Source organism: Siphonobacter sp. BAB-5385, from assembly GCF_002261125.1.
GTDB lineage: Bacteria > Bacteroidota > Bacteroidia > Cytophagales > Spirosomataceae > Siphonobacter.
This window is the reverse complement of the sequence record NZ_NMPS01000190.1, coordinates 1-86,614: the sequence shown is the minus strand read 5'-3', so window position 1 is coordinate 86,614 and position 86,614 is coordinate 1. Positions and strand designations below refer to the sequence as shown.

77 protein-coding genes and 2 pseudogenes are annotated in these 86,614 nt (G+C 48.7%); 48 read left to right on the top strand and 31 right to left on the bottom strand.

Annotated features, from left to right (window positions below):
• Positions 1–44 precede the first annotated feature (44 nt).
• From BWI93_RS18915 to rplS, 6 genes and pseudogenes are all read right to left on the bottom strand, one after another.
• Entirely contained in the window at positions 45–503 is a 459-nt protein-coding gene (locus BWI93_RS18915; protein ID WP_176454276.1) for a DUF6702 family protein, read from the bottom strand.
• 63 nt (positions 504–566) lie between these two features.
• The gene (rseP, locus tag BWI93_RS18910; protein WP_094814144.1) at positions 567–1,961 is read right to left on the bottom strand and encodes an RIP metalloprotease RseP; all 1,395 of its coding nucleotides are present in this window, start codon (positions 1,959–1,961) and stop codon (positions 567–569) included.
• 288 nt (positions 1,962–2,249) lie between these two features.
• A pseudogene (fucP, locus tag BWI93_RS18905) lies at positions 2,250–3,497 on the bottom strand (L-fucose:H+ symporter permease); the annotation flags it as partial.
• Positions 3,498–3,906: 409 nt separating this feature from the next.
• Complete coding sequence (locus BWI93_RS18900) at positions 3,907–4,695, bottom strand: SDR family oxidoreductase (RefSeq protein WP_094814140.1); 789 nt, start codon at positions 4,693–4,695, stop codon at positions 3,907–3,909.
• Positions 4,696–4,788: 93 nt separating this feature from the next.
• Complete coding sequence (locus BWI93_RS18895) at positions 4,789–5,616, bottom strand: amidohydrolase (RefSeq protein WP_094814137.1); 828 nt, start codon at positions 5,614–5,616, stop codon at positions 4,789–4,791.
• 137 nt (positions 5,617–5,753) lie between these two features.
• A complete protein-coding gene (gene rplS, locus BWI93_RS18890) occupies positions 5,754–6,110 on the bottom strand; it encodes a 50S ribosomal protein L19 (protein ID WP_094814135.1) in 357 nt (118 codons plus the stop codon).
• A gap of 213 nt (positions 6,111–6,323) precedes the next feature.
• Between rplS and BWI93_RS18885 the strand changes: the two genes are divergently transcribed.
• From BWI93_RS18885 to BWI93_RS18855, 7 genes are all read left to right on the top strand, one after another.
• A complete protein-coding gene (locus BWI93_RS18885; RefSeq protein WP_094814161.1) occupies positions 6,324–7,016 on the top strand; it encodes a head GIN domain-containing protein in 693 nt (230 codons plus the stop codon).
• A gap of 232 nt (positions 7,017–7,248) precedes the next feature.
• A complete protein-coding gene (locus tag BWI93_RS18880) occupies positions 7,249–7,485 on the top strand; it encodes an acyl carrier protein (RefSeq protein ID WP_094814133.1) in 237 nt (78 codons plus the stop codon).
• Between the two features lie 162 nt (positions 7,486–7,647).
• Positions 7,648–8,895 (top strand): beta-ketoacyl-ACP synthase II, encoded by a 1,248-nt coding sequence (gene fabF / locus BWI93_RS18875; RefSeq protein WP_094814131.1) that lies wholly within the window; start codon positions 7,648–7,650, stop codon positions 8,893–8,895.
• A 43-nt stretch (positions 8,896–8,938) separates the two neighbouring features.
• The gene (rnc, locus tag BWI93_RS18870) at positions 8,939–9,724 is read left to right on the top strand and encodes a ribonuclease III (RefSeq protein WP_094814129.1); all 786 of its coding nucleotides are present in this window, start codon (positions 8,939–8,941) and stop codon (positions 9,722–9,724) included.
• A gap of 80 nt (positions 9,725–9,804) precedes the next feature.
• Positions 9,805–10,281, top strand: coding sequence for a DUF456 domain-containing protein (locus BWI93_RS18865; RefSeq protein ID WP_094814127.1), 477 nt, complete (start codon positions 9,805–9,807; stop codon positions 10,279–10,281).
• Between the two features lie 85 nt (positions 10,282–10,366).
• The gene (hemB, locus tag BWI93_RS18860) at positions 10,367–11,347 is read left to right on the top strand and encodes a porphobilinogen synthase (RefSeq protein ID WP_094814159.1); all 981 of its coding nucleotides are present in this window, start codon (positions 10,367–10,369) and stop codon (positions 11,345–11,347) included.
• Between the two features lie 69 nt (positions 11,348–11,416).
• Positions 11,417–12,787 carry a dihydroorotase gene (locus tag BWI93_RS18855; protein ID WP_094814125.1) on the top strand — a complete coding sequence of 457 codons (1,371 nt, stop codon included), beginning with the start codon at positions 11,417–11,419 and terminating at the stop codon, positions 12,785–12,787.
• A 159-nt stretch (positions 12,788–12,946) separates the two neighbouring features.
• Here BWI93_RS18855 and BWI93_RS18850 read toward each other — a convergent pair whose 3' ends face one another.
• Positions 12,947–13,174 (bottom strand): hypothetical protein, encoded by a 228-nt coding sequence (locus BWI93_RS18850; RefSeq protein ID WP_094814123.1) that lies wholly within the window; start codon positions 13,172–13,174, stop codon positions 12,947–12,949.
• Positions 13,175–13,237: 63 nt separating this feature from the next.
• On the opposite strand from BWI93_RS18850, the gene BWI93_RS18845 reads away from it, so the two are divergent.
• From BWI93_RS18845 to BWI93_RS18835, 3 genes are all read left to right on the top strand, one after another.
• On the top strand, positions 13,238–14,647 hold the full coding sequence (locus BWI93_RS18845; RefSeq protein ID WP_094814121.1) for a BatD family protein: 1,410 nt from the start codon (positions 13,238–13,240) through the stop codon (positions 14,645–14,647).
• Between the two features lie 77 nt (positions 14,648–14,724).
• The gene (aroC, locus tag BWI93_RS18840) at positions 14,725–15,804 is read left to right on the top strand and encodes a chorismate synthase (RefSeq protein ID WP_094814157.1); all 1,080 of its coding nucleotides are present in this window, start codon (positions 14,725–14,727) and stop codon (positions 15,802–15,804) included.
• Positions 15,801–17,666, top strand: a complete 1,866-nt coding sequence (locus BWI93_RS18835; RefSeq protein ID WP_094814119.1) for an ABC-F family ATP-binding cassette domain-containing protein — start codon at positions 15,801–15,803, stop codon at positions 17,664–17,666. Before aroC ends, BWI93_RS18835 begins: the two co-directional genes overlap by 4 nt.
• Before the next feature lie 35 nt (positions 17,667–17,701).
• On the opposite strand, the gene BWI93_RS18830 is transcribed toward BWI93_RS18835, so the two are convergent.
• The 5 genes from BWI93_RS18830 to rsmH form a co-directional block, all read right to left on the bottom strand.
• Positions 17,702–19,216 (bottom strand): capsule assembly Wzi family protein, encoded by a 1,515-nt coding sequence (locus BWI93_RS18830; RefSeq protein ID WP_094814117.1) that lies wholly within the window; start codon positions 19,214–19,216, stop codon positions 17,702–17,704.
• A gap of 162 nt (positions 19,217–19,378) precedes the next feature.
• A complete protein-coding gene (locus BWI93_RS18825) occupies positions 19,379–20,587 on the bottom strand; it encodes a penicillin-binding transpeptidase domain-containing protein (RefSeq protein ID WP_094814115.1) in 1,209 nt (402 codons plus the stop codon).
• A gap of 14 nt (positions 20,588–20,601) precedes the next feature.
• Positions 20,602–21,645: a hypothetical protein gene (locus BWI93_RS18820; RefSeq protein ID WP_094814113.1), complete on the bottom strand. Its 1,044-nt coding sequence runs from the start codon at positions 21,643–21,645 to the stop codon at positions 20,602–20,604.
• Between the two features lie 55 nt (positions 21,646–21,700).
• Positions 21,701–22,072 carry an FtsL-like putative cell division protein gene (locus BWI93_RS18815; protein WP_094814111.1) on the bottom strand — a complete coding sequence of 124 codons (372 nt, stop codon included), beginning with the start codon at positions 22,070–22,072 and terminating at the stop codon, positions 21,701–21,703.
• Positions 22,073–22,123: 51 nt separating this feature from the next.
• Positions 22,124–23,056, bottom strand: a complete 933-nt coding sequence (gene rsmH / locus BWI93_RS18810) for a 16S rRNA (cytosine(1402)-N(4))-methyltransferase RsmH (protein ID WP_233207818.1) — start codon at positions 23,054–23,056, stop codon at positions 22,124–22,126.
• A gap of 283 nt (positions 23,057–23,339) precedes the next feature.
• Between rsmH and BWI93_RS18805 the strand changes: the two genes are divergently transcribed.
• Complete coding sequence (locus BWI93_RS18805; RefSeq protein WP_094814107.1) at positions 23,340–24,548, top strand: peroxiredoxin; 1,209 nt, start codon at positions 23,340–23,342, stop codon at positions 24,546–24,548.
• A 73-nt stretch (positions 24,549–24,621) separates the two neighbouring features.
• Here BWI93_RS18805 and BWI93_RS18800 read toward each other — a convergent pair whose 3' ends face one another.
• Both BWI93_RS18800 and BWI93_RS18795 read right to left on the bottom strand, forming a co-directional pair.
• Positions 24,622–25,278 carry an ATP-binding cassette domain-containing protein gene (locus tag BWI93_RS18800; RefSeq protein WP_094814105.1) on the bottom strand — a complete coding sequence of 219 codons (657 nt, stop codon included), beginning with the start codon at positions 25,276–25,278 and terminating at the stop codon, positions 24,622–24,624.
• Positions 25,275–25,577: a hypothetical protein gene (locus BWI93_RS18795; RefSeq protein WP_094814103.1), complete on the bottom strand. Its 303-nt coding sequence runs from the start codon at positions 25,575–25,577 to the stop codon at positions 25,275–25,277. Before BWI93_RS18795 ends, BWI93_RS18800 begins: the two co-directional genes overlap by 4 nt.
• Positions 25,578–25,967: 390 nt before the next feature.
• Here BWI93_RS18795 and BWI93_RS18790 point away from each other — a divergent pair, with 390 nt between their 5' ends.
• Positions 25,968–26,972, top strand: a complete 1,005-nt coding sequence (locus tag BWI93_RS18790; RefSeq protein ID WP_255157953.1) for a calcium:proton antiporter — start codon at positions 25,968–25,970, stop codon at positions 26,970–26,972.
• A 119-nt stretch (positions 26,973–27,091) separates the two neighbouring features.
• On the opposite strand, the gene BWI93_RS18785 is transcribed toward BWI93_RS18790, so the two are convergent.
• The 4 genes from BWI93_RS18785 to BWI93_RS18770 all read right to left on the bottom strand — a co-directional run bounded on the left by BWI93_RS18785 (position 27,092) and on the right by BWI93_RS18770 (position 34,000).
• Positions 27,092–28,336, bottom strand: a complete 1,245-nt coding sequence (locus BWI93_RS18785) for an efflux RND transporter periplasmic adaptor subunit (protein WP_094814099.1) — start codon at positions 28,334–28,336, stop codon at positions 27,092–27,094.
• A 44-nt stretch (positions 28,337–28,380) separates the two neighbouring features.
• Positions 28,381–32,718: a CusA/CzcA family heavy metal efflux RND transporter gene (locus tag BWI93_RS18780; protein WP_094814097.1), complete on the bottom strand. Its 4,338-nt coding sequence runs from the start codon at positions 32,716–32,718 to the stop codon at positions 28,381–28,383.
• Between the two features lie 158 nt (positions 32,719–32,876).
• A complete protein-coding gene (locus BWI93_RS18775; protein WP_094814095.1) occupies positions 32,877–33,206 on the bottom strand; it encodes a DUF6660 family protein in 330 nt (109 codons plus the stop codon).
• A gap of 182 nt (positions 33,207–33,388) precedes the next feature.
• Positions 33,389–34,000 (bottom strand): T9SS type A sorting domain-containing protein, encoded by a 612-nt coding sequence (locus BWI93_RS18770; RefSeq protein WP_255157952.1) that lies wholly within the window; start codon positions 33,998–34,000, stop codon positions 33,389–33,391.
• A 399-nt stretch (positions 34,001–34,399) separates the two neighbouring features.
• Here BWI93_RS18770 and BWI93_RS18765 point away from each other — a divergent pair, with 399 nt between their 5' ends.
• Together BWI93_RS18765 and BWI93_RS18760 are read left to right on the top strand one after the other, a co-directional pair.
• A complete protein-coding gene (locus BWI93_RS18765; protein ID WP_094814093.1) occupies positions 34,400–36,265 on the top strand; it encodes a sensor histidine kinase KdpD in 1,866 nt (621 codons plus the stop codon).
• Positions 36,266–36,308: 43 nt separating this feature from the next.
• Positions 36,309–36,995 (top strand): response regulator transcription factor, encoded by a 687-nt coding sequence (locus tag BWI93_RS18760; protein ID WP_094814091.1) that lies wholly within the window; start codon positions 36,309–36,311, stop codon positions 36,993–36,995.
• Between the two features lie 197 nt (positions 36,996–37,192).
• Here BWI93_RS18760 and BWI93_RS18755 read toward each other — a convergent pair whose 3' ends face one another.
• Complete coding sequence (locus BWI93_RS18755) at positions 37,193–38,590, bottom strand: sodium:solute symporter family protein (RefSeq protein WP_094814089.1); 1,398 nt, start codon at positions 38,588–38,590, stop codon at positions 37,193–37,195.
• Positions 38,591–38,717: 127 nt separating this feature from the next.
• Here BWI93_RS18755 and BWI93_RS18750 point away from each other — a divergent pair, with 127 nt between their 5' ends.
• From BWI93_RS18750 to BWI93_RS18715, 8 genes are all read left to right on the top strand, one after another.
• A complete protein-coding gene (locus BWI93_RS18750; protein WP_094814087.1) occupies positions 38,718–39,026 on the top strand; it encodes a helix-turn-helix transcriptional regulator in 309 nt (102 codons plus the stop codon).
• 1 nt (position 39,027) lies between these two features.
• Entirely contained in the window at positions 39,028–39,825 is a 798-nt protein-coding gene (locus BWI93_RS18745) for a sulfite exporter TauE/SafE family protein (RefSeq protein ID WP_094814085.1), read from the top strand.
• Between the two features lie 42 nt (positions 39,826–39,867).
• Positions 39,868–40,173, top strand: coding sequence for a co-chaperone YbbN (locus BWI93_RS18740; protein WP_094814083.1), 306 nt, complete (start codon positions 39,868–39,870; stop codon positions 40,171–40,173).
• Positions 40,174–40,375: 202 nt separating this feature from the next.
• Positions 40,376–40,681 carry a thioredoxin gene (gene trxA, locus BWI93_RS18735; RefSeq protein ID WP_094814081.1) on the top strand — a complete coding sequence of 102 codons (306 nt, stop codon included), beginning with the start codon at positions 40,376–40,378 and terminating at the stop codon, positions 40,679–40,681.
• 57 nt (positions 40,682–40,738) lie between these two features.
• The gene (locus BWI93_RS18730) at positions 40,739–42,136 is read left to right on the top strand and encodes a rhodanese-like domain-containing protein (RefSeq protein WP_094814079.1); all 1,398 of its coding nucleotides are present in this window, start codon (positions 40,739–40,741) and stop codon (positions 42,134–42,136) included.
• Between the two features lie 154 nt (positions 42,137–42,290).
• Entirely contained in the window at positions 42,291–42,851 is a 561-nt protein-coding gene (locus tag BWI93_RS18725) for a YeeE/YedE family protein (protein ID WP_094814153.1), read from the top strand.
• 22 nt (positions 42,852–42,873) lie between these two features.
• Positions 42,874–43,347 (top strand): DUF6691 family protein, encoded by a 474-nt coding sequence (locus BWI93_RS18720; protein WP_094814077.1) that lies wholly within the window; start codon positions 42,874–42,876, stop codon positions 43,345–43,347.
• A gap of 220 nt (positions 43,348–43,567) precedes the next feature.
• Positions 43,568–43,966 (top strand): DUF983 domain-containing protein, encoded by a 399-nt coding sequence (locus BWI93_RS18715; protein WP_094814075.1) that lies wholly within the window; start codon positions 43,568–43,570, stop codon positions 43,964–43,966.
• A 1-nt stretch (position 43,967) separates the two neighbouring features.
• Here the strand turns inward: BWI93_RS18715 and BWI93_RS18710 are convergent, their stop codons facing one another.
• Entirely contained in the window at positions 43,968–45,191 is a 1,224-nt protein-coding gene (locus tag BWI93_RS18710; protein WP_094814072.1) for an NAD(P)/FAD-dependent oxidoreductase, read from the bottom strand.
• Between the two features lie 170 nt (positions 45,192–45,361).
• On the opposite strand from BWI93_RS18710, the gene BWI93_RS18705 reads away from it, so the two are divergent.
• The 6 genes from BWI93_RS18705 to BWI93_RS18680 all read left to right on the top strand — a co-directional run bounded on the left by BWI93_RS18705 (position 45,362) and on the right by BWI93_RS18680 (position 52,487).
• Entirely contained in the window at positions 45,362–46,816 is a 1,455-nt protein-coding gene (locus tag BWI93_RS18705; protein ID WP_094814070.1) for a UDP-N-acetylmuramoyl-L-alanyl-D-glutamate--2,6-diaminopimelate ligase, read from the top strand.
• Positions 46,817–46,880: 64 nt separating this feature from the next.
• On the top strand, positions 46,881–47,879 hold the full coding sequence (locus tag BWI93_RS18700; RefSeq protein ID WP_094814068.1) for an FAD:protein FMN transferase: 999 nt from the start codon (positions 46,881–46,883) through the stop codon (positions 47,877–47,879).
• 66 nt (positions 47,880–47,945) lie between these two features.
• On the top strand, positions 47,946–48,923 hold the full coding sequence (locus BWI93_RS18695) for a formylglycine-generating enzyme family protein (protein WP_094814066.1): 978 nt from the start codon (positions 47,946–47,948) through the stop codon (positions 48,921–48,923).
• 221 nt (positions 48,924–49,144) lie between these two features.
• Positions 49,145–50,467 (top strand): Gfo/Idh/MocA family protein, encoded by a 1,323-nt coding sequence (locus BWI93_RS18690; protein ID WP_094814064.1) that lies wholly within the window; start codon positions 49,145–49,147, stop codon positions 50,465–50,467.
• A 71-nt stretch (positions 50,468–50,538) separates the two neighbouring features.
• The gene (locus BWI93_RS18685; protein WP_141217529.1) at positions 50,539–52,017 is read left to right on the top strand and encodes a hypothetical protein; all 1,479 of its coding nucleotides are present in this window, start codon (positions 50,539–50,541) and stop codon (positions 52,015–52,017) included.
• A complete protein-coding gene (locus BWI93_RS18680) occupies positions 51,996–52,487 on the top strand; it encodes a hypothetical protein (RefSeq protein WP_141217528.1) in 492 nt (163 codons plus the stop codon). The genes BWI93_RS18685 and BWI93_RS18680 overlap by 22 nt, the downstream gene beginning before the upstream one ends.
• Here BWI93_RS18680 and BWI93_RS18675 read toward each other — a convergent pair.
• Complete coding sequence (locus BWI93_RS18675) at positions 52,426–54,894, bottom strand: thiamine pyrophosphate-dependent enzyme (RefSeq protein WP_094814057.1); 2,469 nt, start codon at positions 54,892–54,894, stop codon at positions 52,426–52,428. The two genes, BWI93_RS18680 and BWI93_RS18675, sit on opposite strands and share 62 nt — an antisense overlap.
• A 301-nt stretch (positions 54,895–55,195) precedes the next feature.
• On the opposite strand from BWI93_RS18675, the gene BWI93_RS18670 reads away from it, so the two are divergent.
• The 3 genes from BWI93_RS18670 to BWI93_RS18660 all read left to right on the top strand — a co-directional run bounded on the left by BWI93_RS18670 (position 55,196) and on the right by BWI93_RS18660 (position 57,505).
• Positions 55,196–55,588 (top strand): DUF1573 domain-containing protein, encoded by a 393-nt coding sequence (locus BWI93_RS18670; protein ID WP_094814055.1) that lies wholly within the window; start codon positions 55,196–55,198, stop codon positions 55,586–55,588.
• 494 nt (positions 55,589–56,082) lie between these two features.
• Positions 56,083–56,673, top strand: coding sequence for an RNA polymerase sigma factor (locus BWI93_RS18665; protein WP_094814053.1), 591 nt, complete (start codon positions 56,083–56,085; stop codon positions 56,671–56,673).
• Between the two features lie 4 nt (positions 56,674–56,677).
• Positions 56,678–57,505: an anti-sigma factor gene (locus BWI93_RS18660; RefSeq protein WP_176454274.1), complete on the top strand. Its 828-nt coding sequence runs from the start codon at positions 56,678–56,680 to the stop codon at positions 57,503–57,505.
• 111 nt (positions 57,506–57,616) lie between these two features.
• Here the strand turns inward: BWI93_RS18660 and BWI93_RS18655 are convergent, their stop codons facing one another.
• Complete coding sequence (locus BWI93_RS18655) at positions 57,617–58,135, bottom strand: phosphoheptose isomerase (protein WP_094814049.1); 519 nt, start codon at positions 58,133–58,135, stop codon at positions 57,617–57,619.
• Between the two features lie 172 nt (positions 58,136–58,307).
• On the opposite strand from BWI93_RS18655, the gene dnaG reads away from it, so the two are divergent.
• The 5 genes from dnaG (at position 58,308) to nuoK (ending at position 63,566) form a co-directional block, all read left to right on the top strand.
• Positions 58,308–60,347, top strand: coding sequence for a DNA primase (gene dnaG, locus BWI93_RS18650; RefSeq protein ID WP_094814047.1), 2,040 nt, complete (start codon positions 58,308–58,310; stop codon positions 60,345–60,347).
• Between the two features lie 79 nt (positions 60,348–60,426).
• Positions 60,427–60,846, top strand: a complete 420-nt coding sequence (locus tag BWI93_RS18645; protein WP_141217527.1) for a hypothetical protein — start codon at positions 60,427–60,429, stop codon at positions 60,844–60,846.
• A 71-nt stretch (positions 60,847–60,917) separates the two neighbouring features.
• Positions 60,918–62,717 (top strand): 4Fe-4S dicluster domain-containing protein, encoded by a 1,800-nt coding sequence (locus BWI93_RS18640; protein ID WP_255157951.1) that lies wholly within the window; start codon positions 60,918–60,920, stop codon positions 62,715–62,717.
• The gene (locus BWI93_RS18635; protein WP_094814043.1) at positions 62,714–63,253 is read left to right on the top strand and encodes an NADH-quinone oxidoreductase subunit J; all 540 of its coding nucleotides are present in this window, start codon (positions 62,714–62,716) and stop codon (positions 63,251–63,253) included. Before BWI93_RS18640 ends, BWI93_RS18635 begins: the two co-directional genes overlap by 4 nt.
• Before the next feature lie 7 nt (positions 63,254–63,260).
• On the top strand, positions 63,261–63,566 hold the full coding sequence (gene nuoK / locus BWI93_RS18630; protein WP_094814041.1) for an NADH-quinone oxidoreductase subunit NuoK: 306 nt from the start codon (positions 63,261–63,263) through the stop codon (positions 63,564–63,566).
• Between the two features lie 89 nt (positions 63,567–63,655).
• Here the strand turns inward: nuoK and BWI93_RS18625 are convergent, their stop codons facing one another.
• Together BWI93_RS18625 and BWI93_RS18620 are read right to left on the bottom strand one after the other, a co-directional pair.
• Complete coding sequence (locus BWI93_RS18625; RefSeq protein WP_094814039.1) at positions 63,656–64,198, bottom strand: DUF2911 domain-containing protein; 543 nt, start codon at positions 64,196–64,198, stop codon at positions 63,656–63,658.
• Between the two features lie 179 nt (positions 64,199–64,377).
• Complete coding sequence (locus BWI93_RS18620) at positions 64,378–64,929, bottom strand: acyl-CoA thioesterase (RefSeq protein WP_255157950.1); 552 nt, start codon at positions 64,927–64,929, stop codon at positions 64,378–64,380.
• Between the two features lie 192 nt (positions 64,930–65,121).
• On the opposite strand from BWI93_RS18620, the gene nuoL reads away from it, so the two are divergent.
• The 5 genes from nuoL to BWI93_RS18595 all read left to right on the top strand — a co-directional run bounded on the left by nuoL (position 65,122) and on the right by BWI93_RS18595 (position 71,430).
• Positions 65,122–66,975, top strand: coding sequence for an NADH-quinone oxidoreductase subunit L (gene nuoL, locus BWI93_RS18615; protein WP_094814037.1), 1,854 nt, complete (start codon positions 65,122–65,124; stop codon positions 66,973–66,975).
• A gap of 58 nt (positions 66,976–67,033) precedes the next feature.
• The gene (locus BWI93_RS18610; protein ID WP_094814035.1) at positions 67,034–68,689 is read left to right on the top strand and encodes a NuoM family protein; all 1,656 of its coding nucleotides are present in this window, start codon (positions 67,034–67,036) and stop codon (positions 68,687–68,689) included.
• A gap of 70 nt (positions 68,690–68,759) precedes the next feature.
• A complete protein-coding gene (locus BWI93_RS18605; protein ID WP_094814033.1) occupies positions 68,760–70,226 on the top strand; it encodes an NADH-quinone oxidoreductase subunit N in 1,467 nt (488 codons plus the stop codon).
• 76 nt (positions 70,227–70,302) lie between these two features.
• A complete protein-coding gene (locus BWI93_RS29720; RefSeq protein ID WP_094814031.1) occupies positions 70,303–70,689 on the top strand; it encodes a biotin/lipoyl-binding protein in 387 nt (128 codons plus the stop codon).
• A gap of 216 nt (positions 70,690–70,905) precedes the next feature.
• The gene (locus BWI93_RS18595; RefSeq protein WP_094814029.1) at positions 70,906–71,430 is read left to right on the top strand and encodes an HlyD family efflux transporter periplasmic adaptor subunit; all 525 of its coding nucleotides are present in this window, start codon (positions 70,906–70,908) and stop codon (positions 71,428–71,430) included.
• A gap of 4 nt (positions 71,431–71,434) precedes the next feature.
• On the opposite strand, the gene BWI93_RS18590 is transcribed toward BWI93_RS18595, so the two are convergent.
• Entirely contained in the window at positions 71,435–71,740 is a 306-nt protein-coding gene (locus BWI93_RS18590) for a helix-turn-helix domain-containing protein (RefSeq protein ID WP_094814027.1), read from the bottom strand.
• 1,033 nt (positions 71,741–72,773) lie between these two features.
• Here BWI93_RS18590 and BWI93_RS29715 point away from each other — a divergent pair.
• A complete protein-coding gene (locus BWI93_RS29715; RefSeq protein ID WP_141217531.1) occupies positions 72,774–72,938 on the top strand; it encodes a CPBP family glutamic-type intramembrane protease in 165 nt (54 codons plus the stop codon).
• Between the two features lie 362 nt (positions 72,939–73,300).
• Here BWI93_RS29715 and BWI93_RS29710 read toward each other — a convergent pair.
• Positions 73,301–73,684 (bottom strand): annotated as a pseudogene (locus BWI93_RS29710) (IS1 family transposase).
• Positions 73,685–73,754: 70 nt separating this feature from the next.
• The gene (locus BWI93_RS29705; RefSeq protein ID WP_369679186.1) at positions 73,755–73,853 is read right to left on the bottom strand and encodes an IS1-like element transposase; all 99 of its coding nucleotides are present in this window, start codon (positions 73,851–73,853) and stop codon (positions 73,755–73,757) included.
• 815 nt (positions 73,854–74,668) lie between these two features.
• Between BWI93_RS29705 and BWI93_RS18565 the strand changes: the two genes are divergently transcribed.
• A complete protein-coding gene (locus BWI93_RS18565; RefSeq protein ID WP_094814016.1) occupies positions 74,669–76,825 on the top strand; it encodes a peptidase domain-containing ABC transporter in 2,157 nt (718 codons plus the stop codon).
• Positions 76,826–76,864: 39 nt separating this feature from the next.
• On the opposite strand, the gene BWI93_RS18560 is transcribed toward BWI93_RS18565, so the two are convergent.
• Genes BWI93_RS18560 through BWI93_RS18555 form a run of 3 tightly spaced genes read right to left on the bottom strand, consistent with a single transcriptional unit; the run spans position 76,865 to position 79,298 of the window.
• A complete protein-coding gene (locus BWI93_RS18560; protein ID WP_094814014.1) occupies positions 76,865–77,782 on the bottom strand; it encodes an AEC family transporter in 918 nt (305 codons plus the stop codon).
• Positions 77,782–77,946, bottom strand: a complete 165-nt coding sequence (locus tag BWI93_RS27910) for a hypothetical protein (RefSeq protein WP_176454272.1) — start codon at positions 77,944–77,946, stop codon at positions 77,782–77,784. Before BWI93_RS27910 ends, BWI93_RS18560 begins: the two co-directional genes overlap by 1 nt.
• A 26-nt stretch (positions 77,947–77,972) precedes the next feature.
• Entirely contained in the window at positions 77,973–79,298 is a 1,326-nt protein-coding gene (locus BWI93_RS18555; protein WP_094814012.1) for an FAD/NAD(P)-binding protein, read from the bottom strand.
• 590 nt (positions 79,299–79,888) lie between these two features.
• Here BWI93_RS18555 and BWI93_RS18550 point away from each other — a divergent pair.
• From BWI93_RS18550 to BWI93_RS18535, 4 genes are all read left to right on the top strand, one after another.
• Positions 79,889–81,799 (top strand): class II glutamine amidotransferase, encoded by a 1,911-nt coding sequence (locus BWI93_RS18550; protein WP_094814010.1) that lies wholly within the window; start codon positions 79,889–79,891, stop codon positions 81,797–81,799.
• Between the two features lie 285 nt (positions 81,800–82,084).
• Positions 82,085–82,882: an ABC transporter permease gene (locus BWI93_RS18545; RefSeq protein ID WP_094814008.1), complete on the top strand. Its 798-nt coding sequence runs from the start codon at positions 82,085–82,087 to the stop codon at positions 82,880–82,882.
• A gap of 4 nt (positions 82,883–82,886) precedes the next feature.
• Positions 82,887–83,657 carry an ABC transporter ATP-binding protein gene (locus BWI93_RS18540; protein WP_094814006.1) on the top strand — a complete coding sequence of 257 codons (771 nt, stop codon included), beginning with the start codon at positions 82,887–82,889 and terminating at the stop codon, positions 83,655–83,657.
• Complete coding sequence (locus BWI93_RS18535) at positions 83,657–84,682, top strand: MlaD family protein (protein WP_094814004.1); 1,026 nt, start codon at positions 83,657–83,659, stop codon at positions 84,680–84,682. Before BWI93_RS18540 ends, BWI93_RS18535 begins: the two co-directional genes overlap by 1 nt.
• A gap of 152 nt (positions 84,683–84,834) precedes the next feature.
• Here the strand turns inward: BWI93_RS18535 and BWI93_RS18530 are convergent, their stop codons facing one another.
• Complete coding sequence (locus tag BWI93_RS18530) at positions 84,835–85,761, bottom strand: DUF2911 domain-containing protein (protein WP_094814002.1); 927 nt, start codon at positions 85,759–85,761, stop codon at positions 84,835–84,837.
• Between the two features lie 80 nt (positions 85,762–85,841).
• On the opposite strand from BWI93_RS18530, the gene BWI93_RS18525 reads away from it, so the two are divergent.
• Positions 85,842–86,378, top strand: coding sequence for an NUDIX hydrolase (locus BWI93_RS18525; protein ID WP_094814000.1), 537 nt, complete (start codon positions 85,842–85,844; stop codon positions 86,376–86,378).
• The last annotated feature ends 236 nt before the right edge of the window (positions 86,379–86,614 follow it).

Genomic DNA, 86,614 nt, shown 5'->3' with positions numbered 1-86,614 from the left:
GTATACCCCTCTGCCGGCTTTGTTTGGTAGCTAAAAAATGTTCTTTATTCGATTACACGAGTCGGTATTTTCTCATTAAAAAGGAAATACTTTTTTTCGGAGCCAAAGGTCAGATTGACAATGTTTTGCTGATCATCAAAAATATCCGTTAGAGCCGATTGCTGAAGTTTGCAGCCTTTAATGTTCTCCGTAAAGGGCATTTCCACAAAAATCCAGGTGGCATCGACTTCATTCTGTTTTCCGACGTACTGATAAGCTTTCGCCTGACCCGCCGCGTTTAAAAACTTGTAGTGCTTACGGATGTACGCCTCAACCAGCCGATCGTTCTGATCTTTGTCCTGAATACGGATTTTAGCTCCCGACCGACCTTTATTCAAGGCCGTTTCCAGATCATCGGTAAACAGTTTGATTTCTACTTCAAACACCTTAGTCCGGGCATCATAACGCATTTCGGTCAGGCTGTTGTGAAAATCATGTTTATTCCGGTGAAAGGCGGAAAACAACGGTATACAAGCCAACATTAGTACTATACTCAGCCAGGGCCGCAGGTTGGGTCGCTTCATCATTTACTTAAACAGGTCATTACCAATCGCAAAGACCATCAGACCTAGCAATAAAATGGTACCAATTTGCTGAGCCCGTTCGAGGAATTTTTCCGAAGGAGCCCGGCGGAAAATCATTTCATAAAGCAGGAAAATAACGTGACCACCGTCGAGGGCCGGAATCGGCAGGGCATTCATGAAGGCCAAAGCCATCGAAAGCAGACCCGTTACCGTCCAGAAGTGGTTCCAGTCCCAGATATCACCGTATAATTTACTGATTCCTACGGGGCCGCTAATGGCATCGCTGGCGGCTACTTCACCTTTAAAAATCTTACCAAAACCTTTTACGTTTTTCGCCACTACGTCGAAGGCATCGTACGTACCCGCTGCTACAGCCTGACCGAAATTATAATCCACGTGAGCTGGCGTCTGTAAGGGCGTCCGGTTCAGGAAAACCATCAGTTTACCTTCGGGAGTTACGCGGGGTTTAAGCGTCAGCATCTTACCTTTCCGATCAACCACCACGTCGATAACTTTGCCTTTATTCGCCGCTACCGTTAGAGAAAATTCGTGGTAATATGTCAGGGGCTTACCATTAATACTAACCACTTTGTCGCCTTCCTTCATACCCGCTTCGTAGGCTGGTAGGTTCTGCTTTTTCTCGCCTAGAATCTTGGCAAACAAACCCGGTTTTTCCGGTTCGGCTACTTTTACCACTTCGCCCAGAGTGGCGAAGGTGCTGATGAAACGTTCGGGGTTATTATCCCGAGCCAGTAAGCCCGCCAAATCGTTCCGGATGGGAATGACCAGCTCTTTGCCATCCCGTTCGACGGTGTAATTGCTGTTGGATTCAAGCAGAACCTGACCTACTACATCCTGGCGGAAGTCTTCAATCGGCTGACCGTTTACCTTCACAATTTTATCCCCCGTACGTAGCCCAATTTCCTGAGCCAGTTCGCCCGCTACAATCCCGTTCTTGTTTACTTCGGAGACGGGAATGTAGTTGTACCCGTTCTGGTACGAGAGGGATGAGAAAATGATAATTCCCGTGATGACGTTGACAATGATTCCTCCCAACATGACCAAGAGACGTTGCCAGGCGGGTTTGGAGCGGAATTCCCAGGGCTGGGGTTCAGAAGCCAACTGATTGGCTTCCTGCGTTTCATCCACCATCCCGTCAATCTGAACGTAACCTCCTAAGGGGAACCAGCCAATACCATATTCGGTATCCCCAATTTTCTTCTTCCAAAGGGCGAAGTTGGCAACGTTAGGCAGGGGGAAAAGGAAATCAAAAAAGATATAAAACTTGTTGACGCGGATTTTGAAAAGTTTGGCAAAGAAGAAGTGACCAAACTCGTGTAAACCTACCAGTATCGAAAGGCCCAGCAATAACTGCCCGGCCATAATCCATCCACTCATTCGATTTAGTTTTCAGTTTTTAGTGTTCAGGTTTGCGGTTCTCTCATGGAACGATTCACAGCTCCATAATCGTCTATGCTTTCGGTCAGGATAGGAAGGGTAGGTAAAAAAAACTACTACTATCTTAAACAAATTGAAAACAGACCATTGCAAACTATCTATATAAACACAAAGATAGGGGGAAAGGATCGGCTTTAAGAAAAATTTAGATAGAAGGAAAGCTCTAAATGACCAGAAGCCGGTGGGGTTCCGGCTTCTGGCGATAAATTGGGAAATGAATCTCACCTACTAATCAGCTTTGTAGCCTTTAATGGCAAAAAACACGACATAAGCAAAGCAGACAAAGGGCACCAGCAAGGCCATAGCAGCTCCGGAAGGGAAAAGTAGACCCGCTACCAGGGGTAACACCGCTCCGCCTACGATACTCATGATGATTAAAGAGGAGGCCATCTTTGCTTCAACGCCCAGATTTTTGGTCGCTAAGGCGAAAATGGTGGGGAACATGATGGACTGGCAGAAGTACGTCATGCTCAGGCAAATCACGGCGACCAGACCACCCGCAAGGCCAGCAACGGCTACGAAAGCCACAGCGGCTACGGAGTAAATCGTAAGTACACGTTGGGCGGGCATTCGGGTCATGAGGGAAGTACCTACAAAGCGACCCAGCATAAACAGTACCAGTGCAAACGAAGCGTGGAATCCAGCGATCTGGGTATTAGAAAGCGAAGAGGCGTCCAGTCCACTGGCACTGCTGATGATTTTCATCCACCCTTCAGCCAGAACCCAGTGGGTTTCCCGGGAGAAATCCAGTTTGAAATCCACGAAATAGCCCCAGAGTACGGACTGAGCACCCACGTTGGCGAATTGAGCAATAATGCCGTATACCAGGTGTTTGTGGCGGAATAGGTGCGTAATGGAGATTTTTCCGGCTGATTTTTCTTCTTCTGCCCCCACTTCTGGCATTTTCACTACCGCAAAGATCAAGGCTACAAAAGCTACGATGGAGCCAATGGCCAGATAAGGTCCCTGCACCGAAAGAGCTTCCTGTACCCGTATGGCCTCTACCTCGGCCGCGGGCATGGCTGCCAGCATTTCAGGCGTGTACTCGGTTTGGGAGAAAATGAACAACGCTCCGATAATGGGACCTAAGATCAGACTGATCCCGTTGAAAGACTGGGAAAAATTCAATCGCCATTCTGACGTTTCCGGATCGCCCAATACCGTTACATACAGGTTCGCTGCCGTTTCCAGAAAGGCAATGCCACTGGCAATCATGAAGAGAGCAAAGAGGAAGAATCCGTACACGCGGGCACTGGCGGCGGGGTAAAACAGAAAGGCTCCGGCCGCGTACAGAATCAGGCCAAAGAGAATGCCTTTCTTGTAGCCGAACTTTCGCATGACGTATCCCGCCGGGAGAGCCATGAAGAAATAGCCCAGATAAAAAGCGAAATCAACAATACCAGCCTGAAAACGGCTTAAGTCCAGAGCAATCTGGAATTGTTTAATCAACGAGCCATTCAGCGAGTTGGCAAGTCCCCATAAAAAAACAGGCTCGTAACCAGAGCAAAGGGAATCAAATAACTGCCAGAAGCCGAGCCATCTTTAATTTTTACTTTTTCAGACGATGGTCCAAGTGCCATGAAAGGAAGGATTAGAGGGAGAATTAATTACTAAGGTGAGGAGGTGGTGACGTTTAGGATTACAGGAGGTGTAAAAGGGTTTGAAGTTGGAAACGTGTAAGGTTTGATAAGTGTGAAGGTTGAGGTTTGACGCGTGCCGCGACTATGGATTTACGGCAGGATACAGCCTCTAACCATTTGTCAGCAGGTATTACCCTGGAACATTACTAAAAACAGTCCCATCGTTTCAGACCGCGAGTCCTTTCAAACCTTATTTCAAACCATTCTTAAACGTTAAACCTCCTTAAACCTTTCAAACTCCCTAATTAAGCATTTGCCAGAGCCCGGTCCAGGTGTACATATCCACCATCCACGTGGATAAGCTGACCGGTGGTATGACTGGATTTGTCGGATAACAAAAAGGCGACCGTAGTACCAAGTTCTTCGGTGGTGGTCATGCGTTGCTGTAAGGGAATGTTGCGGGTAATTTCCTTGAGTTTTTCTTCCGGATTGGGTAAGCCATTGATCCAGCGTTCGTACAGGGGCGTCCAGCTTTCAGCTACAATCACTGCGTTGACCCGAACATTGTATTTGAGTAGCTCAACGGCCCATTCGCGGGTAAGGGCGTTACGGCCTCCGTTCGCGGCGGCATAAGCAGACGTACCTCCCTGACCCGTTTCAGCCGTTTTTGAGCCAATATTGACAATGGCTCCCTGCGATGCTTTCAGAGCAGGCAACGCATACTGAGCCATCAGGTAGTAATGAATCAGGTTTTTGTGCAGTGAAGCTACAAAGTCTTCATAGGTACCATTTTCCAGACCTACTCCATCGTTTACCCCGGCGTTATTGACCAGCCCATCGATGACACCAAATTTCTCCAGCGTCAATCGAACAGCCTTTTCACATTCGCTGGGCTGGGTCAATTCGGCAGGTACCTGAAAGGCCTGACCGCCCGCCGCTTCAATGGCTGCTACTGTTTTCAAATTATCGGACTCATTACGACCAATAATGACCGGAATCGCTCCTTCGGCAGCCAGCACTTGACTAATTCCTTCGCCAATGCCTTTGGCACCGCCCGTAACAATGATGACTTTATTGGATAGGTTTAGATTCATTACGAATGCATTAAATGTTCTTAAGGGATCTGTTGCTTAGTAACGATACCAAGCCTGACTATACCAAAAGAGCCTAATCGTAGTAAGATAACCTTATAAACTATAAAATTCAGTAGCCGTGATTCCCCAGAACTGAGCTTTTTCAGTTTCCGAAAACGGTTCCATGTATTCGTTTAGTATCTCTACCCAGCGTTCGTAAGCGGAAGCAACCAGACAAACGGGCCAATCGGAACCAAACATGGTACGGGAAGTACCAAAGGATTCGAAAATAACGTCCAGATAGGGGCGAAGCTGTTTAAGCGACCATTTTTCCCAGTCGGCTTCCGTCACCAGTCCGGATACTTTGCAGCAAACATTTTCGCGTTTACCCAGCGACTGAATATCGGCGGTCCATTTTTCCAGTTCGCCCTGTTTAATCAGGGGTTTCGCTCCGTGATCGACCACGAAGCGGTTATAGGGGAGACGCGTAGCGAGTTCGCGGGCGACGGGCAGGTGCTTTGGATAAATCAATACATCATAGGTATAGTCATACTCACCAAGGGTCCGTATGCCTTCCATAAACTCCGTCCGAAGCAGAAACAGATCATCCGGCTCTGCTTGTACGATATGACGAAAACCTTTGAGTTTAGGAAACGCCCGAAACATTTCAAGGCGTTCACTCAGAGTCTCTGACCGTAAATCCACCCAGCCTACCACGCCTTTGATAAAATCGTGTTGTTCCGCCAGGGAAAGCAGAAATTCCGTTTCAGCTTCGGATTGATCGGATTGGACGGCTATGGTGCCATCAATGCCCGTTTTCTGAAGGAGTGACTGGAGGTCTTCCGGAAAAAAATCCCGGCGGATGGCCTGCATGGCGGGAGTAATCCAGGCATCCCGAATAGGATCATACTGCCAGAAGTGCTGATGTGAGTCAATTTTCATGTGTCTAGAGAGGAATAGCTAAAATCAGTATAGGCAAGGATGGTAAAAATAAAGAAGGAAAGCGTAAAACCTTTGGATTGGGTACAAAAAAAGGTCGTTCTGTACAGGAACGACCTTTAAAAGGGAGTAGCTCAAGGCTATTTTTTCTTTTCTTTGATTTTGGCAGCCTTACCTTGTTTGCCACGCAGGTAGTACAGACGAGCACGACGTACCAGACCGCGACGTACCACTTCGATTTTGTCGATGTTGGGCGAAAGAAGGGGGAAGATACGCTCTACGCCAACGCCATTAGATACTTTACGTACCGTAAACGTTTCGCCATTCGTACCAGAATTTTTGCGTTGAATTACCGCACCAGTGAAAACCTGGATACGTTCTTTATTTCCTTCACGAATTTTTACGTGAACGTTAAGCGTATCGCCAGATTTGAAATCGGGGATGTCGGTCCGGCGAGCTGAATTATCAGCTTCTACCAGTTTGATCAGATCACTCATGATCTCTGAAAGAGTTTTGTTAAAATGGTCTAACTCATTGATAGATCGGCAACATCGAATCCCACAGGTCGAGCGGTTGCCGAAATGAGCCGCAAAGATACGGATTCTTTTGGCAGGTACAAAAGTCCGGTATTTTTTAATTCGCTATGCAACAAATCTTTAAGCGAAAACATCTTTCCGTCCTACACTCACCATGAAACCTTGTCAGCCGTGATGAATACCAAACACGTAACCTCCGTATTCTTTTTCCTGAGCCTGCTAGTGGCTACCTCAGTAGGAGCACAGACCAGAAAAACATTCAATCTCAGTAATTTTGACCGTCTGGATTTAGGATCAGCCTTTATCATTGACGTAAAGCCGGGTAGTTTCAACGTAGAAGTGGAAGGCGAACAGAAAGACCTCGACGAGCTGGAGGCCAACGTCAGCAGCGGTCAGCTTCGGATTCGGTACCGGGAAAGCAATCGGCGTTCGAATAATCGTCAGCGTGTACACGTCCACATCACCATGCCCGCCCTGACGGGCGTACGATTCAGTGGAGCTTCCCAGGCCAAAGTAGCAGGTTTCGGTAGCCAAAATCGGATGAACATTGATATTTCCGGAGCTTCTCAGGTCAGCATTGATACGCGGGCCAAACAGGTACAAATGGATTTGTCCGGTGCTTCTCAGGTTACTTTAAACGGAAATGCGGAAAGTCTTGACGGAAAAATTTCGGGAGCTACCATCTTTAAAGGCGAAGAATTTAAAGTTAGTCAGGCGAACGTAAATGTTTCCGGAGCCAGCTCGGCCCGCGTCTACGTAACCGAAAAATTAGTGGCCGATGCCAGTGGAGCCAGTCAGGTGCGATATCGGGGCCGTCCGTCCGTAACTGCCAATACCTCAGGAGCTAGCCAGGTTTCGAACGAATAAAAATTCCTTTCTGTATACGACTGAAAAGAGAAAAGTCAGACCGGCTTTCTCTTTTTTTATGCATTAGAATTTTATTAGAAAAGGGGAGGAAAAAGCCGATCAATGCCGATTGAATCGAATTTTAAAACCGAAAAAAAAATTTAATAAACGCTCGCTCTGAAAAATATGTTTGACAATCTGCATTCAAGTAATTTTCTTTGCGACGTTTTTTGAACCAAATCACTCAAACACAATGTCAGAAATCTCGGCTAAAGTCAAGCAGATTATCGTTGACAAATTGGGCGTGGAGGAGTCGGAAGTGACGCCGGAAGCTAGCTTTACGAATGACCTCGGGGCTGACTCGCTCGATACCGTGGAACTCATCATGGAATTTGAAAAAGAATTCAATGTGTCTATTCCCGACGATCAGGCTGAAACGATCACGACGGTCGGTCAGGCTGTTGCCTATCTGGAAGAACACGCCAAGTAAGTAACATCTATCAGCGGTGCTAATTTGGAAAAAGGCATTTCGGTGCCTCTTTTCGGATTAGCACATTTTTTTGATTCTGTTGGTTCGGATTTTTCTTGCTAAACAAACTCTCGATACAAGAGGCAAGTCAATCACTGAACCTGATTATAAAACTATTACGCTATGCAATTGAAGCGAGTTGTTGTCACTGGACTAGGAGCTCTTACCCCCATAGGAAATACGGTAGAGGAATACTGGGACGGACTGACCCGAGGCGTCAGCGGTGCCAATCTCATTACGCGGTTCGATGCCACCCGTTTCCGTACCAAATTTGCCTGTGAGGTAAAAAACTTTGACGTACAGGCGTACATTCCTCGCCAGGAGGCCCGCAAGATGGACTGGTTTACCCAGTACGCCGTCGTAACCGCCGATGAGGCGATTGCGGACGCGGGCATCGATAAAGAAAAAGTAGACCTTGATCGCGTAGGCGTAATCTGGGGTGCCGGTATCGGTGGACTCAAAACGTTTGAGGATGAAGTACTGAATTTTGGAGGTGGTGATGGAAACCCCCGGTTCAATCCCTTCTTTATTCCCAAAATGATTGCGGATAGTTCCGCTGGACTGATCTCCATCCGTCACGGATTTCGCGGACCTACCTACGTCACCGTATCGGCCTGTGCTTCTTCAGGAAATGCCCTAATCGACGCGTTTAACTACATCCGTTTGGGTAAGATGGATATTTGCGTATCCGGTGGATCAGAAGCGGCTGTTACGCAGGCGGGTGTGGGTGGTTTTAACGCCCTGAAAGCACTTTCAGAACGTAACGACGATTTTGCCACGGCTTCCCGTCCCTACGATAAAGACCGTGAAGGGTTTGTACTGGGTGAAGGTGGAGCGGCCCTGATTCTGGAAGAATACGAGCATGCCGTAGCCCGTGGAGCAAAAATCTACTGCGAAATCATGGGTGGCGGTATGTCGTCCGATGCGTATCACATTACAGCTCCCCATCCGGACGGACGTGGTGCCTATATGTGTATGAAGCTGGCTCTGGAAGACGCTGAATTGCCCCTGGAATCAGTCGATTACATTAATACCCACGGTACATCCACGCCCATTGGCGATCCGCAGGAACTAAAGGCCATTGAGCGTTTGTTCGGCGAACATGCTACCAAGCTGAATATCAGTTCCACGAAATCCATGACCGGTCACCTGTTAGGGGGAGCGGCTGCGATTGAAGCGGTAGCTGCAATTCTGGCGATTAAAAATCAGTTGATACCGCCTACGATCAACCATTTTACGGACGATCCTGATATTAATCCAAATTTAAACCTTACCTTCAATGAGCCCCAGGCCCGGAAGGTAGAAGTGGCGATTAGCAACACTTTTGGTTTTGGCGGACACAACACTTGCGTTGTTTTCAAGAAAGTATAGTCGGGTTGAGCCGTGGGTTGCTGACCTACGGCTCAGCCAATAAATGTTTTACACTGTGCTGCTACCGCTATTCGTTTCTACGGTCTTTGACCCTCTGACCCAGTTTTTCAGATCACCGTCCGACAAGGATAAAAAGCTGAAGAAAGCGGTAGCTACGCTTATCGGTACCCGTCCGTCCAATGTGGAACTATACCGGCTGGCGTTTATGCATACGTCGGTGAGTAAGCCCGTCAACGGCAAAGATCTCCGACTTTCCAACGAACGGCTCGAATACCTGGGCGATGCGGTGCTGGGTATGGTCGTGGCCGAGTATCTCTTCAAAAAGTATCCGTACAAAGACGAAGGTTTCCTGACCGAAATCCGCTCCCGGATTGTCAATCGGGAATCACTTAACCTGGTGGCCCGTAAACTGGGCCTGGATACGCTGGTGGAATACGACCCGAATCGCCGGACCGTACTGGCCCGTACGTCCATGTACGGCGATGCTCTGGAAGCATTCGTGGGAGCAATTTACCTGGATAAAGGATTTCAGTTTACCAAGAAATTTATTTTGAAACGACTGCTTTCCAGTTATTTCGATCTGGATAAAGTGGTAGAAACCAATATCAATTACAAGTCGCAGATCATCGAATGGGCTCAGCGGGAAGGTCGCGACCTTCGCTTTGAGGTAACGGAAAAAGGATCTGCCCGACATAAGGAATTCATTGCCGAACTCATGGTCGATAACGAAGTATTCGCCACGGGTACCGGGTTCAATAAAAAGAAAGCCGAGCAGTCGGCTTCCGAAAAAGCCATCGAGAAACTGAACCTGGTTAAGCCAGTCAGTTAAGTTGGTACTTCTTTTTTGTAAAAAAGCTATCCCGAACGGATGGCTTTTTTTATTTTCAGGCCAATAACCTCTAAAAACGTATGGAAATTTTATTAGTCATTCTGGGCGTACTGGCCCTGCTCGTTGGTTTGGCCGGAGCCGTGCTGCCTTTACCCGGTCCACCGCTGAGTTTTTTAGGCTTGCTACTATTGCACTGGTCAGGGCGGGCCACGTTTTCTTCCACCACCCTTATTGTTCTTGGGATCGTTACGTTTATCATTGCCATACTGGATTATCTGGTACCCATTTGGGGCGTACGAAAATTTGGCGGTACCACCTACGGCACGTACGGCACTACGATTGGACTTATCCTGGGTTTAATCCTGCCCATTCCCGGAGGGATGTTTGTGGGAGCCTTTGTCGGAGCGATGGGCGGAGAAATGTACGGCGGTATGGCTTCAGGCAAAGCCATGCGGGCTGCGTTTGGCTCCTTTCTGGGCTTCATGGCGGGTATGTTTATGAAGGTCGTTTTGTGTCTGGTTATGATTGGGTACGCCATCGCCGCTTTTATCAAGTAACCCCGAACGATTTCAACTTTTCTGTCCTTCTCAAACCGTAGGAGCCGTACCTTTGCGGCAGTTTTTCACGTATCCTGTAGTAGCTATGCATATATTACGTCGTCCCCGTCGGTTGCGTACAAGTGCCGCGGTGCGAGCGTTGGTTGAAGAAACGAGCGTTTCGGTAAATGATCTCATTCTGCCGGTTTTTGTGGTAGAAGGACAAAATGTAAAACGAGAAGTAGCTTCCATGCCGGGTGTGTATCGGCATTCGCTGGATAATTTGCTGGATGAAATTGGCCAGTGCCAGGATTTAGGCATCAAAGCCTTTGATTTATTTCCCGGTTTGGATGAATCCAAAAAAGATAAGTACGCCAGTGAAAGCTGGCGGGAAGGTAGCATGTATCTGGAGGCGATTCATGCCGTGAAGAGTAAGTATCCGGACGTAGTGGTCATGACGGATGTAGCCATGGATCCCTACAGCTCGGATGGGCACGATGGGTACGTAGAGAATGGTGAGATTCTGAACGACGAAACGCTGGAATACCTGGGTAAAATGGGCATTGCTCAGGCTCAGGCGGGTGCGGACATTCTCGGACCCTCGGATATGATGGACGGTCGGGTTGGATACCTGCGGGAGAAACTCGATGACGCCGGATTTTCGAAAGTAGCGATCATGTCGTACACAGCCAAGTACGCGTCGGCTCTGTACAGTCCTTTCCGGGATGCCCTGGAATCAGCCCCCAAGTTCGGCGACAAGAAAACGTATCAGATGAATCCGGCTAACATTAAAGAAGCTCTGATTGAAGCCGAACTGGATTACGCCGAAGGAGCCGATTATCTGATGGTGAAGCCCGCTATGCTGTATCTGGACATTATCAAGATGCTGAATGATAACTTCGCCCTGCCCATTGCCGCCTACAACATTTCGGGTGAATACTCCATGATCAAAGCTGCCGCCCAGAAAGGCTGGATTGACGGGGATCGGGTGATGCTCGAAACGCTGACGTCCATCAAACGGGCGGGAGCAAAGATTATTCTGACGTACTTCGCGAAGGAGTTTGCTCAAATCCAGCAACAACGATAAGTTCTTTTGAATACTTTCCGGATGCCCTGTCTGCTTGCATACAGGGCATCTTTTTAGCCAGACCTTCTTATGTCTTCACTTCTTATTCTTAATGCTCAGCTGGTCAACGAAGGACAGATTCGCCCGGCGGACGTATTCATCAAAAACGGGTTCATTGAAAAAATCGGTACGGGCCTTTCCGGACTGAACGCCGATCAGGTCATTGATGCCAAAGGTCAGTATCTGTTACCCGGCGTCATTGATGACCAGGTACACTTCCGGGAACCGGGCCTTACGCACAAGGCGACTATCCGATCGGAAGCCCGGGCGGCGGTTTCCGGTGGCGTGACGAGCTTCATGGAAATGCCTAATACCGTTCCGAACGCACTCACGCAGGAACTGCTAGCCGATAAGTACGCGATTGCCAGCCGTAGTTCACTGGCTAATTACTCGTTCTTCATGGGAGCCTCGAACGACAATTACGACGAGGTCATGCGGACGGACGCTACGCAGGTTTGCGGTGTAAAAATTTTCATGGGTTCATCGACGGGGAATATGCTGGTGGATAATCCAGTAGTGCTGGGCAAACTTTTTGCGAATGCTCCGTACCTAATTGCTACGCACTGTGAAGATGAAGCCACGATTCGGGCGAACGTAGCCGCGTATAAGGAACGGTACGGTGACGATGCCCCCGCCCGCGTACACCCCGAAATCCGGAATGAAGAGGCGTGTTACAAATCCAGCTCCATGGCGGTAGAACTAGCCAAACAGCACGGTACGCGTTTACACATTCTGCATATTACGACTGGTGAAGAAACGGCCTTGTTTGACAAAGGTTATTACGGCTATTCCGACGCCGAGAGTGTCAACCGCAAATATCAGAAACGCATCACGTCAGAAGTCTGTGTGCACCACCTCTGGTTTGATGCCCGCGATTACGAACGCCTGGGCAATCAGATCAAGTGTAATCCAGCGATTAAAGCCGATGGCCATAAGCAACAACTGTTACAGGCTCTGCTCGACGACCGGATTGATGTAATTGCCACCGACCACGCTCCGCACACCTGGGAAGAAAAGCAACAGTCGTACTGGCAGGCCCCCTCGGGTTTACCGCTGGTGCAACATCCCCTGCTACTGATGCTGGAGTTTTATCAGGACGGTAAAATCTCCCTCCAAACCATCGTTCGAAAAATGTCACACGCCGTAGCCGATTGTTTCCGGATGGAAAAACGGGGCTATATCCGTGAAGGCTACTGGGCCGATCTGGTGCTGGTGGATCTAAACCGTCCGAATGTGGTCACGAAAGAAAGCCTGCATTTTCAGTGTGGCTGGTCGCCGCTGGAAGGGTATAACTTTCGCTCCGCTGTTACGCATACCATCGTATCGGGTCACGTGGCGTACGCGAATGGAGCATTCAATGAAGAAAAAACGGGCGAACGCCTGACGTTCATCCCCGCGTAACGTATAGCGGGTAGAAGAACCTAGCGTATCATTGGCTAAGAATGCTTTCTTACGCAATAAGCATTCTTCAATATTCTGATTATAAATACGTTACCTAAGAAACAAAAATCCTCGTCGGAAACCCGACGAGGATTCTGATGTCCCTAAAATCATCACAAACTATTCTCTGGCAAATCGCAGGCGACGGAAACGGACCGTAGCAAAACAGCGACGCAAAATGCGGTAGTATATTTTACCAAACAGGGTATAGCACCATTGTTTGAGTTCTTTAACTTCAGCAGGAATCAATTGGCGTAAGGCTTTACGCAGTTCTTTTTCGAATAAATGAGCGTCAAAACTTACTTTCTGGAGAATGATCTTGACATATTCCAATACCGTGATGGACATGGCATAATTGGTTTAAGGTTTAACAAATGGCTGGGCCATTAGTTTCGGCCTATCTTTGTAACGATGAAGGCACGACAAATATATTTAATTATCCTACTTTTTTATTGTTCTTTTTCAAGAATTTTTGTTTTTGCCCAGCAAAACGCGATTCGCATTGAATTAGGGCCTTCTTCTATACCTGCCGGCAAGCCCTATACGATCACCGTAGTCATCACGGGGAGCGAACAACGCGAGTACGATCGCTTCCCGGATGTCATGGGAATGAGCCGCCGGGGCACCACCACTACTACTTCCAGTACCACCGTAGGCAATCGTACGGAAATAGTACAACGCATCACTCAAAATTATATTCCAAACCAACCGGGAAATTACGCTGTCACGCCATTTACCATGAATGTAAATGGGCAGACCGTTCAATCGATGGGTGGAATTGTCATTGTGACCGATGCCGTTGCCAAAGAGACAGTGTCAGAAGAAGAGGAGGAAGCCGTTGAACCCACGCCTGCGGATGCCAAAGCGTCCGCGTTTTTACTCCTCAGTTCCAACCGCAGTCAGGTCTACGCGGGCGAAGGCTTTAACCTGAGTTTGGGCTTTTTTGTTGCGGATGATAATCCCCTGGAAATGGGTTTCTATGCGTTAAACCTGCAATTAGGGGCTATTCTCAAGCAGATACGACCCGCAAACTGCTGGGAAGAAAATTTTGGTATACGCGGCGAACCCCAGGTGTTTGAAACCACGATTAATGGCCGAAGGTACACCGAGTACCGGCTCTTTCAGGCAGTATATTTTCCGTTGAATACGGAGCCGATCCAGTTTCCTGCCGTAAGTCTGAAAATGAGCGTGACTGATGAAAAGTCGAAAAAACAGTCTTTTCTGACGTTTCATAGTAAACCTCTCGTCATTCGTCCCGTCCCGCTGCCCCAGGATGCCCGCCGCAATCAGGCCGTTACTGGGGAATATTCGGTACGGGAACAACTTAGTACCCGGGTCGTACAAACGGGGAAAACGATTCAGTACAAAATCACGATAAACGGCATTGGTAACCTAACCCCGATTCTGATTCCAACGCCCGAAAATGATAACTTTTTTGATTTTTACCCACCCACCATCCAGCAATCCATTACGCGTCGACGGAGCCGGGTGAGTGGCGAAAAAACTTTTACTTTTCAGATCATTCCCAAACAGGCCGGAAACTTCCCGTTAAGCATGTATTTTCGCTGGATATTTTTCAATCCACGAACCGGCCGCTACGTCAACTGGCAGTCGAATATGGTTCTGAAAAGTCAGGGTGAAAAAATTACCAATACCGATTCGGATGCACTGGCGGGTTCGCTCTTCAGTAATCTTGAAAACCTGGACAGTACGAAACCCTTCGTGAATGTTCAGCATACCATTCTGAGTTTGGCGAATGGGCTACTGGCGATTATGGCTTTGGGAATGGTGTATATTTTCATACGAGGGAAACGCGGCTAGCCGACCCTCGTTTACGGTTTTGTCTTCTATTTCGGATGGCTGACTACGGTCAGCTGATCCTCAAACAGTACGAATTTATGTCCAGTACATACGGTACGTTATTTAAAATCAGCACGTTTGGTGAATCCCACGGAAAAGCGATCGGTGTCGTAATCGACGGTTGTCCGGCCGGAATCACCTTCGATGAAGCCTTTATTCAGCAGGACCTGGATCGGCGTAAACCCGGCCAGTCCCGCATTACTACGCAACGCAAAGAATCCGATACGTTTCAGGTCCTGTCGGGGGTATTCGAAGGCAAGACAACGGGTACACCCATCGGCCTGATGATTCCGAACGAAGATCAGCGGTCCAAAGATTACAGCCACATTTCCGAGCAGTTCCGGCCTTCGCACGCGGACTACACCTACACGGCCAAGTACGGCGTTCGCGATTACCGGGGTGGGGGACGTTCGTCCGCCCGCGAAACGGCGGCTCGGGTGGCAGCAGGAGCCCTGGCGAAACTGGTACTTCAGCAATTGGGTGTATCGATTCAGGCCTACGTATCGCAGGTGGGAAAGCTGAAAATGGAAATTCCCTATCAGCAGTTGAATCTGGCTCTGGCGGAGGAAAACGCCGTACGTTGCCCTGATCCCGAGGTAGCCGAGCAGATGTTCGCGTACATTGACGAAACCCGTAAAAAGGGCGATAGCATCGGTGGCGTAGTATCCTGCGTGTGTACGGGCGTTCCGGCGGGCTGGGGCGAACCCGTGTTTGACAAGTTGCACGCAGAATTAGGCAAAGCCATGCTTTCCATTAACGCCGTGAAAGGTTTTGAATACGGTTCTGGCTTTGCGGGTGTTGAACAATACGGCTCAGAACATAACGATGAGTACTACACCGACGAAACGGGCAAGGTACGCACGCGGACCAACCTTTCCGGCGGTATTCAGGGGGGTATTTCGAACGGGGAAGACATTTATTTCCGCGTAGCTTTCAAACCCGTAGCTACGATTATGCAGGATCAGGAATCGGTGGATGTCCACGGAAATCCGGCCGTCGTATCGGGCAAAGGGCGACACGACCCCTGCGTGGTACCCCGGGCTGTACCCATCGTAGAGGCGATGGCGGCCTTAGTATTAGTGGATTTTTATTTGTTGAATCAGGCGAGGAAGGCATGAATTATTTATCCGCCGAAGGGCTCTCGAAATCAACGGGAGAACGCTGGCTTTTCAGAAATATCACGTTTGGCTTAAGTAAGGGCGACAAAGTTGCCCTGGTGGGTCGAAACGGAACGGGTAAAACGTCTTTGATGGACGTACTGGCTGGTTTACAGACTGCCGAAGAAGGAACCGTCAGTATTCGTAAGGAAGTACGGGTTGGGTATCTCAATCAGCAACCGAATCTGGATGAAAACCAGACCGTACTGGATACGCTGTTCCTCGGCGACACCCCCCTGCTGCAGGCCATTCGGGCGTATGAACTGGCTCTGATCGATGGCACGGATCAGCAACTGGCCGACGCTGCCGAGCAAATGGAAGTACAGAAGGCCTGGGATTACGAATCGAAAGTAAAGCAGGTACTGGGCCGACTCGGCGTAGCTGAATCCAACTTTGACAAGCAGGTAGGACAGCTTTCGGGGGGCCAGCGGAAGCGGGTGGCTCTGGCTAAAGTACTGCTCGACGAGCCGGATTTACTTATTCTGGATGAGCCTACCAACCACCTGGATCTGGAAGCGATCGAGTGGCTGGAAAATTACCTGGGTACGGCGAATATGACGCTGTTACTCGTGACGCACGACCGCTATTTCCTGGATCGGGTATGTACGGAAATCCTGGAGCTGGACGAGGGAAATATTTACCGCTACAAAGGCAATTATTCCTATTTCCTGGAACGCCAGTCGGAACGCCATGCTTCGGAATCCGCGAGTGTGGATAAAGCCCAAAACCTGCTCCGTCGCGAACTGGAGTGGATGCGGCGGCAACCCAAGGCCCGGGGTACGAAAGCCCAGTACCGCATTGATGCCTTTTACGACTTACAGGATAAGGCAAATCAGGGGCGGAAGGAGTCGAACGTGGAGCTGAACATTGGCATGGCCCGGCTGGGTAGCAAGATTATCGAGCTGGAACATATCAAAAAGGCTTTTGGCGATCTGAAAATCGTCGAGGACTTTGAATACGTGTTTCGCCGTCGCGAGCGGGTAGGGATTGTGGGGAAGAATGGCGTGGGGAAATCTACGTTTCTGGATATTTTAACGGGAGAACAGCAAGCCGACTCGGGCGTGATCAGTGTCGGGGAAACGGTTCGGTTTGGTTATTATACACAGAGTGAACCAACGTTTAAGCCCGGACAGCGAGTCATCGACGTAGTAAAAGACATTGCGGAGGTCGTTACGCTAGGTTCTGGTGAGACGATTACGGCCAGTCAGTTTCTGCAACATTTTTTATTCGATCCGAAGAAGCAATACACCAATGTAGAAAAGCTTTCGGGTGGTGAAAAACGTCGCTTGCAACTGTTGCAGGTCCTGATTCAGAACCCGAACTTTCTGATTCTGGATGAGCCCACGAACGATCTGGACATCCAGACGCTGAATGTACTGGAAGATTATCTGCTCCAGTTTGCGGGCTGTCTGGTACTGGTTTCTCACGACCGCTATTTCATGGACCGTCTGGTAGAGCACTTGTTTGTTTTTGAAGGTGAAGGAAGAATCAGGGATTTCCCCGGCAACTATACCGATTATCGCGAAAACTTGAGTAGTGCACCCGTCGTTGAACCGACGAAACCCAAAGTCGAAGCTCCTAAACCAGCTTCTACGCCAGCTCCGGTTTCCACGAAACGAAAGCTGAGTTACAAGGAACAGCGGGAATTGGAAACGCTCGAAAAGGAAATTACCGAACTGGAGGGACAACGGGCAGCTATTACTGAACAAATGAACGCCGGCGAAGGCGATTACCAACAGATTACGCTGTGGTCCAAAGAGATTGAGGAAATCAACGTTCAGCTCGAAGAAAAAGAATTTCGCTGGATGGAATTATCGGAATAAACAAAACGGACGGGAAACCGTCCGTTTTTGTTTATTTACCAGCGACGGGATCGGTACTTCAGCCGATACCGGGCGATTTCCGGAATGTCTTCATCCGCAAATCCCCAGCTTTTCCGAATGCCCATGGAGAAGCCCCAGCTTTGCGGATAAACGTCACCGAAATCGGCAGCTCCACTAGCCAGTAGTTCAGAGCCTTTTAGAAACCATACTGGTTTGCGTAATTCCAGCAGTAGACTAACTTGTTGCTTTGCCCGTGTGTACGGGGATTCGGGCGTTCCGTCGGAGTGAAGGTAGGTAAATCGACCGTTGAAGGTATACCCTTGCCCCAGGGAACCATCCAGGCCCAAGTGTACCGCTGAGAGTAGATTGTCTTTGGTGAAAAGCCCTTCAGCCGCACGAGTTGGGGCCAGAAGTGGTGTACCTAGGGTTCGTTCACGATAGGACCAGCCCTGTTGGTACTGTCGGTGGTTAAAGTAGTTCTCTTCCCAGACGGGCCCTTGGCCAAAGGGCGAACCTTTTCGTCCCTGATTTTTGGTGTACAGAACCTCCACCACGAGCTTACGGATGACGGGAGTGTCGGTACCATCGGTAGTGATACTAACGCCAGTAAGTCCATCCCGCCAGTTGGCTAAATGCAGCAGCGACGGCATTTCGTAGGGCTGTTGGCGGTAAAAAAGGAAGCGATGCCCGTTCGTTTGAAGTTGAAGGGCGGCATCAACGGAGCCTACATGATTACCTACCCGTTCACGAAAATCATACGGATTATACGCGGCATTTTTCCCTCGCCCAGCCGTTACTACGCTCCAGAAAGCTGCTGCGTCTTTGGGAAGGGAGCCGTTGGGTTGAAAGTACTCCGTTTGCGTGGGTGAAGGACTCGTACGCAGGCTGGGAGCATAACCTCCCCACTGGACCTGATGGTTGATGCCCAAAAAGGTTTGCAAACGGGCGGTAGGCTTTCCCAAACGCAGATAAAACGTTTTCTGATGCAGGTACGACCGGCGTACAAAAGCAGTGCGGTCGTCAAGCCAGCCGTGTGCCCAGACGGCCTGAAAAGCCAGTCGATCATTTAGGAGAGACGTCCAGTTAGGAAAGCCGATCTGTATCTTGGGTACGGGCATCGCGTTACCCGACCAACTGTACGGACCCACGCCCAGCGTAGAATCGGCCAGTCCAAACGTTTCTTTCCGTTTTCCGATGTACACTTCCAGAGCACCCCAGCGGGATTTGAGGTACAATTCAGGCAAGAGAATCTGATTGGTGGCTCCGGCATTCGTGGTCACGTTGACACCGTATCCCCAGTCCCAGGACTTACGTCGCAGGTAAGGTCGGGTTTTACTGGGTCGCTGGTAATCCGCTGCGATCGAAAAGCTGGCTTGAGTTACCGGACCTTGTGCAGGAATGGTACCGTATTGACGAGCCTGCATCCAGAAAGGGAGGTTTCCCCCCGCCAGAAGTTGAAGCCTTGCTGTATAGGTTTCATTGTCTTTAAAAATACCCTGAGCGAAAAGACTGGTTGGAAGCAGAACAAGAAGGAGAGAAGTACGGAACATAGATCAAGTAGGTGGATAACTTGATCTAATGTATAAGTATATAGTACTGGTTTTTGATTATGGATAGCTGTACTTATTTATCGGCAGGCTGGATAAAAGAAGAAGGTCATGAACCCATCTGGTGAACGGGACCCATGACCTTCTTCAATACTGTTAAACGATTTAATGTAATTCGAGCGTAATGCTTTTTTCGGCGGGTTCCGTACCCGGTTCCAGCGACTGGGCCGTCACATGGCCGCGACCCGTGTACAGAACTTTGTACCCCCGATTCTCGAGCACATACAACGCATCCCGCAGGCTCATGCCTTTTAGGTTGGGTACCCGTTGCGTACTGCCCCGGGGCACTTCATCCCAGCCACTAGCCGAAGTTTTAACGTTGAAACTCCTGGCAATGGATTGCAGATCCTGGGGATGGGAACTGGCCAGTTCGTCCTGCCATTCGCTGCTGTGCTGAGCTTTGCCGCGTAAGGTGCGGTGCATATTCAAATCCAGAGCGTGTACCTTATCCGCAATTTCGCGGAATACTGGAGCTGCGGCCGTGCCGCCGTACGCCGATTGTCCCGTCAGCGGATTATGCGGTTCATCCAGTGATACCAGAATGGTGTACTGCGGTTTTTCTACTGGGAAATAGCCAATGAACGAGGAGTAGTAGTTATTCGTTTTCAGCTTCCCGTTGAATTTCTTGGACGTACCCGTTTTTCCCGCAATCCTATAGTTGGGATTACGAATGCTACGAGCCGTTCCGTGAGCGTCTTCGAGTACATCCGTGAGCATTTTCTGGACAATCTTGAGGGTCTTTTCCGAACAAATGGGCTTCGAATCCCGACGCTGGGTCTGCGTGAAATCTTTTTCGACCAGATCGCCGCGTTTCGCCGTTTTTACGATGATGGGCTGAATCCAGTATCCATTGTTGGCAACTGCATTGTAGAACGACAACATCTGCAAGGCTGAAAGTCGCATTTCCTCGCCAATAGACATGGTCGGCAGCGTTTTCTTGCTGTACAGGCGGTGCGTCGTCCGGTGGAACTCGGGTAGTTCATTACCACGGCTTACCTCTACCTGGAAGCCGAGTTTGTCGGCCAGGTGAAACTGTTCGAGGTAATCGATGAATTTATCGGGTTTACTGGCGAAATGCTGAACAAGTACTTTGGCCATCCCCACGTTCGAGGAACGAATAAACGCATCATGGATGGAAATGACGCCGTACCCTGAGTTGTTGGAATCGTGCAGGTGCAGGTAGCGACCGCCCGTCGTATTGACCAGATCATTGGGCGAAATGTTGGTTTCCTCAAATACGGCCATCATCGTAGCCAGCTTGAAGGTCGAACCCGGAGCAATCCGGAAGTTCACCGCAAAGTTCTGATCATCCACGTACGTACTATCCTTTACGTGGTGCAGGTTGGCAATAGCTTGATTTCACCCGTTCGGGTTTCCATGACAATCGCTACGCCGTACTTGGCTTTGTACTGCTTCACGGCTTTCAGTAAAGCGGCTTCCGTAACATCCTGCATGTTGATGTTCAGGGTGGTATGCAAATCCAGGCCGGGTACGGGATGGTGCTCTTCGGATTCGTTGAGGGGTCGCCAGCTGCCGCGAAGATTCTCGAACCAGCCGTGTCCTTCCTGACCCACCAGTAGTCGGTTAAAGCTCTTTTCGATGCCCGTTGATCCCCGCATGACGGCCACGGCTGAACCATTGGGGTCTTTTACCAGGGAGTCGTCGGTTTTTCCCAGAATACGCGAAGCCGTATTCCGGAAGGGTTTTTCACGATTGGGTACCAACTCAAAGTTCAAACCCGTAGCGAAAAGCTTGACGCGGTGCAGGGGCTGCCATTTAAAGCGGAATTTTCGCCGATTCAGGGCTTTATCTTCGGCCCGTTCTTCGGGCGTAGCCTTGCGAATACTCGCCCACTGCGTTTGCTCGAAAAACCATTTTTTCTTCTCGTATGCGATGGGCCGGGGACTGATCGAAAGGTACCGGGGTTCGATCTTCCACAGGGCCGTATCGGTCTGAGCCTGGTTATAGGCCATCACTTCGAGCAGTCGACTTCGAGCGGTGAGGATGCGTTTGCGAAGGGTGGAAGCCGGTTCACCGAGCATACTACTCAGGTGAATCGTAAGCGAATCCAGGTTTTTATAGAAGTGAGCCGAATCGGCGGAGTGCCGAACGGTCACACTCAAATCAATGCCCACCCGGTATTCGGGTACGGAGGTAACGAGTAAGCTTCCATCGTCCGAGAAAATGTTACCACGGGTGGCCGGAATGATGCGGTAACGCGTATTTTCTGCCCGGCTTTTCCATTCGGGGCCTTCTACCTGCTGCACGTAAACGATACGGGCCGCAATGGCAATACTAAACACCAATAGCCCCGCCGAGACGATCACACTGCGGAAAAAAATCCGGCGTTTTAAATTCAATGCTTCAGCCATGGAATGAAGGTTGCGTTAGATAGGTCCGATGATTGCGTACTGAAATCTGGAAAAATTATTCGGGTTGAACGGGCTTTTTCGTGGGTAAAACGACTTTGACGGGCGGTTGTTCATTGCGATAATCACGCAGGCCCATGGGTGTTACTTTCTGCACGATCCGCGACTGCCGCGATTCCTGCATCAGCTTGGATTTTTCAAATGCCAGTTCGGCGTTGAGTTCGCTGATTTCCCGACGCGTACGGTCTGTATCCCGAATGAGCGATTCGCCGTGCAGTACCCAGGCTACGTAACTAATCATCAATACCACGACCAGACCTGCGTTGAGCAGCTTCTGATTGGCATTGGCCGGGCCCGCCCACTGACTCACCCGGAGCAGTTTAAAAATGGGCTCTAAATAATGCGAGCGTTTACTTTTCTCCGAAGACATACCTCCAACAATCGGGGTTCAAAATCTGGTAAATAGCTTTTCTGACGGGATTTATTCCAGTTCATTCGGCTCGGCAATGCGTAATTTGGCACTGCGGGCCCGGGGGTTCAGAGCTAGTTCTTCCTCGCTGGCTTCAATGGGCTTGCGGGTGACGGAGCGGAGTGGCTTGAGTTCATTCCCGTAGAGGTCTTTCTCGGCTTCGCCCTGAAATTTACCCGCCCGAATGAAGTTTTTAACCAGCCGGTCTTCCAGGGAATGATAGCTCATCACGACCAGCCGTCCACCAGGAGCGAGCACTTCGGGTACCTGTTCGAGAAATTCTTCGAGTACCTTCATTTCTTCGTTCACTTCAATGCGGATGGCCTGGAAAACCTGGGCGAAATACTTAAACTCCTTCCCACGGGGGGCGTACTTCTGTAATACGGATTTTAAATCCTGTACGGTTTCAATGGTCTGATTCTGACGGGCCGCGAATACCGCGTTGGCCAGCGTACGGGCATTTTTGATTTCTCCGTATAAACCAAATAGTTTATGAAGCTGGGCTTCGTCGTATTCGTTGATGACCTCCTTGGCCGAAAACTCCGCCTGCGGATTCATTCGCATGTCCAGCGGACCGTCGAAGCGGGTTGAGAAGCCCCGTTCGGGTACGTCGATCTGGTGGGAGGAAATACCCAGATCGGCCAGAATGCCGTCCACCTGACGAACCCCGTGTACGCGGAGGAATTTTTTAAGGTAACGGAAATTGGCATCAATGAAGGTAAACCGCTTGTCGTCGATGTGACGGGCCTCGGCCTTGGCGTCGGGGTCCTGATCGAAACTATAGAGCCGTCCCGTAGGCCCCAGCTGCTGTAAAATGGCTCGCGAATGGCCTCCACCACCGAAGGTCACATCTACGTAAGTGCCTTCCGGCCGTAGGTGAAGCCCTTCAAGACACTGGCTGAGCATAACGGGCTGATGGTAGTCGGGCGTAGGTTGTGAAGGCATGTACTGACGAAATGCTGTAAACGAAATGAATGTAAAATACGTCTGATATAAACCCGGAGAAGAGCGAATCTTCCCTGAAAAAGTAAAAATTCTTTAAAAATAAGGCTTAGGTTCTTGTGATGGAACTTTCCTTCGTACTTTATGCCTTTTGCTAACGATTTTATGGGCGGAGTATTGAGTTACAAGATTAACAAAATTTACAATTGTAAATCAACGCTCTGATAAATCAATTTTTCGAAGACGTGTTAAAAGGGTTTAAATCGCTGATAATCAATCTTCCCTCATGAAAAAAATCTTCTTACTGGGCTTAGGACTTTGGGGCACGCTGAATGGCTTTGCTCAGACACCAGTAAAAAAAGGAATTTGGCGGGCTGAAATCTTTAACAAGGGTGGAGCCCTGCCGTTCGGTCTGCAAATCGAGCCTGCCGGAAAAGCGAATACGTATTCCGTGTGGGCCATCAACGGCAAAGAGCGACTGAAAATGGACCAGTCGACCTTGCAGGGCGATTCGCTGCATATTCCGATGGATTTGTTCGATGCCGAACTGGTTGGAAAAGTATCCGGAAATCAGTTGACGGGCGTTTACAAGAAAAAACGCGGTAAGCAAACCCTCACCATTCCGTTCCGGGCGGAGTACGGGAAAAGCTACCGCTTTGCGGCTCAGCCTCAGCCGACGCAGTGGAAAATTGCGGGCAAATACGCCACCACTTTTGGCGAGAGTTCAAAAGCCGTCGGTATCTTCGAGCAATCGGGTAGTCGGGTCGCCGCCACGTTCTTAACGCCTACCGGGGACTATCGGTACCTTGACGGCGATATTATCGGCGATAGTCTGTTTTTGTCGGCTTACGACGGTTCGCACCTGATGCTTTTCAAAGCCAAACTGGAAAAGGACAAAATTGCGGGTCAGTTGTTTAGCGGGATGAGTGGGCAAACGCTTTTTGTATCGGTGAAAGATGAAACGGCGTCTTTACCCGACGAAAAATCGCTGACCTTCCTGAAGCCGGGTTACGACAAAGTATCCTTTAGCTTCCCCGAGGCAAAAACGGGTAAACCGCTGACGCTCGACGATCCACGTTTCAAAGGCAAAGTGGTTATTCTACAGATCATGGGTTCGTGGTGCCCGAATTGCATGGATGAAACAAACTTCATGGTACCCTGGTACAACAAGAATAAAAAACGCGGGGTTGAGGTAATAGGCCTTTCCTACGAACGCAGCGGCGAGTATCAGGTGGCTAAGCCCAAGTTGATCCGTATGATTGACCGCTTTAAAATTCCTTATCCAGTGGTACTGGCTGGGGTAGCGGATCAGACGGCTTCCGCGAGCTTACCGATGCTGAATAAAATCATGGGTTACCCCACGACGATTTACATCGATAAAACGGGCAAAGTCCGTGAAATCCATACCGGTTTCTCGGGTCCGGGCACAGGTAAATATTACGATCAGTACGTCGAAGATTTTAACCGTTTGATGGATAAACTGCTGGCTGAATAGTCCGAACGATTCGATCTGAAAAGCGTCGCTGAACTACCTGAGTTCAGCGACGTTTTTTTATAATAGGAGAAATTTATTCGTGCAAATAACCCCAGCGGATCAATTCATCGGGGTGTTGAATCAGGTAGGTTCGCTGGTTGGCAAGCAGGTACAGCGAATCGCTGATGGAGGTGATCGAGCGGTATCGATGATCCGTCAGAATAATACCTTTTCGTGTTTTTTCCTGTTGAAGCAATTCATGGAGCCGTTCAACCGCTACGGGAGAGAGAAAGGAAAAGGGCTCATCCAGCAACACAAAAGAGACGGGGCGGAAGAGCACTAAAAGGGTTTCGATTAACCTTCGTTCGCCACCCGATACTTGGTCCATGCGTTGGGAAGACAAAGGCTTTAATTCAGGCATGAGATTCTGTAATACCTGAATATTAGTATCGTATAGATCAAATACGGTTTTTACCCGGAAGGCGTCCGGTACAAAGGCCTGTTGGGGTAAGTAAGCCGCCAGGCCTTTTACGGAAAGTAAATCAGGTACCCATTGGCCGTTCACCCGAACCGACTTGAATTCAGCGGGAATAGCTCCAAAAATGGCTTGTAGAAAGCTACTCTTTCCGTTGCCATTTCGACCTAGTAAACCGGTAATTTTTCCGGTCTCTGCGTGGATAAAGCCTCCACTGATGACTACTCGCTGCTGAAACTGAATACGTACACTGTCGGCCGCTACATGCTGAATCATAACCAGAAAGAAGTGAATTGAAGGAGCAGGAGAAAACCCGTAAAGTCAATCAATAGTAAGGCGAGCAAAATCTCCCATTCGTGCAGATTCAGATTGTAGAGAAAGAAGAAGCTGTGCCGATAGGTATAACGGTACAGGATCAAACTCAAACTCCCCAAAAGTAGTTTCAGGAAGCAAAGCACACCCCATTCATGTGTAGGGCTAAAAGCCATAAGACCGCACAAACCCAAAGAGATAGCGACCGGAAATCCCGCCAACTGCGTATAGAAAAGAAGGAGAGCGTGTAGTTTTCGTTGCATATGGAAAGCTACGGTCTTTTTCAAACGCTTGCTTACGTCTTAACAAACATTAGCACCAGCAGTACGCAATCGGGTAACTCCAGGAATGACGATAAAAGAGGCCGAAAGTAGAGTCATAGCCTATAGTGATAACCGTTAGAGGTACCCGTCTGTAAATTCTTTACAGGCAAGATCTTTTAGGGCTTTCTGGAGAAATTCCATCAGAAATTTACAACAGAGCAGCGGGGATGAAAGTTGTAAGTATAGATGGATTGTTAATACATGTATCCGTTTTAGTTAATTATTGACGACTTCTATAAACTTTTTTATAAGATGCTATCAAATTTAAGGCTTCCCTTATGGTCAATGCTTAGCCCGGTTGCTGCCTGGGCTCTTTATTTTGGTGAAACGTTGGGATTTGGATTATGGTATGATTTGCTACTGGCTGTGGCCTTAATTAGTACGGTTTTGGCGGCTGTTCAGCACGCCGAGGTCATTGCCCATCGCGTGGGCGAACCGGCGGGAACACTCGTGTTGGCTGTAGCGATCACCATTATTGAAGTGGGATTGATTGTTTCGCTTATGATTGCCGGCGGGTCCGACTCGGGGGCACTGGCGAGAGACACGGTTTTTGCCGCAATCATGATTATTCTAACCGGAATCGTTGGGTTATGTCTGTTGGTAGGCGGGGTTAAGTATCAGGAACAACAGTTTGGCCGCTATGGGGTTAGTACGGCACTCGTTACGCTATCGGCCATTTCGATCTTAACCCTGGTTTTACCCAATTTCACCATCAGTATTCCGGGCCCTTTTTATAATAATAGCCAGCTGATGTTCGTAGCGGTTATTTCGCTGGTGTTATACGGTACATTTGTGCTGGTGCAAACGGTGCGACATCGGGGGTATTTCCTACCGGAAGATATAGAACATATGGTAGAAGAACCCGTGGAAGAACCTTCAGGAGCTACGGCTCTGGCTAGTGTTATACTGCTATTGGCTTGTTTGGCTGCTGTGGTTTTCATTGCGAAATTACTGGCCCCTACCATTGAACAGGGCGTGGTTCATATGGGGGCTCCCGAATCAGTAGTTGGTGTTATTGTAGCCGCCATTATTTTGCTGCCGGAGGGATTATCAGCCTACCGGGCCGCCCGAAGAAACCAGTTGCAAACGAGCCTGAACCTGGCCCTGGGATCCGCATTAGCCAGTATCGGTCTGACGATTCCTGCCGTTGCCATCGTGGCCATGTGCACGGGTCTGACGATCACGCTGGGGATTGACATGAAATCAACCGTACTACTTATCCTGGCCCTTTTTACGGTCACCTTATCCTTCGGCACGGGACGTACGACCATCATGCAGGGGGTGGTTTTACTGGTTCTTTTCGCTGTCTATCTGTTTACGACGATTGTGCCCTGAGAAAGATTAAAGCAGTACTCCGTTTAGTAGTATGATTAAAAGCAAATAGGCCCGCGACGAGATCGCGGGCCTATTTGCTTGTCAGACTTCAACCATTCATGAATAGTAGCAACATTCAATTAATGCGAATGCCCATGCTCACTGTTATTCATCACCGAAAGCAAATCATACGCCCCTTTCACCACAATGGTATTCGGTTTGACGGCCTCCGGTAGTTTTACTTCCACGAAGCCATTTTGGGTCAGTCCGGTTTGAATTTCCAGGCGTTTAAAGGGGTAATGCGTACCGCCTTCTTCTTTATGGGCTCCTTCGGAAACGAAGATGTACTGCTTATCACCGGAACGAACGATTGCCGATTCGGGGAGGGTAGCCGCCTCCGTACTGCCGCCCGAAATCTGAGCCGTCAGGTACGTGCCGGGTACCAGGTCGCGGCTGGTCTGATCCAGTTTGCAAAGGACTTTCACGGCTCGCTCCGGCGTAATTTCCCGCCCAATCAGTAAGACCGTCGCCGTTCGCGGGGTGGTTTCATGGCCGAGCTGTAGCTGGACTTTTTGTCCTGTACGAAGTTTGGAAAGATCCTTTTCGAAAACCGTCAGTTCGGCCTGGACGAAACGCGTATCCGCTAGTTCGGCCAGCATTTCGTTGGCTTGTACAGCCTTGCCCGTATTCACGTTCACGTGGGTCACGTAACCGCTGGAGGAAGCCCGTACCGCAATGCGATTCTGAATGCCTTTGCTCACCGCTGCGGGCGTCAGTTGCAGCAAACTTAACTTCTGACGAAGTCCCTGCAAACGGGCCTGTAGACCCTGTAATTCAGCACTGCTTCGTTGAAATGTCTTTGCTGCCGAAACGTTTTCCCGGCTCAGTTCGGACTGCCGCTGGTTTTCTTTTTCAGTGTAAGCCAGCTGACTTTGAGCTTCTAGGTACTCCTGTTGCAGGGTGATAAATTCCGGATTTTCCAGCGTTAACAGCACTTCGCCTTTGTTGACCCATTTTCCGGGAAGCAGCGTCGTACTGCGAACAATGCCGCCGTAGGGAAACGAAATACTGATCTGCTGTTGCGGCGGCATGGACAGTACACCCGTCACCTGAATGGTACCGGCCATCGCTTTTTGTTGTACCGAACCCAGCGTAATCTGGGCGGCTTTGTACTGCGTTTCGGTCAGCTCGGCTTCTTCGGCTTCGTGACCTTCTTCTTCATCGTGGTGATGATCGTGATCACCGTGATTATGGCCCTCATGATCATGGCCGGCCTCGCCGTGTTCGTGGGCATGACCCGCGTGTTCCGTTTCGGAAGTTTTTTTCTGACAGCTACCGAGGTATAATCCCAGGGTCAGCAACAGGAGAAAACGATAGGATTTCATAAGTAGAATACGTTTGAAAAGCGGGCTACCAGAGAGCCGCTGTATTATTTAATGCCCAGGACGAGTTCGAGCCGAAGGACGTTTTGATTGTACTCCTGAATGGTCTGGATGTAGCCGATTCGCAGATCGTTTGCGGTACTGATGCCCTGCAAATACTCGACGTAACCCATTTCACCCGCCTGAAAGCCCCGGTTTACCTGTCGAATGATTTCCTCGGCCTGGGGTAAGGCAGCTTCGGTATAGTAATCCAGCGTTTGCTGGAGTTTCTGAATTTCCTGCACCAGGGACGCCAGTTCGCCCTGAATATTCTTCTGTTGCTGATCGAACTGCTGTTGCTGGGCCTGCGTACTGAGTTCAGCCGCGGCCACCCGCGAACGGTACGCCTTGCCAAACAGCGGAAAACTAATGCCCACCTGAGCGGCGTGAAACCGATTGGCACTTGAGGCCGCATCCGTGGTGGGTGCTCCCAGCTTTATGGCTCCAATCAGGCTTTGATTGGTATAGGCCAGCGAAAAATCAGGCAAACGATTGGCCCGTTGCAGCTTGCGTTCGGCTTCGGCCAGCCTGATTTGTTGCGTATACCAGGCCAGTACGGGGTTATTCGTGATCTGAGTGGTGTCGGGCAAGTTCTTGGGAGCAAACGTCGCTGCTTCAATCGTGACGGGCTGATCGGCAAAAAGCAGCGTCTGCAAGCGGCGACTGGCAATCCGGATGTCGGCTTCGTTCTGGGTTCGCTGGGTTTGTACCTGACGTAACCGCGTCTGGGCAATCGTCGATTCAAGCGAACCAGCTTCGCCCGTCCGTAAGCGGACCTGAGCCGCCCGCAGAAAATTGGCGTACAGCGAATCCTGCGTTTGCAAGTACTTCCGCAGTTCCAGCAGGTAGGACAACTCGTACCAGGAAGACTTGACTTGATATGCCAGTTCGTTTTCCGAAACCAGCGTCTGAGCTTCCGCCGTTCGGGTCTGATTTTCCAGCACCGAAGCACGAGCCCGGAATACCGCCGGGTTGGGTATGGTTTGACTGATGGAGACGTTCTGATCGAATTTGTAGCTGTTATACTGTCCGAGCAGGGCCGTAACCTCGGTTTTGGGCATTTCGCGGGCTGTTTGCTGGAGCGTTTGCCGGGCCTTCACTTCCAGTCGGGAGGCCGCCAGGGAGCGATTGTTTTGCAGGGCCGTTTGTACGGCCTGTTCGGGGCTCAATGGGGTCTGGGCCTGACTCAGCAGCGGCGTAGCAAAAAGGAGCAGGAGTACCGCTAGCCCCTTCGTTTTCGGTCGAAAACCTTTTTCCAGATACATATACAGAATGGGAATGACAAAAAGCGTAAGCAGCGTGGAAGTAATCAATCCCCCAATGACGACCGTAGCCAGCGGTTTCTGTACTTCGCCCCCCGCACCCGTCGAAAGGGCCATGGGGAGGAAGCCGAGCGAGGCAACCGTAGCCGTCATCAAAATGGGGCGTAGCCGGGTATTCGTACCCTGAAGAATCACCTCAGTCAGGTCTTCAATACCGGATTTTCGCAGGTAGTTAAACTCTCCAATCAGTACGATGCCATTCAGTACCGCCACGCCAAACAGAGCAATGAAACCCACACCCGCCGAAATACTGAAGGGCATATCCCGCAGGACCAGAGCGAAAATGCCTCCAATGGCCGCCATCGGAATGGCCGTGAAAATCAGTAAAGACTGGCGGATGGACTGAAACGTAAAGTACAGCAACGTGAGAATGAGACCCAGGGCAACGGGTACGGCGATGGACAAACGACCCGTGGCTTTTTGCAGGTTTTCGAACTGACCGCCGTAAGTGACGTAATAGCCCGTCGGGAATTTGACCTGCTGTTCGATTTTCGCCTGCAACTCTTCCACGACACTTCTGACGTCCCGACCCCGCACGTTGAAACCAATGGTAATCCGGCGTTTGGCGTCTTCCCGCTGAATCTGATTAGGTCCCAGTTGCAGGGAAACATCCGCCACCTGTTGCAGGGGAATGTGATTACCGTTGGCTGCCGTTACGAACAGATTCTGGACGTCTTCAATGCGTTGCCGGTTTTCGGGAGCGAAGCGTACGACCAGTTCAAAGCGTTTTTCGCCTTCGTACACCAGTCCGGCCGATTCGCCTGCGAAGGCCATACTCACCGCCTGATTGACGGTAGCAATGTCCAGACCAAACTTGGCGAGTTTATCCCGGTCGATACGGACGATGATCTGCGGTAAGCCGGAAATTTTTTCCTGATATACATCCTTTGCTCCATCGACGCTCCGGACCAGACCCACCACCTGCTGTTGCAGGCGGGCCAGTTCGTCCAGATTCTCACCAAAGATTTTGACGCCCACATCCTGCCGGACGCCGGAAATCAATTCGTTGGATCGGAACTGGATGGGCTGAGAGATGCCGAAGTTCACACCGGGAATGTCTTCCAGAGCTTCCGTCATCTGGTTGGCAAGGTCTTCACGGGTGCGGGCGGAGGTCCATTCTTCTTTGGGTTTAAGCTTAATTGTCAAATCACAGGCTTCCATCGGCATGGGATCGGTGGGGATTTCGGCCGCTCCAATTTTTCCAATGACCTGCGTGACTTCCGGAAAACGTTTCATCAATAAATCCGAGGCCTGCGTAACCTTATCGACGGTTTGAGTGATTGAACTGCCCGTGAGCAACATGGTTTCGGCCACGAAATCACCTTCTTCCAGGGTAGGAATGAATTCGCCACCCAGTCGCGTAAACGTCCAGATTGAGAGGGCAAATACGCTTAGCGATACGAGTAATACGGCAACCCGATGACGTAATGCTCCGCGAATCAGCGGGGTGTATTTTCGGTGGAAGAAGGCCATCAGTCGGTCGGAAAGCGAAGGTTTATGTGTAATGTTCTTACTGAGCAGCAAGGCCGTCATCATGGGCACGTAGGTCAGCGAAAGCAGAAAAGCACCCAGAATGGCAAAGCTTACGACCTGAGCCATGGGTTTGAACATCTTGCCTTCAATGCCCGAAAGCGTCCAGAGGGGCAGGTACACGATCAGAATGATGATTTCCCCAAAAGCCGCCGAACTCCGGATTTTACGAGCCGATTCGTACACTTCTTCATCCATTTCGGCCTGCGTGAGTCGACCTGGTTTTCGTAAGCCAAAGTGGTGCAACGTAGCTTCCACAATGATCACCGAGCCATCGACAATCAGTCCGAAGTCAATGGCTCCGAGGCTCATCAAATTGCCCGATACGCCCAGCCATTTCATCAGCGAAAAGGCAAAAAGCATGGACAGTGGAATCACCGAAGCCGTAATGAGGCCCGCCCGCCAGTTCCCCAGAAACAGAACCAGTACGAAAATGACGATGAGGGCTCCCTCGACCAGGTTTTGCGTAACGGTACCAATGGCTCGTTCAACGAGTTCACTGCGTACCAGAAAAGGATCAATGACGACGCCTTCGGGTAGGGTTTTCTGAATCTGCTCGACCCGTTTTTCGACTCGTTTCACGACCTCGTTCGAGTTTTCCCCTTTCAGCATCATTACCAAACCGCCCACGGCTTCTCCTTCACCATTCCGGGTCAGAGCCCCGTACCGATTGGCGTAACCGAAACGTACCTGAGCCACGTCACGAATGAGAATGGGCGTACCGGCAGTAGTATTCCTGACGACGATCTTTTCAATATCTTCCAGCGTACCTACCAAGCCTTCCGACCGGATGAAAAGAGCCGTAGGTTTTTTGTCGATATACGCCCCACCGGAGTTCTGGTTATTCCTTTCCAGAGCCGTGAAAATGTCGCTGATGCTGAGGTTGTAACTGCGAAGTTTTTCGGGCTGAACCGCCACTTCGTACTGTTTCAGAAATCCGCCCCAGCTGTTAACTTCCGCAACGCCGGGTGTACCCAGCAATTGTCGCCGTACATACCAGTCCTGAATACTCCGCAGACTCATGGCGTCGTACTGCTTTTCGTAGCCTTTTTTGGCGTGAAGGGTATACTGGTAAATTTCGCCGAGTCCGGTTGAGATGGGCGAAAGTTCCGGGTTGCCTACGTTTTCCGGAATCAGGTTCTTGGCCTCGGTAAGACGTTCGTTTACCTGCTGTCGGGCCCAGTACAGGTCCGTTTCTTCGTGAAAAACGACGGTAACCACAGACAAACCAAAGCGGGAAATGGAGCGTACTTCCTCAATTTCCGGAATACTGGCCATCGTTTGTTCAATAGGAAAGGTAATGAGCCGTTCGACTTCGGGAGCCGCCAGCGAAGGCGTCAGGGTAATGATCTGCACCTGATTATTGGTAATGTCGGGAACGGCATCGATGGGCAAGCGACTTAGGGAGTACGACCCCCAGCCAATCAGAGCCAGAATGACCACGCCCACAATGAGTTTATGGTCAATCGAAAACCGAATGATTTTATCCAGCATGGAAAGAAAATACGAAAGATGAACGGTAAAATGGGAGAAAAGAGGGAAGCAAGTACCGTACGCCTACCGAAGCATTCTTGATACCAAGCGACATATGCGTGCGGAAAAATCATCCATTTTCCAGAAAAAACGGATCGTATGGACACACTGCTCCCGGCTTAGGCCTGCAGGGGCGGTTGCCAGATCGAAAAAGCATAGCCTTGCGGCTGGGCGAGGATGTACCAGAACGAAGGTTTGTCTGGCGAAAGAGAAAGGGAGGTACTGGTAAACTCGGGTACGGTCAGGAGCGTAGCTACAAAGCCACCCGTACAATGGCAGACGCAAAAGGGCGAACACAGGGCGTGTTCGTGCGAATCTTCATCGTGATCCTGCGTCTGGATACTTACCTGTGTCGTTGTTGAGGCCGTACGTACGTGGTGATGCTCGGTACAGGGAGCTACCGAAAGAATCAACGTGTACAAAGCCAGAAACAACGCAAGGATTCGCATGCGGCAAAGATAAAGAATGGCTGAGGGAATATGTTCTTTGGGGGAGATGAATTTTGTGCGGGCAGACGGAGAGTTGATAGGTACTAGTGGTTGGTTGATAGTGAATGGAATCTCGGTTTTAAAATACAAAGAGCTGGTAACGCCATCGTTGCCAGCTCTTTGGTTTGCTTACGAAGCAATCCTTATTCAATCACCACGCGTTTCACGGTGCCGTCTTCGCCCTGCGTAACGGTCACGAAGAAGGTACCTTTTTCGGCTTTTTTCGTCAGCGTGATCTGACCTACGAAATCACCCTCAAAATCTTTTATTACTTCTTTGGCTACTTCACGTCCTTTTACATCCGTGACCAGAATCGTTACGTCACCCTTGACCGGAGACGTAAAACGTAAATTCAGGGTTTGATTAAAGGGCCGATTCGGGTATACGCTCAGGCTGCGTACGGTGCTGGACGAACTGCCCCCTTCCCAGGTCAGTACCTGCGGAGCCAGGTTCAGCTGTCGCTTCAATTGCGGAGCCCGGTACCGGAATTCGTTGCCGAACTTCTCCCCAAAATCTTTACCCCAGCGTTCCATGTCCCGGCCAAAGCGTTCCATTTCCTGATCGAACTTCTCCCATTCGCCCCGGGCGAGTGGCTCGTCGTTGCGGTAGGTGCGGGGAGCTTTGGGAGCCTTGGGTGGTTTGGGCGTACGGAAAGTCTGGACTTGATAGTCTCCGTTCTCCAATCGCTTCAATACGTCGGCTTCGTCACCAATAATGATTCGGGTACGGCCGCCCGGAGACTGGGTATTATTCAACGAATCAACGAATCGGTCCAGTTGTTCCTGGGTGTCGAACGTGCGGTCAATCTGATGACCGTAGTCCCATTCGACCGTTCGTAATGAAGCCGAAGCTTTTCTTTTTCTTTCTTGGAAGTACTTTTTTCCTGAGCGAAAGTCGTGCCCGCGGATACAAGGATCACTGCAACAAGTAAGGATGGCAAACGCATAAACGAGTTGGTTTGGTTTCGTGAATCAAGGACAGGCGAAGCAGAACCAATGTTGCACGATCGGGCATGATTTGTTGGGACAAATGAGCCGGAGACTTGTTAAAAATGCTTAAACTGATAACTTTGGCATCTTCCGGGGAAGAATCTGGGTCATACCTTCGTTAAACAGTCAGCATAAAACAGGTAGAGAGACCCGCGAAAAGTAAAAATGACGCAACAAAAAATCCGTTGGTTGGTGGCTTTGATGTCGCTGGCTCTTATTGGGCTGGTGGTATTTCAGGTATTTGGGATTCGGGAAACGCTGAATGCCAAGGCCGATCAGTTTGACGGGACCGTAACTGAGGCCATGGATGCCGTGGTGCATAAACTGGAAAAAGTGGAGGTAACGGTATTGACCAATCGGCAGTTGGCCGCCGAACGACGCAAGGAGCAGCTACAGCATCTGGCGATTCCGCAGAAAACCGTAAAAACGCCTCAAATTGTAAAGAGTAAAAAACAGCAATCGCCGACCAAACCCGTCACCACTGCGGATCCGGCAACCATTACCCGCAAGTATGCCTCCCAGACCCCCATTGTACAGCAATGGGAATTTTATGGCCGGGTAACGGCTCCTTCCGATGTACTGGGTCGCCCGAGTGGTCAACTGACGGAAGCGGAAATGCACTACATTGGTGAGTATTACCGCAATGATGGTCCAAACAATACGGCTGACCGTTCGCGGGAAGAATTGGAGAAACGGTACGATGAAACCATGTTTCGTAACCTGCGACGGGATGTAGAAACGGCCAAGCTTCGGAAAGACTCGGTCAGTCGTTTTCTGTCGAGTCGCGTAACGGGTTCAAAGAGCAAAAATACGGCGACGAAACCAGCGAAGACGAAACCTCGAACCGTGGTGGTCAAAGAACCCAAACGGTCCCTGCGGCGGGTAGATAGTAGTAAATCGCGTCCGCTGACGGAGTACGAGAAAGCCGAACAGAAATCGAGAGTGATGCGGGAGGTATTCCTGGATTTGCTCACGAATGATCGTCCGCTGACGCAACGGGTGGATATGACTATACTGGACTCGTTGCTGAAGTACGAATTTCAGCTACGCGGCATCGATCTGCCGTTTGAATATGGCTTGCGTTCGGATGACAACCCGCACGATTTTGTCTTCACCTCTTCGCCGGGGTACCGCGAAGATCGTCTGCTGGCGGGGTACAGTATGCAGCTTTTCCCTTCGGATTTGCTGGCGACGGACAATATGCTGTTTGTATACTTTCCGGAACGCCAAAGTTATCTGGCCGAGCAGGTCTGGACGACGCTGATTAGTTCCGTAATTCTGATTCTGGTGATGGGGGTGTGTTTCTATGTGGCCATGAGTACGATTGTTCGACAGAAAAAGCTTTCGGACATGAAAAATGACTTCATCAACAACATGACCCACGAGTTTAAAACACCCGTATCCACCATTTCGCTGGCCACCCAGATGCTGGAGGATGATGCCGTAGCTGCTTCGCCGACGATGCTCAAACGATATTTGGGCATTATCAGGGATGAAAACCAGCGGCTGGGCTCACAGGTAGAAAAAGTTTTGCAGGCCGCCCGTTTTGATCGGGGGGAAGTTCGCATGAACCGCGAACAGACGGATATGCACGAGTTGATCGAGACCGTTGTACACAGCTTAAGTCCGCAGGTAGAAGCTCGTAATGGTATTCTGGAGACGCATTTACAGGCCAATCCTTCGATCATTACGGGGGATGAAGTACATTTAACCAACCTGATTTTTAACTTGCTGGATAATGCCATCAAGTACTCAGGCGAAACCACGGATGTCAGCATTCGTACCGAAAACGCCACCGGTGCCTTGAAGATCACCGTCAGCGACAAAGGCATTGGTATGAATAAAGAGGCCCTACGGCATATTTTCGAGCAGTTTTACCGGGTTCCGACGGGAAACGTGCACGATGTGAAGGGCTTCGGATTGGGCCTGAGTTACGTAAAGAAAATTGTCGACGAACATAAAGGCAGCATCAAAGTAGACAGTACGCCGGGCAAGGGGAGTACCTTTGAAATAACCCTGCCGTACGTCTAACCGACGCTCCGATTTTTAGCATTGAACGTAAAGAGCAACAGAAATGAAAATCTTACTCGCCGAAGACGATCCGAATTTAGGAACGTTATTACAGGAATATTTAACCTTGAAAGGATACCCGGCCGACCTGGCCCGCGACGGCGATGAAGCCCTGAATCAGTTCGTGAAGCAGTCGTATGATCTGTGCATTTTTGATGTCATGATGCCTAAAAAAGACGGCTTTACGCTGGCGAAGGAAGTTCGTCAGGCCAATGCGGATATTCCCATTATTTTTCTGACGGCCAAAGCCATGAAGGAAGATACCCTGCAAGGTTTCCGACTCGGCGGAGATGATTATCTGACCAAGCCTTTCAACATGGAGGAACTGGTGGCCCGGATGGAGGCCATTCTGCGGCGGAGTCAGCGGAATGAACAAAAAGAACAGAAGTCAAACCGCCTTTTTCAAATCGGTACCCTCACGTTCGATGCCGAACGGCAAACGCTCACCCACGGCGACGACGTGCAGAAATTAACCAGTCGTGAAGCCGAGCTTCTGAAAATTTTCTGTCAGCACCTGGGCCAGCCGCTGAGCCGAAGTTACATTCTGAAAGCCATCTGGGGGGACGACAGCTATTTCAACGCCCGCAGTATGGATGTGTATCTGACTAAAATCCGGAAGTACTTGCGGTCCGACGAACGGATTCAACTCATCAATCTCCACGGAGAAGGATTTAAGATGATTGTGGATTAACCGATTACTTGTATCAATTATGGCCCGAAGGTTCTAACACTTTCGGGCCATTTTGTTTGAGGATGATTACGCTGGTCGAATTATGAATCCGGACTAGCGACGTACGAACCCCAACGGGGTTCAATTTCACTAGCCTGGGGTTTTACCCCAGGATTCTTTCGGATGTGTAAGCCGTAACCATGAAACAGTATTCCCGTTTAACCCACAGAATCCGTTACTTTCCCCCGCTGCCGAAACACCAGCGATCCGCCCCACATCCCTACGCCACTGGCCAGTAATCCGTACACAATCGGGTTTGTCGCGGTATTCAGATAAGCACTTAACATCCAGCTAAGCAGACCCAGACTCATGGAGAGTAGACAACCCGCTAGTGAAGCCCGTTTCCAATATAGCCCCGCTGTCATGGGAATAAACAGCGATACCAGACTAAAGGCCGAAGACTCGCTGACCAGCTCAAATACATCCTGTTGTTCCAGGGCCATCCAGACTGCCGCCGCGGTGACGCCCAGTACCGAAAGCCGAATGGAGAGCAGAAGTTGCTGATCGGTCAGCTTTGGAAAAAAAGGGCGAACCAGGTTTTCGCCTACCACCGCCGCCGGGGCCAGAATTGCCCCCGACGTGGTACTGAGCAGGGCCGAAATCAAGGCTCCGAAAAACAGAATCTGAACGGCCAGCGGAGCGTGTTGCAATACCATGTTGGGAAGAATCAACTGCGGATCACCCTGCAATAATTTGGGATGAAGTCGTACGGCCAGCAACGCAATGAGCAGTGGAAAAAACGCCACCGTCCAGTACAGAAACCCGGCTGTGACGGCGGATTTTACGGCCGTGTTGGCATCTTTCGCCGCCATCACCCGTTGAAAAACATCCTGCTGGGGAATGGATCCTAACCCAATCGTAATCCAGGCAACGACGTACTCGGTGGATTCGTGCCAGGAAAAACGGTGCGGAATGACGCGGAAGAATCCATCGGGTTGTCGGGCGAATACGGCACTTACATTATCGGTTTGCATCCATAAAATGACCAGCAGAATGACCAGTCCGGCGATCAGGATGATATTATGCAGAAAATCGGTAATGGAGACCGACCACATCCCACCCGTCAGCGTATACACCATGACAAGGCCCGCTCCGGCCCAGATACCCGTGGACATGGGTACGTCAAAAACGGTTTGTCCGATGATACTCATGGAAACCAGCTGGGCGGCAATCCAGCCGAAATAGGAGGGAACAATCAGTAATGCCGAGAGCAGTTCGGCGGACTTTCCGTACCGTAACCCGAAAAAATCGCAGAAGGTGATGATATTCCAGCGGTAAAAGATCCGGGCGTAAAATAGTCCAACCAATACCAGACACAAGCCCGCTCCAAACGGATCTTCGATCACGCCCAGAAAGCCTTCCCGTACAAAACGTCCCGGTGCTCCCATCATCGTTTCCGACCCGAACCAGGTGGCAAAGGTCACCATCGAAGCCAGGGCAAAATTGAGTTTTCGCCCCGCCAGTACAAAGTCTTCCGTATTCTTTACCCGTCGAGACGCCCAGAGGCCGACCCCCAGATTCAGGAGTAGATACACGACGATGGCAGCGATGAGCATACGGATTTGTTTAAGGATTGAAGGGATAAAAATACGCGGATAGCCGGGAAATCACGCCGGAGAAATAGAATTTACAGGATTATATGAAAATATGTTCATATATTTGAGCGATCATTCAAGACCTCGTATGACGATCACTGAAAAAAATCAGAGTAAGGAAAAACTCGAAAAAGCGGCGTTCATTCTGAAAACCGTCGCTCACCCGACCCGGCTGGCCATCATCGATTTGCTCGGTACCCAGGAACGGATGAGTGTAAAAGAGCTGGCCCGCGTGCTGGAATGTGAACAGTCGCTGCTTTCGCACCACCTGATCAACATGAAGCTAAAAGGCATTCTACGGGCCGAACAGGAAGGACAGAATCGCTATTATTCGTTAAAAGAACGGGACGTACTCAAGCTGATTGCCTGCATTGAGAACTGCGAATGCCGCATGTAGTATGGAGATTATAGGTTTTGGTTTAGCCATCTTTATTGGCTTATTACTCAGCTTGTTAGGCGGGGGTGGTTCGATTCTGACGGTACCCGTGCTGGTTTATATTTTTAAGCTGCCTCCGTCGATTGCTACGGCCTATAGTTTGCTTATTGTCGGCTCAGCTTCGTTGCTGGGCTCGGTCGATTACCTGCGGCGAGGACTCTCCAGCCCCAGAACGGCGTTGTTTTTCTCGTTTCCGTCGTTTATGATGGTGTTTATTTCCCGCAAGTACCTCGTTCCGGCCTTACCCGAAGTCGTGATGGAAAGCAACGGCTGGGTGGTAACGAAAAGTACACTCATGATGCTGCTCTTTGCGGTACTGATGGTGTTATCGGCTCAGTCGATGATTCGCGGACGGCGGGAGCGGGTCGATACGGGTGAAGAAATCCGAAAGCGGCTAAACTATCCACTCATCTTCGTCGAAGGGCTGCTGGTGGGTACGCTTACGGGCTTTGTGGGCGTCGGGGGAGGTTTTCTGATCATTCCGGTACTGGCCAACTTCGTACGGCTGCCGATGAAGTTAGCCGTGGGTACTTCGCTGATGATCATTGCCATAAACTCCTGCATTGGCTTTCTGGGCGATCTGGGACAACATACGATGGATTGGAAATTTCTTGGGGAATTTACCAGTCTGACCTTACTGGGCGTGGTGGTAGGTACGGGGCTTTCCCGACGCATTCCCGGCCAGGTACTCAAGCCAGCCTTTGGCTGGTTTACCTTACTGATGGGAACGGGTATTCTGTTAAAAGAGTTAGTATTCTAAACCCGGACTTTCGAAACAATTTAGTATAGACAGAAGACTTTTATGAACGGAACATTTGAAGAAATTATCGCCTCGGACGAGCCCGTACTGCTCGAATTTTATACCGACTGGTGCAAGCCCTGTAAGAAGATGGCTCCCGAACTGGATACGGTGAAGGACATTTTCGGCGACGATCTGACCATTATTAAAATTGACGCCGAGAAGAACATGGGCCTGAAAAAACACCTTAAAGTAGATTCCGTACCGACCCTGATTCTGTACCAGAAAGGCAAGCAACTCTGGCGGCAGGCGGGTGGCATTTACGCCGACAAACTCGAACGAGTCATTCGGGAAAAGGTACGGTTTTAGTAGGAGCGTTTAGAGTTGAGTGTTTGGCGTTTGGGGTTGTTTTTCGCCAAGAACGAAGCAGAAGCAAAGACGCGACGTTTATAACTTAATGTACCTCCGTGCCAAACTTTGAGTACCTCTGTGGTTAAAACGGAACCCTGTTGGGAAAACTCAAAACCCTGAACTCAAAACTCTAAACTCTAAACCCAAAATACACTCATCCATGAACGGAAACTTTCAACAACTCATCGCCTCGGATAAACCCGTACTGATCGATTTTTTTGCCGAATGGTGTGGACCCTGTAAAATGATGGCTCCGTACCTGAAAGCAGTCAAGGAAAAACTGGGCGATCAGTTAACGGTCGTCAAAATTGACATTGATAAAAATCCGGCCTTGGCTCAGCAACTGCAAATCCAGTCGGTACCAACGCTGGCCCTGTACCAGAACGGCCAGCAACTCTGGCGACAATCGGGCGTACTGACGGCTCAGCAAATGGAGCAGGTCATTCGTCAGAAAGCCAGTATGTAAACGCATTGATTACGTAAAAGCTTTCCCCATTTTACTTCAACAACACGACGAATCGTTATGATAATTGAGCAAATTTATACGGGCTGTCTGGCTCAGGGAGCATATTACCTCCAGTCGGGCACCGAGGCCGCTATTATTGATCCCCTGCGGGAAGTGCAGACGTATCTGAACAAAGCTGCCCGTAACGGAGCAACGATCAAGTATATCTTCGAGACCCACTTTCACGCGGATTTCGTATCGGGTCACGTGGATCTGTCGGCGAAAACGGGAGCACCCATCGTCTACGGTCCGAATGCTGCTCCGGCTTTTGAAGCCCTGATTGCCGAAGATGGTCAGGAGTTCACACTGGGCGACTGCCGCATTCGCGTGTTGCATACGCCGGGTCATACGCTTGAGTCAACCTGCTTTTTGTTACTGGACGAAAACGGCAAAGAAAATGCCGTCTTTACGGGCGATACGCTGTTTATTGGGGATGTGGGTCGCCCGGATTTAGCCCAGAAAGCCGACCTCACGCAGGACGATCTGGCCGGTATGCTTTATGATTCCCTGCGTTCCAAGCTTCTGCCTTTGTCCAACGACGTCATCGTGTATCCGGCTCACGGAGCGGGTTCGGCCTGCGGCAAAAACATGAGTAAGGAAACTTTCGATACGCTGGGTCATCAGAAAGAAGTAAACTATGCCCTGCAACCGCAAAGCAAGGAGGATTTCATTACGGCCGTTACCGATGGACTAACGCCGCCGCCCGCGTACTTCCCCGAAAACGTTCGCCTGAACAAGGCGGGTACGGAGCCGGTCGAAAAGGTACTCAAACGGGGTAACCACCCGCTTTCACCGGAAGCGTTTGAAGTCGTCGCGAACGAAACGGGAGCCCTGGTACTTGATACCCGAAAAGCTCAGGAATTTGCCCAGGCGTTCATTCCCCGGAGCATCAACATTGGCATCGACGGCGACTTTGCTCCCTGGGTGGGTACGCTCATCACCGACATCAATCAGCCCCTGTTACTGGTCACAGCACCGGGTCGCGAAGAAGAAGTCATTACGCGGCTTTCGCGGGTGGGTTACGATCAGGTACTGGGCTTCCTGGAAGGGGGTATGGAAAGCTGGCGAACCGCAAACAAAGAAGTAGATCAGATTGAATCGGTAGCGGCGGAAACCTTTGCGGCTGGTTTTGATCCCGAAAAAACGATAGTCAAAGACGTTCGTAAAGCCACTGAATTCGAAGGGGGCCACATTGCGGGTGCCGATAACGTTCCCCTGGCTTCCCTGAGCGAACAGATGGCTGAATTTCCCAAAGACGAACCTTTTTACGTACACTGTGCGGGTGGTTATCGCTCCATGATTGCGGCTTCAATCCTCAAAGCTCGCGGCTATGATCAGGTACGGGAAGTGGCGGGTGGCTTTGGAGCAATTGCCAAAACCAATATACCGACGGCTAGCGGACAACTGGCTGAGTAAGATTACGAAAAACTCGGTTACGCATTCAGGAAGATCGTGGATGCGGACTGAGTTTTATTCGTTCAAAAGAATACCTTTTGAGCGATTTTCATCCCTGTATGCAGGGATGAAGCTTTCCCTTCAGATTAAAACCTCTGTATTTTTTCGTCTCTTCATGGAATGGCTTACGCAACCCTGGCCCTGGTACGTGGCAGGTCCGCTCATTGGACTGACCGTGCCGATTCTGCTCCTGTTGGGCAATAAAACCTTCGGTATTTCTTCGTCACTACGGCACATTTGTGCAGCCTGTCTACCCGCGGGAATTCCCTTTTTTCAGTACGATTGGAAGAAGGAAAGCTGGAATCTCTTCTTTGTGGGCGGCGTATTCGTGGGTGGCTTGGTGGCGGGTACGTTTCTGTCCAATCCCGCGTTTATTCAGATTGCTCCGGCGACGAAACAAGCCCTGGCTGCTCAACACGTAACGGACTTTCGTGGGCTCATTCCACACGACTTATTTTCCTGGTCCGCTTTGCTTACCCTTCGCGGCTTCATCCTGATGGTGGTAGGCGGTTTTCTGGTCGGTTTCGGTACCCGATGGGCGGGAGGCTGTACTTCCGGTCACGCCATCATGGGCCTATCCAACCTGCAATGGCCCTCGCTGGTGGCAACGGTTTGTTTCATGATCGGCGGTTTTCTGATGACCTGGCTCGGTCTGCCCTGGATTTTGTCTTTGTAACTTCTACTACGTTTTGAATACGATGAAAACCGAATCGGAAGAATTTATCCCTGCCGTATCGAACGACCCAAAAGCCCGCCTTTCGCTGGGTTCGTTAGTACCGTATGCGATCGTCGGAATGTTTTTTGGCATTGTTTTTGTGAAAGCTGAGATCGTCTCCTGGTTTCGAATTCAGGAAATGTTCCGGCTGGAAAGTTTTCACATGTACGGCGTGATCGGCTCGGCCGTATTAACGGGCATGGTATCCGTATTTCTGTTGAAACGATTGAAAGTCAAAGCCTTGACGGGCGAGCCAATTCGAATCTCGGATAAGGTGTTTCAACCGGGACAAATCTACGGTGGATTACTATTCGGTTTTGGCTGGGCCTTAACCGGAGCCTGTCCCGGCCCGTTGTTCGCCCAGATTGGAGCCGGTTATTCCGTGGTACTAATCACCCTGGTAGCGGCTCTGGCCGGAACATGGACGTACGGTGCCCTACGGCGTTTTTTACCCTAAACTGACCAAAGTCATTACACACGGAAGCGATTTAGGGTAGACTTGTAAGGGAATCAGGAAGAATGGAAAGTTGGTAAGGTTAACAGAATTCGTTTACATACACGCAATGGTTGGTGTGAGTAAGGTTTTCGACTCTCTCAGCCATCTAAATGGGACGAAAGAAGGACTTCTCAAACAAAATAAATACATCATCACCTGACCCTATAACCACTTGTTACCTATGAAACGCAGTAAACTCGAAGCCGTAGCGGGCGGCTGTTGCCCCCGCTGCCGGGAAGGAAAAATGTTCAAGTATCCCCTGTGGCAGGTTACCAAGTTTGACCAGATGCATAAGTACTGTCCCGAATGCGGCCTGCGGTTTGAACGCGAACCGGGCTTCTTCATCGGAGCCATGTACGTAAGTTACGGCCTGACTACGGGTATCATTCTGGCCACGGCTATGGTGCTGTTTTACCTCTTCAACGACCCTTCGCCCTTTGTATACATTGGCGTTTCGATTGCCCTGATTGTCATATCGGTACCCTTTACTTTTCGGGCCTCGCGGGTGCTGTACATTCATTTGTTTTCGGGCGTAGACTACGAAGAAAATCCCGAAAAAATTCTGCACGCTGATTCCTAAACTACAGCCCCTGGCCGATGGATTGTCCGGCAATCCAGCCCGTAGTCCAGGCGGCCTGAAAGTTATACCCACCTGTAATCCCGTCGATGTCGAGCACCTCGCCCGCGAAGTACAGACCGGGGATCGCCTTGCTTTCCAGGGTTTGCGGGTGAAGCTGATTCAAAGCGATACCGCCGCAGGTAACAAACTCTTCCTTGAAGGTCGTTTTGCCCTGTACCTGAAACGTTCCGTTGGTCAGATTTTCCAGTAACCGGTTAAAAAGCTTACCGTTTAAATCAACCCAACGAACCTGGTCTTTGATTTCATTTTCAACGAGTAAGGCCCGCCAGAGGCGGTTGGGAATGCCGAACGGAGCGACCGTAGCCACGAACTTCCCAGCATTCAGCTTTTTGAACGCTTCCAGTGAGGTACGGGCAGCTTCCGGTTTTTCATTCGTCCAGTTCACCAGACTCGTAAACTGGTAATTGGTTTCCGCCAGTTCGCGGGCAGCCCAGGCCGAAAGTTTCAGTACCGCAGGACCGCTTAAGCCCCAGTGGGTAATCAGTACGGGGCCTTCCTGTTGCAGTTTGGAACCCGCCAGTCGTACCAGAGCGTCGGAAACGGAAAGACCGGGCAACTCGCGGGTAAAAGAATCGGGAATATTGAATGTAAACAACGAAGGCACGGGAGACAGAATGGAAAGCCCCAGTTCGCTCAACCACTGATAGCCCGTAAGTTGCGGATGTCCGCCCGTCGTCACCAGCACCCGATCCACCGCGAAGATTGTTTCATCCGTTCCAACCAGTTCAAAACCGGCATCCACGGGACGAATCTGGCGGATTGGGGTACTCAACTGAAGTTCAACACCCGCTTGCTGAGCCTGCTGTTGCAGACAGCGAACAATGGTTTCGGAGGAATCCGTAGTTGGGAAAATTCGGCCATCGGCTTCCGTTTTTAATTTCACTCCCCGCTGCTCGAACCATTCGATGGTATGCTGATTGGAAAAACGCGGAAAGAGGGGTTTGAGAAACTTCGCTCCTCGGGGATACCCCTTGAGCAAGTCGGCAACCGTAGCGGCGGCATTCGTCACGTTACAGCGACCCCCGCCCGAAATACGAACTTTGGACAGCACATTCCGTCCTTTTTCAAACAAGACCACCCGGGCCTGCGGATACGTTTCCGCTGCGGCAATCGCTCCAAAAAAACCGGCGGCTCCTCCGCCAATCACTGCAATCGTTTTTTTCACGCTACAAAGGTACGGCTTAATTTTCTGAGCATTAGCTAATTTCTCCGGCAGAATCAGAAAGCGGCGAGTCTCCTTTCCGGCATTGAATCGGAAATCACTTCATCGTTTGTATTCACTTTTCAATTGAGCCCGTATTTTTGGCACCTAAACGGGCCTGATGCCTATTCCGTATGCTTCTCAAAGACATTCTCTATAAAGTTTCACTCGAGGCAGTGGCAGGGTCCACTGATCTGGAAATCAGTACCCTCACCTTTGATTCCCGAAAAGTCGTTCCCGGTACGCTCTTTGTGGCCATTCCCGGTACCCAGGTCGATGGTCACGATTTTATACCGAAAGCCATTGAATTAGGAGCCACGGCGATTCTGTGCGAGCGTTTACCCGAAACGTTACAGGAAGGAGTTACTTACATTCAGTCGAAAGATGCGTCCCGTGCGATGGGTTTTGCGGCGTCGAATTTCTACGGACAACCTTCATCGAAACTCAAACTCGTGGGGGTGACGGGTACCAACGGAAAAACGACGACCGTAACGCTGTTATTTCGATTATTTCGGGCCTTGGGCCACCGTTGCGGACTGATTTCGACGGTACAGAATCAGGTGGAAGACGAGATTATCCCATCTACGCATACCACGCCCGATTCACTGACGCTGAATGCCTTACTGGCTGACATGCTCAATAAAGGCTGTACGCATGTGTTTATGGAAGTTTCCTCGCACGCCGTAGTGCAGCAACGCATTGCGGGTGTTCAGTTTGCGGGAGGTATTTTCACGAATATTACCCACGATCACCTGGATTTTCATAAGACCTTCGACGCCTACATTAAAGCAAAAAAGGGCTTTTTTGATCAGCTACCGAAAACGGCCTTTGCTCTGGTAAACGCCGACGATCCCAGGGGCCGCATCATGGTGCAGAATACCGTAGCCCGTCGGGAAACGTACTCGCTGGAAACGGGAGCTAGCTTTAAAGGTAAGCTACTGGCCGATTCGATTTATGGACTGGAAATGGAAGTCGATAGTCATCAGGTTCACTTTCAGTTAATTGGAAATTTCAACGCCTACAATTTGCTGGGGGTATACGGAGCGGCGGTTCTCATGGACGAGGATCCGGCAGAAGTGCTGACCGAACTTTCGGCACTGCAACCACCTCCGGGACGCTTCGAACAGGTGATCTCGCCTGATCATATCGTCGGAATTGTGGATTACGCCCACACGCCCGATGCCCTGAAAAACGTACTCGAAACCATCGCCGAACTGCGGCAGGGTAACGAACAGATTATTACCGTGGTGGGTTGCGGTGGCAATCGGGATGCAACCAAACGCCCCGAAATGGCCCGGATTGCCTGTCAGTTTTCGGATCACGTGATTCTGACTTCGGACAATCCACGGAACGAAGAACCGGAGGCCATTCTGGAGGATATGAAGAAAGGCGTACCGAATGATACCCCGGCCGAAGTAACGGTACTGGTTGATCGCCGGGAAGCCATTGCTAGGGCCGTATCGCTGGCTCAGTCCAAAGATGTCATTCTCGTAGCGGGAAAAGGCCATGAAACGTATCAGGACGTCAAAGGAGTAAAAAATCATTTCGACGATCGGGAAGAATTGCGGTCGGCTTTTCAAAAAGGATAGAATTCGCTCAGCTTTGGCGAAAGTGGAGGACAGAAACGGTAGGGATTTCATCTAGTTTTGAGACGTGAAAAAATTACTCCTGTTCGTTGGACTTGTACTGGCGGCATTTAGTACGCAGGCTCAGGCTCGCAAGCTCATTTTTCAGCAACCCAAAATGGGTTCGATGTTTACGGTACAGGTCTGGACGGCTGATTCCGTAAATGCTGCTCAGGCCGCTACGCAGGCTTTTGCAGCGGTCGATTCACTAAATTTGATTTTCAGTGATTATCTGCCTGATTCGGAATTGAGTCGCCTGAGTCAGACGGCCGGGTCGGGGAAAGCCGTTCGGGTATCCCCGGCGTTGTGGGATATTCTCTGGACTTCCCGGATGGCCTGGGAGAAAAGCTCGAAAACCTTCGATGTAACGGTAGGCCAACTCACGCAACTCTGGCGGCAATCGCGTAAGAGCAAACAACTGCCTTCGCCGACCGTACGCCAGAAAGCCCTGGCGACTACGGGAACGCAGTACCTTCAGTTCGATGCGAAAAATCATACGATCCTGCTGAAACGTCCGGGTACTAAACTGGATCTAGGGGCAATCGGGAAGGGCTACGCCGCCCAGCGAATGCTGGAAATCATGCAGAAGGCGGGTTTTGCGGAAAGCTTATGTGACGCCGCGGGTAATATGGCCATCGGTAAAAATCCGGATGCGGGCTGGACGGTTGGTATCGAACTGCCCAACCAGCAGGGCGAATTACTGGCGAGTTGGTTAGTACTGCAACAAATGGCTATTTCTACCTCGGGCGACGCGTATCAGGCCATTCGCATGGGCGGTAAAAATTACTCGCACATTGTTTCTCCCAAAACCGGACTGGGGGTGACCTATCAGCGGCAGGTGACGGTACTATCCAAAGACGCCGCTCAGGCCGATTGGCTGTCGACGGCCTGTTATCTGTTACCCGTACCGCAGGCTCTGAAACTGGCGGAATTGGAACAGTCTGAAATCTTAATTCTGGATAATCAGCCTTCGGGTTTGAAAACCTTTACTTCCCCAGGATTTAAAAAATTCTTCAAAGAAGAGTAAGTTTCCCCTGTATTTTTCTATTAGTACTAAAGACGTTTTAGTTCGTAACCTCTTAATCAACGCATTGTGACTTTCCGAAATACGCTTGGTACGCTTACCTTTTCTTTACTTACATCGCTGGGGCTGGTTTCAGTAGCTCAGGCCCAGGCTCAGGAAGGCAAACCGTATGAACAGGATTTTGCCGGAATACCCGTTAAAATCAGTATGGTTCCCATTCCGGCGGGCGAGTTTCTAATGGGAAGTCCGGTAGCGGAGGCCGGACGCCAGGCGGATGAAGGGCCGCAGGTCAAAGTGAAAGTAGAACCCTTCTGGATGTCGGCCACGGAGATTACCCACGATCAGTTTTTCCCCTTCCGTTTCGACGAAAAAGATGTAAAACCCAAGCCAGACGCCATCTCACGGCCCACGGCTCAGTACATTGACCTGACCTGGGGTATGGGAAAAGAAGGCGGTTTCCCGGCCAACTCCATGCAGCCCTATACGGCCATCATGTACTGCAAATGGTTATGGAAAAAAACGGGTATCTTCTACCGTCTGCCTACCGAAGCCGAATGGGAATATGCCTGTCGGGCGGGTAGTAAAACGGCGTATCCTACGGGCGTACAGGCTGCCACGCTGGCTCAGTTTGCCTGGTACGGAAGCAACAGTAAAGATGCGTATCATAAAGTAGGGCAGAAGAAACCCAACGCGTATGGTCTGTACGATATGCTGGGAAATGTGTCAGAGTGGACGATGGACATGTACGATGCCAAGTATTTTGAGAAACTGGCCGCCCGTCCTGAAAGCGGTTTTATCATTGAACGTACGGCACCGCGGGCGTATCACACGGCCCGTGGTGGTAGTTTTAAAAGCAAAGCTGCCGAGCTACGTAGTGCGGATCGTCTGGCTCAGGTTGAAGACTGGAATCAGCGGGATCCGCAAGTACCCCGCTCGAAATGGTGGCTTACCGACGGCGATTTCGTAGGTTTCCGAGTCGTCCGACCCGTCAAACAACCCAGCCCCGAAGAAGCGGAAGCATTTTTCAAGAAAATGCTGGGACAGTAAAGTTTACAGTTTTCGGTTTACTGTTTTCAGTTAAAGCGTCACTTATTTGACCCGATTTATAACGATCATGGAATGAATCGGGACAGGAGTCGTTAAGCGTCTCAGACGCAAAACAAGCCAATCAGATTATAGCATGACGCTCTCAAGTCGAGACTTAACTGAAAACCGAAAATTGCAAACGGAAAACTGAACTAATCAACTCTAAACTCAAACCCTTTTCTATGAACAAAGATTTTCAATCTCGCCGGGATTTTGTGAAAGCTGGCTCGTTGCTGGCTGGTGGATTATTAGCCGTACCGCTTACGTCGAAGGCCGACGGTTTTTTCAATTCAAGCGTAGCCGATGAAATTAAGATCGCTCTGGTTGGTTGCGGGGGTCGCGGTTCGGGAGCGGCGGTACAGGCTTTGTCGACCAAACAAAACGTCAAGCTGGTAGCCGTAGCCGATGCCTTCGCGGATCGCATGGAAGGTGGCCTGAAAAATATTACGGAAGCCCTGACGGCTTCAGGTTCCGCCGACAAAATCGCGGTAGGGGATAATAAATTCGTGGGTTTCGATGCCTACACGAAAGCCATTCCCCTGGCCGATGTCGTTATTCTGGCGACACCTCCGGGATTCCGCCCCATTCATTTCGAAGAGGCCGTTCGGCAGGGTAAGCACATTTTCATGGAAAAACCCGTAGCAACGGATCCAGCGGGTGTGCAAAAAGTATTGGCTGCTGCTGCAGAAGCCAAAAAGAAAAAGCTGAACGTTGTGGTAGGGCTGCAACGTCACTATCAGAATTCGTACCGGGCTTTGCTGAAAAACAAGGCCATGATCGGCGACATTGTTTCCGGAAACGTGTACTGGAACAACGACGGCGTGTGGGTAAATCCGCGTAAAGACGGACAAACCGAGATGGAATATCAGATGCGTAACTGGTACTACTTCAACTGGTTATGCGGTGATCATATCAACGAACAACATATTCACAACATCGACGTATTCAACTGGTTCAAGGGATCGTATCCGGTTCGGGCCAAGGGTACGGGTGGCCGTGAAGTGCGAAAAGGCAAGGACTACGGCGAAATTTTCGATCACCACCACGTTGAATTTGAGTACGCGGACGGTACGATCCTGAATTCCGAGTGCCGTCACATGAAAGGCACTTGGGCCAAGGTAGATGAAACCATTCTGGGTACGAAAGGAAAAATCCTGTGCGGGGATGCGAAGATTGTCGATTACAAAGGCAAGCCCCTGTTCCAATTCAACAAGAAAACGGAAAACAACCCCTATCAGGCCGAGCACGATGAGTTGTTTGCGGCGGTCGCCAAAGGGGAATACAAATTCGCCGATGCCGAAAACGGAGCTAAATCCACGATGACGGCCATTCTCGGACGTCTGGCCACGTATTCGGGTCAGGTAATGGAATGGGATACGGCCCTGATGTCAGGTCTGAGTCTGCAACCCGCTGAGTATAGCTGGGACGCGAAAATGCCACTCAATCCGGATTCCAATGGCTTGTATCCGGTGGCGGTGCCGGGCGTGACGCGGTTTTTTGTATAGAAATTTTTCTCATTTTAGGGGTCTGGACTCGCAAGGGTCCAGACCTTTTGCTGTCTATACCCCCTTTGCCGGTGAATTCTAAAGCGTTCTATTATCTCTTTCGTCATCCGTATGCTCAGTTAGGATGGTGGATTGGAGCAGGTGTTTCGGTACTCCATGTCTTGTTCTATCAATTTGCTGAACTGATCTGGAACCAGTGGACGCCGCCGAAGCCCGAAACCTTAACACCTACGATTGCGTATGGGCTGACCGGGCTATACACCAATCAGACCGAGCCGGATGGCATTGAAGCGTTTGTTTTACACGGCAGCATGTGGGTATTAGTAGGATGGGGACTGATAAAAACGGTCTATCTGAAAAACTGGAGCGTGTGGCCTGCCGTGGGGCTGTGTGTACTATTTTTCTTTCGGGCGGGTTTTCATCCACCCGCCGATGGGTTCTTATTCGGAACAGGTGTTCGGTATTACCCAGCGGTTTTGGTGGGACTTTCGGCGTTTGTAGCGGGGGTGGTCTGGCTTTCCAGCCATTATAAACCCTGGCACGCCTGGTTGTGGCTGGCTGCTCTGGCCGTGCCCTGTTTTATCGCGGGAGGACGTCCTTCTGATTGGGATTACTCCTTTGTCTTCGCTCCGGCCTATGCCTTAGTCAGTGGTATTTCAATTAAAGCTATCTATTTTCAGTATGACTTACTGCTTTCCGGGCTGGCCGCTTTGTTCTTCAAATGGCATATTGACCTGAATTACTTTCAGGTACTAGGGCAAGCTTCGGTCTGGATTTTCTGTGTATTGATTTTCTGGTGGGCGAAGGAAGTTTTTCAAGCTAAACAACTGGCTCTTTACCTGTTAGTAGTCGTATTCATCATGCGGCTTTTTCCGTACTACACGGATACCTACGCTGAATTTCAGATGAGTCCGCTTCGGCTGGACTGGTGGATTGTCGTAGCTCTGCTGGCCTGGAAAAAAGGAACGGATCACTGGAGCGTGGGATTGTTACTAGCGTTTCTTCTCGTACTCCACCGCAGTTTCGGCATTTTCTACTCCATTGCCTACGTTGAGTACATAGTTCTTACGATGGGTAGCGAACTGCTGGGGCCGTCTGGTCAGAAAACGAAATTTCTTCCCCTGGTTCAAACCTATGTACGACGGTACGCCATCAATGTAATCCTGCTGGGAACAGGACTTATCGTGACGTACCTCATCTTTGGTAACGTACTCTCACCGGGCATGAAAATCTACCAGAGCTTAAAGATCGGCTTCATGCGAGTAGCTCCGACTTCCTTTTTCTGGTACATCATTGGCATTATTGCCCTTACGGGAGCTACGTTGTTTCGATTCAAAGAAGAAGTCTCGCTCCAGTACCGGGAAGCCGTCTTTCTGTTGATGGCACTGACGATCTGTAATCTCTTTTACTTTCTGGGTAGAAGTCACGAACATAACCTGCCGAATACTTCCGGTCCGGTATTCGTCTTACTATTCGTCTGGATTGATTTACTGTGGCGAAAAAAATGCCCATACGATCCATCCGTAGAGTGCTCTATTGGTTACCCGTAGGCATACTCTGGTTTTCGGGACTGGCGTATATGGTGGGAATAAAAGATAAGCTTTCGGGGATGGCTACGAATATAAAACACCGACGAACAATTTATTCCTTTCAACACCCCAGTTCAGCAAAAAGAGCTATGGTTCGTCAACTCACGAACCATAGCTCTAAAGTGTATTTCTACGACCAAAGCCTGGGTAGAAATTTCTGGTATATGTGGGATGGTCAGTATCCGCCAGTGGGTTATTACCAGCCTTATTCGGCCTGGCCTTTACTGACCGAACTCATTCCCTTCTTTCAGAACCTACTGGACGAGGGTTATTATCTGGTTACGGAAACACCTTCGGAGGCTGCTGCCATCTTACCGCATCTTCGCTATACCAGTAAAGTAACGAAAGATGGCTTTATTGTTGTTCATGCTATTTCTGAACCGAATCGTTCTCTTTCCACCAGCGACTTCCCGAAAACGACCAGTCACTGATTTCGTACCCAAGAGCCGGGTACCGACGCGGATCGCACTCGTGTAACATTTCGTAGGCTACATCGAATACATCTTCCGTATTGGGTTTCGAGAAATAATCGCCGTCGGTGGTATAAGCCGGACGGTGCGGGTGAGCCGACATCGTACGCGGTTCTGAATCCAGAAAACGGAATACCTTCTGCTCATCCAGAATTTTGTGCAACATAAAAGCCGAGGCTCCACCGGGCATATCTTCGTCGGCAACCAGTAAGCGATTCGTTTTTTGCACCGATTCAGCGACCATGTGTGGCAAATCGAAGGGGATGAGCGTTTGTACGTCAATCACCTCGGCTTCGATGCCTACCTGAGCCAGTTGCTCGGCGGCTTCCAGTACGATGCGGCACATCGAGCCGTACGTTACAATCGTAAGGTCGCGGCCTTCGCGTAAGATTTCCGGATGACCCAGGGGCAGGCAGAATTCTCCCAGATTCGTAGGAAGCCGTTCCTTGCTACGGTACATATTCAGCGGTTCAACCACCAGAGCCGGATCATCACCGCGTAACAACGTGTTGTAAAAACCAGCAGCCTGCGTGAGATTGCGGGGTACAATCATGTGCATGCCGCGTAAGGCGTGCAACAGAACGGCCATAGGCGAACCCGAGTGCCAAACGCCTTCAAGTCGGTGTCCCCGCGTACGAACAATGACGGGAGCCTTTTGTCCGCCCGCCGTACGGTAATGCAGACAGGCCAGATCGTCGGATAGCGTAGCCAGCGTATAGAGCATGTAATCCACGTACTGCACCTCTACGATGGGTCTTAGGCCCCGCAAAGCAGTACCAATGCCTTGACCAATGATCGTACTTTCCCGGATGCCCGTATCCGTTACCCGAAGCTCACCGAACTTGGCCTGTAAACCCGCCATACCCTGGTTGACATCTCCAATCTTGCCCACGTCTTCACCGATGGCGAAAATGCGGGGATCCTGAGCAAACAGGGCTTCAAAGTTTTTGTTGATTATCTCTCGTCCATCCAGAAAAGGAGCGTCTTCGGCGTATTGCGGAGCTACCGGCGTTACCCGCAGCGGTGATTCGTCGGACTGGCTGTATAAATACGTATTAAATCGTACCCAGTTTTCGTGCTTGGTACGGTTAATCCAATCGATCAAAAGCGGTTTCGTAGCGGTTTCTTCAAAGCGTAAGGCTCGAATGGCTTGTTTAACGGTTTCGATTACGTCTGAACGCAGCGGGTTCTGCGTTTTTTGTAAGGCCGAACGCAGGGCTATCACTTCCTCGCCGGAACGACTCTCGCGAGCGGCCTGAGCGAGCAACTCCATAGCCACATCAAAATCAGGCTTTAGCGAAGCCAGATACGCCTGCCAGGCCGCATCCCGCCCTACTTTAGCCACTTTAGCGGCTTCGTTTTCAATCGCGGTAAGTTCTTCTTCGCTAGCGTAACCATTCTCCAGAATCCATGAACGAAACTGGCGGTTACAATCCATCTCCACTTCCCACTCAAGGCGTTCCTTGGACTTGTACCGTTCGTGCGAGCCAGACGTGGAGTGCCCCTGCGGCTGCGTAACTTCCTGAACGTGAACCAGACAGGGAACGTGTTGAGTACGAGCCAAATCGGATGCTCTCTGATACGCTTCTACCAGACCTAGATAATCCCAGCCTTTCACCGTAATAATCTCTAAGCCTGTTTTTTCCGCCGTTCGCTGAAAACCAGCTAGAGCTTCAGAAATACTTTCTTTGGTGGTCTGATAACGGATGGGCACGGAAATACCGTAGCCATCATCCCAAACCGAAAATACGACCGGAATCTGTAATACCCCTGCCGCGTTGATGGCTTCGAAAAACATCCCTTCGGACGTAGAAGCATCACCAATGGTGGCAAAACAGACTTCATTTCCCTGTATGGAAAAATCACTGAACTGCTGTAAGTCCGAATTCTGACGGTACAACTTGGAAGCGTATCCCAGGCCAATCGAACGGGGAATTTGTCCGGCCGTGGGCGAAATATCGGAAGCGTTATTATACCGGGGCGTTTGCGGAAGCCAGTGGCCCTGGTCATCCAGGTGCCGCGTGGCGTAGTGACCATTCATCATGCGGCCACCCGTGTTGGGTTCCGCTTCCAGATCGGTATGGGCGTAAATCTGAGCGAAATATTGTTGCCAGGTCAGTTCCCCCAACGCTGCTACTACGGTCTGGTCCCGGTAATAGCCTGAACGCCAGTCGCCTTTGCGAAACGCCCGGGCCAGGGCAATCTGAGCCAATTCCTTACCATCACCGGTGATGCCAAATTTTGCTTTGCCCATAAAAACTTCTTTACGAGCGAGCAAGCTGGCATGGCGACTTTCCCAGGCAATCCGGTAGTCGATGAGAATTTGCTCTTTAGTAACTGCAACGCTGTCAAGGGTGGCTTGTTCCATCGAAAAAAGCGGTTAATCGAGTGATACAACGCAGGCAACTCATTCCCTTTAAAAATGAATGCTTGCCTTCTTTACATCATGAACTGAGAAAGAAATTCCTTCAAAGACGGAATTTTTATCCATGTGTACGATGTTTGTCAGGGTAAAAATAAAGCAAAAGCCGCGAGCAATCCAAACGCGGGCGGGGCCGCTCAAATTCCATTAACATATCGTTAACAAGGTACTGTTTTGCTTATAAAAAGGTTCCCACTACTTTTGCTACCGTCAAATTTTCGAAACCAAACAAATCCTATACCAACCAATGAAAAAGCAACTTTTCTTTTTACTGGCTTTTTTCTTGATTTCTGCTGGAGCCTTTGCTCAGGGTAAAATTAAAGTAGATTCGGAAACGAAAGATTTTGGTAAAATTGCTCAGGGTACGCCCGTTACGCATGAATTTACGGTAACGAATACGGGCAAAGCTCCGGTAGTCATCAGTAATGTAACGGCTTCCTGCGGTTGCACGACGCCGAAATGGTCACAGGCTCCCATCCTGCCCGGTAAGACCAGCAAAGTAAGTGCTACGTATAATGCAGCCTCCGTAGGCCCTTTCAACAAACAAATCACGGTATACAGCAACGCTGAAAACAGCACCGTGACGATGTTCCTGAAAGGCGAAGTACAGCAAAAAGCCGCTACGAAAGGCGTGAAATAACCATTGCTCTTCTTTAAAAAGAGATTCCTGCAACGGGAATCTCTTTTTTTATGGCCTTAGGGAGGGGCAGACGGGTAGCTGGTAGTTCAGGGCAATCCGGTTTGAAAGATTGGATTGAAAATTAATTATTTTTTTATTGAAAATTAATTGTCTGATAATCAATGAATTAAGAATATTTTTAACTTTTTTAAAAAAATTATCCAGGAATAAATCCAGGTGATAGGCAAATCCCGTAACTATCTCTGGACAACCGAAACTGCTCAGACTATACCTTTTGTATCGTTTGAGTAGTAAGTTAAAGGTGTGGGTTAATTCATTTCCGGTACAAAGGGCTTCTCCATAGAAGCCCTTTGTCTTTTCAGTACCCACTGTCCATCCGCCACTCAAACCAATTCATATCAGCGACCCAAGGCACAATCTGAAAACTGAGGAGTTATTGAAAAATATCTATCATCCTGTTAGTTTTGTTCCAAAATATTTAAGTTCTGCCTCCTTTGGGAAAAAAACGCATTGTCGTCGCTGAAAAAGATCTGGTTGGCTTGCTCCGTGAGCGAGATCAACGTGGATTTACTATCCTGTATGATAATTATTCCTCGGCTTTATACGGGGTTATTTTGAAAATCGTCAAATCGGAAGAAACGGCTTCGGATGTTATGCAGGAAGCCTTTGTAAAAATTTGGCGAAATATTGAATCTTATGAACGTTCGAAGGGCAGTTTATTCACCTGGATTTTGAACGTTGCCCGTAATACGGCTATTGATAAGTTACGATCTCAGGACTATCAACAAAATACTCAAAACCAACCGCTTGAGTATTTCGTAAGTGTAGTTGAAGAAGAAAATCCAGTAGAGCATCAGGTAGATGCCATTGGAGTTCGTAAAGTGGTCGATCAACTTCGTCCTGAATATCGTTCTATCATCGATTTGGTTTACTTTCAAGGCTACACGCAGGCAGAAGTCGCCGACGAACTTGAAATACCCCTGGGTACGGTGAAAACGAGGGTAAAAGCGGCCCTAGCTCAACTCCGAACATTGATTAGTATTCTGATTTTGTTGTCGTATTTCACCACCTACATTAATTCGTAACAAATTGAATGAGCATGAAATAGTTTCGTCTGGCTTGCTGGAAAGCTATGTGCTGGGAATTACTTCAAAAGAAGAATCCACGTTAGTGGAGAGTCTTTTAACGAATCAACCTGAATACCAGGCTCAAGTAGAGGCCATACAGGATAGCCTGGAAGCCTACGCTTGGCAAAATGCTCAGGAACCTCCGGTGTCGGTTCGAGAAAAAGTATTGGGAAGTATCCAGGAGTTGGCAGCAGGCCAGGGCGTTCCGGTGGCAGAGTCGCCTGCGAACAACCTGAGAATCCAACGCCCCGGCATTTCGGTTACCAGATCTTTGGTAACGTCCCGTAACTGGGTGGCTGCAGCTGTAGTCATCGTAGTTCTAAGCGTAGTAGGTAACGTATTTTTATTCAAGCGATTGAAGGCTTCCGAGGAACAGTTAGCCTCGCTGGAATCACAAAATACGCAGTTAGCGAATAATCTGGAAGCTCGTAAAGCCAGCTTTGAGAATGCCCGTCAGGAGATTGCTGTCTTGCAAAATCCGGGAACCAAACTCATCAAGCTAAAAGGCGAACCCATCGCTCCAACGGCGTTTGCGATGCTGTATTCGAACAATTCGAAGCGGGAAACGTACATGGCTAACGTCCAGTTACCCGCTGCTCCGCACGGTAAACAGTATCAGCTGTGGGCGATTGTTGATGGCAAACCCGTAGACGCCGGGTTGTTCGACAAAAATACCAGCTTACAGAAAGTAAAAAGTATTGACGGAGCTAACGCCTACGCTATTTCACTCGAACCCGAAGGCGGTAGCGGTATACCGACTGGACAGGTGTATGTGAAAGGGAACTTGTAAAGGAAGTTTAGTGAGTTAGTCCAATAAAAAAGGTGACCTGATTTGTCAGGTCACCTTTTTTATTGGACTAGTAGTTAGCGTGAGTTTGAAACGCTCAACTCACACACTGTATTACTTGCGTTGGAAATCATCCTGTACGCGAACGATATCATCTTCGTCGGAAGGATTGGTAGCGTCCGTGTGTTGCCAGATTTCGGCGACGATACCCCAATTATCCAAACCAATCAGTCGGTGACGCTCGCCCTGTTGCAGCGTAATTAATTCGCCGGGTTCGTAGGTACGGGTTTCGCCTTCTTCGTCGGTCGGGCTGGTCATCACGGCTACAGTGCCCGCAACCACTCGCCAGATTTCGGCCCGACGGAAGTGATACTGCCACGAAAGACGTTTTTCGGGACCAACCACCAGGATTTTCGGACTCAATTTAGCGTAACCTTCCAGATCCGTCATTTGAATCGTAGGGAAATATGTGCTGACAAATTCAGCCGTTTGAGCTTCATCGATAACGAAGAAGCCACCCCAGGGACGGGTTTGATCCTGCGTAGCAATGTTCAGCCCGTGGCTGCCCAGCTCAGTGGCAATTTTTTCGAAAAGTTCGGCCTTAGAAGTTTCAGCAGAAAAAGACAGATTCATGATTTGTATTCGTGATTTACGGTGATAGTATCGAAAGGAGAACACGACCTTGGCCGCAAAGTACTAAAACTTTTAGGGTCCCCGCCATCGCATCAGACCAGAAATTTCTCGAAAAAGATATACCATAGCGTTCCGGCATTCTGATCCCGGGCAATTGCTGTATCTTTGACTTATGCGAATACCACAGGAAACCGTCCAGCTCATTCAGGAAACGGCCGACATTGTCGACGTCATCAACGACTACGTGACGCTTAAGAAACGCGGAGCCAACCTGATTGCCTGTTGCCCGTTTCACAATGAAAAAACGCCCTCGTTCAACGTTAATCCGGTACGGGGTATTTTCAAATGCTTCGGTTGCGGCAAAGCGGGTGATTCCGTGAAGTTTATCATGGAAATTGAAGGTATCGGTTACCCCGAAGCCTTGCGGCATCTGGCCAAAAAATACGGCATTGAACTCAAGGAAACGGAGCAGACGCCCGAAGAAATTCAGTCGCAAAACGAACGGGAAAGTCTGTACATCGCCCTCGACTACGCCAAGAAATTCTACCAGGAGCAACTCCTGCAATCCGACGAAGGCCAGTCGATTGGCCTAAGTTATTTTCAGGAACGGGGCTTCAATCGGCAGACCATCCAGCAATTCGAGCTGGGTTATGCCCTGGAAAGCTGGGATGCGTTTACCAAGAATGCCCTTCAGCAAAAATTTCAGATTGATGTACTGGAAAAAGCGGGTTTGTCCATTCGGAGGGATTTGGATTCCCGTCCCGACGCCCGCGTTTTTGACCGCTTTCGGGCTCGGGTGATCTTTCCGATTCATAACGTTTCCGGGAAAGTGATTGCCTTTGGGGCCCGGATTCTGAAGGCTGATAAAAACCAGCCCAAGTACCTCAACTCGCCGGAAACGGAAGTCTATCACAAGTCGAATGTCCTGTACGGAATCTATCAGGCGAAGAATGCGATTCGTAATGAAGACGTCGCTTATCTGGTGGAAGGTTACACGGACGTAATTTCTTTGCATCAGTCGGGAATTACGAACGTGGTGGCTTCGTCGGGTACGGCACTGACGGTCGAACAGATTCGACTGATTGGTCGCTTTTCGCAGAATATTACGGTGCTGTACGACGGCGACGCGGCGGGAATCAAGGCCTCCTTACGCGGACTGGATCTGATTCTGGAAGAAGGTCTGAACGTGAAGCTTTGTACTTTTCCCGAAGGCGAAGACCCGGATAGTTACGTCCGCAAAATCGGGGGCGAAGCCTTCCGGCAGTACATCAAAACGCAGGCGGTTGACTTCATCCGTTTCAAGGCCGAAGTACTCCTGCAGGATGCGGGTAATGATCCCTTCCGCAAAGCCGGTGTGATCAAGGAAATGGTCGAGAGCATTTCCAAAATCCCGGATGCCATTACGCGGCAGGTATTCTTCCAGCAGACGGCCCGGCTGATGGATTTGCCCGAAGAAACGCTGATAGCCGAAGCTAACAAACGCGTACGCGAGCGGATCAAGAACGATACCAAAGTCCGCGAAAAACAGGAACGAAAGTCCGAACCACCGCTGGATTTGCCACCGGGGGTAGGGGCTTTTTCGCCGGACGACGAGCCGGATTTTGCGGAGTTAATGGCGGCTGAACAAGGTCAGCCCGCCCCCGTTCCCGTATCCAAGCCGAAGCGTACGCCACTTTCGTACCAGGAAGAAGCCTTTTGCCGATTGCTGATTTTGTACGGAACGACGGTGATCGAAACGGAAACCCGGGAAGACGGACCGCACGACATTACGCTGATGGAATACATGGTGAGTCAGACGTATGACCTGGATTTCCAGACGCCTCTGTACCAGCAATTCATGGATATTTTTCGGGCGGCAACCCAGCAGGAAGCTTATCCGGATACTAATTTCTTCCTGAGCCATTCCGATGCGATTATTCAGGAAGCCAGTATTGACTTTGTGTCGGAACGGCACCCGCTCAGCGAGAACTGGGAGAAAATGCACGAAATTTATATCCCGCACGAACGCGATCAACTGGATAAAGTAGCTCACCGGTGTGTCCTTCGACTGAAAAAATCATTCAACGATCAGCGGATGCACGACATTAAACAACGGTTGACGGAAGTGACGCAGGCCCACGAGCAGGAAGAATTATTGATGCAATTCATGAAAATGAAACGGATCGATCAGGCTCTGGCGAAAGAACTGGGAATTGTGGTAACGGGCTATTGATACCGTAGCCTAAGTATTGCGGAGCGGTTTTCAGAAGCCAAACGAATTCGGCGTAGCTTGGGGACTTTACGACCAGGCTATGAAAAATCAAGTACTGAATCAGCTTGCTCATCTGCAACGTAAGCAAACCGGGGTGTATGGGTGCAGCCTGGGGGTTACGGCTCTGAGTGGAACCGTAGTACTGTCGCAGGTAAAATTCCCTGTAATGCTGACTACCGATTTGATGCTAAATGCCAGCATGTTACTGTGGACGGGGTACGGAATTTACAGTCTATATTATTCTCGGAAACTGGCTTTGGGCGTGACTGTACTGGGACTGATTGCTCTCTGGATTAGCGACCATTTGGAAAAGCAGCTTATACCGATTAGTTGGGCAGCCGTGGGTGTATGTATTGGTAGCGTTATCCAACTGAGTATGGTTCGAAAGATAGGAGCCTTAGTAAGCAGTCCACTTACGTTAATACGACTGATTTTTAATCGAATAGGGGTAGAAGAATAAGGTATAGAATGGGTTTTATTAAGAACTGTTCTAAAAAAGTCTGAGCAACGACTGTCCGAAAGGGCGGTCGTTTGCATTTGACGTGTACTTTTGTAGATAGAGTAGATCGACTGTTCATTATTCCGGAACTCGTCAGGGGGGAAGGAGTTTACTTCGTAGTAGATAAAGAAAATCAGTACATGCAGGATCAGAGCTACTGGGGGACCATTAAACGCGGCATACAATCCAGCCTGAAAGGACTTCAAATTTCCCTGCGACATTTGAAAGACTCCACGCGGCGGCGTAAGCCCATTTATGTAGACGACCCGAATTATTTTGAACAAGACACGGGAATGGTAACCCTACGGTATCCGTACGAAGCCATTCCGGTTCCCGATAACGGACGATACCGGCTTCACAATGAAATGGACGACTGTATCGTCTGCGATAAGTGTGCGAAAGTTTGTCCGGTGGATTGCATCGAGATTGAACCCATTCGAGCCACGGGCGAGGTGGGGAAAGCCTCCGATGGATCGGCCATTCGTTTGTTTGCGGCCAAATTTGACATCGACATGGCTAAGTGCTGCTATTGCGGCCTGTGTACGACCGTCTGCCCGACGGAGTGCCTGACCATGACGAAAACGTACGATTATTCGGAGTTTGACATTCGGGATATGGTCTACCATTTCACGAATCTTACGCCCGAAAAAGCCGAAGAGAAGAAACAGCTTTACGAACAATTCGTGGCTGAAAAAGAAGCGGCCAAGACCAGTAAGCCCGTTGTCGCGAAAGAAAAAGAAACGCAGCCCGCGGCTCGTCCGGCCTTTAAGCCCGGCTTGAAGAAAACGACGACCGAAGACGCAACTCCGGAAGTACAGGCAGAACGAAGCGAAGAGGCGAAACCGGCCCGCCCTGCGTTCAAACCTGGATTCAAAAAAACGGCTGAACCTACGGAACCGGAATCAACCGAACCGAACGAGGCGAAACCGGCTCGACCTGTATTCAAACCTGGGTTTAAAAAAACTACGGAGGACCCGACGGTACAGCCCGAAGCAACCGAAGAAGATCAACCCGCTCGTCCGGCATTCAAGCCTGGTTTTAAAAAGCCGACGACTGAACCTACGCAATCTGAATCCGAACCCACGGAAGAGGCAAAACCTGCCCGCCCGGCATTCAAGCCCGGATTTAAGAAAACACCCGTAGAAGCCAAGGCCCCGGAAGAGATTCCGGAGAAAACGGAAACGCCGGCGGAACCCGAAGCGAAAAAGCCGACGAGTTTTAAACCGAACTTTAAGCGAAAAGAAGCCGAGCCGACGGTAGAAGAACCGATTCAGCCGGAACCTGCCGCAGCGGCAAAAACCTCTGACGAACCACCGGTAGCCAAAAGCTTTAAGCCGGTATTCAAGAAAAAAGCGGCGGAACCCGAAGAACCGAAGATAGAAGAACCAACGCCCGAGTTACCCGCGGAACAGCCTGTAACGAAAAGTTTCAAACCCGTCTTCAAAAAGAAAACCGAGCCGACGTCCGAACCGCCCGTTTCGGAGGAACCGAAAGTAGCGGAGCCGAAGGCCGAAGCTCCCGCCGAAGAAGCTCCTGTACAAAAGAGCTTCAAGCCCGTGTTCAAAAAGACTGCTACGCCTGCAGCCGAGGTGCCAAAAGTTGTAGAAGAGCCCGCCGCACCGGAGCCTGAAGAACCCAAAGCAGAAGAGCCAGTACGGAAAAGCTTTAAGCCCGTCTTTAAAAAGAAGGCCGATGAACCCGCCGCTGTGGAACCCCTAAGCGAGGCTCATCAGCCGGAAGAAACGCCTGAAGTGAAGCCCGAAGAACCCGAAACGCCCAAACCCGGCGGCAAATCATTCAAGCCCGTATTCAAACGCCCCAATCAGGAATGACCGCTTTTTTGTTTTTATTTTTTGTTGTGCTGACCATCGCGTCGGCAGCGGTGGTGCTGATCAGTCGTAACGTGCTGTATTCGGCGTTTAGCCTGATGGTCACGTTTTTGGGTATTGCGGCACTGTACGTATTCGCCGGAGCCGATTTTCTGGCCGTTACGCAGATTATGGTGTACGTGGGGGGAATTCTGGTACTGCTGGTATTTGGCGTCATGCTGACCCGAAACAAAGCGGATCGGGGTACGGGCCAGGCCAACGTTATTCGAACCGAACATAGTCGTACCTTTTGGGGCATACTAACGGCTGGAGGCATCTTCGCCATTCTGTCAACGATTCTGGCCAAAGCTCGCTTCGATACGGTCGAACGTAATCATTTCGAGCTGATCGAGCGTAAAACAACGATTCAGGAGCTGGGAATTGGCTTACTTACGGATTACGCGTTGCCTTTTGAAGTCGCTGGTATTTTACTGATGGTGGCTTTACTGGGAGCGGCGTACTTATCCGGCAAAGCAAAAAACTTCGGTACGAAAGAATAACACCCGTATGCAAATTCCACTTTCTTATTTCCTGCTAACGGCGGCCTTACTGTTCAGTATCGGCTTGGCCGTAGTCATTGTCAAGCGAAATGCCATTGTCGTACTGATGGGGATTGAACTGATGCTCAACGCGGCTAATCTCAATCTGGTGGCCTTCAGTCGCTTTGATACGGATTTGACCGGGCAGTTTTTCAGTCTCTTCGTGATCATTGTAGCAGCAGCCGAAATTGTGGTAGCTCTGGCGATCGTACTGAAAGTTTTCCAACACTTCCAGACCGTACAACTGGACGAAGTCTCCGAATTAAAAGACTAGACAAGCATACAATAGCCCTTTCGAACGGATGCTATGCACCGAGGATTGAGGTAATAAAAAAAGGCTGGTATTCATAGACCAGCCTTTTTTTATTGGGTACGAATCGGGACCGCTACTTCCGTATGATCCCAGTGGAGTACGAGATCAGTACCACCCGTTTGGGGTGTAAAGCTTATTTCGAAAAGCTCCTGTACTTCCGGCACCTGATGCGAAGGGACGGCGGCTCGAAAGAGGTCTTTGGATGCATCATATTCCGTACCCCACTGGCCCGTTTCCTGATTGATTACTACTTGCCAGTCCTGCGGTCCGGGGATGGTCCAGAGTGTATATTCACCCGCTTTTAAAGGATGCCCGGCCAGCGTTACATTGTGATTAACGATCAGCTTCGTGGCTTCATTGGCTCCCGTACGCCAGACTTTCCCGTAGGGAACCAGGGCACGCGTGGAAGAATCACCAAAAATGGTTCGTCCTTTCTTGGCAGGCTGGCAGTAGGTAACCTCCAGGCGAAGTCCGTTCTGGTTGAAACGAGCATGAGCCTCCTGACTTAAAGGCTTGGCGTACTGCTTGTACAGAAACGCCGAAAGTGCCGCCAGTCCACCTACGACAACCAGTGCAATGATTACTTTTTTCATAAGTTGTATGCAAAACGTTCAGTGAACGCTAAATGCTCAAGACTATTTCAGTCCGAAGAGCCTTATACTTGGATTAGAGTAGATTAGGTGAAAGACATACTCATGGAAAGCCTAAAAAATTTCACCTGAAAGCCATCCAAACCGTAAACACTCAATTTCAAAAAGCGTAACACAGGCCTTTAAATCGTTCCCAGTACGCAACGTTCTCCGGCCAGCAAAGGTAAATTCTCTTCGACAGCCAGACTGGTTTTTGCGTTATTTAATTCATTCTGATACGCTTTCCGGATTTCTTTTCGCTTCAAGGCTTCCAGAAAACGACGGGCATCTTCTCGGGTTTCCAGTAACAAAGGCGGCACCAGCGTGGGCTGGTTCGTTTCTTCATCTTTGGCCACCATGGTAAAATAACTGGTATTCGTATGGACCTTTTCGCCCGTCTTGATGGATTCAGCAATGACCTTAATGCCCACAATCAAGGAGCTTTTGCCAACATAGTTGACCGAAGCCAGCAACGATACCAACTGACCCACTTCGACGGGCTGTAAAAACTCCACGTGATCAACGGCTACTGTAACTACGTACGTACTGGCATGTTTGGATGCACAGGCGTAGGCCGCTTTATCCATTAATGACAAAAGAATACCGCCGTGGATCTTGCCGCCGAAATTGGCATAGCTCGGAATCATCAGTTCGGTAATGGTAGTCTGGGAATACGAAACAGATTTAGGTTCCACGGGCGAGTGCGTTAAGAAGTGATTGGGAAGTTATTTGGAAGAGTTCTAAATAAATTTCAAAAACAAGTGCTTTTGTCTACTAATTCAATTGGTTTTCCCGAACGGAGAACGGATATTTGCCGACGAATTAACAAGATTTCTGCCATACTCTTTTCGTAGGTCTGATCGAAATCGCTTCCCAAGTATTGTTACATGAACCCCGAACTACTGCTCTGGATCACCTTGCTTTTGCCGTTCGCTGGGTTTTTACTGCTTATACTTTCGGGGAAAAAAGCCAATACAGCAGCGGGCTGGCTGGGGTTGGGACTTTCTGCATCAGGGCTGGCTCTTTCCTATCTGCTGACCGATCAGGATGTTACAGCCGTTGCTTATCCCTGGCTTACGGCGAAACTCAGTTTCGGTTTTCGCGTGGACGCACTGACGGTACGGATGCTGCAACTGGTATTGTTCATCGCTTCGCTCGTGCAGCTTTTTTCCATGGAATACATGCGGGAAGACGCCGCCCGCTTTCGGTATTTTGGCTTTCTACAGTTGTTTGTCGGTTCGATGCTGGGCATTGTACTGGCTCATAATCTACTGGTTTTATACGTCTTCTGGGAATTGGTAGGGCTCAGCTCGTACCTGCTCATTGGCTTCTGGTTCACGAAAAAAGAGGCCATTGCCGCTTCCAAAAAAGCTTTTCTGGTCAACCGAATCGGGGACGTCGGGCTGGCTCTGGGCATATTTGGGGTCTACCATCGCTTCGGGACCCTCGACTTTTCGACGTTCGCGGGGATGGCCGAAGGGTCCGATCCGTACCTGACGGCAATCGGACTGTTGCTGTTTTGCGGTACCGTAGCCAAATCGGCTCAGTTTCCCCTGCACGTCTGGTTGCCCGACGCCATGGAAGGGCCAACCCCCGTATCGGCCCTGATTCACGCGGCTACGATGGTAGCGGCTGGCGTATACCTGCTGGCTCGCATTTTCCCAATCCTGACGCCCGAAGCCTTAGTCGTTATTGCCAGTATCGGAACCATTACGATGGTAATGGGAGCCGTGTATGCCCTCTCACAAACGGACATTAAGAAAACGCTGGCCTATTCCACCATTTCCCAACTCGGCCTGATGGTACTGGCCCTGGGGTTAGGGGCTCCACAGGCGGCTCTGTTTCACCTGTTTACGCACGCTTTTTTCAAAGCAGGTTTGTTCCTGTCTTCGGGTTCAGTCATTCATTCGCTGCACCACGCAGGGCACGGGTTCGACGCTCAGGACGTGCGTCTGATGGGTGGCTTACGGAAACAGTTACCCATAACCTTTCTGGCTTATACGGTTTGTGCGGCGGCTCTGGCGGGCTTGCCCCTGACGGCCGGATTCCTCTCGAAGGATGAAATTCTACACGAAGCCTTCACGCATACGGCTCATTCCTGGAGAATGATTTTCCCCATTCTGGCTCTCATCTCAGCGGGCTTAACGGCCTTTTACATGGCGAAGCAGTGGCGGATCGTCTTTTTCGGAAACTGGCGAAATCCAATTCTTTCACCGGATCAGGTCCACGAATCGTCCTGGCTACAGAAAGGTCCGCTGGTACTGCTGGCTTTATTGTCGCTGCCTTTTGCGTTTTCACTTAATCCGCTGGGCGAGCATTTCGCTCCGCTGGTAGCCTTGAGTTCGACCGCCGTGGCGGTAGGAGGTATTGCCCTGGCCTGGATTCGTTACCGGTCTGTACCCGATGCGGAATCGCTACGGGATACGCCGCTTACGACCCTCGACACCGCTTATCAACGCTTTTTTGTACAACCCGTACTCAAGTTCGCCCAATTCTGTACCTGGCTGGATCGGGTGGTGGTGGATGGCATCGTGGATGGAATTGCTAAACTACAGGTCATTCTGGCTCATCTGGTGGGCTGGTTTGATCGAAATATCATTGATGGGTTTGTAACCGCTTTAGCCTGGTTGAGTCGAACGCTGGGGGGGATGACCCGTCAGGTACAGAGTGGAAAAATTCAGTCGTACATCGTAGCGATGGTCATGGGAATGGCGGCTTTGCTAATCTGGTGGACCTGGTAGTACGAATGAAATTTTAGCCGGAAAAGGAGGATTACTTTTCCATTGTATACGTAGAAAAATGCCGATACTGACTACCCTTATAGCTTTACCTTTTCTCGGAGCGGTGCTTTTGCTACTGCTACCCGAGGCAGTCCGCAACGCCTGCCGCTGGCTTACGGTGCTGTTGTGTACCGTCCATCTGGCCTTGAGTAGCTGGCTGTGGTTTCAGTTCGATCCGCAACTGGTGGGGTACCAGTTCGCCGAAAATCACGACTGGATCACGATGGCTCTGGGGCAGTTCGGTATTATTTCCATTGATTATTCCGTGGGAACCGACGGGCTGAGCTTACCCATGGTCTGGCTAACGAGTCTGGTGATGTTGGTGGGAGCGGTCTCTTCCTTCGAAATCAGGGAAAAAGAACGGGCATATTACGCCTTATACCTGTTGCTGATGGGGAGTGTGGTGGGCTGTTTCGTTGCTCTCGACCTGTTCCTGTTCTTCCTGTTCTTCGAATTCATGCTCCTGCCGATGTACTTTCTCATCGGGATCTGGGGCGGACCCCGACGCGAATACGCCAGTTTGAAATTTTTCATTTATACGCTGGCCGGTTCTGTATTCATTTTGTTGGTAATGATCGGTTTGTACCTCTCCGTGATTGATCCGGTGGAAACGGCTCTGAATATTGGACTGGTACAGGATCGGGCCCAGATTACGGAAGACGTACTGGCCGAGGTACAATCGCTGGTGAGCCAGTTACAGATTGATCCGGCTCAACTGGTGCATACCTTCGAAATCCCGTACCTTACGAATCCCCGCAACTTTGTACCTGAGTCCCTGCTGAGTACCATGGCCGGTCACGAAATCTTCGGTTTATCGGCCCGGTTACTGGCTTTTCTGATGCTCTTCATTGGTTTTGCCGTGAAGTTGCCAATGGTGCCCCTGCATACCTGGTTGCCCGATGCCCACGTGGAGGCACCGACGCCAATTTCGGTGGTACTGGCGGGAATTTTGCTGAAAATTGGCGGGTACGGCTTCTTCCGGATTGCCTACGAAATCTTCCCCGACGGAGCCATTTATTTTGCCGACTGGATTGCCGGGCTGGGCGTCTTGAGTATCGTTTACGGAGCCTTCAATGCTTTGAGTCAGAAAGACCTTAAACGGCTCATTGCCTATTCTTCGGTTTCGCACATGGGCTTTGTGTTGCTGGGCTTAGCGGCCCTCACGCCCGAGGGAGCCAACGCGGCCATTTACCAGCTGTTTTCGCACGGTATTCTTTCGCCCATGCTGTTTCTGGTGGTGGGTGTGGTGTACGCTCGGACGCACGACCGGAACATCGACCATTACCAGGGCCTCGCCAGTACCATGCCTGCCTATACGGGTTTGACGGCCATCGCCTTTTTTGCTTCCCTGGGCTTACCCGGTTTCTCGGGCTTTATCGGAGAATTTTTTAGTCTGATGGGAGCTTTTAACTCGCTGTACATTCCCGTATGGATGGTGGTAGCGGGGGGCTTTGGTTTGATTCTGGGAGCGGGCTATTTCCTCTGGACCTTCCAGCGGGTGTTTCTGGGAAAACGCTGGTCCACGCACGACGCCCAGTTGCTGACTGATCTCAACGCCCGGGAAAAACTCATGCTGGTACCCCTGGCTCTGCTTTCTCTGTTTTTCGGGATACTGCCGGGTACCGTGTTTGCCATTACCGAAGGCTACGTGCTGGAGTTCATGAAACACTTTTAACGCAATGAAAAGGGCCTTGGTCCTTCGTCCCTAACAGCCTGCCGCCTGGAGCGAACGGCCTATACGTACCATGCTTCAAAAACTCGACCACATTCTGGCCAGTCTGTCCGGCTTCACTCCCGAAGTTTGGCTGGTGGTGGCTTTTGTGGGAATTATTACCTGGGATTTGATCGCTCCCGAAGTACACGCCGAAAGTCGGGGTGGATTCTTTCACGGACTGACCTTTCTGGCCTTTGCTTTTCTGGGGGTATTGCTGGTACAACAGTGGCAGGTACAGCCACGGGGAGTGCTATTTGGATCCATGCTGCGGCTCGACGACCGGGCTATTTTCTTTAAGCTACTGGTGACGCTGACGGCCCTGGTTACGGTTTTGCACAGTTGGGTGACGGGACGGCGGTGGTCGGGCGAATTTTTCTCCGTACTCATCGGGACGGTATTCGGATTGCTGGTACTGTCGATGGCTACGAACCTGCTGATGGTGTACCTTTCCCTGGAAGTCGTATCCATTTCCAGTTACATCCTCACCGCCCTTCGCGGCGACCGGAAAAGCTCCGAGGGGGGTATGAAATACGTGCTGTTTGGGTCCGTCGCATCGGCCCTGATGCTGTACGGAATGAGTCTGTTGTATGGCCTGACCAGTACGCTTGATTTCACCAATCCGAGCTTTAGTCGGGCGTTGCTCGAAACCGATCCGCTGGTATCGGCATCGGCCGTTTTACTGGCAATCAGTGGGTTACTTTTCAAGGTTTCGGCGGTACCCTTTCAGGTCTGGAATCCCGACGTATACGAAGCGGCCGACACACCCGTCGTTTCCTTCTTTTCGGTAGCACCCAAGGCGGTGGCTTTTCTGGTTTTGATGCGTTTATTTAGCGTACTGCCATTGAATTTCCAGCCCGTACTAGCCGTGCTTTCACTGGCCACCATTACCGTAGGCAATTTCTCGGCCCTGTGGCAAACCGAAGCCAAGCGACTCATGGCGTATTCTTCCATTGCTCAGTCGGGGTTTGTACTGGTGGGTTTAGTGGCTTTTTCGGAATTGGGTCAGCAAACGGCTACGTTCTACCTGGGGAGTTACGTCTTCGCCAGTATGGCCTGCTTTCTGCTGATTGACATTTTATCGACGTCCCGTTCGAAAAATGAAGTACCCATTCAAAGTTTTAGTGGGGTAGGGCGGCAACAGCCGTTACCCGCTATTTTGCTCAGTATCGCTTTTATTTCGCTGGTAGGCTTGCCGTTGACGGTTGGATTTTCGGCCAAGCTACTCATCTTTAGTTCGCTGTGGGAGGCGTATCAGCATACGAACGCATCGCTGTTCCTGGTACTGTTTGTCTTTGGCTTGCTCAATACGGCGGTTTCGCTGGCCTTTTACGTCAAAATTCCTTACGCTCTATTCTTCAAAACAGCCGAACCGGGGCAGTCGGTAGTATTGCCCCGCTGGCCGCAGGTGATCCTTGCTCTGGTACTGGTGATTCCCATTATTGCCCTGTTCCTGCGTACGGACTGGCTGATGAACTGGATTGCGGGGTTTGTGAGTTAGAGAGGGATTAAATTAGTTAGTTTGTGGTTACGGATTCTTAAGTTCTTACTTCAATTTTGGGAACGGCTAATCAACTATTCCCGGTCGAGTTTTTAGAAAATTCCGTCGAGGCATATATACCGCAATTGACTTTGCGGACCCGCTTACTATATACTTCCTGCCTTTAATACTTGGTGTTGCCAGTATTGCTCTTCCTTTCATTTATGTAGATATATCCATTCAGAGTGCAGGAATCATACGTACAGTCTCTGAGAAAACGGAAATCAAGCCGCTTTTTTCTGGGCATATTCATTCTTGGAATATCAAGGAAAATCAGCGAGTGCATCGCGGTCAGACTCTTCTTGTGATAGAAACAGCACAACTCGATAGCAAACTAAAAATAAATCTTTTCCAACAACGAGAACAAAGACGGTTTCTCTCGGATCTGAATGCATTAACAGAAAAGCATATTGAGAAGTTGTAAACTCCCCTATATAAGCAGCAGTGGTATGAATTTCAATCACAATTAATTACGCTGCAAACAGAGAATACCTTACTACGCAGAGAATACGAAACAGATCAACAACTATATGCTGATCGAGTAATTGCACGTCAGGAATTTGAAAGGAAAGAAAATGCTTATCGCAGAAAAGAGACTGAAATACAGGCATTAATTGAACGACAATTAGCCAATTGGGAAATGGCTAAAAAGGATCATTACTTAGCATTGATTAATTTGGAGGGGGAGGAGAAACAAGTACTTGCAGAAAAAAAACTTTATACCTTATATGCACCCGTAGCCGGTACGATTCAGCAGGTAATAGGTAAATATCCAAATGGGTATATACAAGCTGGAGAAGTTGTAGGAGAGATATCTCCTGATTCGAGCCTATTAGCCGAGTGTTATATCACTCCACGAGATATTGGATTTATTAAAAAGAGTATGTCGGTTCAATTTCAAATTGAAACATTCAATTATAATGAATGGGGTTTAATACCAGGAAAAGTAATAGATATAGGAGATGATTTTATTTTAATAGATAAACATCCCACCTATGTAGTAAAGTGTACATTGCAGAAGCATTCGCTAAAATTGGCAAATGGATATATTGGGCAACTAAAAAAGGGTATGACGTTACAAGGGAGGTTTACAATAGCTCGCCGAAGTTTGTACCAACTTTTATATGATAAAGTAGACGACTGGGTTCATCCCAAGTTGAAATAAATGATTAGCAACCTCGATCATTGTTCATCAATCGTAATAAGTGGATGATGCAATCAATTTTTTCTTCTAATAGATCTATTCTCTGATTCAGAAAGGCGGGTAAAACTTGTTCATTTGGATTAATCAATTCATGGATTGGTATTCCAAATACTTCGGAAATACGCTGAAGCTGGATCAGATCAAGTTTAACTTTTCCTAACTCAATACGACTGTAAGCAGTTTGGCTAATCCCTAGCTCAAAACTCATATACTCCTGAGAATATCCTTTGCTATGTCGGATATTACGTATTTTTTCAATAATATATTTCATACATAGTAAAACTAATTGGTTTAATATAGTCTATTATAGAGTAGTAAACAATGCAAATGTAGGTCTATATTCGTACTAGTTAATACCATTTACTCATTTTGATCTCGAGAAGAATGAATAAGGGTATAGCTTCAATCATATGTTCAACTTTTAAATTTGTAAGGTTATGAAAATGCTTGACGTTGCCGAGTATGGGGTAGAGGAAGTAAGTAATATTAACGAAATATGTGGAGGATCTTGGTATGATGATGTTATTAAGGATGGCTTACATTGTTGGCATGAAATAAAGCAAGCTGTCAAAGATGCTTGGAACGGAAAATATAACCCGCCATCAGGTAGGGGAGGTTGTTAGATTGGTGATTTTTACTATAAATTCATTCATTTTAAAGACTAATCATTATGAATATTGATAACTATTCAGTTGAAATTTTAAATGTTGAAGATTCGATTAACGTCACGGGGGGTGGAGAGTGTCCATGTGAAGCTTGGTATGACAGTATATGGACAATAGCTACAGGTGTAAAAGCTTGGTGTAAAATGGCTATAGAGGCTGGCCGTTACCAATCTTCTCTACCTTCTCACCTTAAGAAATAACTATATTTCTGAGACTAAGTAGTTCCAGAAATTTAAATAATCTGTTGTGAATGATCAATTAATTATGACATAATTTGACAGATAAATGGTTGTATTTAACTAGGTAAACGGAGTGTAAAGGTAAGTTTGTCTTATTTGACAATTCATTGAATGTTAAATACAATCTGTAATTTATAGTCTAAAATGATCATTCACAACAGGTTTAATTAATATGTAATATGTTTTCTAGAGCTAATGGATTAATAGTATTATATACGTATATATATTGTTTAGCTTCAACATTGATATTTAGTTTTTTTATTCATTTAGCAAAACTAGATATTAGGTCATTGTCATTTGATAGTAAAGAAGAAGAAATTTTAGTTTTGATTTTAATTTCTCCATTAATAGAAGTTTATTTTTTTCAAAAACTAATTATTGATTTTTTAGTAAATAAAAAATAAATTGGTTTATAGATATAATTGTTTCTTCCTTGTTGTTTGGTATTGCTCATTCAAGTACACCTATTCAGTTTGCAAAAGGATTTATAAATGGATATTTTTATGCAAATGGATATTTAAAACTAAAAAAAATAGCAGTTATCCTTTTACAGGGATTTTTATAGCACATGCTCTTCATAATTTAACAGTTTTTATGATTTCAGAGATTGGACGAAACTTATAAAATACAATTACTTATTTTATGAATTATAAGTAGAAAAAGAAATTAGTATAATCTGTTGATTGGATTAAATGAAGAGTTTGTTGTTCTATAATTTGTTGATTATTTATATTTATTTTTTATGGCCATAATCATGAATCGACGAATCCTAAAATGCTGCGAGGATTTTATGTATTATTAAATCATGATAAAAAACTGAGTTTAATGAGATTCTATGAACTTAATCAATATAATGTATTAAACATACTTGACTTGTTAATCAAAATTTCACTACAATTATGAAATAGTAAAAACCCCGGTAATGATCTAAAAGTGTAAATCAAAGAAAAATCGATTAATGAATAGCCCTATGACTGTATCGTGCATGAGCTGAGATTTAGAAAATGCGATGGTTTTACGTGTCAAACGTTTTATTCTAGATCGAAGAGTAAGATGCTTTCTTTCAATTGATTGCATTTGTGACTTATCGATTATTCTTTTATTTTGATCCAGACAATCAAAGTAAGTCCACCAGGCATCTGTAATCCACTGTTCTATCTTTCCCTGAGCTTCTTCTAATCATAATAAAAGCTTCTTGAATGTTGCGTTAGTACGCCTTCCAAAGGTAAAAGCGGCAATTTTTCCTGTAGAAGCATCTTCTGCCCACCAAAGCCAACGAGGTTGTGAGTTTTTGCCAACATAACTCCACATCTCATCTACTTTCAAAACCAGATGGTCAATAGTTTTTGAGTAGTAGTCCGGGTTTAAGTTAGTAATGTAATCACTTTTTTTTCAAATATTTAGCTACTGTCATTGGACTTATACCAAGTACTCGACCTGTTTGACGAACTCCACTACCATTTAATGCCATTTCTATAATCTTTTCTTGAACATCCCGCTCATGACCTCGATTAACCTATTTATTAATAAATGTCTTTCCGCATTCATAACAACGGTATCGAGGTTTTCCTCCAGGAGTTACACCGTGGCGTTTGACAGATTCAGCCTTTCCACAATGTTTACATACTATTGCTTCATAAACCATTCACAAATATAAACTGTTTTACACTTTTATACCACTACCAAAACCCCTATTAAATTTGTAACTCAAATTTGGCTCAAGATTTTGAGTCATTTAAATATGATTAGTTTAATCGAAAATAATTTTGGTTAAACTAATTGCAGTTATTTTTATTTATAAAATCATTATATAATATTTAATTAAATAAAAATAATATAAATTGTGATTTACATACGTAATCAGAAATTTAATGAGACTTTATGAAAAACCTTGATTATATATTTGAGAAAATACTTCTTATTATTGGACTAATTTTGGGTTTATTTAGTTTGTACTACGATAAAGTAGGACTATTGAATATATCATTACTAATGACTAGTTCGGGTCTTTTACTCAAAATGAAAAATAACGAACAGGATAGAGGAAATTTTTTCAATAGTTTTGTGAGAGTTTTTGTATTATACATTATTTTATTTTTTTTTATGATAATCGTTTCATATGATCCTGTTAATAAAGTTAGTAAGTTTAGTTTTATCGGGTTCGCTTGGGTTTTATTAATGTATAATTATTTAAGAAGTCGATTAAAATAAAGACTATTAGCGATTAAATTACTTTATTATCGTTTTAAATAAATAACAGTTTTGGCTGTAGCTTCGGTTCTTTAAATTAGAGACATGAAGAGTTCAGTACGAATTAAACAACATGATATTACAGATTGTGGTGCTGCCTGCCTAGCTTCAGTTGCAGCTCATTATAAATTACTTCTACCTATTGCCCGAATTCGTCAGATAGCTTCGACAGATCAGAAAGGGACAAACGTACTTGGCTTAATAGAAGCAGCTCAGAAAATAGGTTTTCAGGCTAAAGGCGTAAAGGGAAGTCCTGATAGCCTATTGAAAATTCCTAAACCAAGTATTGCTCATGTAGTTACTGCCAGTGGGCTACATCATTATGTAGTTATCTACAAGGTTACCGCTAAATCCATTGTGATAATGGATCCTGCGGATGGCCGTTTATACTACAAAAAGCATAAAGAATTTCACCAGGAGTGGAGTGGTGTACTAATCCTATTGCTACCAACAGAGGAATTTCAGTCAGGAAATGAAAGAGTTTCTACTATTAAAAGGTTTTGGACTTTACTACAGCCGCATCGTAGTGTATTAATCCAAGCTTTATTTGGGGCATTAATTCAAACCTTACTAGGTCTTTCTACTTCTATTTTTATTCAAAAAATTACGGATCATGTTTTACCAGCAGAGAATAAAAATTTACTCAATCTGCTTGGCTGTCTAATGATCATTCTATTGCTTTTCCAAACGTTTATCGGGGTGACTAAAAGCATATTTGCCCTATATACGGGTCAACGGATAGATGCTCAGTTGATTCTTGGCTATTACAAGCATCTGCTTCGCCTTCCTCAGTCTTTTTTTGATACCATGCGAGTAGGGGAAATCATTTCAAGAGTAAACGATGCGGTTAAAATACGCGTATTTATCAATGAGGTGGCTCTAAGTCTGGTGGTGCAGGTACTGACCATTACCTTCGCTTTCGGCTTAATGTTTACTTACTACTGGAAACTTGCTTTGCTTTTACTGCTCTTAATACCTCTGTATGGAATTCTATATTGGCTATCTAACCGCTTGAATCGTAAACAGGTCCGAACTTTAATGGAAGAATCAGCCCGTTTGGAAACGCAGTTAGTTGAATCACTTCAGTCCGCAGCAACGATCAAGCGGTTTAGTTTGGAAAACTTCATGAACACTCAAACAGAAACTCGTTTTATCGGACTTTTGAGAATAATTCGTCTTTCAGGTCTGAGTGGTTTGGGTATCGGTACGGCTTCAGGCTTCATAACTAGTCTTTTTACGATACTGATTTTATGGATTGGCTCTTATTATGTAATTGAGCGGGAACTTACCCCCGGCGAGTTACTTTCCTTTTATGCTCTGATTGGATATTTTACAGGGCCTATATCAACGCTGATTCAGTCCAATCGAGCTATTCAGGATGCTCTAATTGCGGCTGATCGACTTTTCGAGATATTGGATTTGGAACGTGAAAACCAACATCCAACAGCAGACATTCAGCCAGAATTAATGGGTGATATCCGATTTCATGAAGTAGCTTTTCGCTATGGATCAAGAATTCAGGTTTTCAATGACCTCTCATTAGTAATCCCCCGGGGAAAGTTAACGGCTATTGTTGGCGAGAGTGGTTCGGGTAAATCAACCTTACTCTCCCTCTTACAAAATCTGTATCCTTTGCAAAAAGGAACCATATTTCTGGGGCAACAGGATATTCGTTACTTAAAGCCCGAAAGCTTACGGACATTTGTAGGGGTAGTACCGCAACAAATTGACTTATTTGCCGGAACTGTTCTTCAAAATATTGCTGTAGGCGAGTGCAATCCTGACTTGCAGCGAGTTATTACTTTATGTAATGCGTTAGAGATCACATCATTTGTTGAAAAACTTCCAGGTGGATTTAATGCCTTACTAGGGGAAAGAGGTGCCAATCTATCCGGTGGTCAAAGGCAACGTCTGGCCATAGCTCGAGCTTTATATAGAAATCCAGAAATCCTAATCTTGGATGAAGCTACTTCAGCTCTTGATTCCATTGCTGAACAAAGCGTACAGCAGGTGATACGTATGCTTCAAAAAGCTGGCAAAACAATCATCGTCATTGCTCATCGCCTTAGTACGGTCCGAAATGCTGATCAGATTATTGTATTAAAACAAGGACAAGTTCAAGAAATTGGAACTCACGATGAACTTTTGCAAAAACAAGGCAACTATACAGAGCTATGGCGGCGACAGATGGATATACTTTGATAATACATATAATATGACGGAACGGGACAGTTCATCTATTTAAAACAACACCAGACAAACCGCCGGCACCAGTACCAGCGAGGCTATGGAAGACAAGCCAACCAGCAGAGCTGAGTTTTCTTTTTCGGTATCCAGATTCGTGGCAAACACGACCAGGTTAGCCGCAATGGGGAAACTGGCAAGCAGTAGCATGAGTTTACTCTGATCTTCATCCAGTCGGCCAATCAAACCCTTTTCCAGGAAAACCAGAGCGACCAGGATGATCGCTCCCGCGATGTAGCGTACGCTCAGAATCTTGGCAAAGGTGGCGTAGGGAATTTCCTTGAAATCGATCTTTTCCAGCGTAATGCCAATCAGTAGCATGCCGGAAGCCGATACGACCCAGCTAACCACGTCGCCCACTACTTCCATACTTTCGGGTACTTCTACCTCAAGTACGTTCAGGACAATCGCCAGTACACAGGCATAAATAGCGGGAATCTTGAAAACATTCAGTACGGATTCCTTGACGGGAATATCCTTGGTTCGCGACATCAGATAGTAGCAAACCGTGTCGCCGTACAGGGCATTCCCTACGTAAGCACTGATGATCAGCGGCATTTGTTCGTCTCCGAATAGGGCCATCACCACGGGTATACCAAACCAGCCAATGTTGTAGTACGAAAAGCTGCTTTTCAGCATGTTCGGATTCAGATCCTTCGCCAGAAAGCGGGTCGTTAGCAGAGCAGGAAGGTTCATCAGGCAGGCCAGGATGAAAACGATGGCTCCAATGACTGCCGTTTCGGCCAGGTCTGCTTTCAGCAGATTCTCAATGATGATCAGCGGAATCAGGGCATACAGCATCACTTTCGAAATCCACTTGCTTTGGAGACCCCATTTGCGGGCGGCAAAAAAGCCCAGGATAATAAACCCGTACAGCGGCAGTACCTTACGTAATAATTCCTGTAGTATCTCCATCAGCTGATCTTTTCAAGCAGGTGATTCGTAAGCAAATCCGCCTGTTCCACATTAAACCAAAGAGAATTTACTTCGTGCTGGATGCCTGCCAGGGGTTGCCCGATGGCGTACAAATTTCCGGCAGTCTGATCGGCTACGACCTGCATGGTACGCAGATCGACCACGATACCACCCGCTTCGTAGCTACGGATCAGGTCTTTTCCAGCAATTGCTTGAGCAGGGGTTGGTCAACCATTTCATCAACCGTAACCGCCGGGCCAGACGCATTGATGACGAAATCCGCGTACTCGGTCGATCCATCCTGCATTTGTAGCACGAATCGCTTGCCATCCCATTCCAGATCCTTACTGCTGCCCGTAATACTTAACTGACCCTGTTTAAGCAAAGCGGCGAGCTTCTCTCCGTTTTTAATGGGAATGGAGTGCCGGTTGATGTCGTAAAAGGGTTTTACCCACGATAAGAAAAGGAGTTTCTGATCAGCGGAGAGCAGTTGCCAGATGGGATAAATATCATCTCGCATATCGTACAAAATATTCTGGTACAGATTGCTGCCTTCGTACGCCTGCTGAAGATCTTCCTCCAGCAAGGGAAGTGTATCCTTTGCCGTACGCTTTTCAATCGACCATTCGGGTTTCAGGGGCTGATGTTCTTCCACCTCTTTCTTGAAAAGCCGGATCAGGTCCGTGACTCGCAGAGCCCTGCGTTTTTCACGAATACACTGCCGAATCATGGGCAGCGTCAGGTATTTTCGGTCGAAGGGTACTTCCTGAGCGGCCTGTACGCGGGGAAGTAACCCGGTTTTCGAAAAGAAACGAATCTTGCCCCGATGCTCATTGGATACCAGCGTAATGAGGGCATCAATGGCTGTCAGACTGCTCCCGATAATGGCGACGGAAGCCTCTTTGTCGCGTATGGTTTGCAGAACTTTTTTGGAGGGCCAGGGAGACATCAGAAACTGCGTTAAATCTTTGAATTCCTGAAAAGCAGAAGGAGCCGGATTACCCGTGGCCAGAATGACATAATCGCACAAAAAGGTTTCTTCCTGCGTTGACTTCAATTCAAAACGGTCGTCGTCGAGCAATTGAGCATCAACGATTTCGTCCTGAACTTTTTCTATTTCAATGTCATGCTCCGCTGCCAGATCGGTATATTCCTGAAGCATGGCCTTTACATAACTACCAAAAAGCATGCGGGGCGGGTAGGAGTCCGGACTAATTTCCAGATCAGGATACTCTTCCTCAATATCAGCTCTGTTGGCATGCATCCAGGCTACAAAGTGCAGACGTTCGCCGGGTACAATTCCCATCAGGCCTGCTTTGGTATTGAGTAAGTGCCCTTCCTGACCCGTACCATAGGCAAGGCCAGGACCAAATTCCGGTTTGCGTTCGAAGAGTAACAGGCGGAGGGGCGTAGTGCAGCGGTTGACAACGTATTTAAGTACAAGCTGGATCAGGCAGGTAGTTCCGCTGGCTCCCGCTCCAATAATGGCAATGGTTTGCCGGTAGTTCTGATTCATCAGTGTGGGTTTTACTCGACTCTTGATTTCCCCCTGGCTGGGGACAGAATTCGAATGGGATATCAGTTTATAAAGAACAGTCAGTACTACTCAAGTGGAGAAAGCCTTCAAAAGGATTAATCACACCCCAGTTTTGTAGTATTAAAAATTCATTAAAAAAACATGCCCTGATTTTGAGGAGGTAGGGATACGAAGGCACTGAAGCGGATAGGAGAAGTCAACGTATATACAATACGTCAATATGTGACTTTTTATTTATTAGGTGATTGAGTGAACTCGCTATCCAATGATTTGTTACTGATACATAGACGCCATGTAAATATTTGGTAAATCGGGGGGATAGGTTCTATTTTTAGGAAGATGGCCCGATTATTTTGGATGAATTCATCGGGGATAAGGCATACGCAGAAACCAAAAACCAGTACGTTAACGTAAGTACAAGAGAAATTGAACAATTCCAAGTCCGATTCGGACGTTGATGCGAGTGTGAATTTTTTGTGAACTTTTGTTGAACCATTCCCGGCTTAAAGTTGTAATTTCGATTCAAGGAAATTTACTTCATTAAGCGAGCAGTCAAAACGACATCCTAAATGTCCGACGAAATCAAACACGAGTGCGGGATCGCTCTTCTCCGCCTCCGCAAACCGCTCCAGTATTACATCGACAAGTACGGCACGCCCTTATATGCCGTAAACAAGATGGCCCTGCTCATGAACAAGCAGGCAAACCGGGGACAGGATGGGGCAGGCATAGCGAACATCAAACTCAATGTAGCTCCCGGGTATCGCTTCATCAGTCGGTACCGCTCCGTGGAGGCCAAGCCCATCGAAGACATCTTCGAGAAAATCAATAAAAAGTATCGCAAGGCCGAGAAGGAAGACTCGAAAAAGTACCTGAACGCCGAATGGTTACAGGAAAATTACGGCTTTACGGGCGAGGTCTGGATGGGGCACCTGCGGTACGGTACGCACGGTAAGAATGAAATCGAAAACTGCCACCCGTTTCTGCGTCAGAACAACTGGCGGAGTCGGAATCTGGTCGTAGCCGGTAACTTCAATATGACCAACGTCGATGAGTTGTTCGATAAGTTGGTCTCCCTGGGTCAACATCCCAAAGATAAGGTGGATACAGTAACGGTGATGGAAAAAATTGGCCACTTCCTGGATGAGGAAGTACAGCGTCAATTTGACCGTTTTAAACCTCTGTTTCCCGAAGATAATCAGCAACTGACTTCCCTGATTGAAGAAAACATTGACGTAGCCCGCATGTTACAGCGGTCCTGCCGTGATTTTGACGGGGGCTATACGATGTGTGGCATGTTGGGTTCAGGAGCGGCATTCGTAGCTCGTGACCCGGCAGGGATTCGTCCGGCGTACTATTATGCGGATGACGAAGTGATTGTCGTGGCTTCTGAAAAGCCCGCGATTAAAATGTCGTTCAATTGTGATTATGACGAAATTGCGGAAATCGGACCGGGCAACGCTCTGATCATCGATACAAACGGCGAGTATCGCGAAGAACAGTTCCGCGATCCGCTGGAGAAAAAATCCTGCTCCTTCGAACGCATCTATTTCTCACGGGCTTCCGATCCGGACATTTACCGGGAACGGAAGAATCTGGGTAAGCTGGTGCTGCCCCAGATTCTGAAGGAAATTGATAACGATCTGGCCAATACGGTCTTTAGTTATATTCCCAATACGGCAGAAACGGCCTTTTTCGGTTTAGTTGAAGGGCTGGATGAACATCTGGTGAAGGAACGGAAGAAACACATCCGCGAAGGCGTTCTGTTCGAGGAAGATCTGGATCGTCTGCTTTCCTTCCGTCCGCGTACGGAGAAGATCATTTCAAAAGACGTAAAACTGCGTACGTTCATTACCAACGATACCCACCGGGATGAAATGGTGTCGAACGTGTACGAGACGACTTTCGAAGTAATCAAGAAGAAAGAAGATACGATTGTACTGATTGATGATTCCATCGTACGGGGTACGACGTTAGAGCGTTCCATTCTGCGGATGCTCGATCGGCTGGAACCCAAGAAAATTGTGATTGTCAGCTCTGCTCCGCAAATTCGTTACCCCGACTGCTACGGCATTGATATGTCGAAGATGAAGGATTTCGTAGCGTTCCGGGCGGTACTGAAATTACTGGAAGAAGAAAACCGCGAAGAGCTGCTCGAAGAAACACTGGCCCGTTGTAAAGACGCGTTGGAGAATGGTTACGCCACGCAGGAGAACTACGTGAAAGCCCTCTACGAACCCTTTACGGACGAACAGATTTCCAAGAAAATTGCTGAAATCGTAACGCCGAAAAATTGTCAGGCGGAAGTTTCCATTATTTACCAGACCGTGGATGACCTGCACAAAGCATGTCCGAACCATACGGGCGACTGGTATTTTACCGGAAACTATCCAACGCCGGGCGGAAATAAAGTGGTAAACCGGGCTTTTGTCAATTACATGATTGGCAAGGGCAACGAACGGGCGTACGGAGCTTTCTAATATTCTTAGTATGATTAAGTAAAGACCAGCTTTCAAAAAGGCTGGTCTTTTTCTTGTGTTCCAAAGATCTGAATTCGAGTACGCTGGTTTATAAAATAGACCAGCAACCCCGTAATTTCGACGGGCCATAGTACTGCCATAAAGGGCTCGTTGTATCTTCGCAGCCTCAATGAGCAGATGAGGTATGATTTTTTATCAAACCATCTGACAACCTTTAGTCGCCGTGAAAATCCTCCAGAGTACGTTCTGAGTAGTCAGATCTGCTTTTATAGACCATCCTATCGAATGAATAAAACTGATACCCAAGATGGCAGTAAACGCCTAAGCCGGATCAATCGCTTTTTCTTGGATTTGCATGACGTCTTTCTGTTTGTTATTCGAATTTTTAAGGAAGCGTTTCTGCCTCCTTACGAATTCAAGGAAATCGTTAAGCAATGTTTCGAGGTAGGCGTGAAGTCACTTCCCCTCATTTCTTTGACTGGTTTTATTACGGGTATCGTTTTTGTGAACCAGTCGCGTCCGTCACTTTCTGAATTCGGGGCCGTCTCCTGGCTACCTTCGCTGATTGCCATTGCTATTGTGCGGGCTCTGGCTCCGCTCGTTACGTCGCTGATTGCGGCTGGAAAAGTCGGGTCGAACATTGGGGCTGAGCTAGGTTCCATGAACGTAACCGAACAAATTGACGCGATGGAAGTTTCTGCTACGAATCCGTTCAAGTTTCTGGTCGTTAGCCGGGTCATTGCCACCACAACGATGATTCCGATTCTTACGGTCTATACAACGATTCTGGCTTTGCTCGGCGGTTTCATCAACATTCACCAGCACGAAGCCACCAGTTTTCAGACCTACTTTACGCAGGTGTTTAATACCATTACGTTTACGGATGTTTTTGCCTCGATTACCAAATCGTTCGTTTTTGGATTCACGATTGGAACGGTAGGCTGTTACAAGGGCTACCATTCTTCCAAAGGAACGGAAGGGGTTGGAAAGGCGGCCAATACGTCGGTAGTACTTTCCATGTTTCTGATTTTCATTGAAGAGCTGCTTTCGCTGCAAATTGTCATGGCACTACTCCCCGGATGATCTTATGAAGAAACAGGCAAAAATAGATACGAGTAATAAAGTCATCGACATTCGCGGACTGAAAAAGTCATTCGGTAGCCTGACGGTACTGCGAGGGGTTGATCTGGACATATTTAAGGGGGAGAACCTGGTTGTACTGGGTCGGTCCGGTACGGGTAAGTCAGTTTTGATTAAAATCATTTCCGGGTTACTGAAAGCCGACGAAGGGTCGGTGAAAGTACTGGGCGAAGAAGTAGGGACGCTCAATTCCAAGGAACTGGACGCTTTACGCCTGAAGATTGGCTTTTCGTTTCAGAACAGTGCTCTCTACGATAGTATGACCGTCTATGAGAATCTGGAATTTCCTTTGATTCGCAACGTACGTAACCTGAGTAGAAAGGAAATCAATGCGGCCATCGAAGAAGCTCTGGAAGACGTAGGCCTGTCGCAGACGATTCATCAGATGCCTTCCCAGCTTTCGGGTGGTCAGCGGAAACGGATCGGTATCGCCCGTACCCTGATTCTGAAACCCGAAATCATGCTATACGATGAACCCACGGCGGGTTTGGATCCGATTACTTCCGCAGAAATCAACAATTTGATTAATCAGGTTCAGGCTCAGCACAACACGACTTCCATCATTATTACCCATGATCTGACCTGTGCGAAAACTACGGGTGACCGTATTGCCATGTTACTAGACGGTCAGTTTCAGCGTCAGGGTACGTTTGAAGAAGTATTTGCCTCGGATGAAGAACGGGTGAAACAGTTTTATGAATATAATTTTATTGACTAATGAGCACAGGAGAAAACAAACGATCGGTTCAGGTAGGAATTTTTGTATTCCTGGGCGTCGTCATATTTGTGGTAGGTGTACTGTTTTTGGGCGGACAGCAAAAACGCTTCATTAAAAGTATTGAAGTATCCGCCGTTTTTGACGACGTTGGAGGCTTGAAAACGGGTAACAATGTCTGGTTTTCCGGGGTGAAAGTCGGGACGGTCAAACAGGTACACTTCTACGGGAAATCGCAGGTAGAGGTGACCATGAACATTGAAAAAGAAGCCCAGCAGTATATTCACAAGGATGCCCGGGCGGCCATCAGCTCCGAGGGCTTCATTGGTAATAAAATTGTAGTGATTGAAGGCGGCTCTCCGCAGCTGGCCATGGTAGACGACGGCGACATTATCCAGGCGAAAACCGTGCTGGGTACCGATCAGATCATGGAAACCTTGCAGGAAAACAACAAAAACCTGCTTAAAATCACAACCGACTTTAAAGGACTGGTATCAAAAATTGCTCGTGGGAAAGGTACGGTTGGAGCCGTACTGACGGATTCGTTACTGGCCGAGCAATTCCGTTCAACCATTAATAACCTGGAACGGGCTTCGGCTAATGCGAACCGCATGTCGGGCTCCCTTTCCAACTACGCTGCGAAACTCAATACCAAAGGTAGTCTGGCCCATGAACTGGTAACGGATACGAGCGTGTACGCCAACATCAAAACGTCCGTGCGTCAGTTACAGCAGGCGACTTCGTCCGCCAAAGAAATTGCGGATCGGGCATCGGTAGCGACCAACAATGTGGTATCCGCCAGTAACCAGTTGAAAAGCACGGATAATACGCTGGGACTGTTGCTGAATGATAAAAACACGTCAAATGATGTAAAATCGCTTTTGAAAAACCTGGAAAGTAGTAGTCAGAAGCTCGACCAGAATATGGAAGCTCTCAAGCACAATTTCCTATTGCGGGGTTACTTCCGTCGGGAAGAGAAGAAAGCAGCGAAAGCGGCCAAGGACTCCCTTAAAAACGCACAACCTTAGTGCGTTTGGAGTTTTCAATCAATGGTCTGAGGAGAATCAATAGAAACCGAGCGTACTACTTTTTTCATAAATAAAAGATCCCGGATGTTTCCATCCGGGATCTTTTGTTAGGTAACAACAAGTAACTAACCACCAACAACTAAACGTAGCGATTAAGCTTTTTTCTTCTTGCCAGAGACTTTCTTCTTCAGCTCATCTACCGAGGGTAGTTTCGCCTGAATGTCTTTCAACCCATTTTCGATCTGGCCTTTGAAGAATACGTTGAAGGCATTGTCCGGGTTGGCGTTACCCAGAGCCAAAGCTTTCTGAGCTACGGGTAGGGCCTCTTTGAAGTTGGAAAGCTTCATGAGCAATTGAGCCTTCGTCCAGAGCTTCTGGTAGTTTTCACCCGCTGCCAAGGCTTTATCGATCAGCGTCAGACCTTTCTGCAAATCTTTGCCCTGACCCAGGTAATAGTTCGCTGCCCGTTGGTTTACGGCTGGATCTTCGGGTTTCTCAGCCAGCGATTTAGCTACGCCTGCTTCTACCAAAGCCGATGTCTTCACGGCTACTTTCGTAGCGACCATCGTTTGATCCCAGCCGAAGTTGAAATGGGCTGTACTGTCCGTCAGATCCGAAAACCAGATCGTGAACGATTCCAGTTTGCCATGATTTTGCGGAGCTACGTTTACGCGTAAAGCGTCATCTTCGGGTTTGTAGCTTTGTTCCGTAGCGTTGACGTCTTTGTTGAAAATAACCGTCCAGTTACCCGATGCTGCTGGGATACTAAACAGAGAGTACGTACCCGCCGGTAAGTTCTGTCCTTCAACGCTAGCGTCCGTACTCAGCTTAATCGTGGTAGCGGCATTGGCTCCCGTACGCCAGACTTGTCCATAAGGGCGAACGGTTTGGGCATCAGCAGCGGCTCCGAAGGCAGCACGGCCTTTCAGACCTGGACGTGAATAGTTTACCTGGAAATCCGTGATACCAACCGTTTGGCTGAGGCTAGCGGCTGGACTAGGCGAAGGCGTACGCTGGGCATAGCTCTGAAAGCCAACGAGTAAGCCCAGAGACAAGGCTGCAAAAAGAGATGATTTCATGTGTGTGATGCAAAAAACAATGGATAATCGGGAACAAAGTAGGCATATTTGCCCGGGGTTTCCAAGATTCTCCTCAGCTTATGAATCGACAAAAATTACTACAGTTACTAAATGGTTACGAAGCCGATACGGCGGAAGAACAAGGGATGAAAACGGAATTGACGGCTTTTGTCCGGCAACACGAAGACTGTTTCGAGCGAACCTTGCTCGTAGGTCACGTGACGGGATCGGCCTGGGTTTTAGACAAAACCCGTACGTTGGTTTTACTGATGCACCATCGCAAACTCGATCGCTGGTTTCAGCCCGGTGGGCACTGCGATGGGAATCCGGACGTACAGGAAGTGGCTCAGCGGGAAGCCTGGGAGGAAACGGGGGTCGTAGTAAAACCGGTCAGTGAGGCCATCTTTGATGTAGACATTCACACCATCCCCGCCCGCGGCCAGGAACCGGAGCATTTGCATTATGACGTACGCTTTCTGTTTGAAGCCGATGCGACGCAGCCAATCGTCATCAATCAGGAATCGAAAGACATTCGCTGGGTACCGCTCGCGGACGTTACTACGCTTAATGATGAAGAGTCCATCGCCCGGATGGTACGCAAAACCGGACGGTTGTAAGAGCATGTTCACGACAAGTCCAAGTGTTAGATCACTTGGACTTGTTAGTTAAGAATAGTTTTGGATGGGACTGGGGTGTAATTCTGATTAGGTACGATTAAGACGACTAACGTTGGGGCTACTATTCCCGCCCTTTATTAATTTCAATTCCAACTAGGTACGATTAAGACCGATGCTGGAGTTGTGATGATGAGGCCTTTTCGATATTTCAATTCCAACTAGGTACGATTAAGACG

Coding starts and splice junctions, on each gene's coding strand:
- BWI93_RS18545 (WP_094814008.1), top strand. CDS start 82,085: ATGAATAAAACTGATACCCAAGATGGCAGTAAACGCCTAAGCCGGATC.
- BWI93_RS18835 (WP_094814119.1), top strand. CDS start 15,801: ATGAATTATTTATCCGCCGAAGGGCTCTCGAAATCAACGGGAGAACGC.
- rplS (WP_094814135.1), bottom strand. CDS start 6,110: ATGAGTGATCTGATCAAACTGGTAGAAGCTGATAATTCAGCTCGCCGG.
- nuoL (WP_094814037.1), top strand. CDS start 65,122: ATGAACCCCGAACTACTGCTCTGGATCACCTTGCTTTTGCCGTTCGCT.
- BWI93_RS18765 (WP_094814093.1), top strand. CDS start 34,400: ATGACGCAACAAAAAATCCGTTGGTTGGTGGCTTTGATGTCGCTGGCT.
- BWI93_RS18760 (WP_094814091.1), top strand. CDS start 36,309: ATGAAAATCTTACTCGCCGAAGACGATCCGAATTTAGGAACGTTATTA.
- BWI93_RS18535 (WP_094814004.1), top strand. CDS start 83,657: ATGAGCACAGGAGAAAACAAACGATCGGTTCAGGTAGGAATTTTTGTA.
- BWI93_RS18560 (WP_094814014.1), bottom strand. CDS start 77,782: ATGGAGATACTACAGGAATTATTACGTAAGGTACTGCCGCTGTACGGG.
- trxA (WP_094814081.1), top strand. CDS start 40,376: ATGAACGGAAACTTTCAACAACTCATCGCCTCGGATAAACCCGTACTG.
- BWI93_RS18755 (WP_094814089.1), bottom strand. CDS start 38,590: ATGCTCATCGCTGCCATCGTCGTGTATCTACTCCTGAATCTGGGGGTC.
- BWI93_RS18820 (WP_094814113.1), bottom strand. CDS start 21,645: ATGGCTGAAGCATTGAATTTAAAACGCCGGATTTTTTTCCGCAGTGTG.
- BWI93_RS18590 (WP_094814027.1), bottom strand. CDS start 71,740: ATGAAATATATTATTGAAAAAATACGTAATATCCGACATAGCAAAGGA.
- BWI93_RS18655 (WP_094814049.1), bottom strand. CDS start 58,135: ATGAATCTGTCTTTTTCTGCTGAAACTTCTAAGGCCGAACTTTTCGAA.
- rseP (WP_094814144.1), bottom strand. CDS start 1,961: ATGAGTGGATGGATTATGGCCGGGCAGTTATTGCTGGGCCTTTCGATA.
- BWI93_RS18795 (WP_094814103.1), bottom strand. CDS start 25,577: ATGCAACGAAAACTACACGCTCTCCTTCTTTTCTATACGCAGTTGGCG.
- BWI93_RS18605 (WP_094814033.1), top strand. CDS start 68,760: ATGCTTCAAAAACTCGACCACATTCTGGCCAGTCTGTCCGGCTTCACT.
- BWI93_RS18565 (WP_094814016.1), top strand. CDS start 74,669: ATGAAGAGTTCAGTACGAATTAAACAACATGATATTACAGATTGTGGT.
- BWI93_RS18610 (WP_094814035.1), top strand. CDS start 67,034: ATGCCGATACTGACTACCCTTATAGCTTTACCTTTTCTCGGAGCGGTG.
- aroC (WP_094814157.1), top strand. CDS start 14,725: ATGTCCAGTACATACGGTACGTTATTTAAAATCAGCACGTTTGGTGAA.
- BWI93_RS18830 (WP_094814117.1), bottom strand. CDS start 19,216: ATGTTCCGTACTTCTCTCCTTCTTGTTCTGCTTCCAACCAGTCTTTTC.
- BWI93_RS18740 (WP_094814083.1), top strand. CDS start 39,868: ATGAACGGAACATTTGAAGAAATTATCGCCTCGGACGAGCCCGTACTG.
- BWI93_RS18895 (WP_094814137.1), bottom strand. CDS start 5,616: ATGAAAATTGACTCACATCAGCACTTCTGGCAGTATGATCCTATTCGG.
- BWI93_RS18645 (WP_141217527.1), top strand. CDS start 60,427: ATGAAAAATCAAGTACTGAATCAGCTTGCTCATCTGCAACGTAAGCAA.
- BWI93_RS18595 (WP_094814029.1), top strand. CDS start 70,906: ATGGCTAAAAAGGATCATTACTTAGCATTGATTAATTTGGAGGGGGAG.
- BWI93_RS18525 (WP_094814000.1), top strand. CDS start 85,842: ATGAATCGACAAAAATTACTACAGTTACTAAATGGTTACGAAGCCGAT.
- rsmH (WP_233207818.1), bottom strand. CDS start 23,056: ATGCCTTCACAACCTACGCCCGACTACCATCAGCCCGTTATGCTCAGC.
- BWI93_RS18705 (WP_094814070.1), top strand. CDS start 45,362: ATGCTTCTCAAAGACATTCTCTATAAAGTTTCACTCGAGGCAGTGGCA.
- BWI93_RS18750 (WP_094814087.1), top strand. CDS start 38,718: ATGACGATCACTGAAAAAAATCAGAGTAAGGAAAAACTCGAAAAAGCG.
- dnaG (WP_094814047.1), top strand. CDS start 58,308: ATGCGAATACCACAGGAAACCGTCCAGCTCATTCAGGAAACGGCCGAC.
- BWI93_RS18855 (WP_094814125.1), top strand. CDS start 11,417: ATGTCTTCACTTCTTATTCTTAATGCTCAGCTGGTCAACGAAGGACAG.
- BWI93_RS18530 (WP_094814002.1), bottom strand. CDS start 85,761: ATGAAATCATCTCTTTTTGCAGCCTTGTCTCTGGGCTTACTCGTTGGC.
- nuoK (WP_094814041.1), top strand. CDS start 63,261: ATGCAAATTCCACTTTCTTATTTCCTGCTAACGGCGGCCTTACTGTTC.
- BWI93_RS18690 (WP_094814064.1), top strand. CDS start 49,145: ATGAACAAAGATTTTCAATCTCGCCGGGATTTTGTGAAAGCTGGCTCG.
- rnc (WP_094814129.1), top strand. CDS start 8,939: ATGTTTTACACTGTGCTGCTACCGCTATTCGTTTCTACGGTCTTTGAC.
- BWI93_RS18555 (WP_094814012.1), bottom strand. CDS start 79,298: ATGAATCAGAACTACCGGCAAACCATTGCCATTATTGGAGCGGGAGCC.
- BWI93_RS18845 (WP_094814121.1), top strand. CDS start 13,238: ATGAAGGCACGACAAATATATTTAATTATCCTACTTTTTTATTGTTCT.
- BWI93_RS18785 (WP_094814099.1), bottom strand. CDS start 28,336: ATGAAATCCTATCGTTTTCTCCTGTTGCTGACCCTGGGATTATACCTC.
- BWI93_RS18865 (WP_094814127.1), top strand. CDS start 9,805: ATGGAAATTTTATTAGTCATTCTGGGCGTACTGGCCCTGCTCGTTGGT.
- BWI93_RS18675 (WP_094814057.1), bottom strand. CDS start 54,894: ATGGAACAAGCCACCCTTGACAGCGTTGCAGTTACTAAAGAGCAAATT.
- BWI93_RS18880 (WP_094814133.1), top strand. CDS start 7,249: ATGTCAGAAATCTCGGCTAAAGTCAAGCAGATTATCGTTGACAAATTG.
- BWI93_RS18550 (WP_094814010.1), top strand. CDS start 79,889: ATGTCCGACGAAATCAAACACGAGTGCGGGATCGCTCTTCTCCGCCTC.
- BWI93_RS18635 (WP_094814043.1), top strand. CDS start 62,714: ATGACCGCTTTTTTGTTTTTATTTTTTGTTGTGCTGACCATCGCGTCG.
- BWI93_RS18775 (WP_094814095.1), bottom strand. CDS start 33,206: ATGCGAATCCTTGCGTTGTTTCTGGCTTTGTACACGTTGATTCTTTCG.
- BWI93_RS18670 (WP_094814055.1), top strand. CDS start 55,196: ATGAAAAAGCAACTTTTCTTTTTACTGGCTTTTTTCTTGATTTCTGCT.
- BWI93_RS18780 (WP_094814097.1), bottom strand. CDS start 32,718: ATGCTGGATAAAATCATTCGGTTTTCGATTGACCATAAACTCATTGTG.
- BWI93_RS18805 (WP_094814107.1), top strand. CDS start 23,340: ATGAAAAAAATCTTCTTACTGGGCTTAGGACTTTGGGGCACGCTGAAT.
- BWI93_RS18815 (WP_094814111.1), bottom strand. CDS start 22,072: ATGTCTTCGGAGAAAAGTAAACGCTCGCATTATTTAGAGCCCATTTTT.
- BWI93_RS18850 (WP_094814123.1), bottom strand. CDS start 13,174: ATGTCCATCACGGTATTGGAATATGTCAAGATCATTCTCCAGAAAGTA.
- BWI93_RS18715 (WP_094814075.1), top strand. CDS start 43,568: ATGAAACGCAGTAAACTCGAAGCCGTAGCGGGCGGCTGTTGCCCCCGC.
- BWI93_RS18745 (WP_094814085.1), top strand. CDS start 39,028: ATGGAGATTATAGGTTTTGGTTTAGCCATCTTTATTGGCTTATTACTC.
- fabF (WP_094814131.1), top strand. CDS start 7,648: ATGCAATTGAAGCGAGTTGTTGTCACTGGACTAGGAGCTCTTACCCCC.
- BWI93_RS18625 (WP_094814039.1), bottom strand. CDS start 64,198: ATGAAAAAAGTAATCATTGCACTGGTTGTCGTAGGTGGACTGGCGGCA.
- BWI93_RS18720 (WP_094814077.1), top strand. CDS start 42,874: ATGAAAACCGAATCGGAAGAATTTATCCCTGCCGTATCGAACGACCCA.
- BWI93_RS18800 (WP_094814105.1), bottom strand. CDS start 25,278: ATGATTCAGCATGTAGCGGCCGACAGTGTACGTATTCAGTTTCAGCAG.
- BWI93_RS18730 (WP_094814079.1), top strand. CDS start 40,739: ATGATAATTGAGCAAATTTATACGGGCTGTCTGGCTCAGGGAGCATAT.
- BWI93_RS18540 (WP_094814006.1), top strand. CDS start 82,887: ATGAAGAAACAGGCAAAAATAGATACGAGTAATAAAGTCATCGACATT.
- BWI93_RS18900 (WP_094814140.1), bottom strand. CDS start 4,695: ATGAATCTAAACCTATCCAATAAAGTCATCATTGTTACGGGCGGTGCC.
- BWI93_RS18885 (WP_094814161.1), top strand. CDS start 6,324: ATGAATACCAAACACGTAACCTCCGTATTCTTTTTCCTGAGCCTGCTA.
- BWI93_RS18725 (WP_094814153.1), top strand. CDS start 42,291: ATGGAATGGCTTACGCAACCCTGGCCCTGGTACGTGGCAGGTCCGCTC.
- hemB (WP_094814159.1), top strand. CDS start 10,367: ATGCATATATTACGTCGTCCCCGTCGGTTGCGTACAAGTGCCGCGGTG.